Origin of the sequence: Streptomyces sp. NPDC093097 (genome assembly GCF_044754325.1) — a bacterium.
Lineage (GTDB): Bacteria > Actinomycetota > Actinomycetes > Streptomycetales > Streptomycetaceae > Streptomyces.
On the sequence record NZ_JBIVOW010000014.1, the window covers coordinates 123,182 to 231,291 of the forward strand.

Consider the following 108,110-nt stretch of genomic DNA (forward strand, 5'->3'; position numbering starts at 1 on the left):
GGGGGGGTGGGGGGGGGGGTGGGGGGGGCCGGGCGCGGGCGCCCCCCCGCCCCCCCCCCCCCACCCGCCCCACAGACCCGTCCCCTCCCGTATGTGGTCGGTGAAACAGGCAAGTGGGGTCAACTCCCGGTGGGCAAGCGCGGGTTGTGGGTTGAGTGGTGACCGCCAGAAGACCACTCGGCTCACCCCCAACCCACCGGAATCCCACCCACAACGGGAGGGGGCGGGGATGCGGGGGTGGTGTGCCGGACGTAAAGCGAAGCAGTCCGGCACACCACCCCCGCATCCCCGCCACCGCACCCAACAGCCCCGCGCAGCGGACAACAGCAACGCGCAGCGGACACACAGCGGACAATCAGCCAGCGCCGCAGGCGCAAAGACAAAGACAGCAACCCCCACGGCGGGAAAGCCGACAACGTGGGAAGCAGGCCCAGCGCAGCGTCACGGCCGGAAAGCCGACAACGTGGGAAGCAGGCCCAGCGCAGCGTCACGGCGGGGCAGCCGACAGCGTGGGAGGCATCCCCGAAGGCACGCTACGGTGGTGCCTCCAGCCTCTTGGCTGGGGCCCCGCAGACCTCGAAGCGGACATCCGTGGACGGATGACTGCCGGGCCGACATCCGCCGTACGAAGTGGGGGCACGACACCGCCATGGCACAGGGCTCGGTCCAGGTGACGCACTCCGGAACGTCGCGTTGGCGGCGCCGCACCGGGGAGTACAGTTCGCTCGCCGCCGCCCTGGAGGCCGCCGGGGACGGTGACGTCCTGACCGTGCCGGCCGGCACGTACCGCGAGAACCTGGTGCTGCAGCGGGCGGTGACGCTGCGCGGGCCGGAGGGGGCGCGCGGCTCGGTGCGGATCGCGCCGACCGACGGGGTGGCGCTGACGATACGGGCCTCGGCCACCGTCCACGACCTGCATCTGGAAGCCACCGACTCGGCGTCGCCGGCGCTGCTGGTGGAGGACGGCGCCCCCGAGTTGGCCGACATCCGCGTGGTGACCCGGTCCGCGGCCGGGATCGAGGTACGCGGCGGGGCCCGCCCGACGGTGCGCCGCTGCACGGTCGACAACGCCGGCGGGGTCGGCATCAGCATCCTGGGCGGCGCCGGCGGGGTCTTCGAGGAGTGCGAGGTGATGGCCGCCGGACAGACCGGAGTTGCGGTGCGCGACGGCGCCCACCCGCGGCTGGAGCGCTGCCGGATCCACCACGCCTCGGGCGCCGGACTGTCGCTGACCGGCGAGGGCAGCGCGGTCGAGGCGGTGGGCTGCGAGCTGTACGAGATCAAGGGCGCCGGCGTCCAGGTGGCCGAGCGCGCCACCGGCCACCTCACCGACTGCACGGTGCACCGCACCACTTCGGACGGCGTCACGCTGGACACCGACGCGGTGCTCACGCTCGCCGACTGCGCCATCCACGACGTCCCGGAGAACGCGGTGGACCTGCGGTCCCGTTCGGTGCTGACGCTGACCCGCAGCACGGTGCGGCACTTCGGGCGGAACGGCCTGTCGGTATGGGACCCGGGCACCCGGGTGGACGCCAACCAGTGCGAGATCCACGACAGTACGGGCGACTACCCGGCGGTGTGGGTCAGCGACGGCGCCACCGCCGTGCTGGACGCGACGCGGGTGCACGACGTCCCCGACGCGCTGTTCGTCCTGGACCGCGGTTCCCGGGCCGACGTGGTGGACTGCGATCTGTCGCAGGTCCGCAACACCGCGGTGTCGGTGAGCGACGGCGCCACCGTCCAGTTGGACGACTGCCGGATCCGGGACGCCTCGACCGGGGCCTGGTTCCGCGACCACGGCAGCGGCGGCACGCTCGCCAACTGCACCATCGACGGGGCGCAGACCGGGGTGATCGTCACCAAGGGCGCGGACCCCACCATCGAGGGCTGCACGGTCAGTTCACCGACCGAGGCCGGGTTCTACGTCTCCGCCGAGGGCCGCGGCACCTTCCACGGCTGCCGGGTCACCGGCAGTTCCGGCTTCGGCTTCCATGTGATCGACGGGTGCCGGACGACGTTGACGCGGTGCCGTACGGAGCGGTGCGCGCGCGGCGGCTACGAGTTCGCCGACGCCCTCGGCAACGGCGACGGGCCCACCGTCGAGGACTGCACCAGCGACGAGAGCCGGGCCGCGCAGGCGCCGCCGGTGACCGCGCCGGTGGTGCAGCAGGCCACGCAGACGGCCGGGCTGCTGGGCAACGTCCCCCACGCACGCCCGGAGCCTGCCGCCGCCCCGGAGCCACCCGCACCCGGCCGGCCCTCCGAGGAGGTGCTGGGCGAACTGGACACCCTGGTGGGGCTGGAGAGCGTCAAGCGGGAGGTGCGCAGCCTGATCAACATGATCGAGGTGGGGCGCCGGCGGCAGGAGGCCGGGCTCAAGGCCGCCTCGGTCCGCCGCCATCTGGTGTTCACCGGCTCCCCCGGCACCGGCAAGACCACGGTGGCCCGGCTGTACGGCGAGATCCTGCACTCCCTGGGGGTGCTGGAGCGCGGCCACCTGGTCGAGGTGTCCCGGGTGGACCTGGTGGGCGAGCACATCGGCTCGACCGCGATCCGCACCCAGGAGGCGTTCGAGCGGGCGCGCGGCGGGGTGCTGTTCATCGACGAGGCCTACGCCCTGGCCCCCGAGGACTCCGGGCGGGACTTCGGCAAGGAGGCCATCGACACCCTGGTGAAGCTGATGGAGGACCACCGGGAGGCGGTGGTGGTGATCGTGGCCGGCTACACCGCGGAGATGGAGCGGTTCCTGGCGACCAACCCCGGTATCTCCTCGCGTTTCTCACGGACCATCAGGTTCGGCGACTACGCGCCGGAGGAGCTGCTGCGGATCGTCGAGCAGCAGGGCGAGGAGCATGAGTACCGCCTCGCCGACGGCGCCGGCGAGGCACTGCTCACGTACTTCACCGCGCTGCCCAAGGGGCCGTCGTTCGGCAACGGCCGCACCGCGCGGCAGACGTTCGAGGCGATGGTCGAGCGGCACGCGGGCCGGGTCGCCAGGCTCACCGACCCGAGCACCGACGACCTGTCCCTCCTCTACGCCGAGGACCTGCCCGAACTCTCCTGAGCGGGAAGCTCCTTGGTGCGCCGGCACGGTACCCCCGGGCTCAGCCGGGTGAGCAGTTGGGCGCGCACCCGGTCGAAGACCGGGTCGGCCTGGTAGTCGCCGTGGCCCAGGATCTGGGCCGGCAGCGGGCTCTGGAGGCTGCGGCCGAAGCTGAGCGGGTCGCGCAGCGGCCCCTCGTCGACCGCCCGGCCGTCCTCGCAGGTGAGCCGGATCGGGCCGCCGATGGGGTCGGTGAAGCGCCAGAGGTTGCGCCAGTCGCCCATCTCCCGGTGCAGACCGGTGAGCACCGGCGGGCCGAAGAACGCGGGGAACCAGCGGCCGTAGAGGCGCTCCAGCGGACTGCCGTAGGTGAGCAGCGCGACCCGGCTGCGGGTGACCACGTCCAGCTGCCAGACGGCGGCCGCGGCCAGCACGCTGCCCTGGGAGTGGCCGGAGATCACCAGCCGGCCGTCGAACTGCTCGGTCCAGGTGGCCATCCGCCATGTCAGGTCGGGGACGGCGCGCTCGGCGTAGCAGGGCGGCGCGAAGGGGTGGGCGGCGCGCGGCCAGAAGGTGCCGACGTCCCAGAGGATGCCGATGGTGCGGCGGGCCGACTGGTCGCGGTAGGCGCGCCGGCCCATGGCGAGCAGCAGGACCACACCGGCGCTCATCAGCCAGGAGCCGAGGGACTCGGCGGTGGCGGCCGCGGCGTGCACGAACGGCGCGGCGCCCTCGGTGGCGCGGCCCGGCGCCCGGTTGGTGAGCCAGGCCCCGGCCACCGCGCCGGCGCCCAGCAGGAGCGTGACGGCGGCGACCGCGGCCACCAGGACGGGCGCCGCGTCGGTGAGGCCGGCGCGGGCGATGGTGCCCGCGATGCGTTCGGTGCGCAGCACGTCGGGACGCTCGCGCGGGTCGTAGAGGCCCGGCACGTCCTTGGCGACCTGCCGGCGGACGACCAGCACCCGGATCCCGGCCAGGACGACGATCACCGCGACCACGACCAGCAGCGCGGGCAGCACCGACGCCTGCCAGGAGAGCAGCACCGGCGGCCCGGGAACCGGCGCCCGGTCCTGGCCGGGGGCGGCGTCCGGCGCGATCCAGTCCCCGAACCGCTGGGCGACGCCCCCGGAGAGCACCCCGCTGAGCGCGCAGGACAGCAGGGCGACGGCCGGACCGCCCATCCCGCGCAGCGCGGTGCGGGCCTCGCCCCGGGCGGCGCGCTGGAGGAACCAGGCGGTCACCACCAGGGCCAGCACCAACGCCCCCTGGAAGACGGCGATCCCGCCGAACGCGGCGACCCCGGGCAGCGGGCCCTGGCTGCGCGCCTCCGGCCGCGCCCAGGCGGCGTAGCCGGCGGTGAGCGCGAGCACCGTCAACGCGGCGTAGGGCAGCGTCCGCACGGCGAAGTGGTCGGACTCCTCGTCCCTGGCCGCCTCGTTGCGGGCGGTGCGCCAGACGATGACCAGGGTGGCGGCTGCGAGCAGCACGACCAGGCCGGTCAGGGTCTGCCCGACGGCGGTCAGGGCGGTGGCACCGGCCCGCCGGTCGCCCCGGAGGGCGGCGACGAGCAGCGCGGCGGCGATCGTCAGCACCCCGGCCGTGGCGTGTGCGGCGCGCAGCCGGGCGACCAGCCGGCGGCCGTACCAGAAGCCGTCCAGGCCCAGCGCGGTGCGTTCGTGGGCGGGGGTGTCGCGGGAGGCGCCGGGGCGCCGCGGCGGCGGGGAGGCGGACTCGTACGCACTCCATGTGCGGTGCGAGAGCCACCACAGGAAGCCGACGACCGCCAGCGGCAGCACGGAGGCGAGGACCAGACGGCGGCCCGGCGCGCTCCACCAGCCCCCGCCCGCGGGGTTGAGGAAGCCCAGCCAGGACTTCCCCTCGACGCACACCGGGGTGCCGGCGCACTGCCAGGCAGTGAGATCGAGGGCGACCTCGCAGGCCGCGGCGGCCAACAAGGCGGTGAGGCTGAGCGCGAGCAGCCGCACCAGGAGGTCGTAGACCCGCTGCCCCCGGTGGTCGGGCGGGGCGGCCGGGCGCATCCAGTGGGCGAGGTTGGCCACCATGAACGGCAGCAGCACCAGCCACAGCGCGCGGGCCCCGTTGCCGGAGGTCAGATTGGACCAGCAGTACGCCTCGCGGACGGGTTCGGTCCGGCGGTCGTCGGGCCGCCGCTCGGCGTCCACGTCGCCGGTGCGCCGGTAGCAGGCGGCGGTGTCGTCGCCGGTGACCCGTTGGACGCGCGGGTCGCCGAGCATCTTCTCCGCCGTGGTGCCGCCGACGCCGTGGACCAGCAGCTCCAGGGCGAGCTGGGGTCGTTGCGGCGCGGTGGCGGGTGTGGTGGCGGGTGTGGTGTCGGCCGCCGGGCGCGCGTCCCTCGCGCGGGCGGACGATGGTGTGGCCGCGGTCTCCACTGGCTTCTCCCCCGATGTCAGTGCGGTGCGGTGTGCGCGGGCGTGCGGTCTCCCCGCTCCCCGGATTGTTCCCCGTCTTCTGGGAGCATCCGCACCCGGGTTGCGGTTCCCTGCGCGCCGGTTGCGGTTCCCTCATCCCGCCGGGTACCCGGATCGGGGCCGCTGTCGGACCCTCGTGGGAGGATGAGGACACCAGAAATGCGCAGGCGGCGGACAGCCGGCGGAAGGACCCCGGGCGGTGAGCCGGGCGGAAGGGACGGGCCGCGGTGGGCGACAACCAGAATCTCCTCGCGGAGCAGCGGCGGGCCCTGATCCTCGACGAGGTCAGACGGCGCGGCGGCGTGCGGGTCAACGAACTCACCCGTCGGCTGAGCGTCTCGGACATGACGGTCCGTCGCGATCTGGACGCACTGGCCCGCCAGGGCATGATCGAGAAGGTGCACGGCGGCGCCCTGCCGGTGAGCGAACCCAGCGCCCACGAGCCGGGTTTCGAGGCGAAGTCGGCACTGGAGCTGAGCGCCAAGGCGGAGATCGCCAAGGCGGCCGCCGAGTTGGCGGTGCCCGGCAGCGCCATCGCCCTGGCCGGCGGCACGACCGCGTACGCGCTGGCCCAGCGGCTGCTGGAGGTCCCCCAGCTGACGGTGGTGACGAACTCGGTGCGCGTCGCCGACGTGTTCTACGACGCCCAGCGCGCGGCGGCCAGCGGCGGCGAGGGGCCACAGCCGACGGAGGCCGCGACGGTGGTGCTCACCGGCGGTATGCGCACCCCGTCGGACACCCTGGTCGGCCCGGTCGCGGACGCCGCGATCCGGTCGCTCCACTTCGATCTGCTCTTCCTCGGCGTGCACGGCATATCGGTGGAGGCCGGGCTGTCCACGCCCAATCTCGCGGAGGCGGAGACCAACCGGCACTTCGTGCGGTCCGCGCGGCGGGTGGTGGTGCTCGCCGACCACACCAAGTGGGGCACGATCGGCCTGAGTTCGTTCGCCGCGCTGGACGAGGTGGACGTGCTGGTCACGGACGCCGGACTGTCCGCCGAGGCGCGGGCGGAGTTCACCGACCGGCCGACGGAGCTGCTGGTGGCGGGCGAACCGGCCGCCGGCGGCTGACAGTTGACGCCGCACCGGCTAGTGTCGCGGCAGGCGGCGTTTGCCCGTCAAGGAGCGGCGTCCAGAGTGCGTGCTCTCGGCGTGCCGGGCGCCGCGACGGGGCGAACGGTGCCTGCCGCGGCGCCAGGGTGGCGCCGCCCGGCCGACCGGCCCCAGGAGGTGCTCGTCCATGCACCGACGGCTCCGCCCCGTCGAGCTCGACTTCGCCGTAGCGGCGCCGCTGCGGCTGGTGTTCGCCGCCGAGATCGCGGCGCCGCCCGAGGTCGTCTACGCCGCGCTGGCGGACGACACACCGGGCTGGGCCGAGTGGTTCACGGGCGTGTGCGGGTCGACGCCGACGCACGACGGCCGCGGCCGGGAGATACGGCTCACCGGCGGCACCCGCTCCACCGAGACGGTGCTGGCGACCGAGCCCGGCGCGCGCTACGCCTACCGGGTCGACACCACCGACCTCCCCACGCTGCAGGCCCTGTTGGAGGACTGGCGGCTGACGCCGGCCGGTTCCGGCACGCGGGTGCGGTGGACGGTCGCGATGGACGGCCCGGCCGCGTTCCGCTGGCTGATGCCGATGGCGCGGCCCGGTCTGCGGCACGCGTTCGGGGGCTCGATGCGGGCCCTGGACCGGCGGCTCGCCGGAAGCTGACCGCGCCCCGGCCCGCGCGGGCGGCTCAGGCCTCCCAGGACCCGGTGGCGAGGAAGTGCTCGATGGTCCGGGCGTAGGGGGCGATGTCGAGCCCCTGGGCGGCCAGCCAGTCGTCCGAGTAGTACTTGTCGAGGTAGCGGTCGCCGGGGTCGCACAGCAGCGTCACCACGGACCCGGTGCGGCCCTCGGCGACCATCTCCGCGACGATCTTCAGGGCGCTCCACAGCCCGGTGCCGGTCGAGCCGCCCGCCTTCCGGCCGATCGCCCGCTCCAGCGCGCGGACCGCGGCGACGCTCGCCGCGTCCGGGACCTTCATCATCCGGTCGATGGCGCCGGGCACGAAACTCGGCTCCATGCGCGGCCGCCCGATGCCCTCGATCCGGGAGGCGGTGGTGCAGTGGGTCTCCGCGTCACCGGTGAGCCAGCCGTCGAAGAAGCAGGAGTTCTCCGGGTCGGGGACGCAGATCCGGGTGTCGTACTGCATGTAGTGGACGTAGCGGGCGATGGTCGCGGAGGTGCCGCCGGTGCCGGCGGTGGCGACGATCCAGGCGGGCTCGGGGTAGCGCTCCAGCCGCAGCTGCTGGTAGATCGACTCGGCGATGTTGTTGTTGCCGCGCCAGTCCGTGGCCCGCTCGGCATAGGTGAACTGGTCCATGTAGTGGCCGCCGGACTCGGCGGCGAGCCGGGCGGAGACCTCGTAGACGGTCCGCGGGTCCTGGACCAGATGGCAGGTGCCGCCGTGGAATTCGATCAGCCGGGTCTTCTCCGGGCTGGTGGTCGCCGGCATCACCGCGATGAACGGGACGCCGATCAGCGAGGCGAAGTACGCCTCGGAGACCGCCGTGGAGCCGCTGGAGGACTCGATCACCGGCTTCCCGGGACGGATCCAGCCGTTGCACAGCCCGTAGAGGAACAACGAGCGGGCCAGCCGGTGCTTGAGGCTGCCGGTGGGGTGCGTCGACTCGTCCTTGAGGTAGAGGTCGATGCCCCACCGCTCGGGCAGCGGGAAGCGCAGCAGGTGGGTGTCGGCGGTGCGGTTGGCGTCCGCCTGGACCTTGCGGACGGCCTCGTTGAGCCAGTCCCGGTACTCCGGGTCCGAACGGTCCACGTCGACGGTCGGCAGGACCGGGGCCGGGGCCGGCGACTGCTGTCCGGGCCGGCTCTGCGGTTGTGGTGCGGTGCTCACCGGCGCGCTCCTCAAGGGGTGTGGGGCTCGCCCGGAAGGCCGGGCAGGTTTTGACTATAACCACCCGGCGCACGCTTCTCACCTGCATAAACATCACTTTGAGCGGCTCCAAGAAGGCCCTGGGGGACCGCCGTTGCGCCTCTGCGCCCCGTACGGCCCTGGTGTACCGCGTGCGATGTCGGCAAAATTCCCTACGGGGGGCGGCGGACGGTATCCGCCCACGGCATCGGGGAGTGATGAGGATGGCCGAGCAGGACTACAACGCGACCGGCGTGCGGATCGAGCGCTCGTTGCGTTCCCTGACCCGGGCAGGACAAGTCCGCATCAGCGGGGGGCGGCTGGCACTGCTGACGAGCTACGGCACGGAGATCGACAGCGCCCCGCTCGGCGCCGTGGAGGCACACAAGCCCCTGTTCGCGACGCGCGGCCGGGCCCTCGCCATCCTCAACGGCAACCGCTACTCGCTGACGTTGGGCGCCCGGGACCGCTTCCTCAAGGCCGTCGAGGCGGCGCGTCTGCCACGCGCGTGAACGCCGGCCACGGCTGAGGCGGTGCGGTTGCGGGGGTACCCCCCCTGCACGAACCTGGACACGTATCACTGAGGGTTCACCAGCGGTGACGCTGTGGTGCAGCCGGCATCGCTGGTTCCGATCTTCGCCCCTCCCCGGCACGAGGGGCGCCCGGCCCATCAGGGAGTCGCGGTCATGATCAGGCAGCCCAGCAGACACTGCACGGTGGAGCTCCAGGCCCTTCCGGCCCGCATCGGGGACGTGCGCAGGATCGTCACCGCGCAACTACGGCACTGGCGCCTCGACGCCCTGACCGATCCGGCCGCACTCGGCGTGACCGAACTCCTCGCCAACGTCCACCGGCACGCCCGCCCCAGCAAGCAGTGCACCGTCGAACTGTGCGTACTGCTCGACCAGTTGACGGTCTCGGTGCACGACCTCGACCCCCGGCTGCCGCAGCTGCGGACGGCCGGGAGCTGGGAGACCTCCGGCCGCGGCCTGGCACTGATCGCCGCCCTCAGCGAGAGCTGGGGTGCGCGCCCGCACGCTCCGGGCAAGGTCGTCTGGTTCACCCTCCCCGCCCTCACCACCGCCCCCGCGGAGACCCGCACGCCACACGGCCACCGGGACGCCGCACCGCCGGCGGAGGCGGGCACCGACCCCCGGGCCCGCAGCGCACGGGTCGGCTGACCCCACACAGACCACCGGACCACCCACCCCCACCTGCCCCTTGAGCGCTGTAACTACTGTTATGTACAGTCAGCGCATGAGCAGTGCACAGAACCGGACGGCGACCGCTTTGCCCCCTGCCCCGGCCAGCGCCCAGGAACGCCTCGTCACCAGCACCCAGGAACTCCTGTGGGAGCGCGGCTACGTCGGCACCAGCCCCAAGGCGATCCTGCAGCGCGCCGGGGTCGGACAGGGCAGCATGTACCACCACTTCACGGGCAAGTCCGACCTCGCCCTGGCCGCGATCCGGCGCACCGCGGAGGGCATGACGGCGGCGGCCGAGGAGATCTTCTCCGCCCCCGGCACGGCGTACGACCGCATCGCGGCGTATCTGCTGCGGGAGCGGCAGGTGCTGCGCGGCTGCCCGATCGGCCGGATGACGCAGGACCGCGACGTGGTCCAGAACCCCGAACTGCGGGCGCCGCTGGACGAGATGTTCGGCTGGCTCCAGCACCGGATCGCCGAGGTCCTCACCGAGGGCCGGCAGCGCGGCGAACTGGCCGCCGGCCTCGATCCGGCCGCCACCGCGGCGAGCGTCGCCGCCGTCGTCCAGGGCGGCTACGTCCTGGCCCGGGCGGCCGAGGACCCCGCCCCCTTCGACGCGGCCGTACACGGCCTGTTGACGCTGCTGGCCGCACAGCGCACGACGGACGGGCCCGCCGCGCCCGGCACCCCCTGACCCCGCGCCCCCTCGGAGCCCCCATGCACGCCATGCACGCCATGCAGTACCGCATCACCCTGCCCGCCGACTACGACATGGAGATCGTCCGGCACCGGGTGACCACCAAGGGCCCGCTGCTGGACGACCTCCCGGGCCTCGGCCTCAAGGCGTACGGGGTCCGCGAGCGCGGCACCGACGGCTCGCCGGTCAACCAGTACGCGCCCTTCTACCTCTGGGCCGACCAGGAGGCGATGACCCGCTTCCTGACCGGCGAGGGCTTCCGCGGCCTGGTCCGCGACTTCGGGCGGCCGGCGGTCCACACCTGGCAGGGCCTGCACCACCGTCCGGGCCCCGCGGCCGGCCAGGCGCCCGCCTCCTTCACCCGGCGGACCGAGATCCTCCCGGAGGACGCCGACGCGGCCACCGCCATCGAGGAAGCCGTGGCCGGACACGAGGAGTTGGCGGCCACGGACGGCGTGCACTCCACCACCCTGGGCCTCGATCCCCGGCACTGGGAACTGGTCCACTTCACCCTCTGGGCGGACGCCGCCCCGCACTCCACCGACGGGGAGCGCTTCCGCGTACTGCACCTGTCCGCACCGGGCGCCGACCTGCTCGACACCACCGGACGACCGCGGTGAACCCGGCCCCCGTACGGGCGCCCGCCGCCGCCCCGGAGGAGCCCCCCGCCGGCGCCACCATCCGTACCGTCCTCGGCGACATCGCCCCCGACCGACTCGGCGCCTGCGACGCACACGACCACCTGTTCCTCACCAGCCCCCGGCTACCGGGCCAGGAACTCACCGACGCCGACGCGGCCGCCGCCGAACTGCGGGCGTTCCGGGCCGCCGGCGGGGCGGCGGTCGTCCAGTGGACGCCGTACGGCATGGGCCGGCACGCCGCCGAACTGCCGCGGCTGTCCCGCGAGTCGGGCGTCACGATCGTCGCCGCGACCGGGCTCCAGCAGGAGGTGCACTACGCCCCCGGGGTCCTGGCCGGCCTCCCGGCAGACCCGGCCGCACTGTTCGTCGCCGAACTGACCGAGGGCATCGGCAGCGCGGGCCCCCGTACCGGGAACGCCGCGGACTCCCCCGAACCACCGCCCCGGGCCGGCATGATCAAGGTCGCCGGCGGCTTCCACGGGCTGGACCGCCACGCCCGACGCACCATGACGGCCGCCGCCGAGGCCCACCGGGCCACCGGCGCGCCCCTCGGCGTCCACCTGGAGCTCGGCACCGGGGCACTGGACGTCCTCGACCTGCTCTGCGGCGAGTTGGGGGTTCCACCGGACCGGGTGATCCTCGGCCATCTCAACCGCTCGCCCGATCCGGCGGTGCACCGGATGGCCGCCGAGGCCGGCGCCTACCTCGCCTTCGACGGACCGTCGCGCGCCCACCACGCCACGGACTGGCGCCTCCCGGACGCGGTGGCGGCCCTCTGCGACGCGGGGTTCGCCGACCGGATCCTGCTCGGCGGCGACACCACGACGGCCACCGCCCGCGCGGTGAACGGCGGCCCCGGCATGCCGTACCTGCTCCGCAGGCTCCGCCCCCGCCTCGAACTCGCCGTGGGAACCGAGCAGGTGGGACGAATGCTGCACGACAATGCGGCGCGGGCGTTCAGCTTGCGTCTGGCTGCGCCTCCCGCGTGACGCTTGCGCTCGGCTGCGCCTGCCCCCGGGGACGCCGCAAGGGGGCGGGGTCCACGCGGCACGAGGGCACTTCTAATGGCGGGGGAATGAGCCCCCCTTGCGATTTGCGAGCCCCCGCGTGAGCCCTGACAGGCGCCATGATGGAGCTGACGACATGGCTGCATGGCAACGAACAACAAGCCCCGACCAAACAGCCCATGGCTCGAACTCCACCGCGGAGTAGCGCACTTGACCATCCAGCGCATTCCCTCACGGCTCATCACGCTCGTCACAGCGATGAGCGGTTCCGGAGTCGCCTGGTGGACCAGTCGCCAAGTAGCGGCCCCGAACTCCGCCCCGGTCTTCAACCGATGACTCCCACGGCACAACACCTGAACGTTCCGGTCCATGTCGACCCCTCCCGACGCGAGGGGCCGCACATGGTCCACCGCGATCGGAAGGCAGTTCGCGGGACGAGCGCACGCGCAACGGCTGGTATTACTGGGGCATGCAGGAAGAGACGGCACGCTCCGCGATCGACACGTTCATCTCCGCGTTCAACGCCTCGGACGACAGCTATGTGACTACCCTGCTCTCCCAGGCCCTGACCTCAGACGTGGTCTTCTGGGGGCCGTTGGGTCGCAGCGAAGGAATCGCGGCGGTCGAGCGGTTCGTGCTGGACATCCGGCGCCACCCGGCGGGGACCGGCACGATGGTGCGCTGCTCAGCGGTGGACATGCCTCACGAGTGGGCCCGGTACCAGTGGGTCTTCACCACGCCGGACGGAGGCCCCCGCCTGGCGGGAACGGACGTCGTCCATCTGCGGCGGAGCCTCATCGACCAGGTCATCGTCTTTGCGGGGGAGATCGAGCCGTCCGCCTCCTGAGTCGTCCCTCTGTCGCTGCCCTTCTCGTGAACGTGTCCCTTTCGGCACTCCGGGGCTGCGGTTCGCGGTCGCACCCAACAGCCCCGCGCAGCGGACCGGCATCGCACCCGGCAAGCCCGCGCGGCGGACAGAAGCCAAGCGCCGCTCAAACGTTCTTGCCGCCACGCAGTGGCATGGCGATGCCCGTGAACGCCTGTTGTTTTTCCGCGGGTAGTGGGATGTCCGCTCCGCCGCAGTGGTTGAGCGGCGAGTCGATCAGCAGCGCGGTGAGGAGGCCGTCGGCGGTGCCGCTGCCGTGTGTCGTCCCAGCGGTGTGCCGCATCGCCTTGCCCAGCTCTGCGCAGGTGTTGTCCATCGATGGCGACAGGACGGCGATGACACCACCCGCCGACGCGGGACCGGCGTTCGCCAGTCCCGCCCCGAGGGCCGTGAGGGTCCTACGTGTGGTCATGTCCGGCCAACGACGCGTGCGCAGTATCGGCGCGGCCCTTTCGCCCGTCCAGCCCAGCCGGTACGGGGCGGGTGGCTTGGACCGGTGGTGTTCCCGGTCCGGAGGCGGCGGCAGGGCGGGCACGCCAGGGCGCGAGCGCACCCGAATCACTCGCTTCCGGGAGCCGGCACCGCGGGACGTCAGACGATCAACGGATCGTCCAGCACCGGCTGCCAGGCCAACTCCGCCGCTCCCACCAGGCTGTTGTGGTCCAGAGTGCACGGCAGGATGGGGACCCCGCCGCTGCGTCCCCACAGGCTGCGGTCGGCGACGACGGCCCGTAGGCGCTCGGGGTCGGCCTCCAGGAGGGCTCGGTGGAGGCCGCCGAGGATGATGCGGTCCGGGTTGAGGATGTTGACCAGTCCGGCGAGGCCCAGGCCGAGGCGGTCGATGAGGAGGTCGGCGGCGGTGCGGACGCCGGGGTCGGCGTACTCGGTGCGGAGCAGTTCGTCGGCCTGGTGGAGGAGGGAGACCTCCGGGCCCGGTTCGCGGCCGGCGGCGACGAGGAAGGCGAGCGGGTCGGCCTCGACGTCCAGGCAGCCGCGGCTGCCGCAGTGGCAGGGGGCGCCCTCGGGCTTGACGGTGAGGTGGCCGACCTCCAGGGCGAGGCCCGAACTGCCGCTGTGCAGGCGGCCGTCGAGGACCAGCGCGCCACCGACGCCCCGGTGGCCGGAGGCCACGCACAGCAGGTGGCGGGCGCCGCGGCCGGCGCCGTGCCGGTGCTCGGCGAGAGCGACGAGGTTGACGTCGTTGCCGGTGAAGCCGATCTTCTCGGTGACGCCGGGGATGCCCGCGTCGGCCAGTGCGCGCAGGAAGAGTTCGCGTACCGGGGCGCCCGAAGGCCAGGCGAGGTGCAGGGGGTTGAGGGCCTCGCCGTCCGGTTCGGCGACCGCGGAGGGCACCGCGAGGCCCGCGCCCAGGCACCGCCGCCCGGTCTCGCGGAGCAGGGCGGCACCGGCCTCGACCACTTCGGCGAGGACCTGCGCGGGGTCCGCGGGGATGATGCCGCAGCTGGGCGTGGTGGCGACGATCCGGCCGCCGAGGCCGACCAGGGCGGCGCGGTAGCCGTCGGCGTGGATCTGCGCGGCGAGCACGACCGGGCCGTTCTCGTTGAGGGACAACCGGTGCGAGGGGCGCCCCTGGGAGCCCGCGGAGGCGTGCGGACGGGAGTCGACGGTGATCAGGCCGAGCGCTTCGAGCTCGGCGGCAACCGCCCCCGCGGTCGCCCGGGTCACGCCGAGTTCGGAGGTCAGCACGGCACGGGTGGGCGCGCGTCCGGTGTGTACGAGCTCCAGTGCGGGTCCGAGGGCGCTGCGGCCCCGCTCCAGCCTGGTTGTCCGAGTCTGGGTCACACCTCTATTCTGGCTTTGTGCCGACGCTAAACAAAATACGGACGGCCTTGACCCGTAATCGGACCCATGTCTCTTCTGAACCCTCAAATCCCTTGATGGGGGCGCATAGCGCAACGACGGACGCCGCTTCGGCCGCGACCGGCCGCCCCCTGACCCGCCGGCGCACCGCGATCACCGCGTTCTTCGCCATGGACGGCTTCCTCTTCGCCGGCTGGGTCGTCCGGATCCCCGCGATCAAGGCGCAGACCGGCGCCGGCGCGGGCACCCTGGGGCTGGCGCTCCTCGGTGTCTCGGTCGGGGCGGTGGCGTTCATGATGCTCACCGGGCGGCTGTGCCGGCGCTTCGGCAGCCACGCCGTGACCGTCGCCTCCGGCGTCGCGCTCGCGCTGAGCATCCTGCTGCCCCCGATGGCCCGTTCGGCCACCGCACTGGGCCTGGTGCTGCTGGTCTTCGGCGCCGCGTACGGCTCCCTCAACGTCGCCATGAACAGCGCCGCCGTCGAGCTGATCACGGCCCTGCGCCGCCCGGTGATGTCGAGCTTCCACGCCGCCTTCAGCCTGGGCGGGATGATCGGCGCCGGGCTCGGCGGACTGGTCGCGGGGCACCTCTCCCCCGCCGTGCACCTGCTGGGGCTGGCGATCTGCGGACTGCTGGTGGCGGCCGGCGCGGGCACCGTGTTGCTGCGGGAGCGCCCGCGGGAGGGGACGGCCGGGCCGCCCCCGGAGGAGACCGGGGCGGCGGAGCCGGGACGGCGGCGGCCGGAGCGGCCCGGCGGAGCCGGCCGGACCCGCCGACTGGTGCTCGTCTTCGGCGTGATCGCGCTGTGCACGGCGTACGGCGAGGGCGCACTGGCCGACTGGGGCGCCCTGCATCTCTCCCAGGACCTGGCCGCCTCGCCGGGTCTCGCGGCCGCCGGCTACGCGGTCTTCGCACTGACGATGACCGTCGGACGGCTCTCCGGGACCGCGCTCATCGAACGCTTCGGACCGGTGCGGGCCCTGGTGGCGGGCGGCGGCACGGCGGCCGCGGGGCTGCTGCTGGGGGCGCTCGCGCCGACCGCGTGGGGCGCCTGCGCCGGGTTCGCGGTCGCCGGTCTGGGGCTGGCCAACATCTTCCCGATCGCCATCGCGCGGGCCGGGTCGGCCGGCGGCCCGGACGGGGTCGCGGTGGCCTCCACGGTCGGCTACGGCGGCATGCTGCTGGGCCCGCCCGCCATCGGCCTCCTCGCCGAATCGTGGGGCCTGCCGGTCGCACTGACCACGGTCGCGCTGCTGGCTGCGGTGGCGGCACTGATCGCATATCTGACGCGCGGGGCGCATCGAAGCTGAGGGGCCGGCGCCGCCTGCCGTCCACGATGAGTTGACGGGTCCTCACATGCCCCTGCGCATCTGCCCGGTGGAGGACCGGCGCGGCATCCGCTGCTGGTCAGGGCGTGTGGGCGGGATGCGTCGGCACCGGGCGCGGGGGCGGCCACGGTGCCCCCGGAGCCTTCCGCTGTCAGTGGCGGCTGGCACACTCGGACGCATGGAGATCACTGAGTTCGTCGAAACCCTGCGCCTGGACGGTGGGCTGCTCGCGGATGCCGCCGACGAAGCCGGCCCCGACGCCCCGGTCCCGGCCTGCCCTGACTGGCGCATGCGGGATCTGGTGCGGCACATGGGGCAGGTCCACCGCTGGGCGACGGAATTCGTGACCGACCCCCAGGAGAAGCCGGTCCGCATCCCCGAGGCCCCGGAGCTCGCCGACGACGAGCTGGTGTCCTGGCTGCGCGAAGGCCACCACCACCTCGTACTGGCCCTCCACAGCGCACCGTCGGACCTCCAGACGTGGACGTTCCTCCCCGCGCCGTCCCCGCTCGCCTTCTGGGCGCGCCGCCAGGCCCATGAGACGTCGGTACACCGCGCCGACGCCCAGCTGGCGGCCGGTGTTCCGCTCACGCCGCTGCCGGCGCGGTTCGCGGCCGACGGCGTCGACGAGCTCCTGACGGGCTTTCACGCCCGCGACAAAAGCCGGCTGCGCCCCGACGCGCCCCGCACGCTGCACCTGCGCGCCACCGACACCCCCGACGCCGCATGGACGGTGCACCTCACGCCCGACGCCTCGCCGCGTACGGTGCGGACGCCCGCGGGAGACGAGGCGGCGGCAGCGGTGGACTGCACGATCGAGGGCCGGGCCGAGGAGCTGTACCTGACCCTGTGGAACCGCCGCTCCTGGGACGGGCTGACGGTCTCCGGCGACGCGTCCGTGCCGGAGCTGTGGAAGGAGCTCGGTGGCGTCTGAGGAGCACGGCAAGAGCTGAGGGAGGACCGGACGGTTCCGGACCGCTGCCGACCGGATCGCCGTCCGCTGCCGGCAACTCCCCGGATCCGACGGGCTGATGACGGGGCATGGCCGATGCGCAGCGAACGGGCCCCAACGGCCAGAACGGGCCCACGAGCCCTGACCGTCAGCCCGGACCGACGGGCCCCGACAGGCCCCACCAGGCAGCCCGGACCGACGGCCCCCATTGGCGAGCCGGACCGACACCCCGGCCATCAGGCCGGACCAACACCCCCCACAAGCATCGCCACCAGTCGCTCCGCCTGCGCGCGGGGGTCGGGGCCGCCCGCCCAGCCGGTCATCAGCAGATGGTGGACGGTGCCGACGAGGGCCAGCGCGATCGCGGTGGTGTCGGCTCCCTCCGCGAGCCGTCCGAGCCGCCGCTCTGCGTCCAGGCAGTCCGCGACCGCCCCTTGCATCGCGTCGAAGCCGGGCGCCCCGGACTGGAGCGCCTCGCGGATGCGCTCGGTGGCCGCGGACCGGGTGAGCGCGAGGCCGGCGCCCCGGGGATGTTCTCGCCGGCCGACCCGGACCGCATGCGGCACGTCCTGACCGCCGCCGGATTCACGGAGGTCACGGTGACGGCCGCGACGGCGTACGGGGTCTGGGGCCGGGACGCCGAGGACGCCGCCGGCTTCCTGCTCGGGTCCGGTCCGGCCCGCCACCTCCTCCAGCAGGCGACGCCCGAGGCCCAGGGCCGCGCCCGGGCGGCGCTCACGCAGGCGCTGCGCCGCCACGAGGACGGCGGCGCCGTACGGCTGCGCGGCGCCGCCTGGCTCGTCACCGCCGTTCGGGCGCCGGCTCCGGGTCGTCGACCTCGCCCGGCCGGGCGGCGGGCGCGGTGGCCTCCGTCGTCTCCGCCCGGTCGAAGGTGTCCAGCACGCGCCGGGCCATCGGATGCGTGCGGACCAGCTCGGCGAGCGTGGTGGTGCCGCGGGTGATCTTCGTGAACGCCCGCCACGCGGGCCGGAATCCGGTGATCGCGGCGTGGACCATCCCCGGGCGGCGCGCGAAGAACGCCAGCAGCCGGCGCCCGACCGCCATCTCCACGCCCAGCCCGGCCTTGATGGCGAAGGCGTAGTTCAGCGCCTGGCGGCGGGCGTCGACCGCGTCGTGCGCCTCGGCGATCCGCACCGCCCACTCACCCGCCAGCCGCCCGGAGCGCAGCGCGAACGAGATGCCCTCGCGCGTCCACGGCTCCAGCAGACCGGCCGCGTCGCCGCAGACCAGCACCCGGCCCCGGGAGAGCGGGGAGTCGTCGGCGCGGCAGCGGGTCAGGTGCCCGGAGGAGATCTTCGGCTCGAAGCCGGCCAGACCCAGCCGCCCTATGAAGTCCTCCAGGTAGCGCTTGGTGGCCGCGCCCTCGCCGCGGGCGGAGATCACCCCGACCGTGAGGGTGTCGCCCTTGGGGAAGACCCAGCCGTAACTGCCGGGGATCGGGCCCCAGTCCAGGAGCACCCGGCCCGCCCAGTCCTCGGCCACCGTCTCCGGCACCGGAATCTCGGCCTCCAGCCCCAGGTCGACCTGGTCGACCTTGACGCCGACGTGCGCCCCTATCCGGCTGGCGCTGCCGTCCGCGCCGACCACGGCCCGGGTCAGCACCACCTCGCCGTCGCCGAGCACCACCGCGACGGTCCGCCGGTCCGGGACGTTGGCGCCGTGCTGCTCGACCCGCGAGACGGTGACGCCGGTCCGGACCCGCGCACCGGCGTCCTTGGCGGACTCCACCAGCGCGGCGTCGAACTCGGGGCGGTCGACCAGCCCGAAGAGCGTGTTCTTGGAACGCCGGGTGCGGTTCAGCCTGCCGTTGAGCGAGAACGTCACCGCGTGCACCCGATCCCGCAGCGGCAGCTCGAAGCCGGGCGGCAGGGAGTCCCGGGACGGGCCGATGATGCCGCCACCGCAGGTCTTGTAACGGGGGAGTTCGGCCTTCTCCAGGAGCAGCACCCGGCGTCCCGTACACGCCGCGGCATGCGCCGCCGAGGCACCCGCGGGCCCCGCGCCCACCACCACGACGTCCCATACCTGCTGGTTGCCCTCGGCCGCCTGCTCGCTGCTCACCTGTGCTTCCGCTCCCGTCCGATGCCTGGCTGCGCCTACCGCCCGCATCCTACGGGCCGCCTCCGGCCGAAGCGCCTGTGGGAAGATCGAGGCACGCACACCACACGTCCGGCCCGCCCGGCCCACCCCGCCGGACGAGCCCCCGTGTACCCAACGCCGCGCCCACAAGGAGCGTTCCATGTCTGACAGCCCGCTCGCCCAGACCGTCGCCGCGCTGCAGCCGCGTGCCCGGACCGAACTCGCCGAGCTGGTGGCCTTCAAGTCCGTCGCGGACTTCGCGCAGTTCCCCAAGAGCGAGAGCGAGGGCGCGGCCCGCTGGGTCGCGGACGCGCTGCGGGCCGAGGGCTTCGAGGACGTGGCGCTGCTGGACACCCCGGACGGCACCCAGTCCGTCTACGGCCACCTCCCCGGCCCCGAGGGCGCGCCGACCGTCCTGCTCTACGCGCACTACGACGTCCAGCCCCCGCTGGACGAGGCGGCCTGGGTCTCCCCGCCGTTCGAGCTGACCGAGCGCGACGGCCGCTGGTACGGCCGCGGCGCCGCGGACTGCAAGGGCGGCGTGATCATGCACCTGACCGCGCTGCGGGCGCTGAAGGAGCACGGCGGCGTCCCGGTCAACGTCAAGGTGATCGTGGAGGGTTCGGAGGAGCAGGGCACCGGCGGCCTGGAGCGGTACGCCGAGGCCCACCCCGAGCTGCTGACCGCCGACGCCATCGTCATCGGCGACGCCGGCAACTTCCGCGCCGGACTGCCCACGGTGACCGCGACGCTGCGCGGCATGACGATGGTGCAGGTCCAGGTGGACACCCTGGAGGGCAATCTGCACTCCGGCCAGTTCGGCGGCGCCGCCCCGGACGCGCTGGCCGCGCTGATCCGCGTGCTGGACTCGCTGCGCGCCGAGGACGGCTCGACGACCGTGCGCGGCCTGGCCGCGGACGCCTCCTGGGAGGGCCTGTCCTACCCCGAGGAGGACTTCCGCAGCGACGCCAAGGTCCTCGACGGCGTCGAGCTGATCGGCTCCGGCACGGTCGCCGACCGGCTCTGGGCCCGCCCGGCCGTCACCGTCCTGGGCATCGACTGCCCGCCGGTGGTCGGCGCCACCCCCTCCGTCCACGCCTCGGCCCGCGCCCTGGTGAGCCTGCGGGTCCCGCCGGGCACCGACGCCGCGGAGGCCACCAAGCTGCTCGCCGCCCACCTGGAGGGCGCCGCCCCGTGGGGCGCCCGGGTCACCGCCGAACAGGTCGGCCAGGGCCAGCCGTTCCGCGCCGACACCGACAGCCCCGCCTACACCTCGATGGCGGCGGCGCTGCGCGAGGCGTACGACGGCCAGGAGATGCAGATCTCCGGCATGGGCGGCTCCATCCCCCTCTGCAACACCCTCGCCGGCCTCTACCCCGAGACGGAGATCCTGCTGATCGGCCTCAGCGAGCCGGAGGCCCAGATCCACGCCGTCAACGAGAGCGTGTGCCCCCGGGAACTGGAGCGCCTCTCGCTCGCCGAGGCCATTTTCCTGCGGAGCTTTGCCGACGGTCGGGGCTGAGCCCCATTGTTGGCCTCCCGCCGTGGGGGCTGTCTTTTGCGCCTGCGGCGCGGGCTGACTTGTCCGCTGCGCGGGGCGAGTCCGCTGCGCGGGGCGTTGCCGGTCCGCTGCGCGGGGCTTTCGGGTGCGGTGACGGGCCTGCGGGGGTGGTGTGTCGGACTGCTTCGCTTTACGTCCGACACACCACCCCCGCAGGCCCGCCCCCTCCCGTTGTGGGAGGGAAAACCCCGAGTCGCCAGCCAAGCCGAGTGGGCCACTGACGGTCACCACGCAACACACAACCAGCAGCAGCCCACCGGGAGTTGCCCCCACCCACCTGAATTCCCCACCACACACGGGAGGGGACGGGTCTGCGGGGCAGGGGTGTGCCGGACGTAAAGCGAAGCAGTCCGGCACACCCCTGCCCCGCAGACCCGGCACCGCGGCCGAAACGCCCCGCGCAGCGGACCCGCCCCGCGCAGCGGCACCGCCCCGCGCAGCGGACAACGCCAACGCGCCGCAGGCGCGAAAAACAGCACCCCCCGCGGTGGGAAACCCGACAACGTGGGGCTCACCCCACGGGAACGCCGGCCTCCAGATGCAAAGGACACCCCCGCTCCCGGGCGCGAAGCGCCCACCGCAGGCGGTTCCAGCGGACAGGCGGCAGCATCGTCTCCGCCTCCGCTTCCGTGACGAAGCGCCAGGCGCGGAGTTCGGGGCCGGGGAGCAGGAGTTCGCGGATGCGGTCGCCGGTGAGCGTGCCGCCGTCGAAGAGGAGGCGCAGGCCGCCGAAGCCGGGGGGCTTGGGGGCTTCCCAGTCCAGGACCAAGAGGCGTGGGGCGCGCGGGAGTTGGAGGCCCAGCTCCTCGGCGACCTCGCGTACGGCGGCGTGGGCGGGTGCCTCGCCCGGTTCCACGATGCCGCCGGGGAACTCCCAGCCGGGCTTGTACGTCGGATCGACCAGGAGCACGCGGTCCTGGTCGTCGAAGAGCAGCACCCCGGCGGCGAGGGTCTCCGCGGTGGGCTCGGGGGTCTGCACGATCTCGCAGGCGCCGGCGCCGGTACGGACGGCCTCGGCGACCCGCTCGGCGGTCTGCCGCGGCGTCAGCTCCGTGGTGTCCACGACGTGCGCGTCGCTCTTGAGCCAGCCCAGGGACTGCGCGTAGGGGCCCAGGTGCTCCAGGCACCAGCGGCGCACGGAGGCGTTGACCTCGGGGTCGCCGGGGGCTTCCTCGCGATGCGCTATCCGCTCGCGCAGGATCGTTTCCTCCGCATGGAGAAGGACGTGTTGGACGGGTATTCGGCGAGCGGCGAGCGAGCCGAAGATCTCGTCGCGGTACTCCTGGCGCAGCAGCGTCATCGGCGTGACCAGCGGGCCCGGCACCTCGGTGAGCAGGGCGGCGGCGGTGTCCACGACCAGGCGGCGCCAGGACGGCAGGTCCTGGTAGTCGTCGATCTCCTCGAACCGCTTGGCCGGCAGCATCGACCGCAGCCCGCCGCCGAGGAGTTCCGGGTCGTAGAGCGTGCTTCCGGGAAGCAGGTCGAGCAGTTCATGCGCCGCACTGGTCTTGCCCGCACCGAACGTGCCGTTCAGCCAGACGATCACGGTTTCCCCTCTTCCCTAGACCCAGGTGAGTTGCCCGCAACACCCTGCCACGGAAACGCTCGGGACCACGGGCCGCGCGCAGCACCGGGAACACCGCTTGAGGAACACACCGCACGGGGGACGCCGGTTCGCCTCCCCCGCCGCGTTGCCCCGGCTAACAAGCGCTCCCCCGCCCCTCCAGCACCGAAACCCCCACCGCGCACGGCGTCCGGCCGACCGGCGGCGGGCGGTACGTCGTATATGCCGGAGTCTCATGGGTGCCACGGCCGAGGGGACATGCGCCCGGAGCGCGCGACTCAGCAGACCCGCAGCCCGGGGACCGGCTGGTCGTTCGCCCCGCCGGTCAGGTACACCACGCTGATGTAGGCGCCCGCGTTGCCGCTGTCGTCGTCGGTCTTGGCCCACCAGACGTTGGTCCACTTCCCGAACGTCTCGCGGTGGCCCAACTTCGCCTGGCAGTAGAAGTAGTTGGTGCCCGCGTTGAGGTGGCCGATCTCCTGGAAGGCGGGGTTGTACGACGTCGCGGTGCGCCACACCTCGCAGTTGGCCTTGCCGCCGCCGATGCCCGCGCAGGACGGCCCGTCGGTCGGTCCGTGGGTCGGCCCCGTCCCCCCACCGGCGCCGCCGGCCGGGGACCCGGACCCGCCGGGGGCCGGGCTGCTGCCGGCATTGGGCTTGCCGGCGCTCGCGCTCGGCCCGCCCGCGGACGGCGAGGCGGCCGGCGGCGCCGACTGCCGCCCGCCGGCGCTGTCCTGCGTCCCGGAGCCGCCGACGAACGCGTAGACGATCCCGCCGGCGAGGGCCAGCACCCCCACGGCGGCCGCGACGGCCAGCAGCGTCCGGCGGTCCCGCGGGACCGGCAGGTGCGAGGTGTCGCCGCCGCGAGGTGTCGGATACGGGTGCGGGCCGGTGACACCGGGCCCGGCACCGGCCGCCCTCGGCGGCGGGCCGGCGGCGGGGTGTGCGGGCGGCACGTACCGGCCGGGCGGCGGTGCGACGGGGCCGCCCTGGGCGCCCGGTCCGCCGAGCCAGCCGGCCGGCGCCGGCCCGGCGCCCGCGGGACCGGGCAGCGGCCCGGCGCCCGCCGTCGCGTCGGTGGTGGTGGGCGCGTAGGGCGCGCCGGGCTGCGGGACGGGCGGCAGCGTCACACCCGGGTCGCGGCCCTGGGCCACCGCCCGGAGCATCTCGCGGGCCTGCCCGGCGGACGGGCGGTCGGCCGGGTTCTTGGCCATCAGGGCGTGCAGGACGGGCGAGAGCGGTCCGGCGCGCCGCGGTTCGGGCAGCGGTTCGGTGACGATCGCGGTCAGCGTCGAGAACACCGACGTACGGCGGAACGGCGCACCGCCGCCCTCGACCGCCGCGTACAGCGTCATGCCCAGCGACCAGATGTCGGAGGCGGGGGTGGGGCCCAGGCCCTGGGCCCGCTCGGGCGGCAAGTAGTCGAGCGAGCCGACCAGTTCGCCGCTGCGGGTGAGGTTGGTGGTGGCGCCGTCGCCGGGGGCCTCGATGCTGGCGATGCCGAAGTCGGTGAGCACCGCCCGGCCGCCGGAGCCGCCGGGGCGCCCCCACCCTTCCAGTAGGACGTTGCCGGGCTTGACGTCGCGGTGCAGCACACCGGACCGGTGGGCGGCGTCCAGCGCGTCCATCACCGCGGCGCCGATCCGGGCGACCTCCCGGGGCGCCACCGGACCGTACCGGCCGATGGCGTCGTCCAGCGACGGCCCGTCCACCAGCTCCATGACGATGACCGGGCGACCGGCCTCCTCGATGACGTCGTGGACGGTCACCACCCCGGAGTGCCGGATCCGGGCGGCGGCCCGGGCCTCGCGTTGCATCCGGGTCCGTAGGTCGGCGAGTTCCGGAGCGGAGGCGTCCGTATAGGCCCGCAGGACCTTGAGCGCGACCTCGCGGCCCAGGACCTGGTCCTCGGCCCGGCAGACCACGCCCATGCCGCCGCGGCCGATCCGGCCGGTGACGCGGTAGCGCCCGCCGATCACCCGCCCGGTCAGATCGTCGTCGGTGCCGTGCTGCGGACCGCTGCGGGCCGCCGACCGCGGCACCCCGCCGCCCGGCACGCCGCCCGCCGGCCCGGGGCCCTGCGCACCGCCCGCCGCACCGGCCCCGTACGCCCCGCGCTGCTCGTACTCCCCCGATGTCACCGTGCGATCCCCTCGCTCCGCGTCCTCGTGCCCCACCACGGTCCGTACGCCCCGTCGCCGGCGCATACTCCACGGCCCTCGGGCGTCGGGACCAGACTACGGGTCGACGGGGTGCCGCCGCGCCCCCTGGACCGGTCACCGCGCTCCCGTCCACCGCCCTTCCGGCAGCCGGGAGCGGGCGTGGCCACAGCGTCTACGGCACCGGGGCGAACGCGTCGAGACGGGACTGCTGCACGGCGGCCGCGGCGGCGCCCACCACCCCGGCGTCCGTCCCCATCTGGGCGGGGACCACGGCCAGTTCGGAGACGAAGGACAGCGTCGCGTACTCCCGCAGAGCGGCCCGCAACGGCGCGAACAGCACCTCCCCGGCGCCCGCGACGCCCCCGCCGATGACCGCTATGTCGATCTCGACGAGGGTGGCGGTGGCGGCGATCCCGGCGGCCAGCGCCTGCCCGGCCCGTTCGAAGGAGCGCACCGCCACCGGATCGCCGGCACGCGCCGCGACGGCGACCGCGGCGGCGCTGGTGTCCCCGTCGGGCCCCGGCCGCCAGCCGTTGGCCAGCGCACGCCGGGCGATGTTGGGGCCACTGGCGATCCGCTCCACGCAACCGCGCGCCCCGCAGGGGCAAAGGTCACCGTCGAGGTCGACACTGATGTGGCCGATGTGGCCCGCGTTGCCCGAAGGGCCCGGGTGCAGCTGCCCGTTGAGGACGAGACCGCCACCGACCCCGGTGGAGACCACCATGCACAGCGCGTTGTCATGGCCCCGCGCGGCGCCCTGCCAGTGCTCGGCGGCGGTCATCGCGACACCGTCGCCGACCAGCACCACCGGCAACTCCCCGGCCAGCGACCGCACTTCGGCGACCAGCGGGAAGTCGCGCCAGCCGGGGATGTTGACCGGGCTGACGGTCCCGGCCGCGGCGTCCACGGGGCCGGCGCTGCCGATGCCGACGGCCGCCACCCGCGCCCACTCCGGCGCGGCGGCGAGCTCCCGGACGACCTCGGCCACCGCGCGCATCACGGTGGCCCCGTCCTGGTCCGCGGGGGTCCGTCGGGCGGCCCGGACGACGATGTCGCCGTGGGCGTCCACCAGGGCGCCGGCGATCTTGGTGCCGCCGATGTCCAGCGCTGCGCTGAGGTCCGTCTGCATCGGTGTCGAATTCTCCTGGTGGGCCCGGGGGGCCGGGGTACCGGCCCGGCGTGAGAACGCCAGTCTTCCGGCATTTGACAACGTTGTCTAGGGGCTATGCTCGTCGCCACACGGCAGCCCCTCCGCCGGGCCCCGCCGCCGAACTCCCGTCGTCCGCCCCGAGGGTGGGCCAGGCCGCGCCCGGTGCGTACGCTCCGCGCACCGCCCGGCAGACGGGAGCCCGACGACAGGGCCCAGCCCCGCCCGGCCGCCCGCCCGCCCGGCACCGCACCCGCCCCCGGCAGACAGGACCGCACCCGTGACCGAGACCGCCCGCGGCACCTCCCATCGCTACGGCACCCGCCCGACGATGAAGGACGTCGCGACGCGCGCCGGCGTCGGCCTGAAGACCGTCTCCCGAGTGGTCAACGGCGAACCGGGCGTCACCCCCGACACCGAGCGCCGCGTCCAGGAGGCCATCACCGCGCTCGGCTTCCGCCGCAACGACTCCGCCCGGATCCTGCGCAAGGGCCGGACGGCCAGCATCGGCCTGGTCCTCGAAGACCTCGCCGACCCCTTCTACGGCCCGCTCAGCCGCGCCGTGGAGGAGGTGGCGCGCAGCCACGGCGCCCTGCTGTTCAACGGCTCCAGCGCCGAGGACTCGGTCCGGGAGCAGGAGTTGGCGCTGGCGCTGTGCGCCCGCCGGGTGGACGGGCTGGTCGTCATCCCGGCCGGCGACGACCATCGCTATCTGGAGCCGGAGATGGCCGCCGGCGTGGCCACCGTCTTCGTCGACCGCCCGGCCGGCCGGCTCGACACCGACACGGTCCTCTCCGACAACTTCGGCGGCGCCCGCGACGCGGTCGCCCACCTCATCGCGCACGGCCACCGCCGGATCGGCTTCATCGGCGACCAGCCGCGCATCCACACCGCCAAGGAACGGCTGCGCGGCTACCGCACCGCGATGGCCGAGGCCGGTCTGCCGCTCGACGACTCCTGGGTCTCGCTGGGCTCCACCGCCCCCGACCGGGTCCGGACCGCGGCCGCGGCCATGCTGGCCGCCCCGGAGCCGGTCACCGCCCTGTTCGCCGGCAACAACCGCGTCACCGTCACCGCGGTCCGCGTGCTGCGCGCGCACCCGCGCCCGGTCGCCCTGATCGGCTTCGACGACTTCGAACTGGCCGATCTGGTCCACCCGGCCATCACCGTCGTCGCCCAGGACTCCGCCCAACTCGGCCGCACCGCCGCCGGCCTCCTCTTCCGCCGCCTCGACGGCGTCGACGGCCCCCCGCAGCGACTGGAGATACCGACCCGGCTGATCCCGCGCGGTTCGGGGGAGGTCGGTCCGGCGGCGGACTGAACGGCCGAGAGCCCCGGCCCACGGACAGCAGGCCGGGGCTCCACCGGCCCGAGCTAGGGGCCGACACCGGAGGTCAAGCGCCTTGCCCTGTCACGTCCTTGACGTGGCTGACGAACGCCGACCAGGCCGACGCCGGGAAGGCCAGCACCGGGCCGTACGGATCCTTGCCGTCACGGACGGGGACGACGCCCGGGAAGTCGTCAGCGACCTCGACGCAGTCACCGCCCGGATCCTGGTTGCTGTGACTGGACTTTCGCCACGTCGCGCGGTTCAGATCGCTCCTGTTCACGGTGCCCCTCTCCGCCGGCACGTCGCTCATCCGTGAGTTTTGGCGAGGGCCACCAGTCCGGCGAAGCCCTCACGGGTCAGGGTCAGTCGGGGGCCACTGGGGTTCTTGGAATCCCGAACCTCGATCGCAGCCTGCGCCACGCGACGGTACTCAATGCATTCACCGCCCGGATCCTGGTTGCTGTAACTGGACTTCATCCACTTCATAGCTCCTCCATACGCTGGCTGATCAGGGCGGCAGACTGCTCTGCCGAGAGGGCGGACGGTCACCGGCCCTCATGAGCGCGCGAGCATAGCCCTTGGTCTGCAACAGGCCGGGAATGACGGAGGTCAACGCCGTTCCCGAGGACGGGCGTTGGTTCCCCGTCGGAGCCCACACCTTGGTCGGGTGAGGAACGTTGACGTCTCTCACGCTCCCCGTAGCCACCGTCCGACTCTGAAGCCGTGCGTCATCCCCACGTTCGGGGCAATTGACGCCGGTCGCACTCCGCCAGGAGGGCGGCTGAGGCCATGATGAATGATCAACCACCCTTCACGGAGGAGAAACAGTGAACGTTCGACTGGTCATCCCGTTTGCCCAGGGCGGCGCACACGGCAAGGACGAGGGCGAAGGGGACGGGCACCCCGGACAACCCTGGACGCCGACCGACGAGCCCCACCCGGACGGTTCGACACCTCCTGGCGGCGGGACGCACCGGAAGTGACGGGTTCCGCCGAGGAGCTGGGACGGCCCACGCGTGAGGAGCTGGGCCGCCTCCTCTTGGAAACCGGCGCCATGTCGCCAGACTGGGCCGAAGCCTACGAGGCCGTGCCCCGGTCCTCCTTCCTTCCCGACCTGATGTGGCCGCACGACATGGCCACAGGCCGCCACATCACCGTAGACAAGGTGCGGGATCCGCAAGCGTGGCAGCGTCACGCCGACTCGGATGCCCCGCTCGTCACCCAATGGGACGACGGCGCACACCAAGGCCCCGACCCGGGCACGTCGTTCAGCTCCTCGTCCTCCATGCCGAGTCTGGTCTTCTCCATGCTGTCCGACCTTGATGTCGGGCCGGGGCAGCGTGTCTTGGAGATCGGTACCGGCACCGGGTGGAACGCCGCGCTTCTCGCCCATCGCCTCGGGCCCGCCGACGTCGTCACGGTGGAGGTGGACGGCGCGGTCGCCAGGCAGGCACGGGAATCCCTCGACCGCTTCGGGCTCCCCCTCGAAGTGGTGCACGGGGACGGCTTCGTCGGGTATGCGGAACGGGCCCCGTACGACCGCATCATCGCCACGTGCGGCCTGCGCAAGGTGCCGTTCACGTGGGTCGCCCAGTCCGCACCGGGCGGGGTCGTCCTCGTGCCCTGGGGAACGTATTACGGACCCGGCGAAGCCACCGCCCGGCTTGTGGTCGCCGAGGACGGCCGGAGCGCGTCGGGACCGTTCACGCGGCCCGTGGCGTTCATGCGGATGCGCGCGCAGCGATGCGTCTGGCCCCGGCATGACGCATATGTCCCGGCAGGAGCGATGGACGCCGCCGAGATCTCCTCCACGACGATGAGAGAGACGGAACTCTGCGGCACCGGGAGCTTCGATCCGATGGGTTTCGCCCTGGGCCTACGGGTGCCCGACGTCGTCCACGTCGCCGACCGCAAGCGGGACGGCAGGCGCGCCGTGTGGTTCTACGGGCTCTCGGACACGTCATGGGCGGTCGTCGTCTTCCGCGATGACCGCACCGTTGCCAAGGTCTACCAGTCGGGCCCCCGCCGCCTGTGGGACGAGGTGGCGGCCGCCCACGCATGGTGGGAGGAGCAGGGGCGTCCCGGCTTCACCCGCTTCGGACTGACGGTGGACGGCGACGGCGAACACCCGTGGCTGGACTCGCCGGACAACTCCGTCGCGACGCGGTAGTCACATGGCCTCGCCGTCTCCCACCGCCCTGCCTCTGCACCGCACCGATGTACAGAGGCAGGGTTGTGCGACGGCAGCGGCTGGGGACACCGACCCGGCTGATCCCGCGCGGGTCGGGGGAGGTCGGGCCGGCGGAGGACTGACTCTGAGCCCGCCTCCACCCACCGGGCCCGACGGCCGTTCTCGCTGTGCCGCGCACGTCTCGGACCCGTGCTCGTCCCGCGCTCGTTTCCCAAGTAGGCGGTAGACAAGGGTTCTTCGCGTATTCGGGTCGCGCTGCCGGGCATACGCTGGGTGAGGAAAGGGACGGTGGTGGCATGTCCACTGGGCTGGCCGACAACGTGCGGAAGTACCGGCGGACGGCCGGTCTGAACCAGGAGGGTCTGGCCGAAGCGGCAGATCTGTCCCTGAGTACCGTTCGCAAAGTGGAGCAGGGCGGGCACGTCAGCATGGAAACGCTGCACGCCCTGGCCCGCGCACTGGGTGTCAACACGTCCGCGCTGTTCGCCACCGAGGCGCCGAAGTCCGTTCTGGGCCCGCAGGACGAGGCCAACCGACGCTATCTGGCGGAGCTGCGACGGGCGTTGATGCCCGCGGTGGGGCTCTCGGCTCCGCATTCCGATCCCGGAGAGGCCGGGGAGCTGTCGGCGCTCCGCAGGGGCGTACAGGAGGGGCACGCGCTCTACTGGGCCGATCAGTACGGGGCGGTTGCGAAGCGGCTCCCCGCGTTGCTCCGCAGCTCTGAGGCCGCCGTGGCCGCGTTCGAGGGCGAGGATCGGCAACAGGCCCTGATCGCGCGCTGTCATGCACTCCTGCTGACGGGCAAGTACCTGACCCAGGTCCGGCAGTACGACATGGCTTACTTCGCCTTGGTGGACGCCATCCGCCTGGCCCGAGAGACCGACCAGACACAGCTGGCATCGACCGGAGTCGTGGGGCTGTGCTGGCTGTTGCTGAGGCAGGACCGCTTCGACGAGGCGGAGCAACTTGCCGCGCAGACGGCAGCGGAGATCGAACCGCGCATGTCCGAGGCGACCCCCGCGCGTCTCACGGTGTGGGGTGAGCTGTGGCTCAGGGTCGCGTCCGCGGCAGTGCGGAACAACCGTCCGGATGTGGCACAGGACGCCCGCAGGATGGCAGGAACGGCCGCCGGCGGGCTGGCCTCGGAGTACCACGACTTCCCCCTCGCATGGGGCGGCTTCGGACCGATCACAGCGGAGTTGAAGGCTGTCGAGGACCTGTCACTGGTGGGGGACGCCCGGGGCGTTCTCCGGCGCGCCGATGACGGAATCCTGAGTGAGAGGTCGGTACGGAACTTCGGTAGGCCGACAGCGCCGAACTGGGGCCGCCACCGGCTGGACGTCGCCCGCGCCCTTGTCGGGCTCGGGTCCCACCAGGACGCCATGGACGAACTCATGCAACTGCGTCGCACGTCCGGGGCGTGGCTGACACATCAGCCCATGGCGCGGTACGTGATGGCCGACCTCCTCAAGACACGCAAGCGGACGCTGACCAAGGACATGCGGGGCATGGCGGCCCACCTCGGGGTCGCCGGTTAGGTACCCCGAAGCGTGTCACTTCGGTTCCCTGACCTGCCGAACTACCCCTGTCTGAACGTGGCTTGGCCCTGCCGTTGCTCCTACGGTCGCCGTACCGATTCCAGCGGACCGAGAGGACCGAGGTGACACACAGGACCAGCCGCGGTCGCCCGCCGCGGTCCGCACCGATTCAGGCTCCGACCTGCTGAGCGACGGCGAGTAGGGCAGCTCAGCGAGTCGGACGACCAACGAACGCCCGTCGCTGCCGATCGGAAACCGGAAGGTGTAGCGGCCGTGGCGAGGCAGCAGGGATGCGGGGACCGCCCCCGTGTCCACATGGCGCCAATCTGGAAGGAGCGCGCGAAAATGGGGAAGAAGGACTTCGAGAACGCGGGAGAAGCCTGGGATCCGCAGGCACATCAGGGTCAGGCAACCGATCCCGATACCCGCGTCTCTCAGAACGGGGATGTGCACAGCTCCCACGCTGACGACAGGGACCGGGAAGGGCAATGAAGCTGGGCGAGGATCTGATTCAGGACCTGAAGGAGCAGGGCTTCATGCGATGCGAGACCACCGCGGACGGCAAGGCCGTGATCATGCGCAAGCGTGACAAGTGGACCGTGGTCCCCCTGCGGTGGCTCACCGATGACGCGGTGGACACCATCAAGGCTCAGGCCGGAATCAGCCTCGTCTGAGTCTCACCTCAGTAGCCCCGGCCATGCCGCCAGAGTGCATGGCCGGGGCGCGGTCGTACACCCTGCCGCCCGTGCACCGGATGCCCCCGCATCAACCGGCCGTGCATCAAGCCGACTTCACCCCCCGCCCCGCCAACCCCTCCAGGTCCCCCCGGCTCAGCCCCGTGAGGCGGGCGACCTCGGTCGGGTCGACGGCGCCGCAGTCGAGGCCGCGGAGGAGGTAGGAGCTGAGGGCCTTGGCGGTGGCGGGCTCGTCCATCACGTCGCCGGCGGTCTTGGCGACGTAGGCGGCGAGCCGGGCGGCGGCCTTCGCCAGGCCCTCGCGGTAGAAGGCGTAGACGGCGGCGTAGCGGGTCGGGAGGTGGCCCGGGTGCATGTCCCAGCCCTGGTAGTAGGCGCGGGCCAGGGCGCGGCGGGTGAGGCCGTGGTGCAGCCGCCAGGCCTCGTGGACCTGGGCGGTGGGGCCGACCGGCAGCACGTTGGTGGAGCCGTCGGAGAGGCGGACGCCGGTGCCGGCGGCGGCGACCTGCATGACGGCCTTGGCGTGGTCGGCGGCGGGGTGGTCGCTGGCCTGGTGGGCGGCGCTGACGCCGCAGGAGGCGCTGTAGTCGAAGGTGCCGTAGTGGAGTGCGGTGGCGCGGCCCTCGGCGGCCTCGATCATGCGGGCGACGGTGGCGCGGCCGTCGGCGCCCAGGATGGACTGGGTGGTCTCGATCTGGATCTCGAAGCCGAGCCGGCCGGGCGCGAGGCCGCGGGCCTTCTCGAACGCCTCCAGCAGCCGCACCATGGCGGTGACCTGCTCGGCGTAGGTGACCTTGGGCAGGGTGAGGACCAGGCCGTCCGGCAGCCCGCCGGCCTCCAGCAGGCCGGTGAGGAAGATGTCCAGGGTGCGGATGCCGCGGTCGCGGACGGCCGCCTCCATGCACTTCATGCGGATGCCCATATAGGGCGCCGCGGTGCCGTCCCGATAGGCGGCGGCGACCAACGCGGCGGCGCGGGCGGCGGTTTCGTCCTCCTCGGCGTCGGACCGGAGGCCGTAGCCGTCCTCGAAATCGATCCGCAGGTCCTCGATCGGCTCGCGCTCCAGCTTGGCGCGGACCCGCTCGTACACCGGGCCGGCCAGGTCGTCGGGGAGGCCGAGGACGGCGGCCAGCGCGGCGGCGTCGGGGGCGTGCTCGTCGAGCATGGCCAGTGCCCGGTCCCCCCAGGAGCGGAGGGTGTCGGCGGTGAAGGCGTCGCCGGGGACGTAGACGGTGTGGATGGGCTGGCGGGTGCCGGGGTCGCCCGGGTAGCGCCGCGCCAGGTCGGCGTCCACCGCGGCGAGCGCGGCTTTGATGTCCGCGCGTACGGTGTCCGCGAGGCTCGTCGCCACGGTCTCCTGCTGCCCCATCTCGGTACCCTCCCGGTGCTCTTACCTGGTGCCGTCACCGGCCCAGGCATTCCGCGTAACGGAACCAACAATCCGCACAGCGAAGCTAATGGTGTCCCGTGGCAAGGTCAACACCTTCCCGGCCGCGGCTCGCGAGGCGCTCCGGCCGTAACTCCGTGGCGCGCGGCGCCCGTCGGGACCACAATCCCCGTCATGACTTGGATCGCACCCCAGATCGAACGCCAGGAGAGGCCGGCCGCCGCGGACGAGCGCGCGATGCTGGAGGGCTGGCTGGCGCACCACCGCGAGACCCTGCTCGCCAAGTGCGCCGGCCTCACCGCCGACCAGCTCGTCCGGCCCACCACCCCGCCGTCCTCCCTCACCCTGCTCGGCCTGGTACGCCATCTCGCGCTCGCCGACCGCTGGTGGTTCCGCGTGCAGTTCGCCGGCGAGGACGTCGCCCTCCCCTACCTCACCGAGGACGACAACGACGCCGACTTCAACGCCCTCGACCCGGCCCGGGCCGAGGCGGACTTCGCCGACTTCCGCGCGGAGATCGCGGCCTGCGACGCGGCGGCGGCCGGCCGCGACCTGGACGAGACCTTCACCGGCCCCCGCGGCGACACCCTCAACCTGCGCTGGGTGTACGTCCACATGATCGAGGAGTACGCCCGGCACAACGGGCACGCGGACCTGCTGCGCGAGGCGCTGGACGGCACCACCGGCGCCTGAGAACGGCCGAGTCCGCGCGACCGCCGACCGGCACGCCCCCCCATGGCCGAAGGCCCCGTACGCAGCGCGCGTACGGGGCCTTCGGCCATGCGGTGCCTGTGGGCCGGTGCGGCCCGACCGGGTCAGCCCTTGCGGGACGTGACCTCGTCGGTGAGCGCCGGGACGACGTTGAACAGGTCGCCGACCACGCCGTAGTCGACCAGGTCGAAGATCGGCGCCTCGGCGTCCTTGTTGATGGCGACGATGGTCTTCGAGGTCTGCATGCCCGCGCGGTGCTGGATCGCACCGGAGATGCCGGCGGCGATGTAGAGCTGCGGCGAGACCGACTTACCGGTCTGGCCGACCTGGTTGGTGTGCGGGTACCAACCGGCGTCCACCGCGGCGCGCGAGGCGCCGACGGCCGCGCCGAGCGAGTCGGCCAGCGCCTCGATGACCGGGAAGTTCTCGGCGCCGTTGACGCCGCGGCCGCCGGAGACCACGATCGCGGCCTCGGTCAGCTCCGGGCGGCCGGTCGACTCGCGCGGGGTGCGCGAGACGACCTTGGTGCCCTTGGAGGCGTCGGCGACGGTCACCGCGAGCTGCTCGACGGCACCGGCGGCCGGGGCGGCCTCCGGGGCGGCGGAGTTGGGCTTGACGGTGATGACCGGGGTGCCCTTGGTGATCCGCGACTTGGTGGTGTACGAGGCCGCGAAGACCGACTGGGTGGCCACCGGGCCCTCGTCGCCGGCCTCGACGTCCACGGCGTCGGTGATGATGCCGGAGCCGATGCGGACGGCCAGGCGGGCGCCGATCTCCTTGCCCTCGGCGGAGGAGGGCAGCAGGACGGCGGCCGGCGAGACCGCGTCGTAGGCGGCCTGCAGCGCGTCGACCTTGGGGGCGACGAGGTAGTCGGCGAACTCCGGGGCGTCGGCGGTCAGGACCTTGACCGCACCGTGCTCGGCGAGCACCGGGGCGGCGGTGTCCACGCCGGCGCCGAGGTGCACGGCCACCGGCTCGCCGATGCGGCGGGCCAGGGTGAGCAGTTCGAGGGTGGGCTTGCGGACGGCGCCGTCCACGTGGTCGACGTAGACAAGGACTTCAGCCATGGGAATTGCTCCTGCGAGAAGAGTGCGGGCGAAGGGAGGAGGACGGAAATGTTCCGACGGACCGTCAGGCGCGGTCGGGGAACCGGGAGTCGACCCCGGTCCTGGTCCCGGCCGCGGAGGCGGTACCGGCCCGGGGCCGGGCCCCGGGCCCGCGGCTCAGATGAACTTCTGGCCCGCGAGGAACTCGGCGAGCTGCTTGGCGCCCTCGCCCTCGTCCGTGACGATCGTGCCCTTGGTGCGGGCCGGACGCTCGTCGGCCGACTCGACCTTGGTCCAGGCACCCTCCAGGCCGACCTCGTCCGCCTCGATGTCCAGGTCTTCCAGGTCCAGCGTCTCGACCGGCTTCTTCTTGGCGGCCATGATGCCCTTGAAGGAGGGGTAACGCGCCTCGCCCGACTGGTCGGTGACGGAGACGACGGCCGGCAGCGCGGCCTCCAGCTGCTCGCTGGCGGTGTCCCCGTCCCGGCGGCCGGTGACCTTGCCGTCGGCGATCGCGACCTGGGAGAGCTGGGTCACCTGCGGGACGTTCAGGCGCTCGGCGAGCAGCGCGGGCAGCACGCCCATGGTGCCGTCGGTGGAGGCCATACCGCAGACCACGACGTCGTAGCCGGTCTTCTCGATGGCCTTGGCGAGCACGAGCGAGGTACCGAGCGCGTCGGTGCCGTGCAGATCGTCGTCCTCGACGTGGACGGCCTTGTCGGCGCCCATCGACAGTGCCTTGCGCAGCGCGTCGGTGGCGTCCTCGGGACCGACGGTCAGGACCGTGATCTCGGCCTCGCCGTCGTTGGCTTCCTTGATCTGCAGGGCCTGCTCGACGGCGTACTCGTCGAGCTCCGAGAGCAGACCGTCCACGTCGTCACGGTCGACGGTCAGGTCCTCGGCGAAGTGCCGGTCGCCGGTGGCGTCGGGCACGTACTTCACACAGACAACGATCCTCAAGCTCACGCCGGCTCTCCTACCTGCTTCGTCTCTTCAGAACTGCCTTGTGCTGGCAGCATAGGCGCCTCACGGGGCGGCTCCCGGTCGGTTACGGAACCCCGCGCCGACCGTCATATTACTCGCCAGTACATACAGTCTGGTGCCCCGAATCAAGGCCGTGGAAATGTGACCTTCCCAACGGCGGGGACGGCGACGAAGCAGGCCAGGAGAGGAACCCGTCAGTCCCGCAACGCGTTGAAGCGACCCTGGTGGTACAGGAGCGGGCGGCCCGGCCCCGCGGGGTCGCCGACGACCGGCTCGGCGAGCACGATCCGGTGGTCGCCGGCCGGCACCCGGGTCACCACCCGGCACACCAGCCAGGCCAGCACGCCGTCCAGCAGGGGCACGCCCTCGGGACCGGTGCGCCAGGAGGTGGCGGGCCCGAACCGGTCGGCGCCGCTGCGCGCGAAGGTGGCGGCCAACTCCTGCTGGTGCTCGCCGAGAAGGTGCACCCCTATGTGCTCGGCCTCGGAGACGGCCGGCCAACTGGAGGCGCCCACACCGATACCGAACGAGAGCAGCGGGGGATCGACGGCGACGGAGGTCAGGGAGGTGGCGGTGAAGCCGACGGGGCCGGAGCCGTACGCGGTGATCACCGCGACGCCGGCGGCGTGCTGCCGGAAGACGGAACGCAGCAGATCGGGGGAGGCGGTGCGGGGCGTGCCGAGGTCGGGCGAGGCCGTCATGGAGTTGTCCTTCTGCTGTGGGCTGCGGGCCCGGGCGGAGCCGCCGGCTTCCGAACGGCGCTCGGCGGCGGTTGCGTCGTCGCTGCTCACACGCCGGGACAGCGCGCGCTGGCGGTCCGCAGCAGATCGACGTGCGCGCGTCCGTAGAGAAGGAGGAAGAAACCTGGCCGCATGACGCCAGGCTGACGAGGCGTGACCCGGAGCGTCAAGGGGCGCCCGGCATCTGGGAGATCAATCACGGACCACCGCCCCCAGCGCGGCGATGACATCGACCTTCCGCGGCTGGCCCACGGCGCGCCGGAGGACCGCGCCGTGCGCGTCCAACACCAGCACCGTCGGCGTCCGCTGCACGCCCAGCCGCCGCACCAGCGCCAGCCGCTCCTCGGCGTCGATCTCGACGTGCGCCACGCCGTCGACCATCCCGGCGACCTCGGCGAGGACCCGCCGGGTCGCCCGACAGGGCTGGCAGAACGCGCTGGAGAACTGGACGAGGGTGGCCCGCTCCCCCAGCTCCGCACCGATCTCCGCGGCATCCAACCGCGCCTGGCCGTCCCGCTCGCGCACCTTCGTCCTCCCGTTTCACCGCGGCAGTGCGACAAGCCGAGGGCGCCCGCCGCCGCGAGCGCCGCGATGCGCACCCTCAAAGCCCCGCCGGCTCCGTCATCCCATGGTGCAGCGTCCCCGAGCCCCCGAAGATTCCCGGCATCGACCGCCGAACGTCCCCAGGACCCTGGAATCCGGCCCTCCGCAGCTGGCCGAGACGTATCGCCCCACCTCCTCCACGTGACGAGAATCTCCCGCGGAAAGGGGCCCCCCGGCTGGCCGCCACGGCGGACATCGGGCACGATCTCCCCCAGCCGGATAGTTACGGCTGCGTAGGTTTCTGCCGGGAGAACCCTCCCCAGGCACAGAGAAGGGGTCCCCGGACATGGCCGAGCTCGTCTACCCGCCCGTCATCGGCGCCGCCCGCACGCTCTTCAAGACGCTGGACTTGAAGTTCGACATCGCCGGCACCGAGCACATCCCGCAGCGCGGCGGTGCGGTACTGGTGAGCAATCACATCGGCTATCTGGACTTCGTCTTCTGCGGGCTGACGGCCCGGCCGGCCAAGCGACTGGTGCGGTTCATGGCCAAGGAATCGGTCTTCCGGCACAAGGTGTCGGGACCGCTGATGCGGGCGATGAAGCACATCCCGGTGGATCGCACACAGGGGGCGCACGCCTACAAGAACGCGCTGTCCGCGCTGCGTTCGGGCGAGATCATCGGGGTCTTCCCCGAGGCGACGATCTCCGAGTCGTTCACCCTGAAGAACTTCAAGTCGGGCGCCGCGCGGCTGGCCCAGGAGGCCGGCGTCCCGCTGCTGCCGATGGCGCTGTGGGGCACCCAGCGGCTGTGGACCAAGGGCCACAAGCGCCAGCTGGGCCGCCACCACTTCCCGATAACGATCCGGGTGGGCGAGCCGGTCGAGGCCGACCCCGCCGAGCAGGCCGAGAAGATCACCGACCGGCTGCGGTCCCGCGTCCAGGACCTCCTCGAAGCCGCCCAGCGTGCCTACCCCGTACGCCCCCGGGACGCCGAGGACACCTGGTGGATCCCGGCCCACCTCGGCGGCACCGCGCCGGCCCCGGGCGGCCGCGCGTAGCCGCCCGCCCGACGTCCCGGCTCAGCCCTACGGAGCCCACACCTCGCCCACTGCCACCCGCGCTCCCGGGCACACCTTCTCCAGCGTCTCGGCGAGTTCGGTGCCCGCGGCGGTCAGCGCCTCACGCGTCATCGGCGCCAGCCGCTCCAGCAGGAACAGCGCGCTGACCGACTCCTCGGTGAGCCGGGTGCGGACGCCCTGCCGCCAGTTCCACCGCCGGCAGGTGACGCCCACGTCGTCGCGCCAGACCACCTCGCCCGCGTCGGGGTGCTCCACGGCCTCCGCACCGCCGGCGGCGGTGTGGAACGGCTCGTCGCCGCCGGCCCGGACGAGCCGCATCTCCCCCTCGATACGGTCCAGGTCCTCCCCGCCCACGGGGATCAGGTGGGCGACGCTGATCGCGTTGTAGACGTCGACCAGCCGGTTGATCCGCGGCAGACCGTCGGCGAGCGCGCGCTTGGCCAGCGCCTCGGCGGAGTTGCGGGTACGGGAGGGCTTGCTGCCGAACGCGGAGTACATGGCGCGCCAGGCGGCGATGTGCGGATCGTCCTGCGGCCCCCGGCCGTCGAGGCGCTCGGCGAGGCGCCGCGCCGCGTCGTCCAGCAGCGCCGAACTGGCCTCGTCGCTGGGCCCGTTGGTCAGGCCGTGCGCCGTGACGACGAAGTACCCGAAGTCAGGCGCCAGGGCGCGCACTTCGTCGGACACGTGCAGGGGACGGAGCATGGACCGCACCTCGGAATTACTCGACGGACGGGGCGGCCGGTGGGCAGCCCTCGCCAAACGGTATCGCTGCGCTTGGCTCTGCTTCCCACGTTGCCGGCTTCCCCGCCGCGGGGGTGCTGTCTTTTGCGGCCTGCGGCGCCTGGCGTTGTCCGCTGCGCGGGGCTGTCGGGTGCGGTGGCGGGGCTGTGGGGCTGTGGGGCTGGGGGTGTCCGGACTGCTGCGCTTTACGTCCGGCACCCCCCCCCCCCCACCCCCCCGCCCCCTCCCGTTGTGGGTGGGATTTCGGTGCGTCAAAGCTGGGCTGAGTGGTCCCCCGATGCCACTCAGTCCAGAACTCGTACCGCTCCACCGGTAGTTGGGCGCACCCGCTCACGGGAGGGGACGGCTACTTCCCCATCTCCTCGCGGAGGGCCGACAGGAAGCCGTCCACGTCCTGCTCCGTCGTGTCGAAGGAGCACATCCACCGGACGACGTTGTCGGCCTCGTCCCAGAAGTAGAAGCGGTAGCGCTTCTGGAGGCGCTCGCTGACGTCGTGCGGGAGGCGGGCGAAGATGCCGTTGGACTGGACCGGGTAGAGGATCTCTACGCCGGGGACCTCGCGGACGCCGGTGGCCAGGCGCTGGGCCATGGTGTTGGCGTGGCGGGCGTTGCGCAGCCAGAGGTCCTTGGCCAGGAGCGCTTCCAGCTGGACGGAGACGAAGCGCATCTTGGACGCCAGCTGCATGGAGAGCTTGCGCAGGTGCTTCATGGCGCGGACGGCGTCGGGGTTGAGCACCACCACGGCCTCGCCGAAGACGGCGCCGTTCTTGGTGCCGCCGAAGGAGAGGATGTCGACGCCCACGGCATTGGTGAAGGCACGCATCGGGACGTCGAGGGTGGCGGCGGCGTTGGCTATCCGGGAGCCGTCGAGGTGGACGAGCATGTTGCGTTCATGGGCGTGCTCGCAGATGGCGCGGATCTCGTCCGGGGTGTAGACGGTGCCCAGTTCGGTGCTCTGGGTGATCGAGACGACCTGCGGCATGGCGCGGTGCTCGTCGTCCCAGCCGTACGCCTCGCGGTCGATCAGCTCGGGGGTGAGCTTGCCGTCGGGGGTGGGGACGGTGAGCAGCTTGAGGCCGCCGATCCGCTCCGGTGCCCCGCACTCGTCGACGTTGATGTGGGCGGACTCGGCCGCGATCACCGCGCCCCAGCGGTCGGTGACCGCCTGGAGCGCGACGACGTTGGCGCCGGTGCCGTTGAAGACCGGGAACGCCTGGGCGCGCTGGCCGAAGTGACTGCGGAAGATGCGCTGGAGGTGCTCGGTGTACTCGTCCTCGCCGTAGGCGACCTGGTGGCCGCCGTTGGCAAGGGCGAGCGCCGCCAGCACCTCGGGGTGCGCACCGGCGTAGTTGTCGCTGGCGAAGCCGCGGATCTGCGGGTCGTGATGCTGCCGGGCGTCGGTCCTGGCGCGGTTCACGGCTTGGGGGTCAGCCACAGACGCTGTCCATTCACTTCCTGGGCGGGCCGCTCCCAGGCCCCGGCGATGGCTTCGGCCAGCTCCGTGACGTCGGTGAAGCCCGCGAACTTGGCGTTCGGTCGCTCGGCGCGCATCTGGTCGTTGACGAGCGCCTTCACGACCAGGATGGCAGCCGCGGCACGGGGTCCGGCCTCGCCCCCCGACTTGCGCAGACCGTCCGCCATGGCGAGGGTCCACGCCTCGGCGGCCGCCTTGGACGCGGCGTAGGCGGCGTTGCCCGCGGTGGGCTTGCTGGCGCCGGCCGCGCTGATCAGCAGGTAGCGGCCGTTGCCGCTGCGTTCCAGTGCGTCGTTGAAAGCGAGGGAGGTGTGCTGGACGGTGCGGATCAGCAGCTTGTGGAGGGTGTCCCAGTCCGCCAGGTCGGTCTCGGTGAACGTCGAGCAGCCGCGCCACCCGCCGACGAGGTGGACCAGGCCGTCGACCCGGCCGAACTCCTTCTCCGTGCGGGCCGCCCACTCGCGGGTCTGGTCGAGGTCGAGGAGGTCGACCGTCTCTCCGACGACCGTGGCGCCGCCGTGGGCGTAGCGGGCCGCGTCGACGGCCTCCGCCAGCCGCTCGGGGTTGGAGTCCGAGCCGACCACCACCGCGCCGGCCTCGGCCAGGCGCAGCAGGGTGGCCCGGCCGGCCGGACCGGCCGCTCCGGCCACCGCGATGACCGCGCCCTCCAGCGGCCCCTGTCCGCCCGTCGAAGTAACCATCTCCGTCGCCTCCTCGTCCTGCCCCTGGACTGCCGCCCGCCGGATGTCCCGGTCGGTCCGCATGCTCTGCACCGTCTGATCCTGCTCGTTCCGCGCGTGCGTCACGCCGCCGCCGGCGTGTCGATCTGGGCGGTGATGCCCTTGGTCGAGGCGATCACCGAACGCAGCTTCTTGGCAAGCGCCTCGTAGAACATGCTCAGCGGGAACTCGTCGGAGAGCACCTCGTCCACGAGCTTGCGCGGCGGCTGGTCCAGGTCGAGGGCGTCCGGACCCTTGGCCCAGACCGAGCCGGGGTGCGGCGCGAGGTAGGTCGAGACGAGGTCGTATGCGGCGAACCAGTGGACCAGCTTGGGTCGGTCGATGCCGTCGCGGTAGAGCTTCTCGATCTCGCCGCACAGCTGGTTGGTGACCTTGGGCACCCGCTCCCAGTCGATGTGCAGTGTGTTGTCCGTCCAGCGTACGACGTCGTGCTTGTGCAGGTAGGCGAAGAGCAGCTGGCCGCCGAGGCCGTCATAATTGCGCACCCGCTCGCCGGTGACCGGGAAGCGGAACATCCGGTCGAAGATCACCGCGAACTGCACGTCGCGGGCCTGCGGGTAGCCCTCGGCCTCCAGCTTCACGGCCTCCTTGAAGGCGGTGAGGTCGCAGCGCAGCTCCTCCAGGCCGTACATCCAGAACGGCTGCCGCTGCTTGATCATGAACGGGTCGAACGGCAGGTCACCGTGGCTGTGGGTGCGGTCGTGGACCAGGTCCCAGAGGACGAAGGCCTGCTCGCAGCGGTGCTGGTCGTCGAGCATGGCCTGGATGTCCGCGGGGAGTTCGACGCCGAGGATCTCCATGGCGGCCGCGCTGACCCGGCGGAAGCGGGCGGCCTCCCGGTCGCAGAAGATGCCGCCCCAGGTGAACCGCTCGGGGGCCTCGCGGACCGCGATGGTCTCGGGGAAGAGGACCGCGGAGTTGGTGTCGTAGCCGGCGGTGAAGTCCTCGAAGGTGATCCCGCAGAAGAGGGGGTTGTCGTAGCGGGTGCGCTCCAGCTCGGCGAGCCATTCCGGCCAGACCATGCGCAACACGACGGCCTCGAAGTTGCGGTCCGGGTTGCCGTTCTGCGTGTACATGGGGAACACGACGAGGTGCTGGAGGCCGTCGGCGCGCTGCCGGGCGGGCTGGAAGGCGAGCAGCGAGTCGAGGAAGTCCGGGACGCCGAAGCCGTCGTCCGCCCAGCGGCGCAGGTCGGCGACGAGCGCCTCGTGGTAGGCGGCGTCGTGCGGGAGGAGGGGGGCGAGCTCGCCGATGGCGGCTATCGCGCGGTCGACCTCCTCGCGGACGGCGGCGGCGGTCGGTGCGCCCTCGGCGGCCAAGTCGATCGAGCCGTCCTTGGACTGCCACGGGCGGATGCTTTCCACGGCGCCCTTGAGCACCGGCCACGCGGGGTGCGCGACCACGGTCTGGTGGGACAGGTGACTGTCCCGGACACCCACAGGCGAAAGAATTTCCGTCATGACTGCCCTCCGGCGGTAGATCGTCCTGTCTCACCACGGTAACCAGCCGAGGATCACCCATTCAAGTGGGGTTGCCGAAAAATATTCTGCTGACACCCATGGTCACGGCTGTTTTTCCTGTGGGTTACGGTTTCGGGCTCACTTCCTGCCTTCCCGGGGTCGGGCTACCGCGTTTTCTCCGGCATAGGAGGGGGTAGGTGCGGAGGTCGCTATGCCGCCGAACGGGTGACGGGGTCGGCCCGGAGACCGTTCTCCGCACCGGCGGCGAGAGGGGCGCGCGGCGGCCCCGTCCACCCGCGACCCACCGCCGGGCCCGACACCTCGGCACGGCGACAGGATCGGCGAACCGGCGTCACGAGTACTCGAAAGCCACGGAGGCCGCCGGCCGCCTCAGGGTCAACTGGCCTACCTCAGCCAAGACATGACTATGCGTCAGATATCGCGAGCGGTCGGGCGGCGGCGCGTAGAGGGCGCGGCGCGGGGGCACTCGTACGGGCTAGAGGGCACTTGTCCCTACGGCGTTGCCGCTCGTCAGCGGATTAGGCTGTGGGCCATTTCGGGCAGCAGTGCGCCGGTGGCCGACATGTGCGCGGAGCCGACAGCAACCGAGCCGACAGAAGCGAGGCAGCCTTGTCCTTTCTCACCATCGGGCACCGCGGAATGATGGGTGTGGAGCCGGAGAACACCCTGCGCTCCTTCACCCGGGCCGAACGCGAGGGCGTCGACGCCATCGAACTGGACCTGCACCTGAGCAAGGACGGCGCGCTGGTGGTGATGCACGACCCGGACGTCGACCGGACCACCGACGGCAGCGGCCCGATCACCGAGCACACCCTCGCCGAACTGCGCGAGCTGGACGCCGGGCAGGGTGCCCGGATCCCGGTGTTCGAGGAGGTCGTGGACGCGGTGCGGCTGCCGCTCCAGGCGGAGATCAAGGACGTCGCGGCGGCACGGGCGCTGGCCGAGGTGGTGCGCTCGCGCGATCTGGCCGACCGGGTGGAGGTGATCTCGTTCCACGACGAGGCGCTGGCCGCGGTGCGCACCCTGCTGCCCGGGGTGCGCACCGGGCTGGTCGGCCAGTACTACGGCGCCGAGATCGTCGACCGCGCCGGGGCGGTGGGCGCGCAGCTGGTGTCGCTGGACATCCGGCGGCTCACCCTCGAACTGGTCGAGCGGGCACACACCGCGGGGCTGCGGGTGCTGGGCTGGACGGTGAACACCCATGACCAGCTGCGGCTGGCACGCGGCCTGGGGCTGGACGGGGTGGTGACCGACCTGCCGGAGATCCGGCGCGCGGTGCGCTTCACGGCGTAGCCGGCAGCCGTCGCGGGCGGGAGCCTCCCGCGAGGGCGCCCGAACCCGGCGCGCGGGACGGCGGGTTGGGGACATCCGCAGTTCACAGTGGTGCAATCTGCGTCCGACAGATGAACGTTCGGCCCGTTGATCTCGACAGACCGGCCGGTGCGCTGCCACGCTCCCGGCATGTACCCCTCCCGACGCCCCGTGCGTCTCACCGTCTGCGCCGCCGCCGTGCTGCTCACCACGGCGGTCGGCTGCGCTCCGCAGGAGGCCGCCCCCGGCGGCTCGCAGGCCGCCGGGACACGGAGTTGCACGCCCGGCAAACTGGCCACCGTGACGCCGGGGACGCTGACCGTCGGCACCGACAAGCCCGCCTACGCACCCTGGTTCCGCGACGACGACCCGGCCAACGGCAAGGGTTATGAGTCGGCGGTCGCCTACGCCGTGGCGAAGGAACTGGGCTACGGCAAGGACGCGGTGCGCTGGCGGACCGTACCGTTCAACAGCGCCTTCGCGCCCGGCGCGAAGACCTTCGACGTCGACCTCAACCAGGTGTCGATCAGCCCGCAGCGCAAGCGGGCGGTGGCGTTCTCCTCCGGTTACTACGACGTGCGGCAGGCGGTGGTCGCGCTCAAGGGCTCCAAGGCGGCGGGCGCCAGGAGCGCCGCCGACCTCAAGGACGTCAGGCTCGGCGCCCAGGTCGGCTCCACCAGCCTCGACCTCATCAACGACACCATCCGCCCCAGCCGGCCCGCCGCGGTCTTCCAGAAGAACGACCTGGCCAAGTCCGCCTTGAAGAACGGCCAGGTGGACGCGCTCCTGGTCGACCTGCCGACCGCCTTCTTCCTCACCTCGGCGGAGCTGAAGAACGCCGTGGTCGTCGGCCAGTTCGCCCAACAGGGCCCGGCCAAGGAGCAGTTCGGGATGGTGCTGGACAAGGAGAGCCGGATCACCGGCTGCGTCACGGCGGCGGTGGACGCGCTGCGCCGCAAGGGCACCCTGGCCGCGCTGGAGAAGCGGTGGCTGGCCGACGCGGTAGACGTCCCGGTGCTCAAGTGACGTACGAGACACCGAAGATGACGAAGGCGGGGCAGCCGGCGCCGGGAGCCGGGGCCGCCGCCGAGGACGGCTATGTGCCCTCGCCACGGCGGATCGAGCGCGAGCGGTACCGGCGCTCCAGAGCGCGGCGGGCGGTCGCCGTCGCCGCGCTGAGCACGCTGGTCACCGGTGCGCTGCTGGCCGCCGTGATCACCAACTCGCCCGGCTGGCCGCGCACCCGCGAGACGTTCTTCAGCGCCGCGTACGCGCGGATCGCGCTGCCGAAGGTGCTGGAGGGGCTGCTGCTGAACCTGCGGCTGCTGGTGATCTGCGGGGCCGCGGTGCTGGTGCTCGGACTGCTGCTGGCGGTGGCGCGGACGCTGCGCGGGCCGGTGTTCTTCCCGCTGCGGGCGCTGGCCACCGCCTACACCGACTTCTTCCGCGGGATGCCGCTGATCATCTGCCTGTTGATGGTGGTGTTCGGGGTGCCGGCGCTGCGGTTGCAGGGCGTCACCACGGACCCGGTGGTCCTCGGCGGGGCGGCACTGGTGCTGACGTACGCGGCGTACGTGGCGGAGGTCTTCCGGGCCGGTATCGAGTCGGTGCACCCCTCGCAGCGGGCCGCGGCCCGCTCGCTGGGACTCACCAGCGGCCAGGCCCTGCGCTTCGTGGTGCTGCCGCAGGCGGTGCGGCGGGTGGTGCCGCCGCTGCTGAACGACCTGGTGTCGCTGCAGAAGGACACCGGACTGGTGTCCATCGCGGGCGCGGTGGACGCGGTCTACGCGGCCCAGATCATCGCCGGCAAGGACTTCAACTACACGCCGTACGTGGTGGCCGGGCTGGTCTTCGTGGCGCTGACGATCCCGATGACCCGCCTCACGGACTGGGTCACCGCCCGGATGGACCGCCGGCGCGCCCAGGGAGGGACGGTATGAGCACACAGGGCAAGGCCACGACCGACGGGGCCGACGGGCCGGTGCTGCGGATGGAGGCGGTGCGCAAGACCTACGGGCGCGGGCGGAGCGTCGTCCTGCGGGACGTGGACCTGGAGGTCGCCCCGCACAGCGTGACGGTGCTGATCGGGGCGTCCGGCTCCGGCAAGTCCACCCTGCTGCGCTGCGCCAACCTCCTGGAGGAGATCGACGACGGGGCAATCTTCCTGGACGGCGAGGAGATCACCGATCCGCGGACCGACCCGGACGCGGTGCGCCGCCGGATCGGCGTGGTCTTCCAGGCCTACAACCTCTTCCCGCACATGAGCGTGCTGGACAACATCACGCTGGCGCCGCGCCGGGTCCACGGGGTGCCGCGCGCCGAGGCCGAGGAGCACGCCCGCGCGCTGCTGGCGCGGCTCGGGCTCGACGGCCGGGCCGGGGAGTACCCGGACCGGCTCAGCGGCGGCCAGCAGCAACGGGTGGCGATCGCCCGGGCGCTGGCCGGGCGGCCGCGCCTGCTGCTGCTCGACGAGATCACCGCGGCGCTCGACCCGGAGCTGGTCGGCGAGGTGCTGCGGGTCGTCCGGGACCTCAAGGAGGACGGGATGACCATGGTCATCGCCACCCACGAGATGGGCTTCGCCCGGGAGGTCGCCGACCAGGTGTGCTTCCTGGAGAACGGCGTGGTCCTGGAACGCGGGGCTCCCGGGCAGGTCTTCGGCGATCCCCGGCACGCCCGGACCCGGCAGTTCCTCCAGCGGATCATCGAGGCCGGGCGGCTGTGAGAGCCCGCCGCGGCCGGCCCGGCGGTCAGCCCAGCGTCTTGACCAGCAACTCGAATTCCAGGTCGGCGCGCTGCGGGATGCCGAACCGCTCGTCGCCGTAGGGGAACGGGGTGAACTCGCCGGTGCGGCGGTAGCCCCGCCGCTCGTACCAGGCGATCAGCTCCTCGCGCTGCCGGATCACCGTCATCCGCATCTCCCCGGTGCCCCAGGTGGCCGTGGCGACCCGCTCGGCCTCGGCGAGGACCGTCCGGCCCAGGCCGCCGCCCTGGAGTCCGGGCCGGACCGCGAACATCCCGAAGTAGGTGTGGTCCCCGCGGTGTTCCAGCTGGCAGCAGGCGATCAACGCACCGTCCCGCTCGGCGACCAGCAGCCGGCCGCTGCCGTGGCGCACCGCCGCGCCGACGCCCTCGGGGTCGGTCCGCTGGCCGTCCAGCAGGTCCGCCTCGGTCGTCCACCCGGCCCGGCTGGCGTCCCCGCGGTAGGCCGACTCCACCAGCTCGACGAGCCCGGGGATGTCGGCCTCGGTGGCGGTGCGGAAGGTCAGCGAGGTGCTGGGCATGGTGGGCGGGGTCCTCTCGGGCACGTACAGGGTGACTGACAGCGAGGCTAACAAGAGGCGGGGCGCCGGCGGCAGGGACGGGAGCCGCCGCTCCGGCCCGAGCGCCGTGTCAGGGCCGCCGGCGCCGCGGCGCGGCGTAGGGTCCGTGCCATGGTGCAGGTACTGAGCAGCCGGGTGCTGTTGCGGCCGGCCGATCCGGAGCGGTCGCGGACGTTCTACGGCGAGACGCTGGGCCTGGCGGTCTACCGGGAGTTCGGCACGGGGCCGGAGCGCGGCACGGTGTACTTCCTCGGCGGCGGCTTCCTGGAGGTCTCCGGGCGCACCGCGGACGCGCCGACGCCGACGCTCCAGTTGTGGCTCCAAGTCGCCGACGCGGCACGGGCGCACGAGGAACTGGTCGCGCGCGGGGCGCAGGTGCTGCGGCCGCCGGTGCGCGAGCCGTGGGGGCTGATCGAGATGTGGATCGCCGACCCGGACGGGCACCAGGTCGTCATCGTGGAGATCCCGGCGGACCATCCGCTCCGCTACCGCCCCTGACGACAACGCCGGCGCGACGTGTCCGTCGGCTCCGCGGAGCATCGACCTGCGCCACCGACTTGTTCAATCGACTAGGTCGCTATCCTGATGCCATGGCTCACGTATCCGCGGCCGAGCGCCGCCCCCAGCTGATCAAGGCGGCCATCGCGCTCATGACCAGGGAGGGCGTCGCCGCGGGCAGTACGCGCGCCATCGCCGCCGAACTCGGCGTCGCACAGGCCACGGTCCACTACACCTTCGGTACGAAGGCGGACCTGTACCGGGCGGTCATCGAGGAGCTCACCGACGAGCTGATCGCGCGGGTCGAACGAGCGGCGCCGCAGGATGCCGGTTTCGAGGAGACGATCATCGCGCTGGCCGGCGTCTCATGGCAGACCGTCCGGGAGGACGTGACGCGCTCCCGCCTGCTCACCGAGTTGAGCATGCTCGCCCTGCGCACCCCCGGTCTGAGCGAGGCCCACGCGGACTACTACCGCGGGCTGAGCGAGGTGACCGCGAGGCTGGTGGCCGAGGCGGCGGCGCGGACCGGATACGAGCTCGCCCAGCCGGCGGAGACGATCGCCCGGTTCTACCTCGCCGGCTTCGACGGGTTGACCTTGCAGTACCTCTACGCGCCGGACGAGTCCTCGGACAACGTCGGCCTGCGGGCCCTGGTCTCCGCGACCATCGCCCTGGCCGGAGGGAGTCTGGACCTGGTGGAGGTGCCGACGGGCTGACCGGCCGGCGGGGGCCCGGGCTGCGTCCTGCGGCCCTCCCCCAGCCGATGCCGCGGCGAACGCCCCCAGGGGGAGGGGGCGTTCGCCGATACGACGGCCACGGGCGCGCGGCGCGCCCGTGGCGTGAACGGAGTCGGGTGGCCGTGGTCAGCCGGCCCAGACGTCCTCGACGTAGATGCCGGACTCGACGAGTGCGGCGAGCCAGGCGGCGGCCTCCTCGTGGGACGCGCCGGTGTGCTTGCGGTAGATCGCCTGCAGCGCCTCCCGCACCGCGGGGGCCATGCGGCGGCCGTCGCCGCAGACGTGGATCCGTCCGCCGGCCTCCAGCGCGGCCCAGACCTCTTCGCTCTCGCGCGTGAGGCGGTCCTGGACGAAGCGGGCGCCGCCCTCGGGAAGGTGCATGAAGGTGGGGCGCATGCTGACGGCGCCGGCCGCTTCGGCGGCTTCGAACTCCTCCCGGTGGAGGTAGTCGACGTCGGGGTGGTCGCAGCCGAAGTAGCACAGCAGCGTGCCGGTCGTCCCGGTGTGCAGCCGGTCCAGGACCGCGCCGCGGAAGGGCGCCAGTCCGGTGCCCGCGCTGATCAGGATCACCGGCACGGACGGGTCCTGGGGAAGGCGGAAGGCGTCGCTGCACGGCAGTACCCGGGCCCAGAGGACGTCGCCGGCCGTCACGGTCTGGAGGTGGTGGGAGGCGATGCCGTGGAAGGTGCCCTGGCCGCTTCGATGGGGCGCGGCCAGCAGCGACACCATCAGGTCCACCTCGCAGGGCGAGGCCGCGGCGGAGGAGGAGATCGAGTAGTGGCGCGGGCGCAGGACCGGCAGCAGCTCCAGGAAGCGCGCGAAGGGCAGTTCGCAGGCGCGGTAGCGCTCCAGTAGGTCCAGGACGCTGGTTCCGGGCGCCGTCACCTGCTCGTGGAAGGTCGCGGGGGACGCAGCGGCGAGTTCGGCCAGGGGGCGCTTCTCCGGCGGGCAACCGGTGTGCTCGGCGAGCACGGCGACCTGTTCGGGGGTGGCGGGGTCCTGCAACTCCACGAAGTCGGTCAGCAGGCGGCGCAGGCTCAACGGCCGGTCGACAGGCAGGGTGTTGCGGCTGCGGCGGTGCGTGTGGAGCCGGACGGTGCGGCCCAGGTCGAGGGCGAACCGGTCGGCGACCCGCTGCACGAGGGTGTCGGGGTTGCTCGGCAGCACGGCCAGGTGGTCACCGGTACGGTAGGTGACACCCTCGGGCAGCCGCAGCCTCACCAAGCGCTTGGAGCGCCCGAGTTCATGGCCCAGGTCGACGAGCTCGTGCGCGTCGAGCACCTCCATCGGCTGCACACCGTGCCGGGCCGCCAGTCCGCCGATGACCGACTCGGCGGTGTCCTGGAGCGTGTAGAGAGCCTGCTCCTCCACCGGCCCGGCGGCCGCCGCGGCCTGCGCCACCGGGTCGCCGTACCGCTCCAGCAGGGCGGTCCACAGGTCGCCCGTCCACCGGTCCACCGCGCCCGCGAAGTCACCGGAGGCATCGGCGGCACCGCGCTCCAGCAGTGCGGTGCCGCCGGCCGCCGCCAGGCGCTCGTCGATGAGGGTGGGGATGTGCTGGTAGGTGGCCGCCCAGTTGCGGTCGCCGACGCCGAGCACGGCGTACCGGAGGCCGTCGAGCGCGCCGGGCTCCAGCCCCTCCAGCCAGGCGACGAACGCGGCGGCGTCGCCGGTGGGCCGGCCGTTGTAGGAGGCGGCCACGATCACCACCGGGCCCTGCGCGGCGGCCAGTTGGCCGACCTGGTCGTCGAGCGGGGCCACGGTCGCGGTGAATCCGTGCTCGTCGCCGTCGGCCGCCAGATCGCGGGCGAGGCCCGCGCAGGTGCCCAGGTTGGAGCCGTGCAGCAGGGTGAGGGCGGTGCCCGTGGCCCGGCGGGCCGCGGGACCGTCCTGGCCGGCGGGGGCGCTGCTCGCGGCGGCCACCGGCAGACGGCGCTCACCGCTGGTGCGCCGGGCCAGCTTCAGGGTGAACCCGTCGGGCTTGAAGGTGAGGGCCTGCTTGACCTTCAGCCGGTAGTCGGTGTGGTCGATCAGCCGGTAGCGGTGCACCAGCAGACCGAGCAGCAAGGTGGCCTCGTGCAGGGCGAACTGCCGCCCGATGCAGGCGCGTTCACCGCTGCCGAACGGCTTGAACAGGTGGACCGAACGCTTCTCCTCCTGCTCGGGCGTGAAGCGCGCGGGGTCGAACAGCTCGACGTTGTCCCCCCAGGCGGGGTCGCGGTGCAGGGCCGGGGTGTAGACCGTCAGCGCCTCGCCCTTGCGCACGGCGTACCTGCCGCCGACGACGGTGTCCTCAAGGGCCTCCACGGCGAAGCCGGGCGCGGTCGGCCACAGCCGCAGACTCTCGCTCAGCACCTGGCGGACATACGTGAGCTTGCCGATGTCGCCGTAGTCGGGCTCCGGAGTGTCCGTGTCTCCCCACAGGGCGTCCACCTCGGCCTGCGCCCGCGCGAGCACCTCGGGGTGCTTGGTCAGGAAGTACAGGGCGAAGGACAGCGCCCCGCTGGTGGTCTCGTGCCCGGCGATCAGGAAAGTGATCACCTGGTTGCGGATGTTCACGTCGTCCAGGACCGCACCGGTCACCGGGTCCGGGGTGTGCAGCATCCGCCCCAGCAGATCGTCCGTGCGCGTGTCGCCCGACCTCCTGCGCTCTCGGATGACCTCGTCGACCAGGTCGGTCATCAGCGCGGAGTCCTCGCGGAACTGCTCGGCCTGCTTCCGCTTGAACAGCTCACTGCCGGGGACGGACTCGGCCTTGTCCTGGACGAACGCCAGCGCCCGGCCCATCGCCCCGACGAACGGATGCAGCTCCGCGCGACGGAACGACTGGAAGTCGTAGCCGAAACCGCACAGCCCGATCGTGTCGAACGTCAGCCGGGTCATGTCCTCGGGCACGTCCACCGCCCGCGCCCCAACAGCCCCGTCCCACTTGGCGATCAGGGAGCGAGCGACACCGAGCATGGTGCCGTGGTAGTCGCGCATCGCGCCGAGGGAGAAGGCCGGCATCAGGATGTCGTGGGCCTTGCGCCAGTTCGGCTCGTGGTGGAAGGCGGTGAACAGGCCGTCCCCGGCGAACTGGCGGATCTCGACCAGTTCCGGGGGCACGTTCTTGCGGAACCGGGACTCGTCCGACAGCTCCGCCACCAGGTCCAGGCCGCTGACGATGACGCTCTCGGTCCCGAAGATGCGGAGTCGGAAGACCGGCCCCATCTCCTTGACCTCCTTCATCAGGACGGTGTGGCCGTCGGCGCCCTTGAGCATGTCGAGGGCGTGGCCGATCAGGGGCAGCCCGGGGCGCTCGGGGATCGCCTGGGCCGCACCGACGGACGCAAGAGTCATGAGCCTGCCTTTCGCTTCGCACCAGCAGTCGCTTGACGACGACGATACAGGCGACCTTGTCACTCGACAATGTCGATCGATTGTATTGAGCGACACGGTCCTCCGACTCAACCAAAGGGGGGCCCGCGACGTCGCACCCGAGCCGGCCGCCGCCGCTGATACCGGTGGATGCGACGGACCGGCCCCGCCGCGTGCCGGGGCCCGGGACGGCGGAGCCGTCGGGGCGGTCCGGAACCCCGCGCGGCGCCGGACCGGCCCCCGCGGAACCGGCTCCGATCCGCCGGACAGGCGCTAGCGTCGCGGCATGACCACTACCGAACACCCGCTCGGCGGGGAGCACTTCGACGTCGTCATCGCCGGCGCCGGCCCGGTCGGCCTGGCGCTGGCCGCGGAGTTACGGCTGCACGGCGTGACGACGCTCGTCCTGGAGAAGGGCCGCCCCGGGGAGGGCGAACTGCGCACCCTGAGCCTGCACTCCCGGACGCTGGAGTCCCTGGACCGGCGCGGCCTGCTGGCGGAGTTCGCCCGGGCCCAGGAGCGCCTGCCGGGACTGGCGGACTTCCGGCGGGACCTCGACGACAGCGGCGCCCGCGGCCACTTCGCCGGACTGTTCCTGCTCGGCCGGCACACCGCGGAGCCGGTCGAGCAGCCGCACAACCTGATGCTGACCCACGAGATCCTCACGGAGCTGCTCACCGGGCGGGCCGACGCGCTCGGCGCGGTGCTCCGCTACGGCCACGAGGTGACCGGCCTGGCGCAGGACGCCGACGGGGTCACCGTCCGGGTGCGGACCGCAGGCGGCGAGGCCGCGGTCCGCGGGGACTTCCTGGTCGGCTGCGACGGCGGGCGCAGCGCGGTCCGCAGGGGCGTCGGCATCGACTTCCCCGGCACCGACCCGTCGCTGGTCAGCCGGATGGGACGGGGCACGATCGAGGTCCATGACGGCGGGGAGCTGCCGGCCACCTGGCAGCGCACCGACGGGGGCTGGTTCATGCGGATGCCCGACGGGCGGATCGCCGTCACCGAATGGGACGTACCGGAGGACCTGGAGAGCCCGGCGACCGCCGCGGAACTGGCCGCGAGCATCGAGCGGGTGACCGGGACCCGGATCACCCTGACCGACGTGGACATCGCCCACCGCTTCACCGACAGCGCCCGGCAGGCGAGTCGGTACCGCGCGGGCCGGGTGCTGCTGGCCGGCGACGCGGCGCACATCCACTTCCCGGCCGGCGGGCAGGGCGCCAACCTCGGCCTCCAGGACGCCTTCAACCTGGGCTGGAAGCTGGCGGCGGAGTGCCGGGGCTGGGCACCGGCGGGGCTGCTGGACAGCTACGAGAGCGAGCGGCACCCGGTCGCCGCGCGGGTGCTGGAGAACACCCGCGCCCAGGTGGCACTGATGCGGCCCGGCCCCCAAGTCGGCGCGCTGCGGGCGCTGTTCGCCCATCTGATGGAGATGGACGAGGTCAACAAGTACCTCAGCGAGATCATCTACGCCACCGGCATCCGCTACGACCCCGGCCCGGACGGGCACCGGCTCGCGGGCACGTTCCTCCACGACCTGCCGCTGACGACGGCGAACGGGCCGACCCGACTGGTGGAACTGCTGCGCCCGGGACGGCCGTTGCTGCTGGGACTGGACGGCCCGGGCGCCGGCGATGCCCGGGCGGCCGCGGCGGGCTGGGCCGACCGCGTCGGCATCGTCCCGGCCGCCGCCGAGGGCCTCGGCGCGGCGGCGCTGCTGGTGCGGCCGGACGGCTATCTCGCCTGGGCGGGCGACGCGCCGGTGACCGAGGACGCGCTGCGGGCGGCGCTGACCGCCTGGTGCGGCCCGGAGCGGCCGACGGCGGACTGAGCCGCACTGCGACCGCCGCCCGGCCCCGATGCGGCATACCGGGCGGCGGTCGCGGCCCGGCCGGGCGGCACCCGCGCTCCCGTGTGCGCCCGTGCGCTCCCCGTGTACCGGGCCCCGGCCGGGCATCCTGCGGGTGCTCACCGTCCCCGCTCCGCCCCGGCCCGGGAGGTCCGCCATGCCCATACCGCCGCTGGTCGGCTGGTTGCTGGTGCTGCTGTGCGCGGCGACCGGCGGCTACTGCCTGTCCCGTATCCGCACCGGCCCGCCGGCCCAACGGGTGGCGGCCCGCGGCGAGGCGCTGATGGCGTGCGGCATGGCGGTGATGGCGCTGCCCGCCTCCGTGGTGACGCCGCCCGCCTGGATGCCCTGGCTGTTCACCGCGGTGTTCGGCGCGGCGGCGCTGTGGGCGCTGGTGCGGCGCCATCCGCACCACGCGGTGGACTCGCTGGCCATGGTCTACATGGCGCTCGCCATGGTCGGGATGCCGGACATGGCGGGGATGCCGGCGGACGGGCGGATGGCCACCGAGATGGCGGGGATGCCGGGCATGGCGGGTATGACGGGAGCGGCCGGCGGCGCGCACGCCGCCCCGCCCGGCATCCCGCTGCTGACCGGACTGCTGCTCGCCTACTACGCCGTCTACGTGCTCATCGCCGGCAGCCGGCTGGTGCCGACGGGCCCGGCGTCCGTCGGCGGCGCCGCCGTGCGCCCGGACACGCCCGTCGTGCTGCGGGCCTGTCAGGTCGCCATGGGGCTGGGCATGTTCGCCATGCTCCTCGCGCTGTGAAGACCCGGCGGCCGCACGGGCGTTGCCCCGCCCCGCACCTCACACCTTCCCGTGGCGTGGTGTACGTCACTTCCGCCGCAGGACCGTACCAAGTGGCAGTCGGCCGCTCATAGGCTGACGCCATGATGGTCCCCCTCACGCTGATGATCCTCGGCGTGCTGGCCGCGGCGACGGCGCCGCGCCTGATGGCCCGTTCGGACTGGCCCGACCGTGAGCCGGTGCTGGCCTTGTGGGTGTGGCAGTGCGTGGTGGCCGGTGTCCTGCTGTGCTGCCTGCTCGCCATGGCGCTGACCGCGGCCGCCGCCTGGGACGCGGTGCGCAGCCCGGTGTTCCGCTTCGCCCCGCGGGTGGTCGTCGAGGCGTACGCGCTCAACACCTACGGGCCGTGGGCCGGTGTACTGGCACTGCTGCTGGCGGGCGGCGGCGCGTGGACGGCGGTGGCGCTGACCCGCGAGGTGCGGGCGGCGCGGACCCGCCGCCGCCGGCGCCGGGCCGAACTGCGGCGCCGCTCACCGCTGCTGCCCGGCGAGGACCCGCGCGGCGGCCGCCTGGTGGTGCTGGAGGGCGACCGGCCGAGCGCCTGGTGGATGCGGCACCACCCCGCCTCCCAACTCGTCATCACCACCTCGGCGTTGCAACGCCTCAAGGGCCGTCAGCTCGACGCGTTGATCGCTCATGAGCAGGGCCACCTCCGGGCCCGGCACGACCTCCTGCTGTACTGCGCCTCGGCGCTGGCCGCCGGCTTCCCGCAGATCCCGGTCTTCGCCGCGTTCCGCGACCAGGTCCACCGGCTGGTCGAGATGGCCGCCGACGACGTCGCCTCGCGCCGCTTCGGCCGGCTGACGATAGCTCTGGCCCTGGTCGAACTCAACGAGGACCGCGGGGTGTTCGGGCCGTGCCCGCCCCAGCTCGCCCAGGTCCCCCAGCGCGTCGACAGGCTGCTGGCCCCGGCGGCCCGCTTCACCCCCGGCCGCCGCCTGGGGATGACCGCCTGCGCCATGCTGCTCCCCGTCGTCCCGCTCCTGGTGACGTTCTGGCCCGGCCTGAACGCACTGGCCTGACCCGCCGGCCGGGCAGGGGCCACCATGGACCCATGACGACCACCCATGGCGCACCTGGCAGCACGGCCGTCGGCGCGATCACCGGCGTCCTCTTCGACTTCTCCGGGACGCTGCTGCGCATCGAACCGGCCGAGAGCTGGCTCCGGGCGTCCCTCGCCACCTTCCACGCCGCCCCCGGCACGGCCCCCTGCCCGCTCACCGACGCCGAGATCGCCTCTTTCGCCGCCGCCCTGGAGCAAGCCGGCGCCCTCCCCGGCGGGCACGCACCGGCCGCGGTCCCCGACGCCCTGGCCGCCCTCTGGGAACTCCGGGACCGCGACGCCCGCCACCACCGCGCCCTCTTCACCGGCCTGGCCCGCCACGTCCCCCTCCCCCACCCCGAGGTCTACGACCCGCCGGGCGCGGCCCCCTCCCTCTACGACGTCCTCTACGCACGCCACATGACCCCGGACGCCTGGCAGCCCTACCCCGACGCCGCCGAGGTGCTGTCGGACCTGCACCGCCGCGGCATCCCCACCGGCCTCCTCAGCAACATCGGCTGGGACCTCCGCCCCGTCCTGCGCGCCCATGGCCTCGACCGCCACCTCACCGCCTGCGTCCTCTCCTTCGAGCACACCCTCCAGAAGCCGGACCCGCGCCTGTTCACGCTCGCCTGCCGGGAGTTGGGCGTGGCCCCGCCGCACGTCCTGATGGTCGGCGACGACCGCACCGCGGACGGCGGCGCCACCGCCGTCGGCTGCGCCTACTTCCCCGTCGACCCCCTTCCCGTCCACCGCCGGCCCGAAGGGCTGCGGCCGGTGCTGGAGCTGGTGGACTGACCCGCCGACCGGGCGCCCCCGCGGCGGGACGGCTGCGGGACGGCTGCGGGGTGGTGCCGGCCCGGACGCTGTGTGATCGTCGAGGGGCCCGGCGGGCCGCCGGGCCCCTCGACCGTCGCACCCGTCCGATCAGGAGGCCGTCCCCATGCCCAGCCCCGCCCCGTACCTGGACGCGCTGTTCTCGCTCACCGGCCGGCGGGCCCTGGTGACCGGGGGCAGTTCCGGGATCGGCTGGGCGATCGCCGAGGCGCTGGGCCGCGCCGGGGCCGCGGTCGTCCTGGTGGCACGCCGTGCGGAGCCGTTGCGGTCCGCGGCGGAGGAGCTGCGGGCGGCCGGCGTCACCGCGGACTGGGTCGCCGCCGATCTCGGCGACCGGGCGGCGGTGCAGGCGGGCGCGGACGAGGTGGTGCGCCGCTTCGGCGAGCCGGACATCCTGGTCAACGCCGCCGGGGTCAACCCCCGCCCGCCGATGGACGAGTTGAGCACCGAGGAGTGGGACCGCACGATGGCGGTCAACCTGGACGCCCCGTTCCTGCTGGGCCAGCGGTTCGGGCCCCGGATGGCGGAGCGCGGCTGGGGGCGGATCCTGCACATCGCCTCCCAGCAGTCGGTCCGGGCGTTCGGCAACAGCGGCGCCTACGGGGTGTCCAAGGCGGGACTGGCGGCACTGACCCGCTCCCAGGCCGAGGCGTGGTCCCGGCACGGCGTGAGCGTCAACGCCCTGGCCCCGGGCTTTGTGCGCACCCCGCTCACCGCGGCGGTCTTCACCGACCCGGACCGCACCGCGGCGATGGCCCGCCGGACGCTGGCCGGCCGCAACGGCGAACTGGCCGACTTCGCCGGCGCCGCGGTGTTCCTGACCGGCCCCGGCGCGGCGTATGTCACCGGCCAGACGGTGTTCGTGGACGGCGGCTTCTCGGTGACCTGAGAGGCCCGGGGCGCAGAGGGGAACCTCGGGCCCCCGCTCTCCTTACCCGCGAGGTAATCGCGTCCGCGGCCCGCCCCCGCCAGGATGGCTCGCAGAGCGCGCACACGGCGCGGCACCGCCTCGACCGTCTCGACGAGGCTTCGACGAGCCGCTTTCCGTGCTCCGTCGCGACACCCACCGCACCGGAACGAAGGGACGCCCCTCTCATGGCCGTTACCGCACCGTCGACCACCCGCTCCGTGGTGGAGGAGCTGCTGCGCCGGATCGGCGAGGGCGACCCCGAGCGCATCGCCGAGCTGTACGCCGAGCGCGGCGACTGGAAGCTGGACTGGCCGGAGGCCGAGCACGGCCGGACCGCCACCCCCTGGATCCGCCACCGCACCACCCGCGCCGACGCCGCGGCCCACTACCGCGAACTCGCCGAGCACCACGTGCCCGGCGCCGCCGCCACCCAGATCGAACGGCTTCTCGTGGACGGCCCGGACGCGGTCGTCCTCGGCGAGATCCGCCAGACCGCACGCGCCACTCGACGCGCCTACCGCGCCCGCTTCGCCCTCCATCTCACCGTCGAGAACGGCCTGGTCACCCGGCACCACGTCTACGAGGACAGCCTGGCCGTGGCCCGGGCCTTCGCACCGGAGAGCTGAGAGACGCCGCGTTCGCCGGACCGACGTCGCCGCGTGCCGAGGCCGCCCGCTCCGGCCGGTCGGACGGGCGCCGCCGTCCTCAGAGGGTGGGGTGGTCCGGCGGCGGTGAGGAGGCGACCACGTCGTCGACGATCTGCTCCCGGGCCGAGTTGACCATCTCGTTGATCGCGGCGGCCAGGGGGAGGATCTCACCGGGCCGGTCCCAGGTCACGAACCGGTCGGTGGACTCGTCGAGGAAGGCCATGGTCCGGCGCATGAGCCGGCGCGCCTCGGGGGTCGTGGGGAGTGCGTCGGCCTTGATCAGGTTGAGCATCGTCTCCAGTGCCTGGGCCAGTTCACGGACCACTTCGCGCATCTCGACTTCGTTGGAGCCGTGGGAGTTCATGCGTCCACGATCGCGGATCGCGGGCGGGGAATCCAGGTTGCCCCTTTCCGGCCGCGGGGTGACGGGAGCGGGCTGTGACGGGTGGGTGTGGAGGGGGAGTTGTGGTGGCGTCCGCCCTCGTCGCGCGGGGGCGGACGCCGGCCGGTCCGACGGTGCGCTCAGTCGCGGCCGAAGCGGCGCAGCGCGGTGGTCGCCAGGACGACGGCCATCAGGGCCGCGGCCGCCAGGACGGTCATCGGCGGCTGTACGGTGGCCAGTTCGCTGCTGTCGCGCAGTGCGCCCATGAAGTCGAAGAGCGGCAGCCCGTTGGCGACGGAGTACCACAGCGGTACGTAGACGGCCTGGAAGAGGCGGTGGGTGCGGCTGAGCGTGCCCAGCGCCATGGCCAGCGACGGGATGAACAGGGCGCCGCCGGTCCAGCCCGCCAGCGCGAGCCAGTCCCCGGCCGCGATCACGCGGACGAGGGGGCCGATGCCGGCCGCGGCGGTGACGGTCAGGCCCGCGGCCCACTCGGCCAGCACCCGGCGGCGGACCGCGGGGCAGGCGCCCAGCATGCCCTCGACGCCGTGTTCGTGGCGCTGGGTGCCCAGTCGGGACCAGATCAGCACGGGCCAGATCCAGGCCAATGGCAGCATGACGCGGGTGACGCCGTGCAGCGCCGGGGCGGTGAGCCCGCAGACCACCAGGAGGGCGGCGCCCAGCCACCACCACCAGCGCACGCCCTGGAGCAGGACGCGGACCTCACCGGCCCACAGCCGCAGGGAGACCGCGCCCCGTTCCGGACGGGTGCGCAGCACTCTGCCCAGGATGGGGCCGGAGGCGGGATCGGGCCCGGCCTCGTCGAGGAACACCAGTTGGACGGCTGCGGGTTGGGCGGTGCCGGCGGCCCGGGCCTGGGCCTGTTCGTCGGCGGCCCGGTGCCCGCGGCCGCGCGCGGGGTCGAAGCGGCCGAACCACAGCGCCGGCAGCAGGGCGAGGAGGGCGGCGATCAGCAGCAGCGCCACCCGGCCGAGGACATAGCCGGCGGTCGGCGTGAAACCGTGCCAGGTGAACAGGCCCAGCGGCTTGTCCAGATAGGTCAGGCCGAGGCTGAACGACCCGGTGACGTGGACGTGTTGGGCGGCCATGTCGGCGGCCATCGACCTGGCGACGCTGTTGACGCCGATGCCGTCGAGCGGCAGTCCGGGCCCCTGTCCGGCGACGGCGACCACCAGCCAGACGCCGAACCACAGGACGGTGCCGACGCCCGTGCGCAGCACCGGCAGCGACTCGAAGAGCAGGGCCAGGGCGGCGGTCAGCGCGACCAGGGGCAGCGCGATCAGGACGAACGGCTGCCACAGGGCCACCGGATCGATCTCCCGTGACTCACCGCGGGCCAGCTGCATGACCAGCGCGGTGACCGCGAGCACGCCGAGCATCGAGGCCAGCACCAGCAGGTTGCTGAGGAACTTGCCGGCCAGATAGGCGGGGGTGCGCAGCGGGGTGGCGGCGAGCAGTTGGCCGACGCGGGTGCTGCGGTCGCGTTCGATGGAGTTGCGGACGATCGAGAAGCCGCCGAGGGTGATCCACAGTCCGGCGGCCAGCGCCGTCACCATGCCGACATAGGCGCTGTTGTAGATCCCGCGGTGGTCGCCGACCTGCATGATCATCCACGGGGTGTCCGCGTCCGGCACCGCCACGTACCCCAGGGCGACGGCCGCGGCCAGCACCGCGAGGTAGGCGGGACGGCGGACCCGGTCGCGGAAGTCGGCCATCGCGAGGCCGGTGAGCGTCTTCAGCACCGCGTCACACCGCCCCTGCCCGCAGGGACCGTCCGCCGAAGCCCTGGGCGGGCCGGCCGCCGTCGGCGGACCGGATGATGCCGAGGTAGGCGTCCTCCAGATCGGGCGTCAGCTGGACGGCGCCCTCGTAGGGCTGTTCGTTCGACAGCAGCCGGATCCGGACGCCTTCGGCGGTGCGCACCAGGCGGCTGACGACGTACTGCGCCTGTACCGCCGGCACGGAGGACGGGTCGACCAGTACCTCCCACACCTGGCCGGCCATCGCGCGCAGCAGCTCCTCGGGGGTGCCGCGGCGCCGGAGCCGGCCGCCGGCGAGCACCGCGATGTCGGAGGCCACCGATTCGACGTCGGAGACGATGTGGGTGGAGAGCAGCACGACCTTGTCGGCGGCCAGTTCGCTGAGCAGGTTGCGGAACCGGACCCGCTCCTCGGGGTCGAGGCCCGCGGTGGGCTCGTCCACGATGATCACCTGGGGGTCGGCGAGCAGCACCTGGGCGATGCCGACCCGGCGCAACATGCCGCCGGAGTACGTGCCCAGCGGCCGTTTGACCGCCTCGGTGAGGTTGACCAGCTCCAGCAGTTCCTCGATACGGGCCTTGGCGGTCCGGGCCGAGACGCCCTTGGCCGCGGCCAGATAGCGGAGGAACTCGCGGGAGGTCAGGTTCGGATAGACCCCGAAGTCCTGCGGGAGGTAACCCAGCGCCCGGCGCAGCGCGTCGGGGCGGGACACCACGTCCTGCCCGTGGAACAGCACCGAGCCGCCGGTGGGCCGGGTGACGGTGGACGCGATCCGCATCAGGGAGGACTTGCCGGCACCGTTGGGCCCCAACAGCCCCGTCAGCCCCGGCTCCAGACGCAGTGTCAGATCTTCGACGGCGCGCTTGCCGCCCTTGTAGACCTTGGTGACGTCGACGAGTTCGAGCATGGTCAGCCCTTGCCGCTCAGGATCCGGTCGCCGTCCTTGGACACCGCGACGCCCTTGGGGACCTCGACCTCGAACTTGGCGTCGCAGAGGGCGATACCGCTGCAACCGGCGTCGATGTCCAGGGTGTCGCCCCGCAGAACCCACGTGAGGTGCTCGGTGCCCGCGGCGGCGTCGAACCAGCGGGTGACCTTGATGTCCTTGCGGTCGGCCGCGACGATCTTGGTGGCCACCTCGTGGGCGGTGACGTTCAGGGACTTCCCGGCGTACGCGAAGGTCTTCGACACCGGCTTGACCTTCGAGGCGTCCACCGAGCAGCCGGTGAGGCCGCACACGGCGACGACGGCCGCCGCCGCGGCGGCGAGTGGGGCGGGCCGCATCGAGCGGGCGCGTGAGAACATCGGTTCCTCCAGGATCACGGGCGGTGCACTGCCCAGAGGATCCCGATCCCCGCCCGCCGCCACATCTGCCGATCGGCAGATATCGGCTCACCGCACGGCCGCCCCCGGCAGCAGACACCGGACCCGCCACCCGGAGGCGTGCGGACCGGCCTGCAAGGTGCCGCCCAGGGCGCTGACCCGCTCGTCCAGGCCGGCCAGGCCCGTCCCGCCGCCCTGCCGGGTCCCGGCCGGTGCCGCCGGGCCCGCGTCGTCGACGACCCGGACCTCCACCGCCCGGTCGGCGGTGCGGCCGGCGAACACCTCGACCCGCCCGGCCCGCGACGCATGCCGCCGCACATTGGTCAGGGCCTCCAGCACCACCCGGTAGGCGGTGTCCTCGGCCTCCCGCGACAGCACGCCCGCCACCTCGTCCTCCAGCGACAGCGCCACCTCGGCGACGGCCATCGAGGAGAAGCGGCCGACCAGTTCGGGCAGGTCGGCCAGGCCGTGCAGCCGGGTGGGCGGCGGCTCGTCCCAGGTGCGGCTCTCCGCCTCCCGCAGCGCGGCCACCATCTGGTCCATGGAGTCCAGCGCCCGCAGCCCGGCCTGCTCGATGCGCCGGAGCAGCGCCCGGGCCTCCTCGGGGTCGGCGGCGTCGCCGAGCTGCGCCGCCTGCGCCTCCAGGACGATGCCGGTCACCTCGTGGGCGACGAAGTCGTGCAGGTCCCCGGCGACCTCCAGGCGCTGCTCGCGCCGGGCCGAGGCCACCGCGTGCCGCCGGCGGTTGTCCAACGCCCGCAGATACAGGCCGATGCCCGCCGCGACGGCGACCGGGAACAGGGCGACCAGCGCCCCGGCGACCGACTCCTTCAGCCCCGTGTCCGGTGCGTGCAGGGTGAACCGCAGCGGCAGCAGCACCGCGGCGGCACCGGTCAGCGGAGCGACGAACGCGACCCGCGGACCGGGCACATGGCGCACCACCCGCTCCAGCAGGACCAGCAGCGCGAGCGTCTCGAACGGGTACCAGAGGAGCACCAGCCCGGGCGGCCCGAAGTAGCCGGCATCGGCGACGAGGGACAGCAGCGCCGCCCCGGCCGCCGCCCGCGCCAACGAGACCCGCCCGACCGGCCACACCAGCAGCGCCACGACCAGCGTCAGCGCGGCAACGACCGCCGGCGGGGCGGCACTCGGCGGCGAGACGAGCGCCGGCAGGAGCACCAGGCCCGCCAGCCACCCGGCCCACCGGCGGCGCCGCAGCCGCTGCCTCTCCCCCGGCCGCTGCCCAAGCCCCCGAGGCATGACGTCGTCATCCATGGGGCGAGGCTACGCACACTCCGTCGGGCGGACCGGCCGAGGGGCGGGCATCAGCCGGGCAACTGCCCGGTGGCGTACCCCAGTTCCCAGGCCCGTACCGCGATCCCGACGCGGTTTCGCACCTGGAGCTTGCGCTGGATGCTGGCGACATGGGTCTTGACCGTCCCCGCCGAGATGAACAACTCGCGGGCGATATCGGCGTTGGACCGGCCCTCGGCGACCTTCCCGGCGATCTCCGCCTCCCGCTCGGTCAGCGCCCCGTCCCGCGGCCTCCGGGAGCGCCGGCCGCCCGCCGTGCCGGTGACGTGGTGCAGCAGCCGCGCCGTGATCTGCGGGCTGATCAGGCTGTCCCCGGCCATCGCCGCCCGGACCGCCTCCACCAGCAGCGCCGGCCCCGAGCGCTTCAGGACGAACCCCGAGGCACCGAAGCGCAGTGCGGGATAGACGTACTCGTCGAGGTCGAAGGTGGTCACGACGACCACCCGGGTCGGATGGGGAAAGGCCGGATCGGCCAGCCGGCGGGTCACCTCCAGACCGTCCATCCGCGGCATCCGGATGTCCACCAGCGCGACGTCCGGACCGAGCGCCCGCGCCAGCTCCACGGCCTCCACGCCGTTCGCCGCCTCCCCGACCACCTCCATGTCGGGCTGGCTCTCCACGATGCGGCGCATGCCCCGACGCACCATCTCCTGGTCGTCGGCGACGAGCAAACGAATAGTCACGAACGAGAATTGTGCCGCATGGCGGGTGGTGGGGAGCACCGTCCCCGGCGGCCTCGCCCACCTCCACAGCCTCGCCCTCACCGGACAACTCCGGCTCCCCGCAGGAGAGATGCCCTCAGCGGCGCAGGGACGTCGCCCGTTCGACGCGGGAGAGCTTCTCGGGATTGCGTACCGCGTAGAGCCCGGTGATGCGGCCGCCGTCGAGGCGGGCCGCCAGGACGGTGTCGATCCGGCCGTCGATCCGGAAGACCAGCGCCGGGTGGCCGTTGACCTGTGCTGGCTGGAGCGACGCCGCGGTGCCGAACCTGCCCAGTCCGGCGGCCAGTTCGGCGACCCGGCCGGCGCCGATGACCGGGACCTGCACGGCCTGGACGACTCCCCCGCCGTCGCCCAGGAGGACGACATCCGGCGCGAGGATGTCGAGCAGGCCCTGCACCTCGCCCGTCTCGGCCGCCCGTTGGAACGCGGCGAGCGCCTCGCGGGTCTCGTCGGCGGAGACCACCGCGCGCGGTCGGCGCGCCGCGACGTGCACCCGAGCCCGGTGCGCGATCTGGCGGACCGCGGCCGGGCTCTTGTCGACGGCTTCGGCGATCTCGTCGTAGTCCACGGCGAAGACCTCGCGCAGCACGAACACCGCCCGCTCGGTCGACGCGAGGGTCTCCAACACCAGCAGCACCGCCATCGAGACGCTGTCGGCCAGTTCGACGTCCTCGGCCACATCGGGCGTGGTGAGCAGCGGCTCGGGCAGCCAGGGGCCGACGTAGGACTCCTTGCGCCGGCGGAGCGTGCGCAGCCGGCCCAGTGCCTGGCGGGTGGCGATCCGGACCAGGTAGGCGCGCTCGTCCCGCACGGTGTCGAGGGCGACGCCCGCCCAGCGCAGCCAGGTCTCCTGGAGGACGTCCTCGGCGTCGGCGGCCGAGCCGAGCATCTCGTAGGCGACGGTGAAGAGCAGCTTGCGGTGGGCGACGAACGCCTCGGTCGCGCGGTCCGTGCGGCCGTCCCGAGCGAGCGGCTCGGCCGTGCCCCCTGTGCGCCCGCTGCCCTTGCCCATGGCTGACTCCCACCTGTTCGCCGTCGACCGTTGCCGCACACCAGACGTCCGCGCCAAGGGAGTTGTGACACCCGCGGCCGGTGGCCCACGTCACACCGGACGGCTGTCACAGGCGCGCGGGCGGCGGCATCTCCATGTCCGTACCGCCGCCGGGCGGACGCTCCGCACGGCACATCACCCGACGGACAACAAATGAGGACGAAGGCATGGAAGCCCGTATCAACCTGTTCGAGAGCCCGACCGCCGCGAAGATCGCCAAGCGGTTCTACAACGTCGCCTCGGTCCTGGAGCAGTCGCCGCTGCCCAAGAGCCTGTGGGAGCTGGTGGAGCTGCGGATCGGCCAGCTCAACGGCTGCGGTTTCTGCGTGGACATCCACACCAAGGAGGCGGCGGCCGCCGGTGAGACCGCGCTCCGGCTCAACCTGGTCGCCGCCTGGCGGCACACCACCGTCTTCACCGAGGCCGAGCGGGCCGCGCTGGCGCTGGCCGAGGAGGGCACCCGGCTCGGCGACCGCGGGGTGTCCGACGAGACCTGGGCCGCGGTGCGCGAGCACTTCGACGACGACCAGGTCGGCACGCTGGTCTGCCTGGTGTCCCTGGTCAACGCGGCCACCCGGATGAACGTGATCGTGCACAACCCGGGGGGTTCGTACGAGCCGGGCATGTTCGCCGGCCTGGCGAGCTGAACGGCGGACGCGGCCTGGCCCGGCCCCGGAAGCACGCGCTCCGGGGCCGGGCGTGCCCGCCCGCCGGTACGACGGCAACGGCCGGCCGGCTCCGGCTGGTTGAGAGCCGGTGCGGCCCGGGCTCGCCGGCCCTCAGGGGCGCGCCCTGCGCGGCGGGCCGGCGGAGGTGGGCGCCGGGTCGGTGGTGAGGTAGGGGCGCAACGCCTGCCGAGCGGCGTGGGTGGCCGCCTCCGCCAGCGGTGCGCTCGCGGTCGGCGCGAGGGCGAGGGCCAGCGGCAGGGAGCCCGGGACCGGCAGCGACGGAAGCGCGTTGGGGAGCAGCCGGGGCACGGTCCGCGCGTCCGGACCGTGCGCGGGCAGACAGGTCAGACCCAGGCCGGCGGCGACCGCCGCGCGGAGGCCGGGGACGTCGGGACCCTCGTAGGCGAGGTGCCAGGGCTGCTCCTGGGCGGTGAGCGCGGCGAGGACATGCCGGCGCAGGCTGCACGGTTCGGCGCACAGGGCGATCGGGAGCGAACCGGGCTCGGCGGACGGGATGCTGCCGTACCAGGCGAGCCGTACCGCGCCCACCGGCCGGAAGGCGGGGTTGCGCGCCGGGTGCAGCACCAGGGCGACATCGAGTTCACCGGCCGCCACCCGGGCCGCCAGCGGTGTGCTCAGGCCGGTGTGCACGGTGGGGCGGATCCGCGGCATCAGATCCACCAGGGCGGCGAGGAATTCCGGCAGGGCGCCTTCGAGGTAGGGGGAGACGCCGATGCCGATGCGGGTCGGGCGCTCGGCGGCGTTGATCCGGCTGGCGGCCTCGTCGTTGAGCGCCACCAGGCGGCAGGCGTAGTGGTACAACTCGCGCCCCGGGTCGGTGAGTTCGAGGGTGCGTCCGGTGCTCGCGAAGACCGGGCCGCCCAGGACCGCCTCCAGGCGCCGGATGTGCTGGCTGACGGCGGGCTGCGTGAGGGACAGGGCCTGTGCCGCCCGCCGGAAGCCTCCGGTGCGCATGATGGTGACGAGCGTCCGGAGCTGACCGACGTCCAGATTACGGTGCACTGGCCCCTCTTTCCTGTACCACCGGTCTTCGCTTTCGGCTGGCCGATCAGGTGTCTTCACGGCTTCCACGGCACCCCGTACGTACGGGAATTCCCTTACCCGACCACTTTCGCCTTCCTCCTGGTGGGCGACCGTTTTTCGGCGTGTGCAGAGTACCCGGGAAGATGAGCCACCGGTCATGATCAAGACGTCCGGTCCGAAGTGCTGCGGCGCTGGCCGAAAATTGCCCGTTTAGCGGGGAGAAAGAGTCGGCCCAGGTGGCGGCGAGCCCGGACACCGCTCCTCTCCACCCTCCTCCCACCTGCGTGAACAAGCGGCCCGGACAGCGGCGTGAAAACTTCCACTGATCAGCACGATAAGAAACAGAAGTTTGCCTGCCCATGGTGAACGAAGTTAGCCTCACGGCAGCTCTCGGGGATGATCCCGAAGACACCCCACAACAATTTCCCGGGAGCCGGCAGAGCATTATGGCATTTCCGGAAACCCCTCAGGACCTGCCGCGTTCCGCCTACCGCCGTAATCCCTCCAGAAGAGGAAATACGGAGCATCTTCGGGAGAAGGTTCGATCATGTCGCAGACAATGGCCGCCGGCGGTTCCGCGCACACCGAGCTGTGGAATCCGAAGACCTATGACGCGCTGCGCAGGCAGCTCATTCCCTCCTTCGACCTCCTCTACGACAGCGCGGTCGCCGCGGTGGCCATGTCGGTCGGCCCGGCGCCCCGCATCCTGGACCTCGGCGCCGGCACCGGGCTGCTCAGTGCCGCGCTGCGCGAGCGCCTCCCCGAGGCCGATCTGGTGCTCCAGGACCGCTCGGAGCAGATGCTCGCCCAGGCCCGGCAGCGCTTCGCCGCGGACGACCAGGTGTCGGTACGGATCGCCGACCACCTCGACGAGCTGCCCGCCGGCCCGTTCGACGCGGTGGTGTCCGCGCTCTCCATCCACCATCTGACGCACGAGCAGAAGCAGGATCTGTTCGTCCGTATCCGGAAGATCCTTCGCCCCGGCGGGATTTTCCTCAATGTCGAACAACTCCTGGCGCCGAGCGAGGCGTTGGAGAAGATGTACGACCGGCAGCACGAGGCGCATGTGCACGCCGCCGGAACTCCCGCCGAGGAATGGGCCGCCGGCCGGGAGCGTATGAAGCACGACATTCCCATTGACGTCGACACCCAGCTCGGGTGGCTGCGCGAAGCGGGTTTCGGCACCGTCGACTGCCTCGCCAAGGACTGGCGCTTCGCCACCTACGCGGGCTGGAACGAGGCGTGAGGCGGCAGTTGAGCCGCCCGGCACGCAGCAGGAGCCCCCGCGCGGCGGCACCGCACGCGCCCCGTCCGCTTCCGCACCGGCACCGCCCCGCTCCGGAACCGGTGACCGATCCACTCATCGAGGTGAAGCGTGCTCTACCAAGCCCTGTGTGACGTCGCGCAACGCCGGCCCGACCAGCCGGCCGTGACCACCACCGACGGCCAGGCGGTCGGCTACCGGGAGTTGGTCGAGCTGGTCGACCGCACCGCCGCCGGACTGCGCGACCACGGCATCGGCGCCGGTGACGTCGTCGCATGCGCCCTGCACAACAGCGTCGGCTATGTGGCCCTGATCCTGGCCGTGGCCCGGACCGGCGCCCGATACGTGCCGCTGATGAGCAACTTCGACGCGGCCGACACCGCGACGGCACTGCGGCTGACCGGCCCCCGCCTGATCGTCGCCGACCACGACCGCCCGCTCCCCGCGGACGCCCCGCCCCGGATCCGGCTCGACGACCTCACCTCCGCCGCGCCGGCGCCCCGCGCCCCCGGCGAGCGGCAGGCCGGGATCTTCCGCGCCCTGTGGACGTCCGGATCGACCGGCTTCCCCAAGCAGATGGTGTGGCGGCAGGACCGGTTCCTGCGCGAGCGCCGCCGCTGGCTCGCGGACACCGGGATCACCGCCGACGACGTCTTCTTCTGCCGGCACACCCTCGACGTGGCCCACGCCACCGACCTGCACGTCTTCGCCGCCCTGCTGTCCGGCGCCCAGCTGGTGCTCGCCGACCCGCATGCGGCGCCCGACGTCCTGCTGCGGCAGATCGAGGGCCACCGCACCACCGCGATGAGCGCACTGCCCCAGCACTACGAGGAGTATGTGCGGGCGGCGGCCGGCGGCCCGGCGCCCGACCTGTCGCGGCTGCGCCGGCCGCTGTGCGGCGGCGCGTACCTCAGTGCGGCCCAGATGCACGACGCCGCGGACGTACTGGGCATCCACATCCGGCAGATCTACGGATCGACCGAATTCGGCCTGGCGCTGGGCAACATGGCCGATGCGCTCCAGGCGGGCCGGGGCATGCTCCCCGTGCACGGCGTGGGCACCCGGCTCGAACCCCTGGCGGCGGACCGGCCCGACCTGGGCGAGCTGGTGCTGATGTCGGACTGCACCAGCGAGGGCTACGTCGGCAGCGACGAGGCGAACGCCCGCACCTTCCGCGGCGAGGAGTTCTGGACCGGCGACGTGGCCCGGCGCGAGGCGGACGGCTCGCTGCGCATCCTGGGCCGGGTCACCGAGATCCTGGCGGCGGCCGGCGGGCCCCTGCCCGCCCCGGTCCTGGACGAGGAGATCGCCGCGCAGTGCCCCGTCCTGGAGTCGGTGGCACTGCCCGCCCACCCCGGCACCTACGGCAACGAGGTCCTGCTCGCCGTGCACCCCGATCCCGCCCGGCCGGAGAACGAGGTCCGCAAGTCCGTCGAGGCGGTCCTGCACGGCCGCGGCCTGTCCGGCACCGTCCGGCTGACCGCCGACATCCCGCACACCCCGGTCGGCAAGCCCGACAAGCCCCGCCTGCGCACGCGGTGGGAGGCCGAGGCCGCCGCCGGTGACGGCACGCAGGACCCGCCTGCGACGGCCCCTGCTCGGCGGAGCCCGAACGACCCCGCCGCGTGAGCCGCGCCGGGACCGCACGATGATCGGGCCGTCACCGACCGACGCCCTGCCCGCGCACGCCGGGAAGCCGGCCGGCGCGGGCGGGCCGGCCGTTCCGGACACCGCGCGGGAGGCGACCGCCCTCGCCGCCGGCGGCCCGGCGGAGCTCTCCACCCCCACCGCGGCGTCCGGAAGGAGTGCACAGTCATGAGCCTGCTCCAGAGCAACGGCACCGGGGGCGGATCCCCCGAAGCCATGCCGTCCCTTCGCTACGCGGCACCGCGGCCCGCGGACCTGCCCGACCGCACCTGGCCCGGCAACTCCCTGACCACACCGCCCCGTTGGCTCTCCACCGACCTGCGCGACGGCAACCAGGCACTGATCGAGCCGATGAGCCCCGACCGCAAGCTCCGGCTGTTCGAGACGCTGACCGCCATGGGCTACCGCGAGATCGAGGTCGGCTTCCCGGCCGCGAGCCGCGCCGACCACGAGTTCGTACGGCGGCTGATCACCGAGGACCGCATCCCCGACGGCGTACGCATCTCGGTGCTCACCCAGGCCCGCGACGAACTGATCGAACAGGCCGTGCGCAGCCTGGCCGGCGCCCCCGCCGCCACCGTCCACCTGTACAACGCCACCTCACCCCTGTTCCGCCGGGTGGTGTTCGGCGTCACCCGCGAGGAGTGCAAGAACCTGGCCGTGCGCGGCACCGAACACGTCCTGAAGTACGCGGAGCGGCATCTCGCCGACTGCGACCTGGGGTTCGAGTACTCGCCCGAGTTGTTCAGCGAGACCGAGGGCGACTTCGCGCTGGAGGTCTGCGAGGCGGTGCTGGATGTCTGGCAGCCCGGCCCCGGCCGCGAGACCGTCCTCAACCTGCCCGCGACCGTCGAGCGCAGCACCCCCAACGTCTACGCCGACCAGGTGGAGCGCATGAGCCGCGGTCTGACCCGCCGCGCCCAGGTGGCCCTCTCCGTCCACCCGCACAACGACCGGGGCACCGCGGTCGCCGCCGCCGAACTGGCCGTTCTCGCCGGCGCCGACCGCATCGAGGGCTGCCTGTTCGGCAACGGCGAACGCACCGGCAACGTCTGCCTGGTCACCCTCGGCCTCAACCTGCACGCCCAGGGCGTCGACCCCGGTATCGACTTCTCCGACATCGACGCGGTCCGCCGCACCGTCGAGGAGTGCACCGGCCTGCCCGTCCACCCCCGCCACCCCTACGCGGGCGACTTCGTCTACACCTCCTTCTCCGGCTCCCACCAGGACGCGATCAAGAAGGGCTTCGAGGCACTGGAGCAGCGGGCCGCACGCGACGGCGTACCGCTGCACCGGGCCCGGTGGGAGGTCCCCTACCTGCCGATCGACCCCACCGACGTCGGCCGCTCCTACGAGGCCGTCATCCGGGTCAACAGCCAGTCCGGCAAGGGCGGTGTGGCCTATCTGCTGCGCCAGGAGCACGGCCTCGACCTCCCCCGCCGCCTCCAGATCGAGTTCGCCCGCGTCGTGCAGCGGCACACCGACGCACACGGCGGCGAGGTCACCGCGGAGCGGCTGGGCGCACTGTTCCAGGCCGAGTACCTGGACGCCGCGGAGCCCGCGGACCCGCCCGGGGCGGACCCGCGGATGCCCTCCCCCGAGGTACGGGTGCTCTCCCACATCGAGCAGCCGCTGCCCACCACCGACGGCACGTCCGAGGTGGTCGTCTACGCCGAGTGCTCCGTCACGGGCCCGGCGGCGACGAGGACCGTGTGGGGCGTCGGCCGCGCGGCGGATCCGGCGGCGGCACTGGAACGGGCCCGCTCCAGCGCCGCCGGACGGGCACGACGCACGGCGGCCGCCGCCCCGCGCCCGACACCCGGCCGCTGACCAGTCGCCGGGATTCGGCGGCCCGTATCCCACGAAACGTCACGGTGGATCCGGAACTCCAAAAACCTCTCGCCGCTGTTCTCGCATTCACGACCCAGCCGCCTCGTGCCGCATTCCGGATCCGCCGGCCTCGCACCGCCGACGGCGGCACACCCTCGTATGTCACTGCGGGAGTCGTCCTTACCGGCCGGCAGGTGTGCCGGACCCCCTGTCGACGGCCCGTCAACTGTGACTCCGCGCCATTGGATGGCCCCGCAAGCCCGTGAAGACTGTCGGAGCAGTGCCGTGGACCAATCGCACACGGTTATTCGGCGGCTTGCGCCTGCGGTCGGCAGACGCGAAGTGCGTTCAGGTTCCGCCCGGACTCCGTCATGTGGTCCCGACCTGCACCCGTGACATTTGACATCCGAACGGAACCCTCAATGACCAATACCGTCTCCACGAGACCCACTTCGCACAAAGCCTCGCGTCACAGGTGGAGCTGGACCTGGGTCATGCTGTCCTCACTGGCGATAGCCGGCTACTTCGTCGGCCAGTACGGCGAAGGCACGCTCGACGAACTCGCCCACGGCAACGTCGGATTGGCCACCACGTATGCGGATCGAAGCTGGCCGGTCCAGGTGGCCTTCTATATCCACATCGTCAGTTCCGGGCTCGCGCTGGCACTTGGGCCCTGGCAGTTCTCCAAGCGCCTGCGCACCCGGCGCCCGCGCGTGCACCGGTGGATCGGGCGGACCTACATGATCACGCTCGGCCTCGGGTCGGTGGCGGCGTTCGTCATGTCGATGTTCAACTCGGTGGGCATCAGTGGGTTCTTCGGCTTTGCGGCTCTGGCGGTGCTCTGGGGATGGACGGCCCTGCGGGGGTACCAGGCCGCGCGTGCCCGGCGGTTCCGCGAACACGAGGCATGGATGATCCGCAACTTCGCCCTCACCTACGCCGCCGTGACACTCCGGCTGTGGCTGGGCGTGCTGATATTCGTGCAGTTGCCGTTCTCCGACGGCCGCGAATTCCCGGACATCTTCAGTCAGGCATACGGCCCGCTTCCCTACCTTTGCTGGATACCCAACATCGTGGTGGCCGAGTTCATGGTGCGGCGCCGGAACCTCCCCTCCCTGCACATGACCACCTCCACGCCCGACCCCCGGCTCACCACATGACGCTCCCCTCGCCGCTCTGAGCCATCCCACCACCGTGGTCGCACACGCCCGGCGGTGGCCCGCCCGGTGGACAACCTGTCCACCGGGAATCCGGGTCGCCGCCGGGCACACTCATGCGGGGAGTGTGCCTCCTACGTCGAAGCCGATCAGGACGGTCAGCTCGTCGGTGATCTCGTCGGCCGGCTCCAAGGGGACACAGTCATGCGTCCCCGGAGCCCCACGGGTTCCATGGCGCCCCGCACACGCCGCGGCTGCCCCGCCCGCTGCGCGCGTCCAGGCCGTCCACCCGTCGACGAGCGGCACTTGAGGGTGCCTGGATCACCGGCTCTCCTGGGAGTCCCGCGCAGCCGGCGGCGTCACGCCCGATCGCCAGCGCACGTGGGGGCGGATCGTGTTCCCCGCGGCGACGCCGCTCGTTCCGCCTGTTGTGCTCCGGTGGCCCCACCCTCCGGTTCCCAACGGCTGGGCGAGGCGCACGGGCCGGCGCCGGAGCAACGTGCGAGCCGTCTGGCGCCCGACCGGTTCAGTACGGCACAACCGACCGGGAGACGTACCTGTTGAGGGGCCGTTCGTACGGCGGGGCTTCGCGCACACGCCTACGGCCGTCGCCGCGACACCGCTACAGGGATGTCGCCACGACGGCCGTGTTCGTCCGCCTCACCAGACGTGTGGGGATGGTTGTGGGGCCCTCCATCCGAGACGGCGGGCCCCACACGGTCACTCGTCCGGCAGCCAGTTGCCGTGGAATCCGAACGGGACACGACGGGGCAGGTGAATCGTGGCCACCGGCGGCGCCACGACGTCCTGAGCGTCCAGGATCACCAGGTCACTCTTGTCGGTGCTCGCGTCGTACACGAAGCTCAGGAGCCATCCCGGCCCACCAGGTGTGCCGTCGGCCGCGGCGAACGACGCCTCGTTGGCAACACGGCCCGCGGGGAGCTCGTGGCGCATCGCGTTACCGGTCTTCAGGTCGTAGCGGATCAGGTAGGAGTGGGAGAGTCCGGTGCCGATGTTCGGGGTGTCCGACACCGTGACGTGTCCGAAACGGGAGTCCAGACCGGCCAGGCGATCGTCCACGCGAGGGAACTCGCAGGGCGTGTCGTCAAGCTGGGTTTCGATGACCTTGCCGGAGTCGAGGTCGAGTTCCCAACGCCACAGAGTGGCATGGGTCTCGCTGTAGACCGGGTAGCGGGTCACGTACATGGTGATCCGACCGCTGTCCGGCCCCTCGTCGAACGCGTTCATCGGGTGGAACACGTAGCACGGTTCGATGGGCAGCCAACGGACCGCGCCGAACGGGTCGTTGCGCCGCAGCACACCGAGCCTGGCCCCGTAGGTCGGGCGCCACTTGTACGGAAGGTCATCGCCGCGGAGAGCCGTCTCCTGGTCGAAGACGACCGGCAGGTCCATGAAGACGACGTAGTTGGTGGTCAGGTGGAAGTCGTGCATCATCGTGTGCGCCGGCACGTCGATGGGGCGGCTGATCGTCAGGGCACCTGAGGCGTCCGCACGGTGGTAGGTGAGGAAGGGGGGCTTGAAACCTCCGTACCCGAAGAAGTGCAGCTCACCGGTGATCGGGCAGATCTTGGGGTGGGCGGTCATGGCGGTGTGCAGACGCCCACCGAAGTCGTAGGGGCCGATCGTGTCGAGTTCGCGGCCGGGACGGAGGTCGAGTTCATACGGAAGGGACCCCTCCACCAGCGCGAACGTCCGCCCGGCGTGCCGGACCACGTGGGTGTTGGCGGAGCCGGCGGCCAGGTCTTCCTGCCCGTCACCGAAGGTCGTCTTGCCATCCGTGAACTTGGTGGTGCGGACCCAGCGGTTGCGGTACGAGGTTGCTCGGCCACCTTCCAGACGGACACCGTGCACCATGCCGTCACCGAAGAACCAGTGGGGGGAATCGACGTCCTGGGGGTTGGGCCCGTTCCGCACGTACCAGCCGGTGAGCTCCGGGGGAATCGCCCCGGTGACCTCCAGGTCCTGGATGGTCATCTCGTCCATCACCGGCGCGTAGTTCTTCGCGAGGTGCGGGACGGGTGGGTTGTTCATCACATCAAACTCCCTGCGTGATGGTTGCGTTCATGCGTGCCTGAACGCGCTTCGGGTACTGCACCGTGACGATGGCCGGAATGATGAGCCCGGCGGCCTGGAAGAAGACTCTGAATCCGACGTTCAGATGAGCGACGACGACCAGGCCCAGGGTGAGGGTGCTGATCGAGAAGGCGATGGCCCAGACCCTGGTCAGGATCAGGTTGACCCGGAGAAAGCCGGGGTCGTTCCACATCTCGCGCGGGACGTCCCGCTTCGCGATGCCGGTGGTGAACGGGTGACCGACGAGGATCGACCCCCACGCCGTGGCGGCCAGCCAGGCCATGGAAACCGGGCCGTCCAGGTGTTCGGCCGGACTGCTCGGGTCAGCGAAAGCCAGCACGGTCCAGAGCGCGAAGAACACCGTGTTGCTGTATTCCAGAACGAGAGCTTCAGCCTTGAAGCCTCCCTTCACTCCTATGAGCAGGATCCAAGCGCTGACGACGAGGGCCCCCAGAGATGCCCACTGCCATCCGAAAGCGGACATCCCAGCAAAAGCCACCCAGGGAAGAAATCCCTTAGCGAATTGCATTTCATTCCTCATTTATTCAAGAGAGAGCCGATGACGTTCCTGCTCCGGCAGGTCGGATACGAACGGGGATCCGGTGCCAAGGTGGGCGATCCCGCCCCGCCGCCGTTCCGCATCTCCTGCACGAAGTCGGCCAGCTGTTCGTCATGTGCTTCGGATGCCACATCACCTTTGTTGCGCGGTGCGGCGCGGCCGATCCCGCCGGCCGAAGCCCGTAACCGCTGGGGTCATCCGGACCGTGGTCCCGGGATGAGGAGACCACTCGCCGCCACGGCCGCCCGGGGTTCCCGGCGGCCGTAACCGTCTCCGGCCGGACTTAAAAGCCCAAGGCCACTCGTGCCGGACATCCGAATGTGATCCCGAGGGCAGAGAGCACCGAAAGAACAGTGGACTCACCGGCGGCGATGCCGCTTGCCGGAACTGATCTGCCGTCGGAACAACAATAGACCGATCAATGGAAGGGCCGCGCCACTCTTGGGCCTTTCGGCCTCATCCCTATGCCCTTTGGGGAACCCGTTCACACGTTCTCCAATTCTTCTCCGCACTATGGATCGGAGAAAGGGCTTCGACACCCGCCCGCCCTTCCCGCGCATGGGTGTCCGCAGCGATCCGGGCGGCCCTACGAGGCATCGAGAGCACCGCCTCCCAGGTGGGTCTGGAACGCGGAGATGCGGTGCGGTGATCGTGACGTGAGGCAGGCTGCGGGCGATGCGGCATTCCAGGTGGTGGCGCGCAGTGGGTGGTCGCCACCCGATCCCCGGAACCCGTCCTGGAGAAGACACAGTTGAGGTGGGTCTTCACGGTATGCGCGCTCAGGTACAGCTCGCCGGCGATCTCCGCGTTGCCCCTGTCCCGCGCGGACAGGAGCATGATCTCCGCCTCGTGACCTCAGTCCCATCCATCACCGGCATGCACAGATCCAACAAGATCGCATCCGGCCCATGCTCGACGGCCATGGCGCTTTCCGCGGAGCAGGGGTGCCGTGAATGTCCATCAACGAGACCTCACACGCCGCGTGGTGAGGGTGCCGGCCCCAACCATCACCCATGCTCATCGCCAGTCGTTGTACCTGCGCGCCCGGCGCTGCCGCCTGCGGCCGCGAAGAGAGTCCAGTCCGTCGCCCTGCGGGTAACGGGTGTACGGCGGCGGCTGGTTGGCGCCGTACACCTGCCCGGGAGGCTGATTGTCCAGCGGCGGAGGGGAGAATCGCTGTGCCATCTGATCCGGGAACGTCCGGCCGTCCCGCTCCGGGGCGAACTCCATGCCGGAGGACAGCAGTCGCGGGACGAGAACGACGGCCTGGCCGAGCCGGTTGATGCCCAGTGCAAGGAGGATGGTCGCCGAGGACGCCGCCACCTTCGCGTCCAGGGTGTGTGCGACGACGGTCAGGCCCAGGCGCGTGACCACCAGCAGCGCCCACAACCACAGCCCGGCGGCGGGCATGCGGGCCCACGTCACACCGGCCCGCGGTTCCAGCCGGGTCATCGCACCCTGCCCGGCTCCGATGCCGAAGGCGAGCAGTCCGCCGGCGACAAGGCACACGACGTCGGTGGAGGTCGGGTGCTCGTTCCTCAGCAGAGCGAGGCCGATCACCGTGAGGACGACCGGCAGCACCATCACGCGCCGGCCCGTGAGCGCCTCTCCCCGCAACTGACGTGCGATGACGGCTACCACGATGGCTATCGCCACCAGGATCTCGATGTAGCTCATACTTCTTCCTGTCCGTGGGTTGGAATTGGTGCCACCGCGGGCGGACCGGCCCCCAAGGTGTGGGCTGACCGGTCTCGGGCGTCCACGGCCAACCGGAAGGGCGGTTCGGCCGGTGCGCGCGGATGCCAGGCCGTACCGGCACCGGCGGCCTCACCCCAGGCGGTGACCTCCGAGGTGACTCCCGGCGCCGGGCGTGGTGTCCTGTGGATCGTCGCGGTGGGGGCCCGTGCTGCGATCTCCTACGGCTCCGTCCACTGGTTCCGCGTTGAGCTGGGACAGTGGACGGTCGACAACGGCGTGGCCGCGGCCGCCGTCACCGGCCCTCTGGCTCCCGACCAACGACGGTCCGCCGCAGCGGCGTTACATGCTTGGCGGGCGGAACGGCATCCTCGGCGAAGACCGCCTTCGAACTGATTCGAGGCCGGCCGGCGCCTGTGTCAGAGAGCGCCGGATCGCATCGCGTAAGCGATGGCGTGGGCACGGTTGCGCAGCCCCAGGCGGTCCATCATTCCCGCCAGGATGTTCTTGATGGTGCGGTCCGAGTAATTCAAGGCGTCCGCCACCTCCGCGGTGTCGAAACCCTCGGCGAGCAGTTTCAGGACCTCCACCTCGCGCTCCTTCAGCCGAGCCATGCAGGGGTCTTGCGACTCCCGAGGCCCGTCCCGGAGGGTTCCGATCTGATCCATCAACGACCGTACGAGCACGTCGGGCGGCTCGGCCCGTCTCTTCCGGCTGTCCAGCACGGCCTGAAGCACGCTCTCCAGACCGGCCTGCGCGCGCGGCACGAAGCCCACCAGGCCGTACCGCACGGCCCGCAGCATCCTGGCCTCGCTGATGCCGTCAGCGCTGAGCACGATCGACGTCCGCGACCTCGATGGCGCGGCCGACAACCGCCGCATCGACACGAGTGTCTCGTCTGTCACTTGAGTGGCGAACATCGCGACCACTTCGGCCTCTGAGGGACGACCGGGCGCAAGAAGTCTCACCTGGTTACACGCCTGGAAGTACGCGCGGGCCCCTTCACCGGTGATCGGGTCGCTGGCAAGCACCGCCAAGGGCATTCCGGCCATGGCGTCTCCTCTGCGCGGCACCGCGCATTCCCTCAAGCCTCCGCCATGCACCACACCCTGGATCACGTTCGAACTCCCTGGCCGCTTCGTCCATGCCGACGGATTCGACTGCCACGAGACCCGGCAGCACCTGCATCCCATCCATACCCGGAAGCCTACATGTCAGTCTCGACAGGTCAAGTATGGCGTCTGAACTGCACTGGCGCCCAGATCGGGGGAATCCCGGAACTTCATCACGAAGCACACTATGAAATTGACATGTCGAGATCACCAAGTGCAGAGTCACTTCGAGTGACGGCCAGAACGACCCCGAGCGACCACGCCTCGGGCCGTGCGCCGCGCCTGCCCTGCACCGAGGCACGGCCCGCATGGGCTGAGCACGGAGAAGAACGAGGAGTCCTGCCAGTGAGACCTCTGCACGGAATCGACGTCGAGCGGGTGCGAGCGTTCGCCGACGCCGTCTTCGCCATCGCCATCACGCTCCTCGCGCTGGAAATAAGCGTCCCGGAGGATGTGCCTTCCGCCGAACTCGGGCATGCCCTCAAGGAAACGCTCCCGTCCGTCGCCGGCTACCTGCTGAGTTTTGTCGTCGTCGGGGCGCTGTGGATCTCCCATCACCGCCTGTTCCGGGCAGCGGAACAGTTGGACGGCCCGCTGATGTACCTCGATCTGGCGCTGATGGCCCTCGTCGCCGCACTGCCGTTTCCCACGAAGCTCATCACCAGGTACCACAGCAACCCGTTCGCAACCTCGCTGTACGCCGGCACGATCGCCCTGTCCGCTCTGCTGATCACGGTGATGGCGCTGTGGCTCCGCAGGCGCCCGGCGTTGTGCAACCCCAGGGCCCCGCACGAGCTGATCACCAAGCCGCTCCACAGCGCGATGGGTGTCGCAGTCATCTTCGGAAGTTCGCTGCCGGTGGCCCTGATCTCGCCCGACGTGGCGGAGTACTGGTGGGTCGGCCTGGGTATCCCCGTCCGGCTCTACGTCGCATGGCGCCACAGCAGGACGGCCAGGCACGCGGCGGCGATGCCGCCTTTCCGCCCCACCCGCTGACCACTGGCGCGTGATGGGCCCGGTCGGCCACAGCCGTGACCTCCACGGGCCCATTCCGCCGACCTCCGACGAGGAAGAGAAGGCCGCGGGTCGCAGCCGGAGGTCACACGACAGCGCCCGAAGCCGCCAAGACCCCCTCCAGACACCAGGGGAACAAGGGCTGGGCGGATCGTCGTCGTGCCCGCCCAACGAGCGTCGCGGCACGTCGCACTTCGCGACGGTTCAGATCACACCGGCTCGCATCGCGTACACGATGGCCTGGGTCCGATTGCGCAGGCCGAGGCGGAACAGAAGCCCAGCCAGGGTGTTCTTGATGGTGCGCTGCGAGTAGTTCAGCTGCCGTGCGACTGCCGCGGTGTCCATTCCGTCGGCCAGCAGCTTGAGGACCTCGATCTCCCGGTCCTTGAAACCGGCTACGTTCAGGCCGCGCGGCTCCAGAACGTCCTCCTGCAGGCTCCGCACCTGGTCGATCAAGGACTTGACGAGTACGTCCGGGAACTGGACCCCGCCCTCCCGACCCCTCAGCACGGCCTGGAGAACCTGGTCCATGCACCCCTGCGAGCGGGGCACGAAGCCGACGAGACCGAACCGGACGGCACGTATCAGCTCCACCTCACCGATGTGGTTCGCGACCAGCACGAACTTCATCGCCGGCGTCGCCGCCCGCTTCACAAGCTGCCGCATGGTCGCCAAGGTGTCCTCGGCCACCTGATGGGCGAAGAGCACAGCGACATCGGCATCAGCCACCACACCGGGCGGAAGCAGTCTCACCGAGCCGCTCGCACGGAACCAGGAACACACTCCGTCGCGCGTGACCGGGTCACTGGCAACGACAGTCAGCGCGGGCGGCGGCACGACTTCTCTCCCTGTTCGGTTCCATGCCGTTCCACGGGGCCGCGCTTGCGATCCCGTCCGCGCCACCGGTCGCTCCCGGAGGCACTGGCATGGCTGCTCACTGCCTGAACGGTATGCGGCATCAGAGCCGGGCATCATGTCGCCGACGCACAGAAGCCAGGCCAGTCGGTGTCAAGTCCCCACCGGCCAGGCCCCGTAGAGGGTGTGAAGGCGTGTCTCCACGGAACGACAGGCCGGGTCGGCCCACGGGGTCCCGGGCCCATGGAGAGAAGGCACCTGGACCAGGTCCCCCGGCTCGGATCCTCGCACGACGGCCCGGCTTCGCAACAGGCGCGACCGGGTTGGCCCACCCAGGGGATATTCTACTTTCGACATGTCGGCGTTATAGTATCGAATATGAGGTGTCGACGGTGAGCGTGTGTTCTGACGCAGAGTTGCTCAAGGAGGCATGCGGACCGAAGGTGGCGCCCGGTGCGCAGGACTTCGAGGCCCCCTGGATCGATCGGCTCTGCGACGAGATCACCTGCGAGATCACGAAGGACGTGTTTCCCACCCGACAGGGCAACGTGCCGTTCCACAACGGGCTCAGGCGTTTCGTCCGGACGAATGTGCTGTCGGTCGCGAAGGCCCACAACGTCGCGCCCCCTCCCGCGGAAGATGTCACGAGCCAGGTTCGCGACTTCGGCGTATGGGTCGCCGAGCAGGGGTTTTCCCTGGTCTGCATACGGCAGGCCTACTGGACCGGCACGCGCGAACTCATCGACCGGTGGGGCAGGATGGGCTGGCCCGGGCTTGCACCGGACCCTGCCGCCAACGGCGGGCGCATCGCGGTGTCGGGCGAGATGGTCTCCCGGGTGGCGTTCTGCGCCTTCGACTTCGCCGAGCGCGCCATGCGCGAGTCGGTGCTCGCCCACCAGGAGGCCACGGCCGGCCTCCGCCTCGGTGGGGATCTACGCCGACGTGACGTGATCACCACGATCCTCGCCACCGACGACGGACGCGTGAACCCGGCCTGGGACGCCGCGCTCGGCTATCGGTTGGGCGGCACCCACATCGGTCTGCTCATCAATGCGACCGACCGCGCACACGCCGAGCAGGTCCTTCAGCGCGCGAAGAATGCCACCTCGGCACGCGAGCACCTGTTGTTGCCGCCGCTCGCGACCCACTGGACCGCCTGGCTGGGATACCGGAAAGCCGTCTCGGTGGGCGTCCTGGACACCTTGCGCCGGACGCTGCTGGCGTCGGATGCGCAGACGGCGATGGGCAGACCCCGACCGGGGATCGCGGGCTTCCGCGCGAGCCACCGTGAAGCCGTGCGAGCCGAGGACATCCGCGAGAAGTTCCATGACGCACCCCGCTGCCTGTCCTTCCACGACCTCTCGCTGGAGGACCTGTTGTTGCACGATCCGCCGTCCGCCGCCACCTTCGTCCGGGACGAGTTGGGCCCACTCGCGGACAGTACCGATCGGGCGGCTCGTATGCGGGAGACCCTCTCCGTCTGGTTGTCCTGCGGCACGCACACGGCGACGGCGGCCAGGCTCAGCATCCACGAGAACACCGTCCGGCTGCGGCTGAACGCGGTCACCGAAATGCTGGGCGCCGGGTACCTCGGACGGAAGGCGGAACTGCTCGTCGCCCTCCGCCTCTGCGATGTGTTGGCCGCTCCACGACCGTGACCTGCGCGCCGCGCCGAATGCCGACGCGGCCCCCTGCGCAGCAGGCTGCCCTCGACCCGGCAGCCACTCCGCCCTACAGCGGTGCCCGCCAGGTGTCGGCCCCGGCGTGCTGCGCCCTTCGCATTGCTTTCCGCGTGTGCCCCGCGCAAGGGCTGGGCGAGAGCGTCAGGCCGAAGGGGCCGTGCGGCGCCGGTTCAGGTGGTCGAGGGCCCACAGCGCCCAGTCGTGCATAGCCTGGTACTGCCGCAGGCCGAACTCGGCCGCCAACTGCCCCAGCACCTCACGGCCGTCGGGCGGCTCGGCCTCCCGCCTGGCTCGGTGTTCCCGAAGTGCGGAGACATTGTGTTCGGCGTACTCGATGACGCCGCGCAGCGCGGTGGCCGCCTCCTCCGGCTCCAGCGCCTCCAGGAGGAACATGCGCAGAACCTGCTCGTTGCGCACGACTCCCTGTCCCCAGGGCGCCTGTAGCCACGCTCGCAGTTCCTCGCGCCCCTTGGCTGTCACCTCGTACGTCTTTCGCCCGCGAGGGCCTTCGTGAGTGACCTCGATAAGGCCGCGCTCAGCCATCCGGACGAGCTCCGGATACACACTCGGGTGTGCGGCCTGCCAGGCCCACCGCCCGATGTCTCCCTCGAACTCCTTCGTCAGCTCGTACCCGCTGGCGGGCTCCACCGCCAGCAGCCCCAGTAGTGCCTGTGTGAGTGACATGTCAGTACTTTACATGTCACGCTCCGACCATGGCCCGGCCTCGGCGCGGGGATCGGGATCGCACCGAAGGGTGAGGCTTCGCGAAACAGACACGTCGCCGGGCACGGACCGCGTCTGCGGGCGTTCGGACGGGCACAGCCCGCCCGGAGAACCCGGCAGCCACACCTGCGGCCGGGACGGACGAAGGCCTCACGCTCCCACGACAGGCAACCACTGGCGCGTCAACACCGGGTAGAGCATCGCGGACGGCCGCATCGGACCGGCGCGGCACAGGAAGCCCCCAGGCCGGCGGCCACACCCCTCCCGCATCCGGCCGGTCTCGGGACCGACCCGCAGCGGCCTCATGCGCCGTGTCGGTTGAGGTTTCCGTACCCGATGCACGCCCGGCGCCGCGTACGCGCGACGCGCCGTCACGTCGATCAGGCCGCCGGAGTCCGGAACCGGCGCTCGCACTCACTGGAGTCGTCCGCCGTTCCGGCCGGGCCGCTGGTCTGCGCGACGGCCCAGCGGGCCCAGTCCTCCTCCATTGCACGTAGCCGCAGCCCGTACTCCAGGGCCAACCGGCCACTGGCGCTGAACGGGGCCCCGTCGTCCCAGTCGATCGACGCTTCGATGTCGACAAGTGCCGCACGCTGCTCGGCGGCGATCTCGGCTTGCCGAGCGAGGCGTTGGACGACCTGCTCCCGTGGAAGCAGTCCGAAGAAGAAGACCTGCAGGAGCATCTCGTGGCGTTGCGGCTTTCTGCCTTCGGTACGGGCGAGCCATTCCTGCAGCTCCGCCTCGCCCTGCGACGTGAGGACGTACTCCTTGCGGCCGCGGGGACCTTCCGAAGTGACCTCGATCACCCCGACGTCGGCAAGGCGATTCAGCTCGCCGTAGACCTGGCTCTGCGAAGCGACCCAGACATTGCCGAGCGAGCGCCGGAAGCGCTTCATCAGGTCGTAACCACTGCCGGGGCGGTCCATGAGTAAGCCCATCACTGCGTATCTGAGAGTCACACCTCTAGAATATGTCATACTCGACATGTCACCACTATAGTAATGCGGCAACGTTCTGGCCGAAAGTCCCATTGACCGCAACAGGGGCTTTCCTCCCCGGATGAACCAGGAACGACGAGAGCCGCCGCCCGACCATCCGGCGGCCGCGCCGAGAAACCTGGCACCGGGAACAGTGCTTCGGGTCCGACGCGAGGACCGGCAGCCCATGCGGTCGACGCGGCCCGCCGGGGCGGGGGTACGACGCACCAGTCCTGGCGGCTTCCGACCGGGAGGCGTGGCGCGTGACGCCGGCACAGTCGAGCCCAGCCGCCCGCGCCTTGACCCACACCCAAGCCCTCCTCCGCCTCGCCCGCCACCGCATCAGCGCCCTGTTCGCCCTGCTCCGCGACGGAACCCTCCACCAGCCACGCAGCCCCGAACCAGCCACCGCACGACCAACTCGGACTTGACCAAGGACATAGAGGCACCCCCGGGATGGCGGCCGGGCAAGCGCGCAGGCCGGGCCGGTCGAGCGAGACCCGATCGCAGGCGGCACACCCTTGCACGCCCTTGCACTCCCATGCGCACCCTCTTCCGCACAAGTAAATATTGACATGTCGAAGTCGACATGTACAAGATCGGGGCGACGACGGAACGGCGCATACCTGCCACCGCCGCACGGGGCACGGGGGTACGGGCCGGGGCCTTCCCGTCGCCGCCCACCCCCGAACAACACAACCGCAGAAGGAGAAACCCATGGCAACGACCCGGGGCCTGACACGACCCACGCGGACAGGAAAACCACGCAAGGCGGCCATCGCGGCCCTGCTGGCGGCCCTCGCCATCCTGGGCCCCATGGGCATGCAGCCGGCAGCCGCGACCGAAGGCGACTGGCAGCTCCTCGGCGACCCTCACGCGCGAACGCCCGACACGCCCGTCGGGATCGACACCGGCTCCGTGATGCGGGGCGAGGACAACAGGATCTGGTGGTCGCCGGGCGGGGCCGACCCCATGCGGCCCATTCCCGGGGATTGGCGGACGAGCGACGCGCCTGCCGCAGTCGTACACAACAACCGGCTGTTCGTCTTCATCCGCGGCAACGACCACCGCCTGTACTACGCCCAACTGATCGACACCGTGAACAATCGGTGGACCAGTTGGACCGGAGTTCCGCAGTCAAACGCCCTCGGCACTCCCGCGGTGGTGAGCATCGGCGGCCAGTTGTCGGTGTTCTACACGAACAACAACCACCAAATCGTGTGGAGTCTGTATCACTCGTCGGCACCCACCGGCTGGGAATTCCTCAACCGTGCCCTGCCGGGGAACGCGAGAAGCAACTCCTCGCCGGCGGCCGTGGCCTACGCTCCGGGCCGGGAGAACCTGGCCGTCTTCTACCGCGGCACCGACAACCACATCTACCGGCAGAACTACTACGGGGCCAGCGAGCTGTGGGACAACCGCTGGACGCGGGTCGGCGGCGCCATCACCCACTCGCGGCCCGCTGCCGCCGTGAGCGGATCCCTCTCCGACACGATCGTGCTCGCGGTGCGGGGTGAGGACAACTATCCCTGGGTGACGACGATCGAGGCCGGCCGGACCACATCCGACTGGCACCCACTCCGCGGCGCGCAACTCACCACCCACGCGCCCTCCCTGTGGACGACGTTCCGGGCCTCCATCTACCTTGCCATCTCGGCCGCCACACAGATCGGCCGTGACATCCCGCTGTACAAGCGAGTGAACTAGCCCCAGAAGTCGCCTCGGAAGCGTGACAGCCTCTCTAAAGCCTCCTGCTCGTCCCGCTGTTGCAGCGCGTTCTTCTCCACCGCCTCGGTCTGGTCGGTGCGTCCTTGGTCGCAGCACATGAATCACGCCGAGGCCGCCCCTGCATCCGGTGAATTCCCAGGCGGGCGACCCAGTTCGAGGCATATTTCGGCCTCGCCGGATAAACGAGAAACCGAGGGGTGGAAGCGCACATCACCGAGGCCAGGGAATGTGGGATCAGCACATCCAAAACCTGCAAAGGTTCGCATACGGTTCACGAGACCACCGATCCCGCATTCCAGTTCATCAAGGAGTCGCAGCCTGATGCGTGTCAGCAATACCCACACACCTTCGCCCTTCGGTTAGGCGCGGGTCATCAGGAGGCTCGTCCTGCTCGCCGGCCAGGACCCGGGGTCGCTCTAACTCGACCCCCACGCCGGAACGGTAAGCAGCAGCCGGATCACCTCGCGCCTGTGGATGGATCCGGGTCACCCCGACCAGGCCGGTTCAACCGGGAATTGGTGGGGGACCGAGCTTAAAGATCACTCAAGGGCCCTCAGTTCGGCTGCTGCGTTGCGCGGCGATGTCCACGCCCTTACTCCCAGTGGGGCCGCGATCGATCTCGATCGCGCCCTCATGACCTTTTCGACGCCCCGTCAGAGCGTCGTCTCAACCATTCAGGGCTTCAAGCCTCCGGCCCACGCGGCCGGACCTCAACCACTGACAAGCCTGGAGCATCACTCATGACCTCCGTTCTGTTCGTCGTCACCGGCGCCACCCACTGGACCCTGACCGACGGCACCGCGCACCCCACCGGCTTCTGGGCCGAGGAACTCGCCGAGCCGCACCGGATCTTCAGCGAGGCGGGCTACCGGATCACCGTCGCCACCCCCGGCGGTGTCGCCGCCCCGGTCGACCAGGGCAGCCTGAGCGCCACCGTCAACGGCGGCGAGCCCCGGGCCGACCGCCTCGCCACCTACCTGGAGAGCATCAGCGAGGTGCTGGCGCATCCGGCCAAGCTGGCGGAGGTCGACCCGGACGACTACGACGTGGTGTTCTACCCGGGCGGCCACGGCCCGATGGAGGACCTTGCGGTGGACGAGGACTCCGGCCGGATCCTCACCCGCACCCTGGAGTCGGGCCGGCCGCTGGGCATGGTCTGCCACGCAGCCGCCGCGCTGCTCAACGTCCGTCACAGGGACAGCAGTTGGCTGTTCGCCGGTTACCGGATGACCGCCTTCAGCAACGTCGAGGAGATCGCGACCGGCCTCGCCGGGAAGGCCCCCTGGCTGCTCCAGGACCGCCTGGTCGAGCTCGGCGCCGACTTCGTGGCAGCCGCGCCGTTCACCCCGCACACCGTCGTCGACCGCAACCTCTACACCGGCCAGAACCCCGGCTCCTCTGCCGAGCTGGCCCAGCTGCTGGTCCGGGCCGCCGCCACCGACCCGGCTGACGTGGTGGCGCGGCTGCGCGGCACCTTCGACACCGGGCGGACCAGGCCGCTGGCCTGGCGACTGGCCCAACTGGCCGCCCTGCGCACGCTGCTCACCGAGCGGTCCACGGAGTTCGTGGCCGCGCTCCACGCCGACCTGGGCAAGAGCCCGACCGAGGCCTACGGCGAGGTCAGGTTCCTGCTGAACGAGGTGGACCACACGGTGGCGCACCTGGAGGAGTGGCTGGCCCCGCGCCCCGCCGCCGTCCCGGCCACCTTCCAGCCCGCCGAGGCCCGAGTGGTCCGCGACCCGCTCGGCGTGGTGCTGCTCATCGCGCCGTGGAACTACCCGCTGCACCTCGCCCTGGCCCCGATGGTGGGCGCCCTGGCGGCCGGCAACACCGTGCTGCTCAAGCCCAGCGAGCTGGCCCCGGCGACCTCGGCGGCACTGGCCCGGCTGCTGCCGCGCCACCTCGACCGGGAGGCCGTCGCCGTGGTCGAGGGCGCCGTGCCGGAGACCACCGCGCTGCTGGAGCAGCGATTCGACCACATCTTCTACACCGGCAACGGCACGGTCGGACGGATCGTCATGGCGGCCGCCGCCAAGCACCTCACCCCGGTCACCCTCGAACTCGGCGGCAAGAGCCCCGCGGTGGTCGAGCCGGGCGCCGACCTTGCGGTCACCGCGCAGCGGATCGCCCGCGGCAAGTTCCAGAACGCCGGCCAGACCTGCGTGGCCCCCGACTACATCCTCGCCATCGGCGACACCGCCGCAGCGCTGGAAACCGAACTGACCGCCGCCGTCCAGACGTTGTACGGCCCGGACCCGGCGGCCAGCTCCGAGTACGGCCAGGTCATCAACGAACGCCACCACGACCGGCTCACCGCGCTGCTGGGCGACGGCCGCCTGGTCACCGGCGGCGCACACGACCGGGGCGCGCGCTACATCGAGCCGACCGTCCTCGCCGACGTCTCCCCCGAGGCACCGGTGATGCGGGAGGAGATCTTCGGGCCGGTTCTGCCGATCATCCCCGTGCCCGACCTCGACGCAGCGATCGCCTTCATCAACGAGCGGGACAAGCCGCTCGCGCTGTACGCCTTCACCGCCTCGGAGCAGACCAAGCAGCGGCTGACCCGCGAGACTTCCTCCGGCGGCCTGGTCTTCGGCCTGACCATCTCCCACCTGTCAGTACCCGAGCTGCCGTTCGGCGGCGTGGGCGAGAGCGGCATCGGCCGCTACCACGGTGAGTACTCCGTCGAAACGTTCAGCCACCTCAAGGCGGTGCTGGACAAGCCGCTGACCAGTACTGAATAGACCACCACCCGCGGCAGCAAACCGACCCCGATCCGGTCCGACAACCGCTCATCCGTCTCCGGCTCGACCTGCCCAGAGCGTGGCGTCCAGGCACCTCCTGGACGCCACGCTGCCGGCCGAGGCCCTTGAGCCACTGGTACGGAGGCCAAGTGGTCGGCTCCGGAAATCCTTCGAGGACTGACTCAAAGTCAGCTCTCGAACCACGGGCAGAGGGACACATGACGCATCCGGCCGTGCGGGCTCAACTCAGCGGCAGGCTACGGAGATACCTACGAACCAGTCGCGGATCACGCCTCTCCGCTCCGGTGTGAACGCAGCTTCCAGCTCGGCTTCACGGCGGTCGACGACGCTACGAGCTTCGGCCAGACGTGCCCGCCCGGATGCGGTGACATGAATCCGGTGACTGCGCCGATCGGTCGGATTCGGGCGCAGTTCGATCAGGCCCTCCAGTTCGACACTACCGAGCATCTCGTAGGCGGCTTGCCGAGAGCTTGCCACTTCCCTGACGACGTCCGAGGCCGGCAGCCCAAGCTGCGCCCCGGCCATGAGCAGGGTGGCGTACTGCGGGGTCGACAGCCCACATACCTTGAGAATTGAAGGTTCCGATGACGACGCCTCCAACGTTGCCGAAGTCCAGGCAGCAGTTGATCCTCGCCGTACTCCTGTTGTCCTCACTGCTGATCTGGCTGGACAACACCATCCTCACCACCGCCTTCGAAACCCTCGCCGATCCGGTCCGCGGACTGGGTGCCAGCCCCGCCCAACTGCAGTGGGCCACCGGCTCGTACACCTTGGTCTTCGCCACCTTGATGTTCACCTCCGGCGCCCTGGGCGATCGCTTCGGGCACCGGAACGTGCTCGTCACCGGGATGGCGATCTTCGCCGGCGCCTCGGTGTGGGCGGCGTACGCGGGCGACGCAGACCAACTGATCGCCGCTCGGGCCGCGATGGGCATGGGGAGCGCGCTGATCATGCCCGCGCAGATGGCTATCCTCATGTGGACCTTCAGCGGTCCCGCCCGGGCGACCGCGATCGGCATCTCCTCGGCGTCCGCCGGTGTCGGAGTCGCCGCGGGCCCGCTGCTGGCCGGCGTCCTCCTCGGCCACTTCTGGTGGGGCTCGATCTTCCTGGTCAACATCCCGATCGCGGTGCTGTCGCTGATCGGTATCGCCACGCTGGTCCCGAACTTCCGCAGCCCCACCCCGCGTCCACTGGACCCTGCCGGGCTGCTGCTGTCGATCAGCGGGCTCGCCTTCCTGGCCTACGGGCTGATCCACGCGGGGCAGGTGGCCTCCTGGAACTCGGTGTCGGTCTGGGGCACGATCGCCGTCGGAGGGGTCCTGCTGGCCGGCTTCGTACTCGTCGAACTGCGCCACCGGCAGCCCAGCTTCGACCCCCGGCTGCTCGCCCAGCGCATGTTCGGCCTCGCCAACGCGGCGCTCGGGCTGCTGCTGTTCGCCATGACCGCCGCCAGCTTCTACAGCGCCTTCTACCTGCAGGGCGCACGCGAATTCTCGCCGCTGCAAGCAGGCCTGGCGTTCGCCCCGAGCGCGCTCGGGACGATTGCAGGGGCGCCGCTCGGCGTCCGGCTGGCCCGTCGCTGGACGCTCCGCGTGGTCACCGCGACGGCGCTGACCACGGCGGGGCTGGCAATGGGCAGCAACATGCTCTTCGGGCTGCACACCCCGCTGATCTTCAACGAGATCGCCTTCACGATCCAGGGCCTGTCGATCGGCATGGTGATCGGCCCGGTGACGGGGGGACTCATGAGCGCCCTGCCGTTGGAACGGGCCGGCGCCGGATCGGCTGTTATCAACACCGCGCGACAGGCCGGCAGCCTGTTCGGAATCGCGGTAGGCGGCACGATCATGTCGATCACTTACCGGCATGCGATCGAAGGCTCCCTGCATGAGTACGCCGGCCCGGTGCAGGACCAGGCACGGGTCTCCGCGGAACAGGCCCGGCACATTGCCACCGCGATCCACCAGCCCGCCCTGGCGCACGCCGCCGATGACGCGTTCCTCCACGCCATGCACGTCGGCGCGTTCTGGGCCATGCTGATCGCACTCTCCGGAGCAGCCCTGCTGGTGATCGCCTTGCGCCCCACCGACAAGCCCACTGCGGCGCCCCCGAGGTGCGAAAGGGTGCCGGACATGGCCGCCGGTGGGCAGTAGGGCGCCCTCGTGGCGGTCGGGTCCGTTCAGGGACGTTGCGCTCGATCGGTGCTGACTTCCGCCGGTGTCAGGTGGAGCGGTGGCCAGCTCGGGGCCGCAACACCATCACGCTTCGCCATGCGCCATCGCAGCCCCAAGACCGCCGCCCTCGTCAACACTCCTTGCGACAGGACTCAGCAAACTCAAGTGGCGTTCCGTAGAACCGTTTGGCGCGGCCGGGATCCATCCTTAGCGTGTCGCACTCCCGACCTACGGACGTGAACAGCTATGGATCAAACCATGTGACAGCGGGTTGCGGGCCCTGGCCTGCGCGTGCGCCACTTTCGGCACCAACAGGTCCGTCCTTGCCCAGCGGAAGACCCCAGAAGCCTTCCTGAGGCCGACCTGAAAGCCTCTACCCCGGAGGAAAGTCTGGCGCGAGGCCCGGCATTCTGCGCCTCCACAGGCGTGGCCCCACCCTGCACAGGAACAAGGGGCCGATCATCACATGCCCCCTGCGCCCGCCGTGCCCCTCCCCGAACAGGATCTACGCGGCCCGACCGCAGGGGTACGTACAACGCTGCCTACAGGGCATGAAAGACGCTCACTCGACTCGTCCAGACCTACTGCGAGGCCCTCCTACTCCACCAAGCAACTGGGACGCTCACCTACCTGGTGAAGGTACGAACTCAGCACAACAGCACGGCAGTTGCCCATCTCACATCCTGTGTAGACTCGCATCGACCCACCCTTCGGAGGGCTCAACCTTCACGCAAAAGCAAAGGCCGAGCCCACTTGCTCCTTCTCGTGTCCGCGAGAAGGTGGGCTCGGCCATGTCCCTAGTCAGCACAATGACGCGAGACGAGGTCCCATCCTACCTGTGACCACTGAATTTTCCTCACCTGAGCCGTGGCAGCAGCCGCTCTTGTACGCGCTGTTGGTAGCTCTGAGCGCCACCTTCTCTCTCCCCCCGTCTCCCCAGACACCGTGGGCGTGGGGAACGGTGATCGAAGACGTAGCGCTCCTGTTTCTCCCGAAGAATCCGCGACAGCTTCCCACCTAACACATAGACAAACGGCGCCCCGGCCTCACGGCCGATCGAGACCGGGGCGCCATCCACCGGTGTGCTCGAGGAAGCCCGCCACGCGCAACGGTTAGCTTGCCGGATGGCACGCGCAGGAGGAGGCAGGCATGTTTGATGCATCTACAACCCTGCTTGAATTCAGCGGAGATGGCACTCCCTTCGAGCAGCTGTCGCCGGCCGCGAGGGTCGTGTGGGCCAAGCACGATCAGAGAAAGGACAGTTGGCTTCCTTTGTGGCGGCACATGGCTGACAGTGGGGCCGCCGCCGGGATGTTGTGGGAGAGCTGGATACCCCGATCCCTCAAGGAGTTGGTAGCTGAGACGCTCCCTGACGGAGAAGCAGACGCTTTCGTCCTCGTACGTTTTCTGGCGGCTGCGCACGACTCCGGTAAGTCAACTCCTGCTTTTGTCTGTCAGGTTGAGTCGCTGGCCGCACGCATGCGGGACGCTGGGCTCGACATGCCGCTTGCCCGGGAGTACGGGCAGGATCGGCGTCTGGCGCCCCATGGGCTTGCTGGGCAGTTGCTGCTCCAGGAGTGGATGGACGAACGGTTCGGGCTGCGCGGCCGAACCTCCGGGCAATTTGCCGTCGTGGCCGGTGGACATCATGGAACTCCGCCCGATCACCAGCAGATCCACGACCTTCAGCTTCGCCCGCATCTGCTCCGACACCCGGGGCCGACTGAAGCCGAGTGGCGCCGGGTGCAGTACGAGCTGATGGATGGCTGTGCCATAGCGACAGGAGCGGCCGAACGGCTGCCGGAATGGCGGGAGGTCCGGCTGCCCCAGCCTGCACAGGTGGTCTTGACGGCAGTCGTGATCATCGCGGACTGGATTGCCAGTTCGCCCGAACTCTTTCCCTACGATCCCGAGTCCTGGCAGCCGAGGGGCCCGGTAGGTGAGCGGAGGCGGTTGCATGCCGCCTGGCGAGGGCTGGACCTGCCCAAGGCATGGGCGCCGCAGGAACCTCAGGAAACCGCTGAGGAGTTGTTCGCGCAGCGGTTTCCCAGGTTGGAGGACGCAGCGATCCGGCCGGTTCAGGCCGAGGCCGTGCGAATGGCACGGACCATGCCAACGCCCGGCCTGATGGTGATCGAGGCGCCCATGGGCGAGGGGAAGACCGAGGCGGCTTTCGCCGCGGCGGAGATCTTGGCGGCCCGGTCGGGGGCCGGCGGTGTGCTGGTGGCCCTGCCCACGCGTGCCACGGGTGACGCGATGTTCCCACGCTTGTTGGACTGGCTGGATCGACTGCCGGGTGCCGGTCCCGGTGACGACGGTCGGCGTTCGGTCGTACTGGCTCATGCCAAGGCGGCGCTCAATGAGCGCTGGGCGGGCTTGCTGCGTGACGGGCAGCGGTCGATCGTCGCCGTCGACCTGGACGGCGAGGCGCGGGACGGCGGAGGGCAGGCCAAGCCCGCGGGGCTTCATGCGCATCAGTGGTTGCGGGGGCGGAAGAAGCAGCTTCTGGCGTCGTTCGCGGTGGCGACCATCGATCAGGTGCTGTTCGCCGGGTTGAAGACTCGGCACCTGGCGCTGCGGCATCTGGCCGTTGCGGGCAAGGTCGTGGTCATCGACGAGGTTCATGCCTATGACGCCTATATGGGGCGGTACTTGGAAAGGGTGTTGGAGTGGTTGGCGGCCTATCGGGTTCCGGTCGTCCTGCTCTCCGCGACGCTGCCAGCAGACCGTCGGCGAGCCCTGGTCACGGCCTATGCCGGTCCGGAGACAGGGGGAGTCGAGGCGGCCGCCGAGGCGTATCCCTTGATCACCACCGCGTCTCCTGGACGCCCGGCCCTCTCCGCTCACCCCGCTGCGGCCTCGGGGCGCCGGACCCCGGTGGTGCTGGAGCGATTGGACGACGAGTTCGTCTCTCTGGCCGATCGGTTGGAGAGGGAACTGACCGACGGCGGCTGCGCGCTCGTGGTGCGCAACACGGTGGACCGGGTGCTGGCGACCGCCGATGTGTTGCGGGAGCGGCTGGGAGACGAGGCGGTCACCGTGGCGCACTCACGGTTCCTCGCCGCAGACCGAGCTGCGAACGACGCCGACTTGCTGCGGCGGTTCGGGCTGGTGGGGAACGAGCGGCCGCGGCGTCATGTGGTGGTGGCGAGCCAGGTGGTGGAGCAGTCACTCGATGTTGATTTCGATGTGTTGGTCACCGACGTGGCGCCGGTGGACTTGGTCCTGCAGAGGATGGGGAGGTTGCACCGGCATGCGCGTCGTCGGCCCCCGCGGCTGGCGGAGGCACGCTGTCTGATCACCGGCGTGGACTGGCAGGGCGAGCCTCCGCAGGTGGTCAAGGGCACTCTCGCCGTGTACCGGAGCGAGTACACCCTCCTGCGCTCACTGGCAGTACTGACGCCGCATCTCGATGGAGATCCCCTGGAGCTTCCTGGCGGCATCAGCCCGCTTGTACAGACCGCCTACGGGGAGGGGCCGGTTGGCCCTGCGACATGGGCGCAGCGGTTGGGCGCGGCGCGTGGTGAGCACGATCGGCTGCTTGCTGAGAAGCGGGAGAAGGCCGGGGGCTTTCTGCTGGATCCGGTCCGGCGGGCAGGGCGCCCGGTGTACGGGTGGTTGGAGGCCGCGGTCGGTGACGCGGACGACAGTCGGGCGGGGCGCGCCCAAGTGCGGGACAGCGAGGAGACCTTGGAGGTCTTTGTCGTCCAGCGGCAGGCCGATGGGCGGCTGACGACGGTTCCGTGGCTGGATGGCGGTGCGGAAGGTGGGCGGGGTGGCCTGGAGTTGCCCACGGACTTCCCACCGAGCAGGCGCGCGGCCGAGGCCGTGGCAGCCAGTGCGCTCACTCTTCCGGGGCGCTTCAGCAAATCTTGGATGATCGACCGGACCATCGAGGAACTGGAGAAGTTCCTGGTCCCCGCCTGGCAGGCCAAGGAATGCCCTTTGCTGGCTGGGGAGTTGATCCTCGTTCTCGATGCAGATTGTCAGACCCGTCTGGCAGGCTTCGTTCTCACCTACAGCCGTGCCGACGGACCGCGGGTGACGTCCCCTGGCGTTCCCGTGATCGATCGCACCGCGGCTGTCGACGGAGCAGCAGCTCCGGAGAACGGACGCGTGGAAGACGAGGGCAGCACCGGTGAGCAGCACCAGCAGACAACCGCAGTCGATATCGAGGCCGATGCCGATGTTCGCGTCCTTACGTGCGAGGCGGCCCTGGTGAGCGAACCGACCGTAGACGAGTGCGCACCGTCGAACTTCGACCTGGTTTCCTCTCCGTGGCTTCCCGTACAGCGCACGGACGGAACGGTGACAGAGGTCTCCCTGCTCGGATTGTTCGAACAGGCTGAATCTCTACGGCGGTTGGTGGGGGATGTCCCCACCCAGGAGATCGCGCTGCTGCGGCTGCTGCTCGCGATCCTGTACGACGCGCTCGACGGCCCCGTCGAGGTGGAGGACTGGGAGGATCTCTGGCTGTCGGACGATCCGTTCTCCGCCGTGCCGGCCTATCTGGAACGCCACCGGGCCCGGTTCGATCTGTGGCACCCGGAGCGGCCGTTCTACCAGGTCGCGGACCTGCATACCGCCAAGGACGAGGTCGCGCCGCTCAGCCGGATAGTGGCGGACGTGCCGGTGGGCGAGCCCCTCTTCGCCATGCGTCGTCCCGGGGTCGAGTCGCTGTCCTATGCCGAGGCCGCCCGCTGGCTCGTGCATGCCCACGCCTACGACACCTCCGGGATCAAGTCCGCCATGGTGGGCGACGAGCGAGGGAAGGCCGGGAAGGTCTACCCCTTGGGTGTGGGGTCTCTGGGAAACCTCGGGGGTGTCTTTGCCGAGGGCAGCACGCTCAGGGAAACCCTGCTGCTCAACCTCATCGCCTTGGAAGAGATCGGGGACGGGGCTACCGGCGCGGCCGGGGAGGACATGCCGGCCTGGCGGCAGACCGAACCGCTCGGGGCTGGGGAGCGTGCGGGTTCCGCTGGGCAGGGACAGCCCATGGGGCTGCGGGACTTGTACACCTGGCAGTCGCGGAGGATCCGGCTGCACGCAGAAGGCGGCGTGGTGACAGGGGTGGTTCTCGGATACGGCGACCCGCTCGCCCTAACCGCGCCCTGGAAGCTGGAGCCGATGTCGGCCTGGCGTCGCAATGCAACGCAGGAGAAGAAGCAGGGGCGCACTCCGGTCTACACACCGCTCCGGCACGATCCGAGCAGGGCGGCGTGGCGGGGGCTTGGCTCCTTACTCCCGGCCCGTAGCCAGGCGGGTGATGAGGCGAAGCGGGGCGAGTCGGCCGACCGTCTACGCTCCGGTATCGCCCGGTGGTTCACGCGGGTGATCACGACCACTGAGATGGCCCCGGGCAAGCTGGTCCGGCTGCGACTGGCCGGCGCCGTCTACGGCACGCAGCAGTCCGTGATCGACGAGATCGTGGACGACTCCGTCGTCCTGCCTGTGATCACCCTGCATGAGGCGAACCCGATCTTCGGCGAAGCGGCAGTAGACGCCGTAAGTGAGGCCGAAGGGGCCGTGGGTGCCCTGGGTCAGCTCGCCGGCAACCTGGCTCGGGCTGCCGGTACGGATCCGACCGCTCCTGTCGCCACCGCTCGTGACCTGGGCTTCGGCACGTTGGACGGCCCGTATCGAGCGTGGCTGAAAGAGCTGCTGACCTTTCCCGACCTGAGCACGGCACGTCGGGAGTGGCGGGCCACGGTACGCCGGCATCTGCTGCGGCTGAGCAGGCAGTTGCTCGACTCCGCAGGCCCAGCCGCGGATGAAGGACGGCTGATCGAGATTCCCAACGTCGGCATGCGACTGATGGACGCAGGCCGTGCGGAACAGTCCTTCTTCATCCGGCTCAGCAAAGTCCTGGGTCCGCCGACGGGCCGGGGCGGGGACGACACTCCGGTCCCGCGCCGGTCTGGCCCCCGACCTGCACCCCACGACCGCACGGGAAGCGCACGATGACCACGACCACGAAGCGCCCCAATGACAACAAGGCTGTTCGTGACGATGACGTCGATGAACCGTTTCGCAACTCCCTCGTCCGGAAGGCCGCCCTGCGCACCATCACCCGGCTGCAGGGGGGATATCGCAAGGACAATCCGGCCGCAGTGGCCGCAGTGGCACGGCTTCGGCGCGAGGCCGGTCGGGAGGCCCATGCCTCGCCCACCAGTTGGGGACTCGCCGACCTGGAAGCACTGACCGAGCTCCGGGAGGAGGAGTGGCGCGAGGGCAGTGGTCCCTCGCGGTACCTCTCGTCCAAGGCGAGGCGATGGCACGAACTGCGGGAGGAGCGCGAGGACCGTGCCGTCCATCTCGCCGTGACCCTCTGGGCGCTCCACCAGCAGTCCCTGCGCGACGAACCGATGCATGTCCCGGACTGGCCTCTGGGCCGTGGGGTACGACGGCTGGCCCACGGCAAGACCGGAACGCAAGATCCCAAACCGCAGTCCGGAGAGCACGCCGATGGCGAACCCTCCGACGCCAGCTCAGGAGAAGGCAGGAAGGCCGAACCGGTCGAGGACGTCAGCCCCACCGTTCGCAAGCGTTTTGTGCGCATCGGGACGTCGGCTGACTTCGACACCCTGGGCCGCCGACTGCGCGAGATGGTGCTGCTGCTCCGCAACGCACACATCCCCCTGGACTACGGACTGCTGGCCGAACAGCTCTACCGGTGGCAGGACGAGGCAACCCAAAGTGACGTCAGGCGCTCCTGGGGGCGGGACTTCCACCGTCTGTACGGCAGAGCCACGCCTGACGACGAGCAGGACACCTCCACCGCGCCCGTCTCCGCCCCAGACCAACCGGTCGACGACGCAGGCGATTAACGCCCTCACACATCGGCGACCACCGTGGTCGTCCCTCCTGGCATCCGCCCGCATCTCGCACAAGCACAGGCATCGCCCGAGAAGAACGGAACCAGCGTGACCCGGACCATCCTCGACATCCACATCCTCCAGGCCGTCCCGCCGAGCAACCTCAACCGCGATGACACCGGGACACCCAAGTCGGCGTACTACGGCGGCGTCCGGCGGGCCCGCGTCTCCAGCCAGGCATGGAAGCGGGCGACCCGGAAGGCGTTCAACGACCTGTTGCCTCCCGAGGAACTCGGCGTCCGTACGAAGAAGGTGGCCGAAGCGCTGGCCGAGCGCATCACCGACAGGGACGGCTCGCTGGAACCGGTGGCCGTCGAGCTGGCCTCCGTCATCCTGCAGGTGGCTACCGGCAGCAAGATCGAGGTGCCCAAGCGCAAGGCGAAGAACGACGGGGAAGCGAGCGCCTCCGCTTCCCCCGAATCCTCCTACCTGATGTTCCTGAGCAAGCGACAGCTGGACGCCCTCGCCGAATTGGCCATCGAAGGCAGCCGTCCCGGCGGCGATGCGAAGACGCTCACCGCCCACCTCAAGGACAAGGAGAACAAGTCCCGGGCCCGGCAGGCGGTCGACTCCCGGCACTCGGTCGACATCGCGCTCTTCGGGCGCATGGTCGCCGACTCCGCCGACCTCAACGTGGAGGCTGCCACGCAGGTGGCACACGCCATCAGCGTGCACAAGTCCGACATCGAGTCCGACTACTACACCGCGGTGGACGACCTCAACCGGGACGGCGAGTCCGGTGCCGGGATGATCGGCACCATCGACTTCAACTCCGCCACCCTCTACCGCTACGCCGCCCTGGACGTCGACGAGTTGCAGCGCAACCTCGGCCTCGGACTGCGGGCGGACGAATCACCGAGCACCCCGGTGGAGAAGGCGGTCGGCGCGTTCCTGGAAGCATTCATCGCCTCCCTCCCGACCGGAAAGATCAACACCTTCGGCAACCACACCCTGCCCTCCGCCGTCATCGTCAAGCTCCGCGACCGCCGGCCGGTGAGTTTCGTCGGCGCCTTCGAAGAGCCGGTTCCGCAAGGCCCGGTCGGCGGCTATCTGCGGGAGAGCTGCCGCAAGCTGGCCGACTACGTACCGGACTTGGAGCGGCAATACGGACTCAGCAGCAACGACCACAGTTGGGTGGTCCGCGTCGGCAACGAGACCGAGGCACTCGCCCCGCTCGGCGAGCAAGTCACACTGGAAGTCCTGCTGCAGGACGTACGCGCGGTGGTGGCACAACGACTCGCCTCCGGGGCCGAAGCATGACGGTGCTCCTGCTGCGGCTCGCCGGACCTCTCCAATCCTGGGGATCCGCCGCCCGCTTCGCCCGCCGCACCACGGAAAACGCCCCCACCAAGAGCGGAGTCCTCGGCCTCCTCGCCGCCGCCGAAGGCCGCCCTCGGAACGCCGACCTCTCCGACCTCGCCGCGCTGCGGTTCGGCGTACGGATCGACCAGCCCGGCTCGCGCCTACGGGACTTCCACACCGCCCACCATGCCGAGTCAGGCAAGGCCATGCCGCTGTCCCAGCGCTTCTACCTCTCCGACGCCGTCTTCGTCGCCGGCGTCGAAGGGGAACCGGCGCTGCTGCGGCGCCTGTACGAGGCGCTGCGCGCGCCGCGGTTCCTGCCCTACCTCGGGCGGCGTTCCTGTCCTCCCTCTCGCCCCATCGACATGGGCCCGCCGCTGGAAGGCACAGCCCTGGAGGACGCGCTGCGCGCAGCGGAATGGCAGGCATCCGGCTGGTACGAGCGACGCTTGCAGCGCTCTGCGGCCGGCAGAAATGCCTCTGCCGGCCCCGCGACGCTGGATGTACTGATCGACTGTCCGCCGGGCGAGGCCCCACACCTTTCCCTCCGGGACTCCCCGTTGAGCTTCGATCCGCGGCACCGGCAGTACGGGCTGCGAGGCGTCCGCACCGACCACACCACCCCGTCACGCACACCGCGCAGTGCGCCGGAGCAACACGACCCGACCGCCACGCTCCAGCCCCTCGACTCGCTCACGAGCATCGCCACGGCAGAGAACTCCCCCAGGACTCCCTGATGTACCTGACCCGCTTCCGCATCAACACCGCCCGCTCCGGAGCCCGCCGGCTCCTGGGATCACCGCATCTCCTGCACGGAGCCGTGGATTTGGCCTTCCCCCACCCACCGCCCCGGGACGGGCAGGGACCACGGGTTCTGTGGCGTGTGGACCCGGCCGCCGCCGGACGCGCCGACCTCTTCATCGTCAGCCCGGCCCGTCCCGACCTGACGCACCTCGTCGAGCAGGCAGGTTGGCCCGGTCTGGAACAACCAGGTTGGACCACGTTCGCCTACGGAGAGTTCCTCGACCGCCTCGCTGCGGGCGACACCTGGAGCTTCCGGCTCACCGCCAATCCGGTGCACGACATCCACAAACCGGGAGACGCCGAGGGTTCCCGGACGAAGCGAACCGCACACGTCACCCCCCGGCACCAAATCGGCTGGCTCCTCAAGCGCCAGGAACGCGCCGGCTTCGAGATCCTGCGCACGCCCACCGAACGCCAACTGACCGAGCACGGCCACGAGCACGAAGTGATCGTGCACAACCGTCTGCCGCTACAGTTCCGCAAGCGCGACGAGGCCGACTCCTCCCGGCACCATGTCCGCTTCACCCGCGTCACCTTCGACGGCCGACTGCGCATCACCAACGTCGACGCCTTCCGCCGTACCCTCACCCACGGCCTGGGCAAGGCCAAGGCGTACGGCTGCGGCCTCATGACACTCGCCCCGGTGCGGGCGTCATGAGCACCGTCAGCCGACGCAACGCCTCCTCCCCGCGGGAACTGGCCCGGATCGGCGACCGCCTCTCCTTCCTCTACTTCGAACGCTGCACCGTCCACCGCGAGGACAACGCGATCACGGCCACCGACGCGGACGGCGTCACCCACATCCCCTCCGCAACCATCGGAACTCTCCTCCTGGGCCCCGGCACCCGCGTCACCCACCAAGCCATGGCCCTGCTCGGGGAATGCGGCGCCGGCGTCGTCTGGGTCGGCGAACAGGGCGTGCGCTTCTATGCGGGCGGCCGGGCCCTCACCCGCTCCTCACGCCTCGTCGAAGCACAGGCCACCGCATGGGCAAACCGCCGCACTCGCCTCGACGTGGCACGGGCCATGTACCGACTGCGCTTCCCCGAGGACGACCCCTCGACCCGCACCCGCAGGGATCTCCTCAACATGGAGGGCCGCCGGGTAAAGGAGTGCTACCGCCGCGAATCGGCTCGTACCGGAGTCACCTGGCGCCGACGCGAATACCACCCCGGCAACTTCTCTGCCGGCGACCCGCCCAACCAGGCCGTCACCGCGGCCGCCCAGTGCATGTACGGGGTGGCTCATGCGGTGGTGGCAGCACTCGGCTGCTCCCCCGGGCTGGGGTTCGTGCACTCAGGACACGAGCGCTCTTTCGTCCTGGACATCGCCGACCTCTACAAGACGGAGATCGGTATCCCAGCCGCCTTCGATGCGGCAGCCGAAGGTGAGGAAGACATCGCATCCCGCACCCGCCGGGCACTGCGGGACCGCATCAACGCAACGCGACTGCTCGACCGCTGTGTCCGGGACATCAAGGATCTTCTCCGTGCCCCACAAAACGGCCAGGAGACAGGCGAACTGACAGACCAGGTGACGCTCCAATCGGACGGCGACCTGCTCGTCGCAAGCGGACGCAACTACGGCGACGCCGAGCCCGGGAGCCAAGCAGGGGAAGAACCAATCTGGTGACCGTCATCGTCCTCGCCAACTGCCCCGCGGGCCTCCGCGGCTTCCTCACCCGCTGGCTCCTGGAAATCTCCCCCGGAGTCTTCCTGGGCTCCGTCTCCGCCCGGGTACGGGACATCCTGTGGGACGAAGTCCGCCAGTACCGAGGCAAGGGCCGAGCCCTACTCGCCTACCAGACCAACAACGAACAAGGCTTCACCTTCGCCACTCACGAACATGCCTGGCAACCCACCGACCACGAGGGCCTCACACTCTTGCACCGCCCTTCTCCTCCATCGTCCTCCTCCAGCAACAGCGCCTCGGGGCCACCACGTCAGGGCTGGAGCAAGGCCGCCAAAAGATGACGTTTCGGCAACAACTGAAGGGGCGACTTATGCGAGCTTTCATTCCCAACTCTGGCGAAATGTCGCCCTCTTGGGAAGTGGAAAGAATCCACTCGCCGCGCCCATAAAGCCGCAGGTCGCGGCCTGTGGTCCCCGCGCCTGCGGGGGTGGTCCCATCGCCCGGACGCAGGGGTTCGCCTGGGCAGAGTGGTCCCCGCGCCTGCGGGGGTGGTCCCCTCACCAGGCCGACACCCACGGCCGGACCGCGGTGGTCCCCGCGCCTGCGGGGGTGGTCCCATGCTGAGAAGGTCAGGAAGGCCGGCAGGCCAGTGGTCCCCGCGCCTGCGGGGGTGGTCCCTACCTCGCCCACGAAGCGGACTACGGCATGAAGTGGTCCCCGCGCCTGCGGGGGTGGTCCCCAGGGCTCGGAGCCTGCGCCACGTCAGATCGGGTGGTCCCCGCGCCTGCGGGGGTGGTCCCTGCGCCCGCCGAACGCCCCGTACACGGACAAGGTGGTCCCCGCGCCTGCGGGGGTGGTCCCGTGACCGTCCCCAGCACTGGCACGGTGAGTTGGGTGGTCCCCGCGCCTGCGGGGGTGGTCCCCGCCAGCTGGTGTCCGCGGAGTACGCAGTGCAGTGGTCCCCGCGCCTGCGGGGGTGGTCCCGGTGCTGCAAGTCCGTGACGCACGAACCAAGGGTGGTCCCCGCGCCTGCGGGGGTGGTCCCTGGAAAAACCTATTTAACCGACTCATTCACGGGTGGTCCCCGCGCCTGCGGGGGTGGTCCCGGCAGCCATTTTTGGTGCAATGGCTGTGGTCTGTGGTCCCCGCGCCTGCGGGGGTGGTCCCCACCTGTAGCGCTGTATCCGAAGTGGCGTACGGTAATCCCCGCACCTGCGGGGTGGTCCCACGCCGACCCCGTCGTTGAAGAGGCCGACCATGTGGTCCCCGCGCCTGCGGGGGTGGTCCCTGGGAAGCTCAACTACCAGGTCAGCCGCCAAAGTGGTCCCCGCGCCTGCGGGGGTGGTCCCGCCACGCCCAGCACGCCCGCGACGCGTAGATGTGGTCCCCACGCTTGCGGAGATAGACCGGTCTCTCACGCGATGCCAAGCTCGTGTTGCAGGAAGCCACGCCGGCCAGAGCAAGGTGAGCGAGGAAGCCGATTCCTGGGTGGCTCGGGATCAAAGGCACCAGACCCGTCGGACACGCTTTAGGGCATGCAGCATGGCGACAAACAGGAGAGCGCTTCTGGTCTGACCACGTGCCGGGTCGGAAGCGCTCGTTCGTAGCGTCAGAGAATCTCGTACAACTCGTCGGACAAGGAGATCAGGCGCGCCTCCTCCATCACCGGCGGGACGTACCCGTGCTCGCGGACACGGATGAGGAACTCGTCGGGCAGGCGCAGGTGGTAGCGGCTCAGGTAGAACCAGAGCTCTCCGCGCCAGATCCATTCGCCGTCGGTGAAGATGGAATCCCCGCCGAGGATGCGTTCGTGCGATGCCAGGATGTCGCCGACGGCCCCATCGCCGAGAACAGCTCTTCGCCATCACGGACATACTGCACGATCCGGTCCTCATCCGACTCGGCCTCATCCCTCGTGAAGGTTTGCGGTTTCCCGTCGTGAGTGCAAGCGCGCTCCAGCCACAGCTCCTCGTAATGACCGAGAATCTTCATCGAGGGTGAGCGGCGGGACGTTCCCGTGGTGACGAACGGCGAACAGCGAACGGCGCGTCCCTCACGAGGTTTCCCAAGGGCTCGGACACCGGTACCGGTACCGGTACCGGTACCGGTACCGGTACCTCAAGGTCACGGCCGATCTAGTACGGCCACCTCACCCAGGACGGCCGCGAGCGGTGCCGTCAGGTGGTGGTGGCGCCGGCCTTCCGGGGCTGCCTGCCGGAGGAGCTGGCCGTACGGCTCGCGGCCTGGCCCCCTACCGAATCCCCAACTCCCGCAGCACCCGCCGCTGTCCCGGCGTCGGCTGTACCGGGAAGTAGAGGTAGCACACGCCGCCGGAGCCGCTCTTCACCTTGCCTTCGGCGTCGTACCGCTTCGTGCGGAGCCAGATGGTCTCGAACTGGGTTGCGGGCTCATAGCAGACGCCAGCCCCGATGACAAACATACAGGTCAAAGGCTTGGGCTCGTTCACTTCGAACGAGCCCAAGCCAGGGCGTGCTGACTTCGTGCTGACTTCCGCTGCCGTCCATTCCGGTCCAGTCGGGGGTGTTGTGCTGGATCGGTGCTGAGATTTGGTATTGACGGACGCGGACGTTCCCGACGCACCGGGGCCAGGCACGTTCGACCCCACAGCGCGTCACCGGCCCCACGTGGGCTTCCTCTCCGAAGGGGACCACGACGGCTCCGACGGTGATCTGCGGGGCCGTTTGGTACGGCCGTGATCCGTCCTTAATGTGTCGCACTCCCGCCTATGGAAATGGACAGCTATGAACCAATCCATGTGGACCGTGCCAGCCTTGGCTGATTTTCTCCAGAAGCCCGTCTCATGGGTTTACGACAATCACGAGAAGCAGGCCATCCCAAGTTTCCGCGTAGGGCAACAACTGCGGTTCTGGCCTAGCGAGATAAAGCAGTGGCTGGAGAACAACTGCCGGGAACGGGAGGCTGCATGAACCAGGAATGCAAGGAGCCCCCTGCACGCCGCTCCCCCGTTGCTTCAGCGGATGATGGACGCGGGGCGGCTGGGGCGGAAGTCGGGGGTCGGGGGTCGGGGTTCAACTCGCATTAAGGGCTGTCCCGTAATGCCAGGGACGGTTGTGGTCATGGCCATTGAGAGCGGGCGGTTGAGGGAGCCGGAAGCTGCCCGCCTACGCTGGGGCTGTGCAGCAGTCGGACGCTTTGTCGCATGGTTCTGATGTCTTGGTGGCGGCGTTCCCGTCTCGGCTTGCCGGGGACGTGCGGAGCGTTCTTGCTGTCATGCCGGTCGCCACGTTCTCGCCGGTTGGGCCCTTCCCCGTTGAGGTGCAGGGTGAGACGGTCACCATCCCCTCACGGATCTACCATGGCGAGCCGGACGCGGGCATGGAGAGGCCCCTCACCGGGACTCAGCAGCTGATCTTGCATTGCCTGTACTCCCGGCACGGTGACGGCAGAGTTCGCCAACGCCGTCTCGGACAGATCGTGGCGTCGAGCGAGCCGTGGGTGGCGCCGTTCGTTGTGCAGCTGATCGGCGAGTACGTTGTGGAGATCCTGGAGGAGATCCGCGAGGGACTCCCCGGCCTCGACGTCCCCGGCTCCTCTCAGCGTGTCCTGTATGGGGAGTTCATCACCCGGAACCCTTCGTTCTTCGCTCGGACGGAACGGCGTGTGGTGAGCTACTGGTCCTGCTACTACCGCTGGAAGTACCCGGTGTTCGGCACGTATCCGGGGAGCATCCTGGCGGAAGTGTTCCGGTCCGCCGCGTCGGAGCAGGTCGGTGTGCCGTGGCCCCGGCACACGCCGCCCCCGCTGTCGACCACGGGCCGGCCTGTCTGAGGCCGGTCATCGCCTACCCAGTGAGAACAAGGTTGTGCAGGCGGGCGATCCCGAGCATGGCATGATGCACGCCGTCACCTCTGAGACGGCAGTCACGGAGGATCTTCCAGCCCTTCATGCGGGCGAAGACGTGCTCGACACGGGCTCGCACCTGCTTGTGAGACTTGTTGTGGGCTTCCTTCCAGGTCGGCAATTCCAGCCCCCTGCGCCGACGGTGTGGCATCACGAGCCCGGTGCCCAGGTAGCCGCCATCGGCAATCGTGAGTGTTCGTCCGATAGCGGCTTCAGCGCCGGACTCAGCCCACGCCTTGCAGTCGTTGCGGCTGCCCGGCATCGGGCGGCCGGCCACGACGACCAGGCGGGTGCCGGCGTCGATGACGACCTGGTAATTGGTTGAGTACCGGTAGTTTTTCGACTGCTCCGCGACCGTGTGGTCGCGTGTAGGGACCAGGGTGCCATCCACGATGAGCACGGTGTCCTTGCGGAACCGCCTGCGAGCCCGGAGCCTGAGGAGCGGTCCCACGTGATCAATGATCCGGTCCGCTGCGGACTTCGAGATACCGAAGAGCAGAGCAAGCTGGCGCATCGTCAAGTTCGTGCGCCAGTACGGCGCAACGAGCAGTACCCGGTCGTCCAGAGACAGGCTCCACGGCCGTCCCCGCCGCCCGCCATCGGCACCCTCGCGGCGCAGCGCGGTCACCAACTTGCCGAAGCAGCACGGGCTCAGCCCGGCGAACGGGCCTATCCAGGTCGGCTCCGACGCGGTGATCACACCAGCCACATCGTGATCGTCTCACCTGTGGCCAGCAGTTTCAGGACTGCGTCCGCAAGGTTGGCCTTGACCGGGCAATGTCTGTGGCACTGGCACCGTGGCGCAAACCCCGGGCCGTCCATGACCCCGGGAAGGTCCTGTTGGACCTCGCGCTGGCGGTCGCGTTGGGCGGCGACTGCCTGGCCGATGTCGGCATGCTGCGGGCCGTGTTCGGGCCGGTTGCCTCCGAACCGACGGTCTCCCGGCCAGCAGGCCGACGGGACGCATCGAGGCCCGTGCCATGGCGCGGGCCTCGATGGGATCGGTCTCAGGAGCGGTCAGTTGTCACTGTCATGGAAAATGACGCTCCACTTGTCGGGTCCCTGGTAGAGGGAGAGGTCGAGTTGCTCGTTCTTCCCTTTGAAGGTGAGCGTCACGTCCTGGTTCTTGGCCGGGGACCGGGCGAAGTCGGCGGTGACCTCTCCCTTCGCCGCCGTGCCGTAGGCGCGCAGCCATGCCTTCGCGGTCTTCGCCTTGTCGGGCTGCACCACGTCCTCGTCCGGAGCGGCCAGCGCCTCCAGTCCGTCGGCGTCCCGGTCCGCGAGCTTCCAGACGAACCGCTGGGTGAGCACGAGCGTGTCCTTGGTGGGGTATCCCGTGACCTTCAGCGGCTCGTGCTTGCCGTAGTCCTCCTGGTAGGCGTCCGGCTCGCCGCTGCATGCCGTGGTCAGCGCCGCTGTCGCGGCCAGGACGATGGCGAGTGCGCCGTGGCGGAGAGCGTGGCGGGGCATGGTTCAATTCCTTCCGCGGGGACGCAGGATGACGACCTTCTCGATGTAGTTCGGCTTGTTGCGGTACCGGGCCAGGACCGCGTTGAGGGTTGTGGAGTTCTCTATGCCGTGCTGGCGCAGGTGGACCTGCTTGCCGTTGGCGACCACCACCGCCGCGTGGTTGTAACGCTTCTCCCGCTTCCACTTGAAGAGCATCAGGTCACCGGGCTTGGCCTGCTTGGCCGACTTGATGTGGGTGGCCTTACGGTACTTGATCATGTGGCGCCGGAAGTTCTCCGCTCCGGACCAGGTGTAGCTCTTGTTCTTCAACGTGCCGAAGAGGTAGTACTGCTGCCACCAGGAGCGGTCGTGCTTCCGTCCGCCGTTGCGGAACTTCATCTTGCCGCCGTAGTACAGGGCCTTGGACACGAAGTTGGTGCAGTCCTGGCCGTACTCCTTCTTGGTGTTGACGTGCTTCTTCGCCCAGTTCGCGGTGCCGGAGCCGGAGACGTTGGCACGCAGGACGGCGCCGGTCCCGGCGTCGTCGTTATCGTCGGCGGGGAACCCGTCCTCGTTCAGCTTGATCGGGAAGTCGTCGATGATGTCGTCGTCGTAGCCGTCGCTGTCCTCGGTGCCGGCGAAGGCACGGGGTCCCTGCTCCTCGGGGACCGCCACGTCCACCTCCGCCTCCGCGGCCGCGGTGGGCGAGAGCCGCTGCTCCACAGCCCTGTCGTCAGCCTCCGTCAACAGCACGGGCGTGCCGCCCTTGAGGGTGAAGGCGAACTGCTGCTGGGCGGGATGCCAGACCGGGTCGTTCTCCGACGCCGTCTGCAGCACGGCGTCGCGCTCATGGGTGACCCGCAGCAGAACACCGTCCCCGGAGCCCGTGTCGGGCGTAGCGAGGGCGTCGCTGAGGGTGCTGGCCATCGACGTGTAGCGGTTGCCCTGCCGCCCGAGAGCCTCCCGCGACTCGACGAGGTCGGGGCCCTGCGCGGTGAGCAGTGCCTCGAACATGGGCGCGCGCGAGCTGGCCTTGAGCGCGGTGTCGACGCTGGCGTAGGCACCGGTGAGGATGCCATTGCGGGCGTCGAGGTACTGCTGCACCGCCTCCCGGTACCGTGTCTTTTTCGTGACTTGGCGCTTCTGGAGCTGCAGAATCTGGTCCACGGCAGCGACGACTGCCTGCCGCTGAAGGGCCGCCTCGTCGGCTTCCACAAGGTCTACGTCGACCCGTCCGTCTCCTACCGGATGGTCATCCAGTTCCGCCCGGCCCCGGCCGCCTCGCACCACAAGCGCGAGATCTACCTCGTCGCCGCCGGTAGCCGGGAGGACTACGCGGTCTACCGCACGGCGCACCTCCGCACCGGCCCCCGCCAGGACGCCGGGACGGCCTCTGCCGCCGAGGCGCGCGTGCAGGCCGCTCGATCCCGCTCTCCCCTTGCGGTCGACCAGCCGACAACTGCCTCAGCAGCTCCTCCGGCAACAGCACAACTCACTACCGCCACTCACCGAAAGGCTCCCCAGCGATGACCACCAACCGCGCCCCTCTGGCCCGTACCGAACTGGCGGCCCTCCTCACCGATGCCGCGCAGAGCGTCTCCGGGATCCTCACGGCCGAGTACCCGACGGCCGCCAGCCGCTCCTACCTGCACCCCGTGCCTGGGGCACTCTCAGCCGGACCCCGAGTGGTCTGCGAACTGAACCGCAGCCTCGAAGACTTCGTAGCCACCGAGCCGCTCCCCGCCACGCCGGCAGGGCTGTTCGGCCTGGCCTCCTACGCCTCCGCGCTGGGATGGCTCACCGAGTCCGTCGCCGAACTGACCACCTCGGGCGATCAGATCTGCACGCGTGTGGGCATCCCCACGGAACCGCCGGACCCGACGTTCGCCGCGCCGGCAAGCATGAAGCAGGACACCGAGTTCGACTTTGCCTTCAGCGCCTTGGAGTTGGCGGCGCTCCGTACTGCGACGCATATGCCATCGCCGTCGAGAAGCGCCACCAGGAACAGCAGGCAGAAGCGAAAGCAGCCCAAGAAGAAGCACAGAAGAACGCGAAGAACAACTACCGCCCTCAGGACGACCCCAAGAACGATGACGTCGTCTTCGACAAGCACAGCAACGCCGGAGTCCCCGACAGCGTGCGTAACGTCGTCGGATTCTTCAGCCTGCGAGGGGCCTTCGCCAGTGCTGCACTCTTCATACTGGGCCGAACCGACGAGTCCAAGGAAGCCTTCAAGGGATTCATCGGACCGTTCTTCGCAGGGCAACTCGGAGGCTACTGGAGCGGCTCTGCCCTACGGATGGGCGGGGCGGTAGGCATCATCGGCAGGGGCGGCACCAGGCTGTTCGGGGGGCCGGTAGCCCTCGGTGCGACGGTCATCGACTACCTCCTACCCGAAGGTGGTCCGGTACGGTATATCGAGCCCGGTCCTCTCGGGCAACGCCCCGTCGCTCCTATCGCATGAGGTTGAAATAAATGGCAGACAAGGAGAACTGGCTGGGCTCGCTGAAAGGCGGCGGCTTCGCAAAGGGGTCGGTTGCCGGGCTTGGCGAAATGCTTGGTGAAATGTTCCTCGGCTGGCGCTCTCTTTTCCTTGGGTGCCTTGGAACATTTGCGGGGTTTGTCGGCGCTATTACCAACGATGGCCTGGCCATTCGGATGGCTGCCTTGGGTATCGGCAGCGTGTCCCTCGCGCTTGCGTGGGTGACGTGGAGATACATGAAGCGCAAGAAGAACGAGCGCAACATCAAGACCAGGACCGGAATGTCGCGTTCAAGCCAAGACCGCCATTGAGGGCAAGGAAACCGCTATCAACGCGCCCGGGCGTGTACAAGCCCATCGGTGAGCCAGGCAACACGAAGAAACGTTCCGCCCTCGCCCAGCTCCGCAGTACCGACTGATATGCCTGCAAATCCGGTGGAGACCTCTCTCGACGAGGAGGTTACTGACGGGGGATCACCGAATCCATGAGGTCCAGCGCCCCGGCGTCATGGACGTTGCTCCATCAACATGAACTTCTAAGCTTTACTTTTAACCCCGCCAAGATCATTCCTTGGTGGGGTTTGATGCTGAGGCCCTGAACATGGAGGCGGCCACCCGCAATTCTTCGGAGTGCTG

At 71.2% G+C, this 108,110-nt stretch carries 96 protein-coding genes, 2 pseudogenes and 1 CRISPR repeat array; of the genes and pseudogenes, 53 read left to right on the forward strand and 45 right to left on the reverse strand.

The features are described from left to right. Positions 1-649 precede the first annotated feature (649 nt). Positions 650-3,067 (forward strand): right-handed parallel beta-helix repeat-containing protein, encoded by a 2,418-nt coding sequence (locus ACIQE0_RS23790; RefSeq protein WP_402335563.1) that lies wholly within the window; start codon positions 650-652, stop codon positions 3,065-3,067. Here ACIQE0_RS23790 and ACIQE0_RS23795 read toward each other — a convergent pair. Then, entirely contained in the window at positions 3,037-5,457 is a 2,421-nt protein-coding gene (locus ACIQE0_RS23795) for a hypothetical protein (RefSeq protein ID WP_402335566.1), read from the reverse strand. The genes ACIQE0_RS23790 and ACIQE0_RS23795 overlap by 31 nt on opposite strands. A 266-nt stretch (positions 5,458-5,723) precedes the next feature. Here ACIQE0_RS23795 and ACIQE0_RS23800 point away from each other — a divergent pair, with 266 nt between their 5' ends. Together ACIQE0_RS23800 and ACIQE0_RS23805 are read left to right on the forward strand one after the other, a co-directional pair. Beyond that, positions 5,724-6,566 carry a DeoR/GlpR family DNA-binding transcription regulator gene (locus tag ACIQE0_RS23800; RefSeq protein ID WP_384106275.1) on the forward strand — a complete coding sequence of 281 codons (843 nt, stop codon included), beginning with the start codon at positions 5,724-5,726 and terminating at the stop codon, positions 6,564-6,566. Positions 6,567-6,735: 169 nt separating this feature from the next. After that, on the forward strand, positions 6,736-7,209 hold the full coding sequence (locus tag ACIQE0_RS23805; RefSeq protein ID WP_402335569.1) for an SRPBCC family protein: 474 nt from the start codon (positions 6,736-6,738) through the stop codon (positions 7,207-7,209). Positions 7,210-7,234: 25 nt separating this feature from the next. Here ACIQE0_RS23805 and ACIQE0_RS23810 read toward each other — a convergent pair whose 3' ends face one another. Further along, positions 7,235-8,395 carry a PLP-dependent cysteine synthase family protein gene (locus ACIQE0_RS23810; RefSeq protein ID WP_402335571.1) on the reverse strand — a complete coding sequence of 387 codons (1,161 nt, stop codon included), beginning with the start codon at positions 8,393-8,395 and terminating at the stop codon, positions 7,235-7,237. A 242-nt stretch (positions 8,396-8,637) separates the two neighbouring features. Here ACIQE0_RS23810 and ACIQE0_RS23815 point away from each other — a divergent pair, with 242 nt between their 5' ends. The 6 genes from ACIQE0_RS23815 to ACIQE0_RS23840 all read left to right on the forward strand — a co-directional run bounded on the left by ACIQE0_RS23815 (position 8,638) and on the right by ACIQE0_RS23840 (position 12,810). Continuing rightward, the gene (locus tag ACIQE0_RS23815; protein WP_366339858.1) at positions 8,638-8,925 is read left to right on the forward strand and encodes a hypothetical protein; all 288 of its coding nucleotides are present in this window, start codon (positions 8,638-8,640) and stop codon (positions 8,923-8,925) included. A 174-nt stretch (positions 8,926-9,099) separates the two neighbouring features. Then, complete coding sequence (locus tag ACIQE0_RS23820; RefSeq protein WP_402335575.1) at positions 9,100-9,594, forward strand: ATP-binding protein; 495 nt, start codon at positions 9,100-9,102, stop codon at positions 9,592-9,594. Positions 9,595-9,670: 76 nt separating this feature from the next. After that, entirely contained in the window at positions 9,671-10,312 is a 642-nt protein-coding gene (locus ACIQE0_RS23825; RefSeq protein WP_366339854.1) for a TetR/AcrR family transcriptional regulator, read from the forward strand. Positions 10,313-10,344: 32 nt separating this feature from the next. Continuing rightward, positions 10,345-10,935 (forward strand): DUF4865 family protein, encoded by a 591-nt coding sequence (locus ACIQE0_RS23830; protein ID WP_402335763.1) that lies wholly within the window; start codon positions 10,345-10,347, stop codon positions 10,933-10,935. After that, a complete protein-coding gene (locus ACIQE0_RS23835) occupies positions 10,932-11,945 on the forward strand; it encodes a phosphotriesterase (RefSeq protein ID WP_402335579.1) in 1,014 nt (337 codons plus the stop codon). Before ACIQE0_RS23830 ends, ACIQE0_RS23835 begins: the two co-directional genes overlap by 4 nt. Before the next feature lie 487 nt (positions 11,946-12,432). Then, positions 12,433-12,810: a nuclear transport factor 2 family protein gene (locus tag ACIQE0_RS23840; RefSeq protein WP_384106257.1), complete on the forward strand. Its 378-nt coding sequence runs from the start codon at positions 12,433-12,435 to the stop codon at positions 12,808-12,810. A gap of 145 nt (positions 12,811-12,955) precedes the next feature. Here ACIQE0_RS23840 and ACIQE0_RS23845 read toward each other — a convergent pair whose 3' ends face one another. After that, positions 12,956-13,261: a hypothetical protein gene (locus ACIQE0_RS23845; protein ID WP_402335582.1), complete on the reverse strand. Its 306-nt coding sequence runs from the start codon at positions 13,259-13,261 to the stop codon at positions 12,956-12,958. A gap of 179 nt (positions 13,262-13,440) precedes the next feature. Beyond that, on the reverse strand, positions 13,441-14,652 hold the full coding sequence (locus ACIQE0_RS23850) for an ROK family protein (RefSeq protein WP_402335585.1): 1,212 nt from the start codon (positions 14,650-14,652) through the stop codon (positions 13,441-13,443). Between the two features lie 17 nt (positions 14,653-14,669). Between ACIQE0_RS23850 and ACIQE0_RS23855 the strand changes: the two genes are divergently transcribed. Beyond that, positions 14,670-15,980, forward strand: coding sequence for an MFS transporter (locus tag ACIQE0_RS23855; RefSeq protein WP_402335588.1), 1,311 nt, complete (start codon positions 14,670-14,672; stop codon positions 15,978-15,980). A gap of 196 nt (positions 15,981-16,176) precedes the next feature. Beyond that, positions 16,177-16,932, forward strand: a complete 756-nt coding sequence (locus ACIQE0_RS23860; protein ID WP_402335591.1) for a maleylpyruvate isomerase family mycothiol-dependent enzyme — start codon at positions 16,177-16,179, stop codon at positions 16,930-16,932. Positions 16,933-17,186: 254 nt separating this feature from the next. Here ACIQE0_RS23860 and ACIQE0_RS23865 read toward each other — a convergent pair whose 3' ends face one another. After that, positions 17,187-17,708, reverse strand: a complete 522-nt coding sequence (locus ACIQE0_RS23865) for a TetR/AcrR family transcriptional regulator (protein WP_402335594.1) — start codon at positions 17,706-17,708, stop codon at positions 17,187-17,189. A 43-nt stretch (positions 17,709-17,751) separates the two neighbouring features. Beyond that, positions 17,752-19,032 (reverse strand): geranylgeranyl reductase family protein, encoded by a 1,281-nt coding sequence (locus tag ACIQE0_RS23870; RefSeq protein ID WP_402335596.1) that lies wholly within the window; start codon positions 19,030-19,032, stop codon positions 17,752-17,754. Positions 19,033-19,210: 178 nt separating this feature from the next. Here ACIQE0_RS23870 and ACIQE0_RS23875 point away from each other — a divergent pair, with 178 nt between their 5' ends. Next, positions 19,211-20,572, forward strand: coding sequence for a dipeptidase (locus ACIQE0_RS23875; RefSeq protein WP_402335599.1), 1,362 nt, complete (start codon positions 19,211-19,213; stop codon positions 20,570-20,572). A 550-nt stretch (positions 20,573-21,122) separates the two neighbouring features. Here the strand turns inward: ACIQE0_RS23875 and ACIQE0_RS23880 are convergent. The 3 genes from ACIQE0_RS23880 to ACIQE0_RS23890 all read right to left on the reverse strand — a co-directional run bounded on the left by ACIQE0_RS23880 (position 21,123) and on the right by ACIQE0_RS23890 (position 25,466). Next, on the reverse strand, positions 21,123-22,157 hold the full coding sequence (locus tag ACIQE0_RS23880; protein WP_366340004.1) for an NUDIX domain-containing protein: 1,035 nt from the start codon (positions 22,155-22,157) through the stop codon (positions 21,123-21,125). Positions 22,158-22,453: 296 nt separating this feature from the next. Continuing rightward, positions 22,454-24,217: a serine/threonine-protein kinase gene (locus ACIQE0_RS23885; protein WP_402335765.1), complete on the reverse strand. Its 1,764-nt coding sequence runs from the start codon at positions 24,215-24,217 to the stop codon at positions 22,454-22,456. Positions 24,218-24,509: 292 nt separating this feature from the next. Continuing rightward, positions 24,510-25,466 carry an ROK family protein gene (locus ACIQE0_RS23890; RefSeq protein ID WP_366340006.1) on the reverse strand — a complete coding sequence of 319 codons (957 nt, stop codon included), beginning with the start codon at positions 25,464-25,466 and terminating at the stop codon, positions 24,510-24,512. Between the two features lie 298 nt (positions 25,467-25,764). Here ACIQE0_RS23890 and ACIQE0_RS23895 point away from each other — a divergent pair, with 298 nt between their 5' ends. Then, on the forward strand, positions 25,765-26,805 hold the full coding sequence (locus ACIQE0_RS23895; protein WP_402335602.1) for a LacI family DNA-binding transcriptional regulator: 1,041 nt from the start codon (positions 25,765-25,767) through the stop codon (positions 26,803-26,805). A 73-nt stretch (positions 26,806-26,878) separates the two neighbouring features. Here the strand turns inward: ACIQE0_RS23895 and ACIQE0_RS23900 are convergent, their stop codons facing one another. Genes ACIQE0_RS23900 through ACIQE0_RS23910 form a run of 3 tightly spaced genes read right to left on the reverse strand, consistent with a single transcriptional unit; the run spans position 26,879 to position 27,622 of the window. Further along, a complete protein-coding gene (locus ACIQE0_RS23900) occupies positions 26,879-27,124 on the reverse strand; it encodes a DUF397 domain-containing protein (protein ID WP_402335605.1) in 246 nt (81 codons plus the stop codon). Continuing rightward, entirely contained in the window at positions 27,121-27,300 is a 180-nt protein-coding gene (locus tag ACIQE0_RS23905) for a DUF397 domain-containing protein (protein WP_366340012.1), read from the reverse strand. Before ACIQE0_RS23905 ends, ACIQE0_RS23900 begins: the two co-directional genes overlap by 4 nt. A 22-nt stretch (positions 27,301-27,322) precedes the next feature. Then, positions 27,323-27,622, reverse strand: coding sequence for a Scr1 family TA system antitoxin-like transcriptional regulator (locus ACIQE0_RS23910; RefSeq protein ID WP_402335609.1), 300 nt, complete (start codon positions 27,620-27,622; stop codon positions 27,323-27,325). A gap of 19 nt (positions 27,623-27,641) precedes the next feature. On the opposite strand from ACIQE0_RS23910, the gene ACIQE0_RS23915 reads away from it, so the two are divergent. The 4 genes from ACIQE0_RS23915 (at position 27,642) to ACIQE0_RS23930 (ending at position 31,217) form a co-directional block, all read left to right on the forward strand. Next, the gene (locus ACIQE0_RS23915; protein ID WP_366340014.1) at positions 27,642-27,797 is read left to right on the forward strand and encodes a hypothetical protein; all 156 of its coding nucleotides are present in this window, start codon (positions 27,642-27,644) and stop codon (positions 27,795-27,797) included. Between the two features lie 71 nt (positions 27,798-27,868). After that, positions 27,869-28,984 (forward strand): methyltransferase domain-containing protein, encoded by a 1,116-nt coding sequence (locus ACIQE0_RS23920; RefSeq protein WP_402335613.1) that lies wholly within the window; start codon positions 27,869-27,871, stop codon positions 28,982-28,984. A 317-nt stretch (positions 28,985-29,301) separates the two neighbouring features. Continuing rightward, a complete protein-coding gene (locus ACIQE0_RS23925; protein ID WP_402335616.1) occupies positions 29,302-30,543 on the forward strand; it encodes a helix-turn-helix domain-containing protein in 1,242 nt (413 codons plus the stop codon). A gap of 488 nt (positions 30,544-31,031) precedes the next feature. Then, positions 31,032-31,217 carry a hypothetical protein gene (locus ACIQE0_RS23930; RefSeq protein ID WP_366340022.1) on the forward strand — a complete coding sequence of 62 codons (186 nt, stop codon included), beginning with the start codon at positions 31,032-31,034 and terminating at the stop codon, positions 31,215-31,217. 106 nt (positions 31,218-31,323) lie between these two features. Here the strand turns inward: ACIQE0_RS23930 and ACIQE0_RS23935 are convergent, their stop codons facing one another. Beyond that, on the reverse strand, positions 31,324-32,607 hold the full coding sequence (locus ACIQE0_RS23935) for a DUF6986 family protein (protein ID WP_402335620.1): 1,284 nt from the start codon (positions 32,605-32,607) through the stop codon (positions 31,324-31,326). Positions 32,608-32,799: 192 nt separating this feature from the next. On the opposite strand from ACIQE0_RS23935, the gene ACIQE0_RS23940 reads away from it, so the two are divergent. Further along, complete coding sequence (locus ACIQE0_RS23940) at positions 32,800-33,318, forward strand: DinB family protein (RefSeq protein WP_402335623.1); 519 nt, start codon at positions 32,800-32,802, stop codon at positions 33,316-33,318. 122 nt (positions 33,319-33,440) lie between these two features. On the opposite strand, the gene ACIQE0_RS23945 is transcribed toward ACIQE0_RS23940, so the two are convergent. From ACIQE0_RS23945 to ACIQE0_RS23960, 4 genes are all read right to left on the reverse strand, one after another. Next, a complete protein-coding gene (locus ACIQE0_RS23945; protein WP_366340028.1) occupies positions 33,441-34,403 on the reverse strand; it encodes an electron transfer flavoprotein subunit alpha/FixB family protein in 963 nt (320 codons plus the stop codon). Between the two features lie 156 nt (positions 34,404-34,559). Further along, positions 34,560-35,348, reverse strand: a complete 789-nt coding sequence (locus ACIQE0_RS23950; protein WP_366340030.1) for an electron transfer flavoprotein subunit beta/FixA family protein — start codon at positions 35,346-35,348, stop codon at positions 34,560-34,562. A gap of 212 nt (positions 35,349-35,560) precedes the next feature. Beyond that, entirely contained in the window at positions 35,561-36,067 is a 507-nt protein-coding gene (locus ACIQE0_RS23955) for a flavin reductase family protein (protein ID WP_384106372.1), read from the reverse strand. Positions 36,068-36,298: 231 nt separating this feature from the next. After that, a complete protein-coding gene (locus tag ACIQE0_RS23960) occupies positions 36,299-36,631 on the reverse strand; it encodes a TlpA family protein disulfide reductase (protein ID WP_402335628.1) in 333 nt (110 codons plus the stop codon). 364 nt (positions 36,632-36,995) lie between these two features. Between ACIQE0_RS23960 and ACIQE0_RS23965 the strand changes: the two genes are divergently transcribed. Further along, on the forward strand, positions 36,996-37,709 hold the full coding sequence (locus tag ACIQE0_RS23965; RefSeq protein WP_366340034.1) for a lysophospholipid acyltransferase family protein: 714 nt from the start codon (positions 36,996-36,998) through the stop codon (positions 37,707-37,709). Positions 37,710-37,736: 27 nt separating this feature from the next. On the opposite strand, the gene ACIQE0_RS23970 is transcribed toward ACIQE0_RS23965, so the two are convergent. The 4 genes from ACIQE0_RS23970 to ACIQE0_RS23985 all read right to left on the reverse strand — a co-directional run bounded on the left by ACIQE0_RS23970 (position 37,737) and on the right by ACIQE0_RS23985 (position 42,145). Then, positions 37,737-38,432, reverse strand: a complete 696-nt coding sequence (locus tag ACIQE0_RS23970) for a phenylalanine--tRNA ligase beta subunit-related protein (protein ID WP_366340036.1) — start codon at positions 38,430-38,432, stop codon at positions 37,737-37,739. A 385-nt stretch (positions 38,433-38,817) separates the two neighbouring features. Beyond that, entirely contained in the window at positions 38,818-39,906 is a 1,089-nt protein-coding gene (locus tag ACIQE0_RS23975; RefSeq protein ID WP_366337787.1) for a low specificity L-threonine aldolase, read from the reverse strand. Beyond that, positions 39,885-40,646 carry an SDR family NAD(P)-dependent oxidoreductase gene (locus tag ACIQE0_RS23980; RefSeq protein WP_366337866.1) on the reverse strand — a complete coding sequence of 254 codons (762 nt, stop codon included), beginning with the start codon at positions 40,644-40,646 and terminating at the stop codon, positions 39,885-39,887. Before ACIQE0_RS23980 ends, ACIQE0_RS23975 begins: the two co-directional genes overlap by 22 nt. A 101-nt stretch (positions 40,647-40,747) precedes the next feature. Next, the gene (locus ACIQE0_RS23985) at positions 40,748-42,145 is read right to left on the reverse strand and encodes a DUF6421 family protein (RefSeq protein ID WP_366337789.1); all 1,398 of its coding nucleotides are present in this window, start codon (positions 42,143-42,145) and stop codon (positions 40,748-40,750) included. 630 nt (positions 42,146-42,775) lie between these two features. On the opposite strand from ACIQE0_RS23985, the gene ACIQE0_RS23990 reads away from it, so the two are divergent. From ACIQE0_RS23990 to ACIQE0_RS24005, 4 genes are all read left to right on the forward strand, one after another. Further along, positions 42,776-43,459, forward strand: coding sequence for a glycerophosphodiester phosphodiesterase family protein (locus ACIQE0_RS23990; RefSeq protein WP_366337791.1), 684 nt, complete (start codon positions 42,776-42,778; stop codon positions 43,457-43,459). A gap of 168 nt (positions 43,460-43,627) precedes the next feature. Continuing rightward, positions 43,628-44,503 carry an ABC transporter substrate-binding protein gene (locus tag ACIQE0_RS23995; protein WP_402335633.1) on the forward strand — a complete coding sequence of 292 codons (876 nt, stop codon included), beginning with the start codon at positions 43,628-43,630 and terminating at the stop codon, positions 44,501-44,503. A 17-nt stretch (positions 44,504-44,520) separates the two neighbouring features. After that, the gene (locus ACIQE0_RS24000) at positions 44,521-45,417 is read left to right on the forward strand and encodes an amino acid ABC transporter permease (RefSeq protein ID WP_402335769.1); all 897 of its coding nucleotides are present in this window, start codon (positions 44,521-44,523) and stop codon (positions 45,415-45,417) included. Then, complete coding sequence (locus tag ACIQE0_RS24005; protein WP_366337794.1) at positions 45,414-46,202, forward strand: amino acid ABC transporter ATP-binding protein; 789 nt, start codon at positions 45,414-45,416, stop codon at positions 46,200-46,202. Before ACIQE0_RS24000 ends, ACIQE0_RS24005 begins: the two co-directional genes overlap by 4 nt. A 25-nt stretch (positions 46,203-46,227) precedes the next feature. On the opposite strand, the gene ACIQE0_RS24010 is transcribed toward ACIQE0_RS24005, so the two are convergent. Beyond that, the gene (locus tag ACIQE0_RS24010) at positions 46,228-46,761 is read right to left on the reverse strand and encodes a GNAT family N-acetyltransferase (RefSeq protein ID WP_366337796.1); all 534 of its coding nucleotides are present in this window, start codon (positions 46,759-46,761) and stop codon (positions 46,228-46,230) included. Positions 46,762-46,911: 150 nt separating this feature from the next. Between ACIQE0_RS24010 and ACIQE0_RS24015 the strand changes: the two genes are divergently transcribed. Both ACIQE0_RS24015 and ACIQE0_RS24020 read left to right on the forward strand, forming a co-directional pair. Beyond that, positions 46,912-47,298: a VOC family protein gene (locus tag ACIQE0_RS24015; RefSeq protein ID WP_366337798.1), complete on the forward strand. Its 387-nt coding sequence runs from the start codon at positions 46,912-46,914 to the stop codon at positions 47,296-47,298. A gap of 92 nt (positions 47,299-47,390) precedes the next feature. Then, a complete protein-coding gene (locus ACIQE0_RS24020) occupies positions 47,391-48,014 on the forward strand; it encodes a helix-turn-helix domain-containing protein (protein ID WP_366337800.1) in 624 nt (207 codons plus the stop codon). A gap of 147 nt (positions 48,015-48,161) precedes the next feature. Here ACIQE0_RS24020 and ACIQE0_RS24025 read toward each other — a convergent pair whose 3' ends face one another. Next, positions 48,162-51,374, reverse strand: a complete 3,213-nt coding sequence (locus tag ACIQE0_RS24025) for a cytochrome P450 (RefSeq protein WP_402335638.1) — start codon at positions 51,372-51,374, stop codon at positions 48,162-48,164. A gap of 304 nt (positions 51,375-51,678) precedes the next feature. Here ACIQE0_RS24025 and ACIQE0_RS24030 point away from each other — a divergent pair, with 304 nt between their 5' ends. The 6 genes from ACIQE0_RS24030 (at position 51,679) to ACIQE0_RS24055 (ending at position 57,467) form a co-directional block, all read left to right on the forward strand. Continuing rightward, positions 51,679-53,226 carry an FAD-dependent monooxygenase gene (locus ACIQE0_RS24030; protein WP_402335641.1) on the forward strand — a complete coding sequence of 516 codons (1,548 nt, stop codon included), beginning with the start codon at positions 51,679-51,681 and terminating at the stop codon, positions 53,224-53,226. Between the two features lie 175 nt (positions 53,227-53,401). Further along, a complete protein-coding gene (locus ACIQE0_RS24035; protein ID WP_402335644.1) occupies positions 53,402-54,013 on the forward strand; it encodes a DUF5134 domain-containing protein in 612 nt (203 codons plus the stop codon). Positions 54,014-54,135: 122 nt separating this feature from the next. Further along, entirely contained in the window at positions 54,136-55,074 is a 939-nt protein-coding gene (locus ACIQE0_RS24040) for a M56 family metallopeptidase (RefSeq protein ID WP_366337808.1), read from the forward strand. 32 nt (positions 55,075-55,106) lie between these two features. Continuing rightward, positions 55,107-55,892 carry an HAD family hydrolase gene (locus tag ACIQE0_RS24045; RefSeq protein ID WP_402335647.1) on the forward strand — a complete coding sequence of 262 codons (786 nt, stop codon included), beginning with the start codon at positions 55,107-55,109 and terminating at the stop codon, positions 55,890-55,892. A 145-nt stretch (positions 55,893-56,037) separates the two neighbouring features. Then, the gene (locus ACIQE0_RS24050; RefSeq protein WP_402335650.1) at positions 56,038-56,820 is read left to right on the forward strand and encodes an SDR family NAD(P)-dependent oxidoreductase; all 783 of its coding nucleotides are present in this window, start codon (positions 56,038-56,040) and stop codon (positions 56,818-56,820) included. 206 nt (positions 56,821-57,026) lie between these two features. Then, the gene (locus ACIQE0_RS24055; protein ID WP_402335652.1) at positions 57,027-57,467 is read left to right on the forward strand and encodes a nuclear transport factor 2 family protein; all 441 of its coding nucleotides are present in this window, start codon (positions 57,027-57,029) and stop codon (positions 57,465-57,467) included. Positions 57,468-57,546: 79 nt separating this feature from the next. Here ACIQE0_RS24055 and ACIQE0_RS24060 read toward each other — a convergent pair whose 3' ends face one another. From ACIQE0_RS24060 to ACIQE0_RS24090, 7 genes are all read right to left on the reverse strand, one after another. After that, complete coding sequence (locus ACIQE0_RS24060; protein ID WP_366337815.1) at positions 57,547-57,852, reverse strand: hypothetical protein; 306 nt, start codon at positions 57,850-57,852, stop codon at positions 57,547-57,549. A 158-nt stretch (positions 57,853-58,010) separates the two neighbouring features. Then, a complete protein-coding gene (locus tag ACIQE0_RS24065) occupies positions 58,011-59,633 on the reverse strand; it encodes an ABC transporter permease (RefSeq protein WP_402335656.1) in 1,623 nt (540 codons plus the stop codon). 4 nt (positions 59,634-59,637) lie between these two features. Further along, entirely contained in the window at positions 59,638-60,558 is a 921-nt protein-coding gene (locus ACIQE0_RS24070; protein WP_402335659.1) for an ABC transporter ATP-binding protein, read from the reverse strand. Positions 60,559-60,560: 2 nt separating this feature from the next. After that, complete coding sequence (locus ACIQE0_RS24075) at positions 60,561-60,956, reverse strand: hypothetical protein (protein ID WP_402335662.1); 396 nt, start codon at positions 60,954-60,956, stop codon at positions 60,561-60,563. 87 nt (positions 60,957-61,043) lie between these two features. Further along, positions 61,044-62,249: a sensor histidine kinase gene (locus ACIQE0_RS24080; protein WP_402335665.1), complete on the reverse strand. Its 1,206-nt coding sequence runs from the start codon at positions 62,247-62,249 to the stop codon at positions 61,044-61,046. Between the two features lie 50 nt (positions 62,250-62,299). Further along, positions 62,300-62,971, reverse strand: a complete 672-nt coding sequence (locus tag ACIQE0_RS24085; RefSeq protein WP_366337824.1) for a response regulator transcription factor — start codon at positions 62,969-62,971, stop codon at positions 62,300-62,302. A 115-nt stretch (positions 62,972-63,086) separates the two neighbouring features. Continuing rightward, the gene (locus ACIQE0_RS24090) at positions 63,087-64,022 is read right to left on the reverse strand and encodes an RNA polymerase sigma-70 factor (protein ID WP_402335669.1); all 936 of its coding nucleotides are present in this window, start codon (positions 64,020-64,022) and stop codon (positions 63,087-63,089) included. A gap of 206 nt (positions 64,023-64,228) precedes the next feature. Between ACIQE0_RS24090 and ACIQE0_RS24095 the strand changes: the two genes are divergently transcribed. Further along, the gene (locus ACIQE0_RS24095; RefSeq protein WP_402335672.1) at positions 64,229-64,708 is read left to right on the forward strand and encodes a carboxymuconolactone decarboxylase family protein; all 480 of its coding nucleotides are present in this window, start codon (positions 64,229-64,231) and stop codon (positions 64,706-64,708) included. A gap of 132 nt (positions 64,709-64,840) precedes the next feature. Here ACIQE0_RS24095 and ACIQE0_RS24100 read toward each other — a convergent pair whose 3' ends face one another. After that, positions 64,841-65,752 (reverse strand): LysR family transcriptional regulator, encoded by a 912-nt coding sequence (locus ACIQE0_RS24100; RefSeq protein ID WP_402335674.1) that lies wholly within the window; start codon positions 65,750-65,752, stop codon positions 64,841-64,843. A 568-nt stretch (positions 65,753-66,320) separates the two neighbouring features. Between ACIQE0_RS24100 and ACIQE0_RS24105 the strand changes: the two genes are divergently transcribed. The 5 genes from ACIQE0_RS24105 to ACIQE0_RS24125 all read left to right on the forward strand — a co-directional run bounded on the left by ACIQE0_RS24105 (position 66,321) and on the right by ACIQE0_RS24125 (position 71,674). Next, positions 66,321-67,019, forward strand: a complete 699-nt coding sequence (locus ACIQE0_RS24105) for a methyltransferase domain-containing protein (RefSeq protein ID WP_366337832.1) — start codon at positions 66,321-66,323, stop codon at positions 67,017-67,019. A 129-nt stretch (positions 67,020-67,148) separates the two neighbouring features. Next, complete coding sequence (locus tag ACIQE0_RS24110) at positions 67,149-68,666, forward strand: class I adenylate-forming enzyme family protein (RefSeq protein ID WP_402335677.1); 1,518 nt, start codon at positions 67,149-67,151, stop codon at positions 68,664-68,666. A gap of 19 nt (positions 68,667-68,685) precedes the next feature. Then, entirely contained in the window at positions 68,686-68,856 is a 171-nt protein-coding gene (locus ACIQE0_RS24115; RefSeq protein WP_402335680.1) for a hypothetical protein, read from the forward strand. After that, positions 68,853-70,514 carry a 2-isopropylmalate synthase gene (locus ACIQE0_RS24120; protein WP_402335683.1) on the forward strand — a complete coding sequence of 554 codons (1,662 nt, stop codon included), beginning with the start codon at positions 68,853-68,855 and terminating at the stop codon, positions 70,512-70,514. Before ACIQE0_RS24115 ends, ACIQE0_RS24120 begins: the two co-directional genes overlap by 4 nt. A 494-nt stretch (positions 70,515-71,008) precedes the next feature. Continuing rightward, positions 71,009-71,674, forward strand: coding sequence for a DUF2306 domain-containing protein (locus ACIQE0_RS24125; protein WP_402335685.1), 666 nt, complete (start codon positions 71,009-71,011; stop codon positions 71,672-71,674). A 717-nt stretch (positions 71,675-72,391) separates the two neighbouring features. Here the strand turns inward: ACIQE0_RS24125 and ACIQE0_RS24130 are convergent. The 5 genes from ACIQE0_RS24130 to ACIQE0_RS24150 form a co-directional block, all read right to left on the reverse strand. Then, a complete protein-coding gene (locus ACIQE0_RS24130) occupies positions 72,392-73,723 on the reverse strand; it encodes a carotenoid oxygenase family protein (protein WP_402335688.1) in 1,332 nt (443 codons plus the stop codon). 4 nt (positions 73,724-73,727) lie between these two features. Further along, positions 73,728-74,177: a hypothetical protein gene (locus ACIQE0_RS24135; protein ID WP_402335691.1), complete on the reverse strand. Its 450-nt coding sequence runs from the start codon at positions 74,175-74,177 to the stop codon at positions 73,728-73,730. A 609-nt stretch (positions 74,178-74,786) separates the two neighbouring features. Continuing rightward, complete coding sequence (locus ACIQE0_RS24140) at positions 74,787-75,161, reverse strand: LuxR C-terminal-related transcriptional regulator (RefSeq protein ID WP_402335694.1); 375 nt, start codon at positions 75,159-75,161, stop codon at positions 74,787-74,789. A gap of 180 nt (positions 75,162-75,341) precedes the next feature. Continuing rightward, complete coding sequence (locus ACIQE0_RS24145) at positions 75,342-76,001, reverse strand: hypothetical protein (RefSeq protein ID WP_402335696.1); 660 nt, start codon at positions 75,999-76,001, stop codon at positions 75,342-75,344. 437 nt (positions 76,002-76,438) lie between these two features. Continuing rightward, positions 76,439-77,071, reverse strand: coding sequence for a response regulator transcription factor (locus ACIQE0_RS24150; RefSeq protein ID WP_402335698.1), 633 nt, complete (start codon positions 77,069-77,071; stop codon positions 76,439-76,441). Between the two features lie 405 nt (positions 77,072-77,476). On the opposite strand from ACIQE0_RS24150, the gene ACIQE0_RS24155 reads away from it, so the two are divergent. Continuing rightward, positions 77,477-78,127, forward strand: a complete 651-nt coding sequence (locus ACIQE0_RS24155) for a TMEM175 family protein (protein ID WP_402335701.1) — start codon at positions 77,477-77,479, stop codon at positions 78,125-78,127. 222 nt (positions 78,128-78,349) lie between these two features. On the opposite strand, the gene ACIQE0_RS24160 is transcribed toward ACIQE0_RS24155, so the two are convergent. After that, the gene (locus tag ACIQE0_RS24160; protein ID WP_366337850.1) at positions 78,350-78,982 is read right to left on the reverse strand and encodes a response regulator transcription factor; all 633 of its coding nucleotides are present in this window, start codon (positions 78,980-78,982) and stop codon (positions 78,350-78,352) included. 341 nt (positions 78,983-79,323) lie between these two features. Between ACIQE0_RS24160 and ACIQE0_RS24165 the strand changes: the two genes are divergently transcribed. Beyond that, the gene (locus tag ACIQE0_RS24165; protein WP_402335704.1) at positions 79,324-80,658 is read left to right on the forward strand and encodes a PucR family transcriptional regulator; all 1,335 of its coding nucleotides are present in this window, start codon (positions 79,324-79,326) and stop codon (positions 80,656-80,658) included. Between the two features lie 165 nt (positions 80,659-80,823). On the opposite strand, the gene ACIQE0_RS24170 is transcribed toward ACIQE0_RS24165, so the two are convergent. Together ACIQE0_RS24170 and ACIQE0_RS24175 are read right to left on the reverse strand one after the other, a co-directional pair. Beyond that, positions 80,824-81,366, reverse strand: a complete 543-nt coding sequence (locus tag ACIQE0_RS24170) for a PadR family transcriptional regulator (RefSeq protein WP_366337854.1) — start codon at positions 81,364-81,366, stop codon at positions 80,824-80,826. A 419-nt stretch (positions 81,367-81,785) separates the two neighbouring features. Beyond that, positions 81,786-82,391: a PadR family transcriptional regulator gene (locus tag ACIQE0_RS24175; RefSeq protein ID WP_402335706.1), complete on the reverse strand. Its 606-nt coding sequence runs from the start codon at positions 82,389-82,391 to the stop codon at positions 81,786-81,788. A gap of 708 nt (positions 82,392-83,099) precedes the next feature. On the opposite strand from ACIQE0_RS24175, the gene ACIQE0_RS24180 reads away from it, so the two are divergent. Together ACIQE0_RS24180 and ACIQE0_RS24185 are read left to right on the forward strand one after the other, a co-directional pair. Continuing rightward, positions 83,100-84,089 (forward strand): hypothetical protein, encoded by a 990-nt coding sequence (locus ACIQE0_RS24180; protein ID WP_402335708.1) that lies wholly within the window; start codon positions 83,100-83,102, stop codon positions 84,087-84,089. 761 nt (positions 84,090-84,850) lie between these two features. Beyond that, complete coding sequence (locus ACIQE0_RS24185; protein ID WP_402335711.1) at positions 84,851-86,854, forward strand: aldehyde dehydrogenase family protein; 2,004 nt, start codon at positions 84,851-84,853, stop codon at positions 86,852-86,854. A 246-nt stretch (positions 86,855-87,100) separates the two neighbouring features. Here the strand turns inward: ACIQE0_RS24185 and ACIQE0_RS24190 are convergent, their stop codons facing one another. Continuing rightward, the gene (locus ACIQE0_RS24190; RefSeq protein ID WP_402335714.1) at positions 87,101-87,400 is read right to left on the reverse strand and encodes a MarR family winged helix-turn-helix transcriptional regulator; all 300 of its coding nucleotides are present in this window, start codon (positions 87,398-87,400) and stop codon (positions 87,101-87,103) included. 59 nt (positions 87,401-87,459) lie between these two features. Between ACIQE0_RS24190 and ACIQE0_RS24195 the strand changes: the two genes are divergently transcribed. The 8 genes from ACIQE0_RS24195 to cas2e all read left to right on the forward strand — a co-directional run bounded on the left by ACIQE0_RS24195 (position 87,460) and on the right by cas2e (position 100,003). Next, on the forward strand, positions 87,460-89,028 hold the full coding sequence (locus tag ACIQE0_RS24195; RefSeq protein WP_402335717.1) for an MFS transporter: 1,569 nt from the start codon (positions 87,460-87,462) through the stop codon (positions 89,026-89,028). A 1,170-nt stretch (positions 89,029-90,198) separates the two neighbouring features. Continuing rightward, positions 90,199-95,013: a type I-E CRISPR-associated protein Cse1/CasA gene (gene casA, locus ACIQE0_RS24200; RefSeq protein WP_402335720.1), complete on the forward strand. Its 4,815-nt coding sequence runs from the start codon at positions 90,199-90,201 to the stop codon at positions 95,011-95,013. Further along, the gene (casB, locus tag ACIQE0_RS24205; protein ID WP_402335723.1) at positions 95,010-95,876 is read left to right on the forward strand and encodes a type I-E CRISPR-associated protein Cse2/CasB; all 867 of its coding nucleotides are present in this window, start codon (positions 95,010-95,012) and stop codon (positions 95,874-95,876) included. The genes casA and casB overlap by 4 nt, the downstream gene beginning before the upstream one ends. A gap of 96 nt (positions 95,877-95,972) precedes the next feature. Next, positions 95,973-97,184: a type I-E CRISPR-associated protein Cas7/Cse4/CasC gene (gene cas7e / locus ACIQE0_RS24210; protein ID WP_402335726.1), complete on the forward strand. Its 1,212-nt coding sequence runs from the start codon at positions 95,973-95,975 to the stop codon at positions 97,182-97,184. Continuing rightward, positions 97,181-97,963: a type I-E CRISPR-associated protein Cas5/CasD gene (cas5e, locus tag ACIQE0_RS24215; RefSeq protein ID WP_402335729.1), complete on the forward strand. Its 783-nt coding sequence runs from the start codon at positions 97,181-97,183 to the stop codon at positions 97,961-97,963. The genes cas7e and cas5e overlap by 4 nt, the downstream gene beginning before the upstream one ends. Next, positions 97,963-98,688 carry a type I-E CRISPR-associated protein Cas6/Cse3/CasE gene (cas6e, locus tag ACIQE0_RS24220; protein ID WP_402335733.1) on the forward strand — a complete coding sequence of 242 codons (726 nt, stop codon included), beginning with the start codon at positions 97,963-97,965 and terminating at the stop codon, positions 98,686-98,688. The genes cas5e and cas6e overlap by 1 nt, the downstream gene beginning before the upstream one ends. Beyond that, complete coding sequence (gene cas1e, locus ACIQE0_RS24225) at positions 98,685-99,662, forward strand: type I-E CRISPR-associated endonuclease Cas1e (protein ID WP_402335736.1); 978 nt, start codon at positions 98,685-98,687, stop codon at positions 99,660-99,662. The genes cas6e and cas1e overlap by 4 nt, the downstream gene beginning before the upstream one ends. Further along, positions 99,659-100,003 carry a type I-E CRISPR-associated endoribonuclease Cas2e gene (cas2e, locus tag ACIQE0_RS24230; RefSeq protein WP_402335739.1) on the forward strand — a complete coding sequence of 115 codons (345 nt, stop codon included), beginning with the start codon at positions 99,659-99,661 and terminating at the stop codon, positions 100,001-100,003. The genes cas1e and cas2e overlap by 4 nt, the downstream gene beginning before the upstream one ends. Before the next feature lie 125 nt (positions 100,004-100,128). Continuing rightward, positions 100,129-101,071: a CRISPR direct-repeat array (repeat unit 29 nt; unit sequence GTGGTCCCCGCGCCTGCGGGGGTGGTCCC). An 842-nt stretch (positions 101,072-101,913) separates the two neighbouring features. On the opposite strand, the pseudogene ACIQE0_RS24235 reads toward cas2e, so the two are convergent. Continuing rightward, positions 101,914-102,060: pseudogene (locus ACIQE0_RS24235) on the reverse strand (peptidase C39 family protein); the annotation flags it as partial. 758 nt (positions 102,061-102,818) lie between these two features. Between ACIQE0_RS24235 and ACIQE0_RS24240 the strand changes: the two are divergent. Then, positions 102,819-103,472: a hypothetical protein gene (locus ACIQE0_RS24240; protein ID WP_402335741.1), complete on the forward strand. Its 654-nt coding sequence runs from the start codon at positions 102,819-102,821 to the stop codon at positions 103,470-103,472. Positions 103,473-103,485: 13 nt separating this feature from the next. Here the strand turns inward: ACIQE0_RS24240 and ACIQE0_RS24245 are convergent, their stop codons facing one another. Continuing rightward, positions 103,486-104,253 (reverse strand): transposase, encoded by a 768-nt coding sequence (locus ACIQE0_RS24245; protein WP_402335744.1) that lies wholly within the window; start codon positions 104,251-104,253, stop codon positions 103,486-103,488. A gap of 35 nt (positions 104,254-104,288) precedes the next feature. On the opposite strand from ACIQE0_RS24245, the pseudogene ACIQE0_RS24250 reads away from it, so the two are divergent. Further along, a pseudogene (locus ACIQE0_RS24250) lies at positions 104,289-104,501 on the forward strand (IS1380 family transposase); the annotation flags it as partial. Positions 104,502-104,561: 60 nt separating this feature from the next. On the opposite strand, the gene ACIQE0_RS24255 reads toward ACIQE0_RS24250, so the two are convergent. Next, a complete protein-coding gene (locus ACIQE0_RS24255) occupies positions 104,562-105,014 on the reverse strand; it encodes a hypothetical protein (RefSeq protein WP_402335747.1) in 453 nt (150 codons plus the stop codon). A gap of 3 nt (positions 105,015-105,017) precedes the next feature. Further along, complete coding sequence (locus tag ACIQE0_RS24260) at positions 105,018-106,097, reverse strand: amidase domain-containing protein (RefSeq protein ID WP_402335772.1); 1,080 nt, start codon at positions 106,095-106,097, stop codon at positions 105,018-105,020. On the opposite strand from ACIQE0_RS24260, the gene ACIQE0_RS24265 reads away from it, so the two are divergent. Then, positions 106,071-106,523 carry a hypothetical protein gene (locus ACIQE0_RS24265; protein WP_402335775.1) on the forward strand — a complete coding sequence of 151 codons (453 nt, stop codon included), beginning with the start codon at positions 106,071-106,073 and terminating at the stop codon, positions 106,521-106,523. The two genes, ACIQE0_RS24260 and ACIQE0_RS24265, sit on opposite strands and share 27 nt — an antisense overlap. Before the next feature lie 304 nt (positions 106,524-106,827). Here ACIQE0_RS24265 and ACIQE0_RS24270 read toward each other — a convergent pair whose 3' ends face one another. Beyond that, positions 106,828-107,259, reverse strand: coding sequence for a hypothetical protein (locus ACIQE0_RS24270; RefSeq protein WP_402335750.1), 432 nt, complete (start codon positions 107,257-107,259; stop codon positions 106,828-106,830). A gap of 209 nt (positions 107,260-107,468) precedes the next feature. Between ACIQE0_RS24270 and ACIQE0_RS24275 the strand changes: the two genes are divergently transcribed. Further along, complete coding sequence (locus ACIQE0_RS24275; protein WP_402335753.1) at positions 107,469-107,786, forward strand: hypothetical protein; 318 nt, start codon at positions 107,469-107,471, stop codon at positions 107,784-107,786. Positions 107,787-108,110 lie beyond the last annotated feature (324 nt).

Coding starts and splice junctions, on each gene's coding strand:
- ACIQE0_RS23790 (WP_402335563.1), top strand. CDS start 650: ATGGCACAGGGCTCGGTCCAGGTGACGCACTCCGGAACGTCGCGTTGG.
- ACIQE0_RS23905 (WP_366340012.1), bottom strand. CDS start 27,300: ATGAAGTGGATGAAGTCCAGTTACAGCAACCAGGATCCGGGCGGTGAA.
- ACIQE0_RS23840 (WP_384106257.1), top strand. CDS start 12,433: ATGCAGGAAGAGACGGCACGCTCCGCGATCGACACGTTCATCTCCGCG.
- ACIQE0_RS24090 (WP_402335669.1), bottom strand. CDS start 64,022: ATGGGCAAGGGCAGCGGGCGCACAGGGGGCACGGCCGAGCCGCTCGCT.
- ACIQE0_RS23930 (WP_366340022.1), top strand. CDS start 31,032: ATGAAGCTGGGCGAGGATCTGATTCAGGACCTGAAGGAGCAGGGCTTC.
- ACIQE0_RS24010 (WP_366337796.1), bottom strand. CDS start 46,761: ATGCCCAGCACCTCGCTGACCTTCCGCACCGCCACCGAGGCCGACATC.
- ACIQE0_RS24000 (WP_402335769.1), top strand. CDS start 44,521: ATGACGAAGGCGGGGCAGCCGGCGCCGGGAGCCGGGGCCGCCGCCGAG.
- ACIQE0_RS23935 (WP_402335620.1), bottom strand. CDS start 32,607: ATGGGGCAGCAGGAGACCGTGGCGACGAGCCTCGCGGACACCGTACGC.
- ACIQE0_RS24045 (WP_402335647.1), top strand. CDS start 55,107: ATGACGACCACCCATGGCGCACCTGGCAGCACGGCCGTCGGCGCGATC.
- ACIQE0_RS23995 (WP_402335633.1), top strand. CDS start 43,628: ATGTACCCCTCCCGACGCCCCGTGCGTCTCACCGTCTGCGCCGCCGCC.
- ACIQE0_RS23820 (WP_402335575.1), top strand. CDS start 9,100: ATGATCAGGCAGCCCAGCAGACACTGCACGGTGGAGCTCCAGGCCCTT.
- ACIQE0_RS24185 (WP_402335711.1), top strand. CDS start 84,851: ATGACCTCCGTTCTGTTCGTCGTCACCGGCGCCACCCACTGGACCCTG.
- ACIQE0_RS24060 (WP_366337815.1), bottom strand. CDS start 57,852: ATGAACTCCCACGGCTCCAACGAAGTCGAGATGCGCGAAGTGGTCCGT.
- ACIQE0_RS24015 (WP_366337798.1), top strand. CDS start 46,912: ATGGTGCAGGTACTGAGCAGCCGGGTGCTGTTGCGGCCGGCCGATCCG.
- ACIQE0_RS23970 (WP_366340036.1), bottom strand. CDS start 38,432: ATGCTCCGTCCCCTGCACGTGTCCGACGAAGTGCGCGCCCTGGCGCCT.
- ACIQE0_RS23900 (WP_402335605.1), bottom strand. CDS start 27,124: ATGAGCGACGTGCCGGCGGAGAGGGGCACCGTGAACAGGAGCGATCTG.
- ACIQE0_RS24005 (WP_366337794.1), top strand. CDS start 45,414: ATGAGCACACAGGGCAAGGCCACGACCGACGGGGCCGACGGGCCGGTG.
- ACIQE0_RS23845 (WP_402335582.1), bottom strand. CDS start 13,261: ATGACCACACGTAGGACCCTCACGGCCCTCGGGGCGGGACTGGCGAAC.
- ACIQE0_RS23945 (WP_366340028.1), bottom strand. CDS start 34,403: ATGGCTGAAGTCCTTGTCTACGTCGACCACGTGGACGGCGCCGTCCGC.
- ACIQE0_RS24180 (WP_402335708.1), top strand. CDS start 83,100: ATGGCAACGACCCGGGGCCTGACACGACCCACGCGGACAGGAAAACCA.
- ACIQE0_RS24145 (WP_402335696.1), bottom strand. CDS start 76,001: ATGAGCTACATCGAGATCCTGGTGGCGATAGCCATCGTGGTAGCCGTC.
- ACIQE0_RS24170 (WP_366337854.1), bottom strand. CDS start 81,366: ATGTCACTCACACAGGCACTACTGGGGCTGCTGGCGGTGGAGCCCGCC.
- ACIQE0_RS24105 (WP_366337832.1), top strand. CDS start 66,321: ATGTCGCAGACAATGGCCGCCGGCGGTTCCGCGCACACCGAGCTGTGG.
- ACIQE0_RS23830 (WP_402335763.1), top strand. CDS start 10,345: ATGCACGCCATGCAGTACCGCATCACCCTGCCCGCCGACTACGACATG.
- ACIQE0_RS23980 (WP_366337866.1), bottom strand. CDS start 40,646: ATGGTTACTTCGACGGGCGGACAGGGGCCGCTGGAGGGCGCGGTCATC.
- ACIQE0_RS24175 (WP_402335706.1), bottom strand. CDS start 82,391: ATGTCGAGTATGACATATTCTAGAGGTGTGACTCTCAGATACGCAGTG.
- cas5e (WP_402335729.1), top strand. CDS start 97,181: ATGACGGTGCTCCTGCTGCGGCTCGCCGGACCTCTCCAATCCTGGGGA.
- ACIQE0_RS24055 (WP_402335652.1), top strand. CDS start 57,027: ATGGCCGTTACCGCACCGTCGACCACCCGCTCCGTGGTGGAGGAGCTG.
- ACIQE0_RS24030 (WP_402335641.1), top strand. CDS start 51,679: ATGACCACTACCGAACACCCGCTCGGCGGGGAGCACTTCGACGTCGTC.
- ACIQE0_RS23805 (WP_402335569.1), top strand. CDS start 6,736: ATGCACCGACGGCTCCGCCCCGTCGAGCTCGACTTCGCCGTAGCGGCG.
- ACIQE0_RS24275 (WP_402335753.1), top strand. CDS start 107,469: ATGGCAGACAAGGAGAACTGGCTGGGCTCGCTGAAAGGCGGCGGCTTC.
- ACIQE0_RS24070 (WP_402335659.1), bottom strand. CDS start 60,558: ATGCTCGAACTCGTCGACGTCACCAAGGTCTACAAGGGCGGCAAGCGC.
- cas6e (WP_402335733.1), top strand. CDS start 97,963: ATGTACCTGACCCGCTTCCGCATCAACACCGCCCGCTCCGGAGCCCGC.
- ACIQE0_RS24020 (WP_366337800.1), top strand. CDS start 47,391: ATGGCTCACGTATCCGCGGCCGAGCGCCGCCCCCAGCTGATCAAGGCG.
- ACIQE0_RS24080 (WP_402335665.1), bottom strand. CDS start 62,249: ATGGATGACGACGTCATGCCTCGGGGGCTTGGGCAGCGGCCGGGGGAG.
- ACIQE0_RS24035 (WP_402335644.1), top strand. CDS start 53,402: ATGCCCATACCGCCGCTGGTCGGCTGGTTGCTGGTGCTGCTGTGCGCG.
- ACIQE0_RS24255 (WP_402335747.1), bottom strand. CDS start 105,014: ATGCCCCGCCACGCTCTCCGCCACGGCGCACTCGCCATCGTCCTGGCC.
- ACIQE0_RS23825 (WP_366339854.1), top strand. CDS start 9,671: ATGAGCAGTGCACAGAACCGGACGGCGACCGCTTTGCCCCCTGCCCCG.
- ACIQE0_RS23920 (WP_402335613.1), top strand. CDS start 27,869: ATGTCGCCAGACTGGGCCGAAGCCTACGAGGCCGTGCCCCGGTCCTCC.
- ACIQE0_RS24130 (WP_402335688.1), bottom strand. CDS start 73,723: ATGAACAACCCACCCGTCCCGCACCTCGCGAAGAACTACGCGCCGGTG.
- ACIQE0_RS23965 (WP_366340034.1), top strand. CDS start 36,996: ATGGCCGAGCTCGTCTACCCGCCCGTCATCGGCGCCGCCCGCACGCTC.
- ACIQE0_RS24025 (WP_402335638.1), bottom strand. CDS start 51,374: ATGACTCTTGCGTCCGTCGGTGCGGCCCAGGCGATCCCCGAGCGCCCC.
- ACIQE0_RS23925 (WP_402335616.1), top strand. CDS start 29,302: ATGTCCACTGGGCTGGCCGACAACGTGCGGAAGTACCGGCGGACGGCC.
- ACIQE0_RS24040 (WP_366337808.1), top strand. CDS start 54,136: ATGATGGTCCCCCTCACGCTGATGATCCTCGGCGTGCTGGCCGCGGCG.
- ACIQE0_RS24120 (WP_402335683.1), top strand. CDS start 68,853: ATGAGCCTGCTCCAGAGCAACGGCACCGGGGGCGGATCCCCCGAAGCC.
- ACIQE0_RS23985 (WP_366337789.1), bottom strand. CDS start 42,145: ATGACGGAAATTCTTTCGCCTGTGGGTGTCCGGGACAGTCACCTGTCC.
- casB (WP_402335723.1), top strand. CDS start 95,010: ATGACCACGACCACGAAGCGCCCCAATGACAACAAGGCTGTTCGTGAC.
- ACIQE0_RS24195 (WP_402335717.1), top strand. CDS start 87,460: ATGACGACGCCTCCAACGTTGCCGAAGTCCAGGCAGCAGTTGATCCTC.
- ACIQE0_RS24125 (WP_402335685.1), top strand. CDS start 71,009: ATGCTGTCCTCACTGGCGATAGCCGGCTACTTCGTCGGCCAGTACGGC.
- ACIQE0_RS24190 (WP_402335714.1), bottom strand. CDS start 87,400: ATGGCCGGGGCGCAGCTTGGGCTGCCGGCCTCGGACGTCGTCAGGGAA.
- ACIQE0_RS23815 (WP_366339858.1), top strand. CDS start 8,638: ATGGCCGAGCAGGACTACAACGCGACCGGCGTGCGGATCGAGCGCTCG.
- ACIQE0_RS24115 (WP_402335680.1), top strand. CDS start 68,686: ATGATCGGGCCGTCACCGACCGACGCCCTGCCCGCGCACGCCGGGAAG.
- ACIQE0_RS24150 (WP_402335698.1), bottom strand. CDS start 77,071: ATGGCCGGAATGCCCTTGGCGGTGCTTGCCAGCGACCCGATCACCGGT.
- ACIQE0_RS23955 (WP_384106372.1), bottom strand. CDS start 36,067: ATGACGGCCTCGCCCGACCTCGGCACGCCCCGCACCGCCTCCCCCGAT.
- cas1e (WP_402335736.1), top strand. CDS start 98,685: ATGAGCACCGTCAGCCGACGCAACGCCTCCTCCCCGCGGGAACTGGCC.
- ACIQE0_RS24095 (WP_402335672.1), top strand. CDS start 64,229: ATGGAAGCCCGTATCAACCTGTTCGAGAGCCCGACCGCCGCGAAGATC.
- ACIQE0_RS24075 (WP_402335662.1), bottom strand. CDS start 60,956: ATGTTCTCACGCGCCCGCTCGATGCGGCCCGCCCCACTCGCCGCCGCG.
- ACIQE0_RS24050 (WP_402335650.1), top strand. CDS start 56,038: ATGCCCAGCCCCGCCCCGTACCTGGACGCGCTGTTCTCGCTCACCGGC.
- ACIQE0_RS23940 (WP_402335623.1), top strand. CDS start 32,800: ATGACTTGGATCGCACCCCAGATCGAACGCCAGGAGAGGCCGGCCGCC.
- ACIQE0_RS23890 (WP_366340006.1), bottom strand. CDS start 25,466: ATGCAGACGGACCTCAGCGCAGCGCTGGACATCGGCGGCACCAAGATC.
- casA (WP_402335720.1), top strand. CDS start 90,199: ATGTTTGATGCATCTACAACCCTGCTTGAATTCAGCGGAGATGGCACT.
- ACIQE0_RS23875 (WP_402335599.1), top strand. CDS start 19,211: ATGTCTGACAGCCCGCTCGCCCAGACCGTCGCCGCGCTGCAGCCGCGT.
- ACIQE0_RS23860 (WP_402335591.1), top strand. CDS start 16,177: ATGGAGATCACTGAGTTCGTCGAAACCCTGCGCCTGGACGGTGGGCTG.
- ACIQE0_RS24140 (WP_402335694.1), bottom strand. CDS start 75,161: ATGCTCCTGTCCGCGCGGGACAGGGGCAACGCGGAGATCGCCGGCGAG.